113 protein-coding genes, 3 tRNA genes and 2 riboswitches (2 of these 118 only partly in view) are annotated in these 110,501 nt (G+C 64.4%); of the genes, 66 read left to right on the top strand and 50 right to left on the bottom strand.

What is annotated here, in order from left to right:
• The 5 genes from ABIB95_RS08380 to ABIB95_RS08400 form a co-directional block, all read left to right on the top strand.
• Positions 1-1,308 carry the 3' portion of a terminase large subunit domain-containing protein gene (locus ABIB95_RS08380; RefSeq protein WP_354238676.1) on the top strand. The gene continues 327 nt to the left of window position 1, outside the view, so only the last 1,308 of its 1,635 coding nucleotides appear in the window; its start codon lies off the left edge, out of view; its stop codon occupies positions 1,306-1,308.
• Positions 1,309-2,922, top strand: a complete 1,614-nt coding sequence (locus tag ABIB95_RS08385; protein WP_354238678.1) for a DUF935 domain-containing protein — start codon at positions 1,309-1,311, stop codon at positions 2,920-2,922.
• Entirely contained in the window at positions 2,915-3,685 is a 771-nt protein-coding gene (locus tag ABIB95_RS08390; RefSeq protein WP_354238680.1) for a phage head morphogenesis protein, read from the top strand. Before ABIB95_RS08385 ends, ABIB95_RS08390 begins: the two co-directional genes overlap by 8 nt.
• Complete coding sequence (locus ABIB95_RS08395; RefSeq protein WP_354238682.1) at positions 3,678-3,908, top strand: hypothetical protein; 231 nt, start codon at positions 3,678-3,680, stop codon at positions 3,906-3,908. The genes ABIB95_RS08390 and ABIB95_RS08395 overlap by 8 nt, the downstream gene beginning before the upstream one ends.
• A gap of 165 nt (positions 3,909-4,073) precedes the next feature.
• Positions 4,074-4,883: a DNA adenine methylase gene (locus ABIB95_RS08400; RefSeq protein ID WP_354238684.1), complete on the top strand. Its 810-nt coding sequence runs from the start codon at positions 4,074-4,076 to the stop codon at positions 4,881-4,883.
• Between the two features lie 622 nt (positions 4,884-5,505).
• On the opposite strand, the gene ABIB95_RS08405 is transcribed toward ABIB95_RS08400, so the two are convergent.
• Entirely contained in the window at positions 5,506-7,122 is a 1,617-nt protein-coding gene (locus tag ABIB95_RS08405; RefSeq protein WP_354238686.1) for a bifunctional AfsR/SARP family transcriptional regulator/alpha/beta hydrolase, read from the bottom strand.
• 152 nt (positions 7,123-7,274) lie between these two features.
• Here ABIB95_RS08405 and ABIB95_RS08410 point away from each other — a divergent pair, with 152 nt between their 5' ends.
• From ABIB95_RS08410 to ABIB95_RS08420, 3 genes are all read left to right on the top strand, one after another.
• Positions 7,275-7,538 (top strand): DUF1127 domain-containing protein, encoded by a 264-nt coding sequence (locus ABIB95_RS08410; protein ID WP_354238688.1) that lies wholly within the window; start codon positions 7,275-7,277, stop codon positions 7,536-7,538.
• Positions 7,539-7,648: 110 nt separating this feature from the next.
• A complete protein-coding gene (gene mddA / locus ABIB95_RS08415) occupies positions 7,649-8,371 on the top strand; it encodes a methanethiol S-methyltransferase (RefSeq protein WP_155795587.1) in 723 nt (240 codons plus the stop codon).
• A 21-nt stretch (positions 8,372-8,392) separates the two neighbouring features.
• Positions 8,393-8,794, top strand: a complete 402-nt coding sequence (locus ABIB95_RS08420) for a nuclear transport factor 2 family protein (protein ID WP_038944930.1) — start codon at positions 8,393-8,395, stop codon at positions 8,792-8,794.
• 69 nt (positions 8,795-8,863) lie between these two features.
• On the opposite strand, the gene ABIB95_RS08425 is transcribed toward ABIB95_RS08420, so the two are convergent.
• Positions 8,864-9,712, bottom strand: coding sequence for a LysR family transcriptional regulator (locus ABIB95_RS08425; protein WP_354239090.1), 849 nt, complete (start codon positions 9,710-9,712; stop codon positions 8,864-8,866).
• Between the two features lie 104 nt (positions 9,713-9,816).
• On the opposite strand from ABIB95_RS08425, the gene ABIB95_RS08430 reads away from it, so the two are divergent.
• Positions 9,817-10,809, top strand: a complete 993-nt coding sequence (locus tag ABIB95_RS08430) for a zinc-dependent alcohol dehydrogenase family protein (RefSeq protein WP_354238690.1) — start codon at positions 9,817-9,819, stop codon at positions 10,807-10,809.
• Between the two features lie 44 nt (positions 10,810-10,853).
• On the opposite strand, the gene ABIB95_RS08435 is transcribed toward ABIB95_RS08430, so the two are convergent.
• Both ABIB95_RS08435 and ABIB95_RS08440 read right to left on the bottom strand, forming a co-directional pair.
• On the bottom strand, positions 10,854-11,045 hold the full coding sequence (locus ABIB95_RS08435) for a hypothetical protein (RefSeq protein WP_028150253.1): 192 nt from the start codon (positions 11,043-11,045) through the stop codon (positions 10,854-10,856).
• Positions 11,046-11,372: 327 nt separating this feature from the next.
• The gene (locus ABIB95_RS08440) at positions 11,373-12,356 is read right to left on the bottom strand and encodes an aldo/keto reductase (protein WP_354238692.1); all 984 of its coding nucleotides are present in this window, start codon (positions 12,354-12,356) and stop codon (positions 11,373-11,375) included.
• A gap of 103 nt (positions 12,357-12,459) precedes the next feature.
• On the opposite strand from ABIB95_RS08440, the gene ABIB95_RS08445 reads away from it, so the two are divergent.
• Positions 12,460-13,353: a LysR family transcriptional regulator gene (locus ABIB95_RS08445; RefSeq protein WP_354238694.1), complete on the top strand. Its 894-nt coding sequence runs from the start codon at positions 12,460-12,462 to the stop codon at positions 13,351-13,353.
• Positions 13,354-13,628: 275 nt separating this feature from the next.
• On the opposite strand, the gene ABIB95_RS08450 is transcribed toward ABIB95_RS08445, so the two are convergent.
• The gene (locus ABIB95_RS08450) at positions 13,629-14,702 is read right to left on the bottom strand and encodes an RgsD C-terminal domain-containing protein (RefSeq protein ID WP_354238696.1); all 1,074 of its coding nucleotides are present in this window, start codon (positions 14,700-14,702) and stop codon (positions 13,629-13,631) included.
• A 244-nt stretch (positions 14,703-14,946) separates the two neighbouring features.
• Here ABIB95_RS08450 and ABIB95_RS08455 point away from each other — a divergent pair, with 244 nt between their 5' ends.
• Positions 14,947-15,990, top strand: coding sequence for a patatin-like phospholipase family protein (locus ABIB95_RS08455; RefSeq protein ID WP_063982500.1), 1,044 nt, complete (start codon positions 14,947-14,949; stop codon positions 15,988-15,990).
• A 19-nt stretch (positions 15,991-16,009) separates the two neighbouring features.
• Here the strand turns inward: ABIB95_RS08455 and ABIB95_RS08460 are convergent, their stop codons facing one another.
• Together ABIB95_RS08460 and ABIB95_RS08465 are read right to left on the bottom strand one after the other, a co-directional pair.
• Positions 16,010-16,438 (bottom strand): CBS domain-containing protein, encoded by a 429-nt coding sequence (locus ABIB95_RS08460; RefSeq protein WP_135216657.1) that lies wholly within the window; start codon positions 16,436-16,438, stop codon positions 16,010-16,012.
• Positions 16,439-16,628: 190 nt separating this feature from the next.
• Complete coding sequence (locus tag ABIB95_RS08465) at positions 16,629-17,435, bottom strand: rhomboid family intramembrane serine protease (protein WP_014494322.1); 807 nt, start codon at positions 17,433-17,435, stop codon at positions 16,629-16,631.
• A 466-nt stretch (positions 17,436-17,901) separates the two neighbouring features.
• Here ABIB95_RS08465 and ABIB95_RS08470 point away from each other — a divergent pair, with 466 nt between their 5' ends.
• The 3 genes from ABIB95_RS08470 to ABIB95_RS08480 all read left to right on the top strand — a co-directional run bounded on the left by ABIB95_RS08470 (position 17,902) and on the right by ABIB95_RS08480 (position 19,887).
• Positions 17,902-18,456: a PAS domain-containing protein gene (locus tag ABIB95_RS08470; RefSeq protein WP_041958462.1), complete on the top strand. Its 555-nt coding sequence runs from the start codon at positions 17,902-17,904 to the stop codon at positions 18,454-18,456.
• A gap of 64 nt (positions 18,457-18,520) precedes the next feature.
• Positions 18,521-18,949, top strand: coding sequence for a cupin domain-containing protein (locus ABIB95_RS08475; RefSeq protein ID WP_028150261.1), 429 nt, complete (start codon positions 18,521-18,523; stop codon positions 18,947-18,949).
• A 146-nt stretch (positions 18,950-19,095) separates the two neighbouring features.
• The gene (locus ABIB95_RS08480; RefSeq protein WP_354238699.1) at positions 19,096-19,887 is read left to right on the top strand and encodes a Crp/Fnr family transcriptional regulator; all 792 of its coding nucleotides are present in this window, start codon (positions 19,096-19,098) and stop codon (positions 19,885-19,887) included.
• 292 nt (positions 19,888-20,179) lie between these two features.
• On the opposite strand, the gene ABIB95_RS08485 is transcribed toward ABIB95_RS08480, so the two are convergent.
• Both ABIB95_RS08485 and ABIB95_RS08490 read right to left on the bottom strand, forming a co-directional pair.
• Positions 20,180-20,671, bottom strand: a complete 492-nt coding sequence (locus ABIB95_RS08485) for a phasin (protein WP_354238701.1) — start codon at positions 20,669-20,671, stop codon at positions 20,180-20,182.
• Between the two features lie 524 nt (positions 20,672-21,195).
• On the bottom strand, positions 21,196-21,582 hold the full coding sequence (locus tag ABIB95_RS08490) for a COG4315 family predicted lipoprotein (protein WP_038958908.1): 387 nt from the start codon (positions 21,580-21,582) through the stop codon (positions 21,196-21,198).
• A 147-nt stretch (positions 21,583-21,729) separates the two neighbouring features.
• On the opposite strand from ABIB95_RS08490, the gene ABIB95_RS08495 reads away from it, so the two are divergent.
• Together ABIB95_RS08495 and ABIB95_RS08500 are read left to right on the top strand one after the other, a co-directional pair.
• Positions 21,730-22,236: a GNAT family N-acetyltransferase gene (locus ABIB95_RS08495; protein ID WP_354239092.1), complete on the top strand. Its 507-nt coding sequence runs from the start codon at positions 21,730-21,732 to the stop codon at positions 22,234-22,236.
• 117 nt (positions 22,237-22,353) lie between these two features.
• The gene (locus ABIB95_RS08500; RefSeq protein ID WP_354238703.1) at positions 22,354-22,653 is read left to right on the top strand and encodes a hypothetical protein; all 300 of its coding nucleotides are present in this window, start codon (positions 22,354-22,356) and stop codon (positions 22,651-22,653) included.
• A 77-nt stretch (positions 22,654-22,730) separates the two neighbouring features.
• On the opposite strand, the gene ABIB95_RS08505 is transcribed toward ABIB95_RS08500, so the two are convergent.
• Entirely contained in the window at positions 22,731-24,704 is a 1,974-nt protein-coding gene (locus ABIB95_RS08505; protein WP_354238705.1) for a DEAD/DEAH box helicase, read from the bottom strand.
• A gap of 248 nt (positions 24,705-24,952) precedes the next feature.
• Between ABIB95_RS08505 and ABIB95_RS08510 the strand changes: the two genes are divergently transcribed.
• The 3 genes from ABIB95_RS08510 (at position 24,953) to ABIB95_RS08520 (ending at position 26,496) form a co-directional block, all read left to right on the top strand.
• Positions 24,953-25,282, top strand: coding sequence for a hypothetical protein (locus ABIB95_RS08510; protein ID WP_354238707.1), 330 nt, complete (start codon positions 24,953-24,955; stop codon positions 25,280-25,282).
• A gap of 54 nt (positions 25,283-25,336) precedes the next feature.
• The gene (locus ABIB95_RS08515; protein WP_063982494.1) at positions 25,337-26,077 is read left to right on the top strand and encodes a metallophosphoesterase family protein; all 741 of its coding nucleotides are present in this window, start codon (positions 25,337-25,339) and stop codon (positions 26,075-26,077) included.
• Between the two features lie 65 nt (positions 26,078-26,142).
• Positions 26,143-26,496, top strand: coding sequence for a cupin domain-containing protein (locus ABIB95_RS08520; RefSeq protein WP_354238709.1), 354 nt, complete (start codon positions 26,143-26,145; stop codon positions 26,494-26,496).
• A 21-nt stretch (positions 26,497-26,517) separates the two neighbouring features.
• On the opposite strand, the gene ABIB95_RS08525 is transcribed toward ABIB95_RS08520, so the two are convergent.
• From ABIB95_RS08525 to ABIB95_RS08545, 5 genes are all read right to left on the bottom strand, one after another.
• Positions 26,518-27,030, bottom strand: coding sequence for a hypothetical protein (locus ABIB95_RS08525; protein WP_085398442.1), 513 nt, complete (start codon positions 27,028-27,030; stop codon positions 26,518-26,520).
• A 95-nt stretch (positions 27,031-27,125) separates the two neighbouring features.
• Positions 27,126-27,536, bottom strand: a complete 411-nt coding sequence (locus ABIB95_RS08530; protein ID WP_354238711.1) for a VOC family protein — start codon at positions 27,534-27,536, stop codon at positions 27,126-27,128.
• A 105-nt stretch (positions 27,537-27,641) separates the two neighbouring features.
• On the bottom strand, positions 27,642-28,124 hold the full coding sequence (locus ABIB95_RS08535; protein ID WP_354238713.1) for a DUF5680 domain-containing protein: 483 nt from the start codon (positions 28,122-28,124) through the stop codon (positions 27,642-27,644).
• A 3-nt stretch (positions 28,125-28,127) separates the two neighbouring features.
• Positions 28,128-29,279 carry a zinc-binding dehydrogenase gene (locus ABIB95_RS08540; protein ID WP_354238715.1) on the bottom strand — a complete coding sequence of 384 codons (1,152 nt, stop codon included), beginning with the start codon at positions 29,277-29,279 and terminating at the stop codon, positions 28,128-28,130.
• Positions 29,280-29,409: 130 nt separating this feature from the next.
• Positions 29,410-30,048 carry a Clp protease N-terminal domain-containing protein gene (locus tag ABIB95_RS08545; protein ID WP_354120520.1) on the bottom strand — a complete coding sequence of 213 codons (639 nt, stop codon included), beginning with the start codon at positions 30,046-30,048 and terminating at the stop codon, positions 29,410-29,412.
• A gap of 322 nt (positions 30,049-30,370) precedes the next feature.
• Here ABIB95_RS08545 and ABIB95_RS08550 point away from each other — a divergent pair, with 322 nt between their 5' ends.
• From ABIB95_RS08550 to ABIB95_RS08575, 6 genes are all read left to right on the top strand, one after another.
• Complete coding sequence (locus ABIB95_RS08550; RefSeq protein ID WP_354120521.1) at positions 30,371-30,850, top strand: GNAT family N-acetyltransferase; 480 nt, start codon at positions 30,371-30,373, stop codon at positions 30,848-30,850.
• 37 nt (positions 30,851-30,887) lie between these two features.
• Positions 30,888-31,685, top strand: coding sequence for an alpha/beta fold hydrolase (locus tag ABIB95_RS08555; RefSeq protein WP_354120522.1), 798 nt, complete (start codon positions 30,888-30,890; stop codon positions 31,683-31,685).
• A 142-nt stretch (positions 31,686-31,827) separates the two neighbouring features.
• Positions 31,828-33,075 carry an MFS transporter gene (locus ABIB95_RS08560; RefSeq protein WP_354120523.1) on the top strand — a complete coding sequence of 416 codons (1,248 nt, stop codon included), beginning with the start codon at positions 31,828-31,830 and terminating at the stop codon, positions 33,073-33,075.
• A gap of 52 nt (positions 33,076-33,127) precedes the next feature.
• On the top strand, positions 33,128-34,294 hold the full coding sequence (locus ABIB95_RS08565; protein WP_071912618.1) for an MFS transporter: 1,167 nt from the start codon (positions 33,128-33,130) through the stop codon (positions 34,292-34,294).
• 68 nt (positions 34,295-34,362) lie between these two features.
• A complete protein-coding gene (locus tag ABIB95_RS08570) occupies positions 34,363-34,974 on the top strand; it encodes a PilZ domain-containing protein (RefSeq protein WP_063982484.1) in 612 nt (203 codons plus the stop codon).
• A 330-nt stretch (positions 34,975-35,304) separates the two neighbouring features.
• Entirely contained in the window at positions 35,305-35,928 is a 624-nt protein-coding gene (locus ABIB95_RS08575; protein ID WP_028154093.1) for a transglutaminase-like cysteine peptidase, read from the top strand.
• 118 nt (positions 35,929-36,046) lie between these two features.
• Here ABIB95_RS08575 and ABIB95_RS08580 read toward each other — a convergent pair whose 3' ends face one another.
• Together ABIB95_RS08580 and ABIB95_RS08585 are read right to left on the bottom strand one after the other, a co-directional pair.
• Complete coding sequence (locus ABIB95_RS08580; protein WP_354238719.1) at positions 36,047-37,810, bottom strand: CYTH and CHAD domain-containing protein; 1,764 nt, start codon at positions 37,808-37,810, stop codon at positions 36,047-36,049.
• Positions 37,811-38,261: 451 nt separating this feature from the next.
• Complete coding sequence (locus tag ABIB95_RS08585; RefSeq protein WP_071912614.1) at positions 38,262-39,617, bottom strand: metal-dependent hydrolase family protein; 1,356 nt, start codon at positions 39,615-39,617, stop codon at positions 38,262-38,264.
• A 356-nt stretch (positions 39,618-39,973) separates the two neighbouring features.
• On the opposite strand from ABIB95_RS08585, the gene ABIB95_RS08590 reads away from it, so the two are divergent.
• The gene (locus ABIB95_RS08590; RefSeq protein ID WP_063982481.1) at positions 39,974-40,180 is read left to right on the top strand and encodes a hypothetical protein; all 207 of its coding nucleotides are present in this window, start codon (positions 39,974-39,976) and stop codon (positions 40,178-40,180) included.
• 14 nt (positions 40,181-40,194) lie between these two features.
• Here the strand turns inward: ABIB95_RS08590 and ABIB95_RS08595 are convergent, their stop codons facing one another.
• Positions 40,195-40,902, bottom strand: coding sequence for a GntR family transcriptional regulator (locus ABIB95_RS08595; protein WP_135216641.1), 708 nt, complete (start codon positions 40,900-40,902; stop codon positions 40,195-40,197).
• Positions 40,903-41,170: 268 nt separating this feature from the next.
• Here ABIB95_RS08595 and ABIB95_RS08600 point away from each other — a divergent pair, with 268 nt between their 5' ends.
• From ABIB95_RS08600 to ABIB95_RS08625, 6 genes are all read left to right on the top strand, one after another.
• Positions 41,171-42,157: an ABC transporter ATP-binding protein gene (locus tag ABIB95_RS08600; protein ID WP_063982479.1), complete on the top strand. Its 987-nt coding sequence runs from the start codon at positions 41,171-41,173 to the stop codon at positions 42,155-42,157.
• Positions 42,158-42,199: 42 nt separating this feature from the next.
• Positions 42,200-43,489, top strand: coding sequence for an ABC transporter substrate-binding protein (locus tag ABIB95_RS08605; RefSeq protein WP_354238722.1), 1,290 nt, complete (start codon positions 42,200-42,202; stop codon positions 43,487-43,489).
• Between the two features lie 4 nt (positions 43,490-43,493).
• Positions 43,494-44,453 (top strand): ABC transporter permease, encoded by a 960-nt coding sequence (locus ABIB95_RS08610; protein WP_041958636.1) that lies wholly within the window; start codon positions 43,494-43,496, stop codon positions 44,451-44,453.
• Between the two features lie 3 nt (positions 44,454-44,456).
• On the top strand, positions 44,457-45,335 hold the full coding sequence (locus ABIB95_RS08615) for an ABC transporter permease (RefSeq protein ID WP_166342422.1): 879 nt from the start codon (positions 44,457-44,459) through the stop codon (positions 45,333-45,335).
• 20 nt (positions 45,336-45,355) lie between these two features.
• Positions 45,356-46,087, top strand: coding sequence for an aspartate/glutamate racemase family protein (locus ABIB95_RS08620; RefSeq protein WP_354239094.1), 732 nt, complete (start codon positions 45,356-45,358; stop codon positions 46,085-46,087).
• A gap of 177 nt (positions 46,088-46,264) precedes the next feature.
• Entirely contained in the window at positions 46,265-46,756 is a 492-nt protein-coding gene (locus ABIB95_RS08625; protein ID WP_354238724.1) for a hypothetical protein, read from the top strand.
• A 221-nt stretch (positions 46,757-46,977) separates the two neighbouring features.
• On the opposite strand, the gene ABIB95_RS08630 is transcribed toward ABIB95_RS08625, so the two are convergent.
• The 3 genes from ABIB95_RS08630 to ABIB95_RS08640 all read right to left on the bottom strand — a co-directional run bounded on the left by ABIB95_RS08630 (position 46,978) and on the right by ABIB95_RS08640 (position 48,575).
• Entirely contained in the window at positions 46,978-47,382 is a 405-nt protein-coding gene (locus ABIB95_RS08630) for a hypothetical protein (RefSeq protein WP_354238726.1), read from the bottom strand.
• A gap of 206 nt (positions 47,383-47,588) precedes the next feature.
• A complete protein-coding gene (locus ABIB95_RS08635; RefSeq protein WP_028150041.1) occupies positions 47,589-48,119 on the bottom strand; it encodes a gamma carbonic anhydrase family protein in 531 nt (176 codons plus the stop codon).
• A gap of 126 nt (positions 48,120-48,245) precedes the next feature.
• Positions 48,246-48,575: a DUF6949 family protein gene (locus ABIB95_RS08640; RefSeq protein WP_354120527.1), complete on the bottom strand. Its 330-nt coding sequence runs from the start codon at positions 48,573-48,575 to the stop codon at positions 48,246-48,248.
• 223 nt (positions 48,576-48,798) lie between these two features.
• Here ABIB95_RS08640 and ABIB95_RS08645 point away from each other — a divergent pair, with 223 nt between their 5' ends.
• A complete protein-coding gene (locus tag ABIB95_RS08645) occupies positions 48,799-49,506 on the top strand; it encodes a hypothetical protein (protein WP_283016929.1) in 708 nt (235 codons plus the stop codon).
• A gap of 72 nt (positions 49,507-49,578) precedes the next feature.
• Entirely contained in the window at positions 49,579-49,974 is a 396-nt protein-coding gene (locus ABIB95_RS08650) for a PaaI family thioesterase (protein WP_354238729.1), read from the top strand.
• Between the two features lie 116 nt (positions 49,975-50,090).
• Here ABIB95_RS08650 and ABIB95_RS08655 read toward each other — a convergent pair whose 3' ends face one another.
• Entirely contained in the window at positions 50,091-50,309 is a 219-nt protein-coding gene (locus tag ABIB95_RS08655) for a DUF3126 family protein (protein ID WP_007602550.1), read from the bottom strand.
• Positions 50,310-50,433: 124 nt separating this feature from the next.
• Positions 50,434-51,258 (bottom strand): serine O-acetyltransferase, encoded by an 825-nt coding sequence (gene cysE, locus ABIB95_RS08660; RefSeq protein ID WP_014494283.1) that lies wholly within the window; start codon positions 51,256-51,258, stop codon positions 50,434-50,436.
• Between the two features lie 277 nt (positions 51,259-51,535).
• On the opposite strand from cysE, the gene ABIB95_RS08665 reads away from it, so the two are divergent.
• Entirely contained in the window at positions 51,536-52,912 is a 1,377-nt protein-coding gene (locus ABIB95_RS08665; RefSeq protein WP_354238731.1) for a hypothetical protein, read from the top strand.
• On the opposite strand, the gene ABIB95_RS08670 is transcribed toward ABIB95_RS08665, so the two are convergent.
• Complete coding sequence (locus tag ABIB95_RS08670; RefSeq protein ID WP_085401623.1) at positions 52,898-53,653, bottom strand: alpha/beta fold hydrolase; 756 nt, start codon at positions 53,651-53,653, stop codon at positions 52,898-52,900. The genes ABIB95_RS08665 and ABIB95_RS08670 overlap by 15 nt on opposite strands.
• Positions 53,654-53,691: 38 nt before the next feature.
• Positions 53,692-54,828, bottom strand: a complete 1,137-nt coding sequence (locus tag ABIB95_RS08675; RefSeq protein ID WP_354238733.1) for a hypothetical protein — start codon at positions 54,826-54,828, stop codon at positions 53,692-53,694.
• A gap of 330 nt (positions 54,829-55,158) precedes the next feature.
• On the opposite strand from ABIB95_RS08675, the gene ABIB95_RS08680 reads away from it, so the two are divergent.
• Together ABIB95_RS08680 and ABIB95_RS08685 are read left to right on the top strand one after the other, a co-directional pair.
• Positions 55,159-55,404 (top strand): zinc-finger domain-containing protein, encoded by a 246-nt coding sequence (locus ABIB95_RS08680; RefSeq protein ID WP_008562814.1) that lies wholly within the window; start codon positions 55,159-55,161, stop codon positions 55,402-55,404.
• A gap of 19 nt (positions 55,405-55,423) precedes the next feature.
• Positions 55,424-56,626, top strand: coding sequence for an FAD-dependent monooxygenase (locus ABIB95_RS08685; protein ID WP_354238735.1), 1,203 nt, complete (start codon positions 55,424-55,426; stop codon positions 56,624-56,626).
• 21 nt (positions 56,627-56,647) lie between these two features.
• On the opposite strand, the gene ABIB95_RS08690 is transcribed toward ABIB95_RS08685, so the two are convergent.
• Positions 56,648-57,073: a twin-arginine translocation pathway signal gene (locus tag ABIB95_RS08690; RefSeq protein ID WP_354238737.1), complete on the bottom strand. Its 426-nt coding sequence runs from the start codon at positions 57,071-57,073 to the stop codon at positions 56,648-56,650.
• A gap of 175 nt (positions 57,074-57,248) precedes the next feature.
• Between ABIB95_RS08690 and ABIB95_RS08695 the strand changes: the two genes are divergently transcribed.
• Positions 57,249-57,337: transfer RNA gene (locus tag ABIB95_RS08695), tRNA-Leu, on the top strand.
• A gap of 103 nt (positions 57,338-57,440) precedes the next feature.
• Here the strand turns inward: ABIB95_RS08695 and ABIB95_RS08700 are convergent.
• Complete coding sequence (locus ABIB95_RS08700) at positions 57,441-58,724, bottom strand: hypothetical protein (protein WP_354238739.1); 1,284 nt, start codon at positions 58,722-58,724, stop codon at positions 57,441-57,443.
• A gap of 241 nt (positions 58,725-58,965) precedes the next feature.
• Positions 58,966-59,745 carry a crotonase/enoyl-CoA hydratase family protein gene (locus ABIB95_RS08705; protein ID WP_354238741.1) on the bottom strand — a complete coding sequence of 260 codons (780 nt, stop codon included), beginning with the start codon at positions 59,743-59,745 and terminating at the stop codon, positions 58,966-58,968.
• Positions 59,746-59,843: 98 nt separating this feature from the next.
• Between ABIB95_RS08705 and ABIB95_RS08710 the strand changes: the two genes are divergently transcribed.
• Complete coding sequence (locus ABIB95_RS08710; protein WP_354238743.1) at positions 59,844-60,425, top strand: TetR/AcrR family transcriptional regulator; 582 nt, start codon at positions 59,844-59,846, stop codon at positions 60,423-60,425.
• Positions 60,426-60,604: 179 nt separating this feature from the next.
• Positions 60,605-61,807 carry a multidrug effflux MFS transporter gene (locus tag ABIB95_RS08715; RefSeq protein ID WP_404979444.1) on the top strand — a complete coding sequence of 401 codons (1,203 nt, stop codon included), beginning with the start codon at positions 60,605-60,607 and terminating at the stop codon, positions 61,805-61,807.
• A gap of 203 nt (positions 61,808-62,010) precedes the next feature.
• Here ABIB95_RS08715 and ABIB95_RS08720 read toward each other — a convergent pair whose 3' ends face one another.
• Positions 62,011-63,606 (bottom strand): glycosyltransferase family 39 protein, encoded by a 1,596-nt coding sequence (locus tag ABIB95_RS08720; RefSeq protein WP_354238745.1) that lies wholly within the window; start codon positions 63,604-63,606, stop codon positions 62,011-62,013.
• Between the two features lie 213 nt (positions 63,607-63,819).
• Entirely contained in the window at positions 63,820-65,430 is a 1,611-nt protein-coding gene (locus tag ABIB95_RS08725; protein WP_085401616.1) for an ABC transporter substrate-binding protein, read from the bottom strand.
• A gap of 267 nt (positions 65,431-65,697) precedes the next feature.
• On the opposite strand from ABIB95_RS08725, the gene ABIB95_RS08730 reads away from it, so the two are divergent.
• The 9 genes from ABIB95_RS08730 (at position 65,698) to ABIB95_RS08770 (ending at position 77,557) form a co-directional block, all read left to right on the top strand.
• On the top strand, positions 65,698-66,828 hold the full coding sequence (locus ABIB95_RS08730) for a M20/M25/M40 family metallo-hydrolase (protein WP_354238747.1): 1,131 nt from the start codon (positions 65,698-65,700) through the stop codon (positions 66,826-66,828).
• 94 nt (positions 66,829-66,922) lie between these two features.
• Positions 66,923-67,026, top strand: a riboswitch (glycine riboswitch).
• A 3-nt stretch (positions 67,027-67,029) separates the two neighbouring features.
• Positions 67,030-67,144: riboswitch (glycine riboswitch) on the top strand.
• A gap of 67 nt (positions 67,145-67,211) precedes the next feature.
• Positions 67,212-68,513 (top strand): D-amino acid dehydrogenase, encoded by a 1,302-nt coding sequence (locus ABIB95_RS08735; RefSeq protein ID WP_247309500.1) that lies wholly within the window; start codon positions 67,212-67,214, stop codon positions 68,511-68,513.
• Positions 68,514-68,694: 181 nt separating this feature from the next.
• Positions 68,695-69,636 carry an ABC transporter permease gene (locus tag ABIB95_RS08740; RefSeq protein ID WP_014494267.1) on the top strand — a complete coding sequence of 314 codons (942 nt, stop codon included), beginning with the start codon at positions 68,695-68,697 and terminating at the stop codon, positions 69,634-69,636.
• 20 nt (positions 69,637-69,656) lie between these two features.
• Positions 69,657-70,544, top strand: coding sequence for an ABC transporter permease (locus tag ABIB95_RS08745; protein WP_354238750.1), 888 nt, complete (start codon positions 69,657-69,659; stop codon positions 70,542-70,544).
• A 14-nt stretch (positions 70,545-70,558) separates the two neighbouring features.
• Positions 70,559-72,208 (top strand): ABC transporter ATP-binding protein, encoded by a 1,650-nt coding sequence (locus ABIB95_RS08750; RefSeq protein ID WP_063986265.1) that lies wholly within the window; start codon positions 70,559-70,561, stop codon positions 72,206-72,208.
• Positions 72,209-72,421: 213 nt separating this feature from the next.
• The gene (locus ABIB95_RS08755; RefSeq protein WP_354238752.1) at positions 72,422-73,927 is read left to right on the top strand and encodes a M81 family metallopeptidase; all 1,506 of its coding nucleotides are present in this window, start codon (positions 72,422-72,424) and stop codon (positions 73,925-73,927) included.
• Between the two features lie 13 nt (positions 73,928-73,940).
• Positions 73,941-75,104, top strand: a complete 1,164-nt coding sequence (locus ABIB95_RS08760; protein ID WP_063982461.1) for a M20 aminoacylase family protein — start codon at positions 73,941-73,943, stop codon at positions 75,102-75,104.
• A gap of 2 nt (positions 75,105-75,106) precedes the next feature.
• Positions 75,107-76,528, top strand: coding sequence for an amidase (locus tag ABIB95_RS08765; protein ID WP_354238754.1), 1,422 nt, complete (start codon positions 75,107-75,109; stop codon positions 76,526-76,528).
• A gap of 138 nt (positions 76,529-76,666) precedes the next feature.
• Entirely contained in the window at positions 76,667-77,557 is an 891-nt protein-coding gene (locus ABIB95_RS08770) for a crotonase/enoyl-CoA hydratase family protein (RefSeq protein WP_063982459.1), read from the top strand.
• Positions 77,558-77,662: 105 nt separating this feature from the next.
• On the opposite strand, the gene ABIB95_RS08775 is transcribed toward ABIB95_RS08770, so the two are convergent.
• The 3 genes from ABIB95_RS08775 to ABIB95_RS08785 all read right to left on the bottom strand — a co-directional run bounded on the left by ABIB95_RS08775 (position 77,663) and on the right by ABIB95_RS08785 (position 80,121).
• Positions 77,663-78,640 carry an NADPH:quinone oxidoreductase family protein gene (locus ABIB95_RS08775; RefSeq protein ID WP_354238756.1) on the bottom strand — a complete coding sequence of 326 codons (978 nt, stop codon included), beginning with the start codon at positions 78,638-78,640 and terminating at the stop codon, positions 77,663-77,665.
• Positions 78,640-79,248, bottom strand: coding sequence for a 2-hydroxychromene-2-carboxylate isomerase (locus tag ABIB95_RS08780; protein WP_063982457.1), 609 nt, complete (start codon positions 79,246-79,248; stop codon positions 78,640-78,642). Before ABIB95_RS08780 ends, ABIB95_RS08775 begins: the two co-directional genes overlap by 1 nt.
• A gap of 171 nt (positions 79,249-79,419) precedes the next feature.
• The gene (locus ABIB95_RS08785; protein WP_063982456.1) at positions 79,420-80,121 is read right to left on the bottom strand and encodes a glutathione S-transferase N-terminal domain-containing protein; all 702 of its coding nucleotides are present in this window, start codon (positions 80,119-80,121) and stop codon (positions 79,420-79,422) included.
• A 110-nt stretch (positions 80,122-80,231) separates the two neighbouring features.
• Between ABIB95_RS08785 and ABIB95_RS08790 the strand changes: the two genes are divergently transcribed.
• Both ABIB95_RS08790 and ABIB95_RS08795 read left to right on the top strand, forming a co-directional pair.
• Complete coding sequence (locus tag ABIB95_RS08790; protein WP_063982455.1) at positions 80,232-81,254, top strand: methionine synthase; 1,023 nt, start codon at positions 80,232-80,234, stop codon at positions 81,252-81,254.
• Positions 81,254-81,484, top strand: coding sequence for a hypothetical protein (locus ABIB95_RS08795; protein ID WP_063982454.1), 231 nt, complete (start codon positions 81,254-81,256; stop codon positions 81,482-81,484). Before ABIB95_RS08790 ends, ABIB95_RS08795 begins: the two co-directional genes overlap by 1 nt.
• A gap of 35 nt (positions 81,485-81,519) precedes the next feature.
• Here ABIB95_RS08795 and ABIB95_RS08800 read toward each other — a convergent pair whose 3' ends face one another.
• The 3 genes from ABIB95_RS08800 to ABIB95_RS08810 all read right to left on the bottom strand — a co-directional run bounded on the left by ABIB95_RS08800 (position 81,520) and on the right by ABIB95_RS08810 (position 83,520).
• On the bottom strand, positions 81,520-82,140 hold the full coding sequence (locus ABIB95_RS08800) for a hypothetical protein (protein WP_354238759.1): 621 nt from the start codon (positions 82,138-82,140) through the stop codon (positions 81,520-81,522).
• Between the two features lie 86 nt (positions 82,141-82,226).
• Positions 82,227-82,754 (bottom strand): xanthine phosphoribosyltransferase, encoded by a 528-nt coding sequence (gene gpt, locus ABIB95_RS08805; protein WP_166091737.1) that lies wholly within the window; start codon positions 82,752-82,754, stop codon positions 82,227-82,229.
• A 28-nt stretch (positions 82,755-82,782) separates the two neighbouring features.
• Positions 82,783-83,520 (bottom strand): competence/damage-inducible protein A, encoded by a 738-nt coding sequence (locus tag ABIB95_RS08810; protein ID WP_354238761.1) that lies wholly within the window; start codon positions 83,518-83,520, stop codon positions 82,783-82,785.
• 277 nt (positions 83,521-83,797) lie between these two features.
• Between ABIB95_RS08810 and ABIB95_RS08815 the strand changes: the two genes are divergently transcribed.
• The 8 genes from ABIB95_RS08815 (at position 83,798) to ABIB95_RS08850 (ending at position 91,554) form a co-directional block, all read left to right on the top strand.
• Positions 83,798-85,216 carry a circularly permuted type 2 ATP-grasp protein gene (locus ABIB95_RS08815; RefSeq protein WP_354238763.1) on the top strand — a complete coding sequence of 473 codons (1,419 nt, stop codon included), beginning with the start codon at positions 83,798-83,800 and terminating at the stop codon, positions 85,214-85,216.
• 4 nt (positions 85,217-85,220) lie between these two features.
• Entirely contained in the window at positions 85,221-86,165 is a 945-nt protein-coding gene (locus ABIB95_RS08820; protein WP_028150006.1) for an alpha-E domain-containing protein, read from the top strand.
• 165 nt (positions 86,166-86,330) lie between these two features.
• On the top strand, positions 86,331-87,179 hold the full coding sequence (locus tag ABIB95_RS08825) for a transglutaminase family protein (RefSeq protein ID WP_063982452.1): 849 nt from the start codon (positions 86,331-86,333) through the stop codon (positions 87,177-87,179).
• 150 nt (positions 87,180-87,329) lie between these two features.
• The gene (locus tag ABIB95_RS08830) at positions 87,330-88,529 is read left to right on the top strand and encodes an acyl-CoA dehydrogenase family protein (RefSeq protein ID WP_354238765.1); all 1,200 of its coding nucleotides are present in this window, start codon (positions 87,330-87,332) and stop codon (positions 88,527-88,529) included.
• 54 nt (positions 88,530-88,583) lie between these two features.
• Positions 88,584-88,991 (top strand): carboxymuconolactone decarboxylase family protein, encoded by a 408-nt coding sequence (locus ABIB95_RS08835; RefSeq protein ID WP_028154692.1) that lies wholly within the window; start codon positions 88,584-88,586, stop codon positions 88,989-88,991.
• Positions 88,992-89,105: 114 nt separating this feature from the next.
• On the top strand, positions 89,106-89,864 hold the full coding sequence (locus ABIB95_RS08840; protein WP_028154691.1) for a proteasome-type protease: 759 nt from the start codon (positions 89,106-89,108) through the stop codon (positions 89,862-89,864).
• 33 nt (positions 89,865-89,897) lie between these two features.
• Positions 89,898-90,656 carry an SDR family oxidoreductase gene (locus ABIB95_RS08845; RefSeq protein WP_028150002.1) on the top strand — a complete coding sequence of 253 codons (759 nt, stop codon included), beginning with the start codon at positions 89,898-89,900 and terminating at the stop codon, positions 90,654-90,656.
• A gap of 286 nt (positions 90,657-90,942) precedes the next feature.
• Positions 90,943-91,554, top strand: coding sequence for a hypothetical protein (locus ABIB95_RS08850; RefSeq protein WP_354238767.1), 612 nt, complete (start codon positions 90,943-90,945; stop codon positions 91,552-91,554).
• Between the two features lie 72 nt (positions 91,555-91,626).
• Here the strand turns inward: ABIB95_RS08850 and ABIB95_RS08855 are convergent, their stop codons facing one another.
• Positions 91,627-92,865 carry an MFS transporter gene (locus tag ABIB95_RS08855; RefSeq protein WP_063982448.1) on the bottom strand — a complete coding sequence of 413 codons (1,239 nt, stop codon included), beginning with the start codon at positions 92,863-92,865 and terminating at the stop codon, positions 91,627-91,629.
• A gap of 159 nt (positions 92,866-93,024) precedes the next feature.
• Here ABIB95_RS08855 and ABIB95_RS08860 point away from each other — a divergent pair, with 159 nt between their 5' ends.
• Positions 93,025-94,275: a NupC/NupG family nucleoside CNT transporter gene (locus ABIB95_RS08860; protein ID WP_354238770.1), complete on the top strand. Its 1,251-nt coding sequence runs from the start codon at positions 93,025-93,027 to the stop codon at positions 94,273-94,275.
• A 116-nt stretch (positions 94,276-94,391) separates the two neighbouring features.
• Here ABIB95_RS08860 and ABIB95_RS08865 read toward each other — a convergent pair whose 3' ends face one another.
• Together ABIB95_RS08865 and ABIB95_RS08870 are read right to left on the bottom strand one after the other, a co-directional pair.
• A complete protein-coding gene (locus ABIB95_RS08865) occupies positions 94,392-94,931 on the bottom strand; it encodes a cupin domain-containing protein (protein WP_208087553.1) in 540 nt (179 codons plus the stop codon).
• Positions 94,932-95,091: 160 nt separating this feature from the next.
• On the bottom strand, positions 95,092-95,379 hold the full coding sequence (locus ABIB95_RS08870) for an usg protein (protein WP_014494242.1): 288 nt from the start codon (positions 95,377-95,379) through the stop codon (positions 95,092-95,094).
• 378 nt (positions 95,380-95,757) lie between these two features.
• Here ABIB95_RS08870 and ABIB95_RS08875 point away from each other — a divergent pair, with 378 nt between their 5' ends.
• The 3 genes from ABIB95_RS08875 to ABIB95_RS08885 all read left to right on the top strand — a co-directional run bounded on the left by ABIB95_RS08875 (position 95,758) and on the right by ABIB95_RS08885 (position 98,555).
• Complete coding sequence (locus ABIB95_RS08875; protein ID WP_008139213.1) at positions 95,758-96,072, top strand: co-chaperone GroES; 315 nt, start codon at positions 95,758-95,760, stop codon at positions 96,070-96,072.
• A gap of 44 nt (positions 96,073-96,116) precedes the next feature.
• The gene (gene groL, locus ABIB95_RS08880; RefSeq protein ID WP_071912538.1) at positions 96,117-97,757 is read left to right on the top strand and encodes a chaperonin GroEL; all 1,641 of its coding nucleotides are present in this window, start codon (positions 96,117-96,119) and stop codon (positions 97,755-97,757) included.
• Between the two features lie 180 nt (positions 97,758-97,937).
• Positions 97,938-98,555, top strand: a complete 618-nt coding sequence (locus ABIB95_RS08885; protein ID WP_354238772.1) for an SEL1-like repeat protein — start codon at positions 97,938-97,940, stop codon at positions 98,553-98,555.
• Between the two features lie 96 nt (positions 98,556-98,651).
• Here the strand turns inward: ABIB95_RS08885 and lepB are convergent, their stop codons facing one another.
• From lepB to ABIB95_RS08910, 5 genes are all read right to left on the bottom strand, one after another.
• The gene (gene lepB / locus ABIB95_RS08890; RefSeq protein WP_354238774.1) at positions 98,652-99,398 is read right to left on the bottom strand and encodes a signal peptidase I; all 747 of its coding nucleotides are present in this window, start codon (positions 99,396-99,398) and stop codon (positions 98,652-98,654) included.
• A 163-nt stretch (positions 99,399-99,561) separates the two neighbouring features.
• Complete coding sequence (locus ABIB95_RS08895) at positions 99,562-100,713, bottom strand: slipin family protein (protein WP_354238776.1); 1,152 nt, start codon at positions 100,711-100,713, stop codon at positions 99,562-99,564.
• 339 nt (positions 100,714-101,052) lie between these two features.
• Positions 101,053-101,118 (bottom strand) — tRNA-Asn (locus ABIB95_RS08900).
• A 4-nt stretch (positions 101,119-101,122) separates the two neighbouring features.
• Positions 101,123-101,192 (bottom strand) — tRNA-Phe (locus tag ABIB95_RS08905).
• Between the two features lie 193 nt (positions 101,193-101,385).
• Positions 101,386-102,219 carry a LysR family transcriptional regulator gene (locus ABIB95_RS08910; protein ID WP_354238778.1) on the bottom strand — a complete coding sequence of 278 codons (834 nt, stop codon included), beginning with the start codon at positions 102,217-102,219 and terminating at the stop codon, positions 101,386-101,388.
• Between the two features lie 127 nt (positions 102,220-102,346).
• Between ABIB95_RS08910 and ABIB95_RS08915 the strand changes: the two genes are divergently transcribed.
• The 3 genes from ABIB95_RS08915 to ABIB95_RS08925 all read left to right on the top strand — a co-directional run bounded on the left by ABIB95_RS08915 (position 102,347) and on the right by ABIB95_RS08925 (position 105,065).
• Positions 102,347-102,940, top strand: a complete 594-nt coding sequence (locus ABIB95_RS08915; protein ID WP_354238780.1) for a cysteine hydrolase family protein — start codon at positions 102,347-102,349, stop codon at positions 102,938-102,940.
• A 12-nt stretch (positions 102,941-102,952) separates the two neighbouring features.
• Complete coding sequence (locus ABIB95_RS08920; RefSeq protein ID WP_354238782.1) at positions 102,953-103,591, top strand: glutathione binding-like protein; 639 nt, start codon at positions 102,953-102,955, stop codon at positions 103,589-103,591.
• Between the two features lie 109 nt (positions 103,592-103,700).
• Complete coding sequence (locus ABIB95_RS08925; protein WP_354238784.1) at positions 103,701-105,065, top strand: caspase family protein; 1,365 nt, start codon at positions 103,701-103,703, stop codon at positions 105,063-105,065.
• A gap of 39 nt (positions 105,066-105,104) precedes the next feature.
• Here the strand turns inward: ABIB95_RS08925 and ABIB95_RS08930 are convergent, their stop codons facing one another.
• The 6 genes in view from ABIB95_RS08930 to ABIB95_RS08955 are tightly spaced (at most 12 nt apart) and all read right to left on the bottom strand, a layout consistent with a single transcriptional unit that may run on beyond the window.
• The gene (locus ABIB95_RS08930; protein WP_354238786.1) at positions 105,105-106,541 is read right to left on the bottom strand and encodes an NAD-dependent succinate-semialdehyde dehydrogenase; all 1,437 of its coding nucleotides are present in this window, start codon (positions 106,539-106,541) and stop codon (positions 105,105-105,107) included.
• A 12-nt stretch (positions 106,542-106,553) separates the two neighbouring features.
• The gene (locus tag ABIB95_RS08935; RefSeq protein ID WP_354238788.1) at positions 106,554-107,201 is read right to left on the bottom strand and encodes an ATP-binding cassette domain-containing protein; all 648 of its coding nucleotides are present in this window, start codon (positions 107,199-107,201) and stop codon (positions 106,554-106,556) included.
• Complete coding sequence (locus ABIB95_RS08940) at positions 107,202-107,903, bottom strand: ABC transporter ATP-binding protein (protein WP_354238790.1); 702 nt, start codon at positions 107,901-107,903, stop codon at positions 107,202-107,204. It abuts the gene before it with no gap.
• Positions 107,900-108,643, bottom strand: a complete 744-nt coding sequence (locus ABIB95_RS08945; protein WP_354238792.1) for an ABC transporter ATP-binding protein — start codon at positions 108,641-108,643, stop codon at positions 107,900-107,902. The genes ABIB95_RS08940 and ABIB95_RS08945 overlap by 4 nt, the downstream gene beginning before the upstream one ends.
• On the bottom strand, positions 108,640-109,683 hold the full coding sequence (locus ABIB95_RS08950) for a branched-chain amino acid ABC transporter permease (RefSeq protein ID WP_354238794.1): 1,044 nt from the start codon (positions 109,681-109,683) through the stop codon (positions 108,640-108,642). The genes ABIB95_RS08945 and ABIB95_RS08950 overlap by 4 nt, the downstream gene beginning before the upstream one ends.
• A gap of 3 nt (positions 109,684-109,686) precedes the next feature.
• On the bottom strand, positions 109,687-110,501 hold the 3' portion of the coding sequence (locus tag ABIB95_RS08955; protein WP_354238796.1) for a branched-chain amino acid ABC transporter permease. The gene runs 106 nt beyond the window's last position; the window shows 815 of its 921 coding nt (coding positions 107-921); its start codon lies off the right edge, out of view — the gene reads right to left on this strand; the stop codon is at positions 109,687-109,689.

A 110,501-nucleotide genomic window follows, 5' to 3' on the forward strand; every position in this document is an offset into this window, starting at 1 on the left:
AAGAGCTTCGAGGAAGCCGCCTCCGAGGTGCAGGAATTCGTCTTCGACGACGGCGATCCCGATAGCAACATCCAGGCGTTCCGCATCCGCTTTGCCTCCGGCTTCGAGATCATCGCGCTACCGTCCCGGCCACGCTCGCTGCGCGGCATGCAGGGCTTCGTCATCCTCGACGAGGCAGCGTTCCACGACGATCTCGACGCCATGATGAAGGCGGCGCTCGCGCTTCTGATGTGGGGCGGCCGTGTCCTAGTGATCTCTACACATCTCGGCGTGGCCAACCCGTTCAATCGGCTGATCGAGGACGCGCGTGCCAAGAGAAAACCCTACCACGTCGAACGCTACGATTTCGACGACGCGCTGAAGGATGGCCTCTACCAGCGCATCTGCCTTGTTACGGGCGAGGAGTGGACGCCGGAGGGCGAAGCCAAGTGGCGCGCCGAGATCATCGCGTCCTACGGCGACGCCGCCGACGAAGAGCTTTTCTGCATTCCCTCGCAGGGCGGCGGCGTCTATCTGCCGCGCGCGCTGATCGAGGCGCGCATGGTGATGGATGCGCCGGTGCTGCGCCTGTCGCGGCCCGCCGAGTTCACCTTCCTGCCGAAGGAGTATCGTGAGGCCGATATCGCGGCATGGTGCAAAGAGCATCTTGAACCGCTGTTGAAGAAGCTCGATCCGGAGCGCCAGCACGCTTTCGGCCAGGACTTCGCGCGCAACCTCGACCTTTCGGTGCTGATACCGATCGAAATCGGCAAGACGCTGCGGCGGACCGTGCCGTTCTGGATCGAGATGTCGAACATCCCGTTCGAGCAGCAGCGGCAAGTGCTGTTCTATCTCTGCGATGGGCTGCCGCGTTTCGTCGGTGGCAAGATGGACGCCTCAGGCAACGGCGCTTACCTCGCCGAGGTCGCCGCGCAGAAATACGGACCGCTCCGCATCGAGCAGGTCAAGATGTCGACCGAGTGGTACCTGGAGAACTTTCCGCCGCTCAAGGGCGCCTTCGAGGACGGCAGTATTTTGCTGCCGAAGGACGCGGACGGTATCGACGATCTCGCAATCGTGCAGACCATCAAGGGCATCCCGCGCGTTCCTGACATCCGCACCAAGGGCGCTGACGGCAAGAATCGCCATGGCGACGTCGCGATTGCCCTCGTGCTGGCCTATGCGCAGACGCGCAGCCAGCTGATCGAATTCGACTACCGGCCGGCGTCACGGGAGGCACTGGCAAGGGAACACGGCCTCTTCGGCGACGAAGGCCAAGACGATATGTGGCGCACGCCGCTCGGTGCACACCTGCGAGGAGGCATTTAAATGGCGGGTTCAACGTCATCGATCGTCGATCAAAACGGCCGGCCGATCCAGCGCGAGATCCTGACCAAAGAGATCGCTGCACCGTCGACGACTGGCGTCCGCTCGCCCTACAGCGGCTATCCCGGCGATGGTCTCAACCCCGTTCGCCTCGCCAACATCCTGCGCTCGGCCGATTATGGCGATCCGTTGCGCTACTTCGAACTGGCGGAGACGATCGAGGAGCGGGATCTGCACTATGTCGGCGTGCTCGGTAAGCGTAAGCGCCAGGTCGCGCAGCTCGACATCACGGTCGAGGCTGCGGACGAGTCGGCCGATGCGAAGAAGCACGCCGCGTTCATTGAAGGCATCTTGAAGCGCGAAACCATCCAGGCCGAGCTGTTCGACATCCTGGACGCAATCGGCAAGGGCTTGAGCTTCGTCGAGATCGTGTGGGATACGTCGGAGGGCGACTGGAACGTCGCGCAGCTCGCCTGGCGCGATCCCCGGTGGTTCCGCTTCGATCGCCGCGACGGTTGCACGCCGCTGATCATCGGCGGCTATGACGCCGACGGTGTCGGCCAGGTCACCGGCTCACTCGGTGAGGCGGCATTTCCGCCGTTCAAGTTCATCAATACGGTGATCCGCGCCAAGTCCGGATTGCCGGTGCGCTCCGGCATCGCCCGCATCGCGCTCTGGGCATGGATGTTCAAGGCGTTTACGCAGCGGGACTGGGCGATCTTTACCCAGACGTTCGGGCAGCCGGTGCGCGTCGGTAAATATCCGGCAGGATCGTCGCAAGGCGACAAAGACACGCTGTTCAACGCCGTCGCGAACATCGCGGGCGACTGCGCGGCGATCATCCCCGAGATGATGAACATCGATTTCATCGAGTCCAAGAACGTCGGCACCGGTAGCGACCTTTATATCAAGCGCTCCGACTGGCTCGATCAGCAGATTTCAAAGGCTGTGCTGGGGCAAACCGCGACGACCGACGCGATAGCCGGCGGGCACGCTGTTGGAAAGGAGCATCGCCAGGTCGAAGAGGACATTGAGCGAGCGGACGCCAAGGCGATCGATGCCATCCTCAACCGCGACCTCGTTCGCCCCGCGGTGCAGCTCCAGTTCGGGCCGCAGAAGAAGTACCCAAAGGTCAAGATCGGCCGGGCCGAAGACACCAATGTCGAGTTGATCGTCAACTCCGTCGACAAGCTCGTGCCGATGGGTTTGCAGGTGGAGAGAACGTTCTTCAATGCGCTGCTCGGCATTCCCGTTCCGCCTCCGAACGCGCAGCTTCTGACGGCGCCGGCGTCATCACCGAGCCTGACCGGCCCGTTCGGCAACCTGGTCGGAAATCCTGCCGAGCATCCGGCGTTGAACTCGGCGTTTCGCCTTCACGAGACGCACGATCCGATCGCCGCGCTCGCCGACCAGGCCGAACGGCTCTGCGGCCACGGCGCTGACGCCGTGATCAACGAGGTTCGGGCCATTGTTGAGCGCTCCGGCTCGTTGCAGCAGGTTCGTGATGAACTCGCGCGGGCGAAACCCGGCCTTGCCGAGTACAGGCTTGCTGGTTTGATCCGGTTGGCGCGTGTGCTCGCCAATTTGACCGGTCGCGCGAACATTCCCGATGCTTAGGAGCCACGGCACACCCGTCTTTCGCGCGTGCGGCTGCCCGTCGGCTTCGCTGCATGCCGAGGTGCTGCCGTTTTCGGTCAATCCGGCCGAGGCGATCAACTTCCTGCGGGAGAAGGCGAACGTTCCGACCGCCACCTGGACCGATCTGTGGCAGCAGGAGCATTCGTCGAGCTTCACCGTCGCCGGCGCCATGACGGACGCGCTCGTTGCCGACTTCCACGACGCGGTCAACAAGGCGATCGCGCAAGGCGAGACGCTGGAGACCTTCAGGAAGGACTTCGACAAGATCGTCGAGGAGCACGGCTGGAGCTACAACGGCTCGCGCGGCTGGCGCAGCCGCGTGATCTTCGACACCAACATGAGCACGGCCTATGCGGCCGGCCGCTGGGAGCAGATCCAGCGTGTCAAGAGCACGCGGCCGTATCTGAGATACCGCCATTTCGACGGCCAGCGGCATCCGCGCCCGCTACACGAGAGCTGGAACGGCATCATTCTGCCGGTCGATCATCCTTTTTGGCAGACGCATTATCCGCCGAACGGCTGGGGCTGCCATTGCTGGGTCGACAGCGTCTCGATCGACGATCTCAGGCGCTACGGTTGGAAGATTTCCGACAAGGCGCCGCCGTCGAAGATGGTGGAGAAGACGGTCCGCCTGTCAGACGGCAGCACGAGAACCGTGACAGTGCCCGAAGGCATCGATCCCGGTTTCGCGTACCGACCTGGTGAGATGCCGGCGAGCCTCGACGAGGCGCTGGATGAGTGATGGGCTCTGCACGTTGACGGTGTTGACGTGGGACGGGCCTCTGCCGTTGCCTGGCGAGCATGTGAAAGCGCCGCGTGGCCGCACTGCCTTCCTGATCGTCCGCGTCGATCGAGCGCAGTCGCCCGGCCTCAGGCACGTGGCGAAATTCCGGTGCGAGCGAAAGGCGGCGAGTTCGCTGACCGACCGCGATGTCGTGCACGCCTGGTACTGGAGCAAACGGTGATGAATACCCCTCGGCGCGGTAGTGGCGGGGGTCGACAGCGCGCTAACGCTGCAACCGCGGGCCGATCCTGGCAGACTGACCCGCACGACGAGGAAAACCGTTCCCGCCGACCCGCCGCTGCTGCGCAGCACGGCGACCGTAGGCGGGCCGGAGCGATTCGAAGAGATGAGTTCAAGGGTTGTCTACAAGCCGGTGAAGCCGGCCGCGGGCTATATCGGCGGCAAGAAGCAGCTTGCGAAAACGATCGTCGCGAGCATCGAGCGGATTCCGCACGAGACCTATGCCGAGCCCTTCGTGGGCATGGGTGGCGTTTTCCTGCGCCGGCGGCGGCCGGCGAAGGGCGAGATCATCAACGACCGCTCCGGCGACGTGGCGACCTTCTTTCGCATCCTGCAACGCCACTACAATCCGTTTATGGACATGCTGAAGTGGCAGATCACTGGGCGGGCCGAGTTCGAGCGGCTGAAGGCGTCCGACCCGGCAACGCTCACCGACCTGGAGCGAGCCGCGCGCTTCCTCTATCTCCAGCGCACGACCTTCGGCGGCAAGGTCGCGGGCCGGACCTTCGGCGTCGCTCCGCTAGGGGCGCGCTTCAACGCGGCGAAGCTCGCACCGATGCTGGACGAACTGCACGAGCGGCTTGCCGGCGTCACGATCGAGTGCTTGCCATGGGCCGAGTTCATCAGCCGATACGACCGGCCGGACACGCTGTTTTTTCTCGACCCGCCGTATTTCGGCGGCGAGAAGGACTACGGCGCCGGCCTGTTCGCGCGGTCCGAATACGCCCAGATGGCGGATGTTTTAAGGGGCCTGAAAGGCCGCTTCATCATGTCGATCAACGACGTCCCGGAGATCCGGAAGACGTTCGCCGGCTTCCGGCTGCGGCCGGTGCAACTGACCTATTCGATTGCCCGCAGCAACAAGGCGCACCAGGCGCGGGAGCTGATCATCACCGCCCGGAATCGGAGGCGCTGAAGCGCACCTCCGGATTTCTAGGTTCCGATTCCAAGTTCGGCCGCGGTCGCCGTCGCCGCGTTTGCCGGAAGCTGTTGAATTGCAATGGCTTCAGCGTATTCCGGCCGAACTTGGAATCGTCGGTCACGCAGGCCCGTTTTGATTCCGAGTTCGCCGGCAGACTCGGGGATTTTGTGCCGTTTTGCTCACCGCGCCGCCGTGGGGTGACATTCGAACTTGCGCGCGGTCTGTGCCGCCAACGAGCGCCAAGGGCCGCCCAAGCCCTTGCATTCCAATCACTTCCCGCCGTTTCCCGGTTAATCCCGGCTGATCCCGGGAGGTGTCATATGAAACTGCGCGTCACATTTGGCCGTACGTGGATCACACCGGTCGTGCGTGCGACGTGCTTCGCTCACGGCTGCCCGCCCTGCGATCACCTTCGCACCAGTGTGGCCCACGTCCACCGCCGCCCGGCCCGCGTTCGTGACGATCGCGATACGCCCCTCTTCCTTGGGCCGAAGTGAGGCAACACATACGCCGTTTCCGAATTCTTATAAAGCGAATTATTTTCGTTGAAGGCGATTGACAGCGTTCTGCCCTGAGTTCGGTGTTTTGCCCGTCGGGCAAAACTCGATAAGCACAATCACCGACAGCGATCGGGCGCGAGAAACCTTCTTACACTGTCCAGAAATACCGACCAGGCCGGCTCGGTCCCCAGCAAGATATGATTGGGACTCTCGAGCGGAACGAATGTTGCGCCTTTAATCCGAGCAGCGAGTTCCTGCCCCTCCGTGAACTTTACGCTCGCGTCGGCACGAGCGTGCAACACCAGGGTCGGCGTTCGTACATCCTGCAGCAGATGCCGCACATCGATTTCGCCGAAGATATTCGTAAGCTTGAAGGCGTTCTGCGGCGACGTCGTAATCCGCTGCAGATCGTTGAACCACTGCGCCTGCTCGGCATTTGCTTCAGGAATGAAGAGGGACGTGAATATCTGGCGAAACACCGGACTTTCTTGCCCCCACCCCTCGAGGACCAGAGTTGTCAATGCCTCCCGGCGGGCCACGTTTGACGGGTCCTGATGGCGCCAACCCTTTGCGTATCCGCCATAAAGAACGAGATGACTGACACGCTCCGGGTGCTTCACGGCGTAGGCTATCGAGATCGCGCAGCCCTGAGAAATGCCAAGCAGGGGAAAACGTTCGAGCCCCGCCGCATCGACGACCGTCTCGAGATCACGCACGAAAGCGTCGAAGGAGATGTCGAAGACATCCCAGTCCGACAAGCCCGTACCGCGTTCGTCGTAGCGCAGGAACGTGTTGTCGCGGCTCAACGCCTCGATCCAGTGCTGCCAGACCGGGCTCGCAAAGTCGAATTCCAGATGATTGAGCCAATTGGCGGCTTTCACCAGCGGCGGCCCGGCGCCGACCGACGCATAGGCGATGCGCACCCCGTCGCGCGCGGTGCAGGTTCGAACGTTCTGCTTGAGCTGCCTCGGCGAAGCCGCCGGCTCAGCGGCGGCCACATCCCCGGGCGGCACCCGATGCTGCGACCGATGTCGCAGGAGTTGCTGGTAAAGCGCCCTCGTCTCCTGATCCGGCTCGACGTTGAGCTCTTTGCGCAGGATCGCCTCGCAGCGCTTGTATTGCCGCAACGCCAACGCGGTCTGCCCCTGCTCGGAGTAGAGCCGCATCAAGGCGCAATCCACCTCTTCCTGCAACGGATCGATCGCCAACAAACGGAGCGCCAACGCGATCGCCTCCTCCCGTGCGCCGATAAGCTGTAATTCCCGCAGCAGCGTATGGAAGGCAGAGGTGGCGACGGCGCGCAATCGGGACCGCTCGCCCAATAACCACTCGTCGAAAAGATCGGACCGCGCGTTCAGTCCCTCGAGAAAGGGGCCGCGATACAACTCCGCTGCACGTTTCAAATTGGCGATGGACGGATCGGATACTGCATCCTTGAATTCGACGACGTCGGTCGTGACGGCGCCGATATCGAAGCCAAGCAGGTCGTGATCGGCGGACAGCGGCAGCTCGGCGCAATCATGTCGCAGCATGCTGATGCATTGGCGCAAGCTTTGTCGCGCCGCGTCCTCGTGACTGTCGGGCCAGAGCAACGCCGCAAGCCGCTCACGAACATGGACGACCCCAGGGTTCATGGCCAGAAATGCCACGAGGGCCTGCGCCTTCTTGTTGCGCAAGGTGACCGGCCCGCCCCGGTCCATGGAAAACGAACCCAGCAAGGTCAACCGCGGCATTCCCACCCTCTCGGCATCAAATGGCGCAATTCTAGCAGCCTCGACCGCGTTTTTGACGGTTTTTTCACGCCTGCCCTGACGAGCCGCTCACCGCCGTCCTCTAGAAAGGAGACAACGCGCTACCCGGCGCACATTTGAAAAGGCACAAACACGTGACCCTGATTTCCCTATCCACATCAAGCCTCGCGGCGCCCTTCGGGCGCCGAGGCATTCCGCTGCTTCTCGCGAGGTTCCGGCGCCTGCTGAACGGTTGGATCGCCGCCGCCATTGCCCATCACGAGCGCCGGGCGGCGCTCGCTGCCCTGCGCCCGCTGGACGACCGGGCGTTGAAGGATGTGGGTCTCTATCGCGGCCCGTTCGATGACCTCATCGAACGCGCTGCACAGTCTCGATGGAGCCGCTTCTGGCAGGCGTGAGACGACCACATCAGTTCAATTCGATCCTCGCCAAAGACCAGGAGAAGATGATGTCTATCACGATTCAAAACGGGCCAGGTACAGCACCCACTCGCCCCTTCGCGCTGGCGATGAAGTCCGCGGCCCTCGTCTACGGGACCAGTGCCTATTTGATCTTTCTGGGCACGTTCCTCTATGCCATCGGCTTCGTCACGCAATATATCGTGCCCAAGACCATCGACACCGGCGCGCCGACCTCGCTAACCAACGCGCTCGCCATCAATCTGCTGTTGCTATCGACCTTCGCGGTTCAGCATAGCGGCATGGCGCGGCAGGGGTTCAAGCGGCTGTTCGCGCGCTTCGCTTCGCCGGTCATCGAGCGCTCCAGCTACGTGCTGCTGGCAAGCCTGACGCTCTTGCTGCTGTTCTGGCAATGGCAACCGATTCCGACGGTCATCTGGAACATCGAGTCTCCCGCCTTGGCCGGGCTCGTGATTGCGGGCGAGTTCCTGGGCTGGCTGATTGTGCTCTACAGCACATTCCTCATCAGCCATTTCGAACTGTTCGGCTTGACACAGGTTATCAGCCATTTCGCCGGCCGGCTCACCGCGCCCGTCAAGTTCAAGACGCCGGGCCTGTATCGCCTCATCCGCCACCCGATCTATCTGGGGTTCATCATCGCCTTCTGGTCGACACCGGTGATGACGCTCGGACACCTGATGTTCGCATCAGTGACAACGGCCTATATCTTCGTCGGCATCTGGCTCGAGGAGCGCGATCTGGTGGCGCTCTTCGGCGACGAGTACCGAAAGTATCGGAAGCGCGTCGCGATGCTGTTGCCGGGCCTTTTCTGAACAGATTGGAAAGGCACCATCGTGACCGGACAGGATTTGATCGATCGTGCAAAAGCCTTCGTCGCGGCAGTCGCCGCGGCGAAGCCCCGCCAGACCGTCGAGGCCTTTTATGCCGATGATATCGTGCAGGAGGAATTTCCAAACCTTCTCCTGCCGCAGGGCGCAGTGCGCGATTTCATCAACTTGCGAGCGTCTTACGACAGATCCCGTTACATCCTTGCCTCGCAATCGTTCGAAATCGTCAACGCCCTTGCGTCAGGCAATTGCGTGGTGATGGAGACGATCTGGACTGCAACACTGGCGGTCGGCGTCGGCAAGCTTGCTCCCGGCGACACTATGCGCGCCCGTTTTGCGCAGTTCTTCGAATTCCGTGACGGGCTGATCTTCAGGATTCGCAACTACGATTGTTTCGAGCGAATCTAGTCCGTAGGGTGAGTTACGCCTGTCGACTGCGCTTCGCACGGCCGAAAGGCTAATCCACCCTGCAGGCCGTCATGCCAACCGTTCGATCACCAGATCGAGCAGCGCGCGCAGGCGCGCCAGGCGCCGGAGATCGCGGTGATAGCCGACATAGGTGTCGCGGCCGGGCGGCGTGGCGCCGATGTCGAGCGCGACGAGACGGCGGTCGCGGTCGCCGAGGGGGCGTGGCAGCACGGCAAACCCGCCGCCGCCGGCACACAGCTCCGCCTGCGCCTGGCGGTTGTTGCTGCGCGAGGCGATCTCCGCATTCGGCAGCGCGCGCTTCAACCAGATCGCATCTGGCATGTCGGCGAATTCGGCATTCATGGTGACGACACGGGCGCCGCTTCCGTCGCCGGCGCGCGGCGGCTTGCTGCCCTTCCTGCCATACAGCGCGTAGGGAATGTGGAGCAGCTTTCTCGAGATTACCTCGGGCTCGCTAAACGGCTTGATGCGGAAGACGAGATCGGCCTCGCGCCGCGGCAGGCTATAGAGGCGCGCATCGGTCAGGAGCTCGACGATCACCTTGGGATGGCGCTTGCCGAAGGCGGCGATCACCGGCGACAGCATCACCGTGCCGAACCAGTCCGACGACGACAGGCGCAGCATGCCGTCGAGCTGCGTCTCCGCACCCGAGGCGTGGCGCTGAAGCGCGAGCGCCTCCTCCTCGATCCGCTCGGTGTGGCGCAGCACGGCGGCGCCCTCGTCGGTCAGCACAAAACCATCGGCGGTGCGCTGGAACAGCGTTTGTCCCAGCGCGGTTTCGAGCGCGCGAAGCCGCCGCCCCATCGTCGGCTGGGTCTGGCCGATCTTGCGCGCGGCAGCCCCGAGCGTGCCTTCGCGCGCAATCGCCAGGAAGATGCGCAGATCGCTCCAGTCCATCGAAATGACCTCATACAGAAATGCACGATCATCGTACATCCTTGTTCATTTCCATGCAAAAATTCATGGGGCATATTGGAGGCCAACAACGGAGCAAGACGATCATGACGAGACAATCGACGATGCGGGCGGCGATCCTGGAGACCCACAACGCGCCGCTGCGCCTCTCAACAATCTCCACGCCCGAGGCCGGGCCGCGCGAGGTGCTGGTGCGGGTGCGCGCGAGCGGGGTCAATCCGCTCGACACAAAGATCCATGCCGGTGCGGCGGCGCATGCGCGTCATCCGCTGCCCGCCATTCTCGGAATCGATCTCGCCGGCGTGGTCGAGCAGACCGGGCGCGACGTGACGCGGTACAAGCCGGGCGACGAGGTCTATGCCATGACCGGCGGCGTCGGCGGCGTGCCGGGATCGCTCGCCGAGTTCGCCGCGGTCGATGCCGACCTGCTGGCGCCCAAGCCCGCCAATCTCAGCATGCGCGAAGCGGCCGCCCTGCCGCTGATCTTCATCACGGCCTGGGAAGGCCTGATCGATCGCGCGGCGCTGATGGCCGGCCAGAAGGTTTTGATTCATGGCGGTGCCGGCGGCGTCGGCCATGTCGCGATCCAGATCGCGCGCGCCATCGGAGCAGACGTGTTCGCGACCGGCTCGGCAGCGCAGCGCGCCACCATCGAAGGCTTTGGCGCTGTGTTCATCGACCGCGGCACTGCGATCGAAGCTTACGTTGCAGAGCATACCGGCGGCCGCGGCTTCGACATCGTCTACGACACCGTCGGCGGCAAGGTGCTCGATGCCTCCTTCGAAGCCGTGCGCCGTTTTGGCCATGTGGTGAGCGCGCTGGGCTGGGGTACGCACGCGCTTGCACCGCTGTCGTTCCGCGCCGCCAGCTATTCCGGTGTGTTCACGCTGCTGCCGCTGCTATCAGGCGAAGGCCGCGCGCATCACGGTGAGATCATGGCGGAGGCGACGCGCCTGGTTGAAGCCGGCAAGCTCGCGCCGCTGGTCGATGCAAGGCGCTTCACGCTGGAGAGTGTTGGCGATGCCTACGCTCTGATCCGGGATCACGCCGCCAAGGGCAAGCTGGTCGTCGACATCTGAGGTGAGGCTCGTAGCCCGGATGGAGCTGTCTGCTGCTCCCGCCGCTAGTCCTCGCTGGCCGCCGCGGAGCGATTGCGCAGGTAAGCCTGCGACAACAGGAAGAACAGTGCGCGCTCGCCATGATACTTGGCGGACGGCCGGGTGCGCTCGAAGCCATCGGCAAATATCTTGCCGGACTGGCACACCTGCCATCGCCAGCCAAACCGCTTACGCCTGGTGATGATCACTTCAAACATACCGACGGGCTTGGTCCCCTGCTTCTGCCGGTCTCGCAAGGCATGCGCCTGCTCCGGCCTCCCCCGTTAGACGGATGCCCGACATATAGCGCAGCAGGACGGAAAGAGAATAAAATTGATTATCGGAAATCCGTATCTTCCACCGGCTATGACGAAGTCGCGACGCTTGCGGAATAAGCTTGCGCTGGCGGTGTTAATCGATTCCTTCAACGCTGCTTGCAACGCTGCTTGCAACGCTGCTTGGTAGCGCTGGCAAAGGTATTCAAGTCGGAACACAAGACGCGTATGCCCGGTAAGCGAACGCTCACCGGGCATTCACGCCGCAGCTCAGCGGCCGACTCGCGCCTGGAGATGCGCAGGATAACGGTCGCCCTGCACGGCGACCTTGGACAGCACCCCTGCGATAGCAGTGAGATCCGCGTCCGACAGCGTCACCGCAGCCGCGCCGAGATTTTCCTCGAGCCGGTGCAGTTTGGTGGTGCCCGGGATCGGCACGATCCACGGCGTCTGCGCGAGCAGCCAGGCCAACGCGATCTGCGCCGGCGTCGCTTTCTTCATTGCGGCGATCTCGCCAAGCAGATCGACGAGGGTCTGATTGGATTTGCGTGCGCTGGATGAGAAGCGCGGCACGATGTTGCGGAAGTCGCTCGCATCGAACGTCGTGCTCTCGGTGATCGCGCCGGTCAGAAAGCCCTTGCCGAGCGGGCTGAACGGAACGAAGCCGATGCCGAGCTCTTCCAGCGTCGGCAGGATCTCCTGCTCCGGCTCGCGCCACCACAGCGAATACTCGCTTTGCAATGCGGTCACGGGCTGCACCGCATGGGCGCGGCGAATGGTCTGCGCGCCCGCCTCCGACAGGCCGAAATGCAGCACCTTGCCGGCCTGGATCAGGTCCTTGACCGCGCCCGCGGTCTCCTCGACCGGCACGTCGGGATCGACGCGGTGCTGGTAGAACAGATCGATGCGATCGGTCTTGAGCCGCTTCAGCGCAGCCTCCGCCACCGCCTTGACGTTGGCGGGCCGGCTGTCGAGCCCGGCCTCGACCTTGCCGCCCTTGAAACCGAACTTGGTGGCGATCACGACCTTGTCGCGGAATGGCTGAAGCGCCTCGCCGAGCAGCTCCTCGTTGGCAAAGGGCCCATAGGCCTCAGCGGTGTCGAAGAAGGTCACACCGCGCGCGACGGCGGTCCTGATCAGCGCGATCGCCTGCGACGTCTCGGTCGCCGGGCCATAGCCGTAGCTCAGGCCCATGCAGCCGAGGCCGAGGGCCGAGACCTCGAGGCCGCTCTTGCCCAGTTTTCGCATCTGCATCGTCAGCTCTCCCTAGAGTTCATGTTCGGCAGCGAATTTAGGCCACGCGCCGGCCCGCGATTAGATGATAAAAGCGGTATGTACTGATGAGATGGATTCATGAATGAGCCGCACCAACGTCAATGACCTCTTGGCCTTCCTTGCGGTCGCGCGCGAGCGCAGCTTTACCCGTGCGGCAGCCCAGCTCGGTGTGTCGCAGTCGGCGCTCAGCCACACTGTGCGCGGCCTGGAGGAACGGCTCGGCCTGCGGCTGCTCACCCGCACCACCCGCAGCGTCGCGCCAACGGAAGCGGGCGAACGTTTGCTCCGCAATGTCGGGCCGCGCTTTGCGGAGATCGACGCAGAGCTGTCGGCGCTGACCGCGCTCCGCGAGACACCGGCGGGCACCGTCCGCATCACCACCGGCGAGCACGCCGCGCAGACGCTGCTGTGGCCGGCGGTCGCAAAGCTGCTGCCGCGCTACCCCGATATCAAGGTCGAGCTCGTCGTCGACTATGGCCTGACCGATATCGTCGCCGAGCGCTACGACGCCGGCGTACGCCTCGGCGAGCAGGTCGCCAAGGACATGATCGCGGTGCGGATCGGACCGGAGATGCGCATGGCCGTGGTCGGCGCGCCCGCCTATTTCGCCGCGCGGGGCAAGCCGAAGCTGCCGCAGGATCTCACCGAGCATAATTGCATCAACCTCCGCCTGCCGACCTATGGCGGGATCTATGCCTGGGAGTTCGAGAAGCGCGGACGCGCGATGAAGGTGCGGGTCGACGGCCAGCTCGTGTTCAACACCGGCCTGCTCAGGATGAATGCCGTGCTGGCGGGGCTTGGTCTTGCCTATATCCCCGACGATCTCGTTAAGCGCGAGATCGCCGACGGCCGGCTGATCCGCGTGCTCGCCGACTGGTGCGCACCGTTTGCGGGCTATCACCTCTATTATCCGAGCCGTCGGCAGCCGACGCCGGCGTTCGCCGTGCTGGTGGAGGCGCTGCGCTATCGGAAGTGAGGGGGCGCGGCCCTCCTCCTCGTCATTGCGAGCGCAGCGAAGCAATCCAGAATCTTTCCGCGGAGGTACTCTGGATTGCTTCGCTGCGCTCGCAATGACGATGTGGAAACAGCTACGCGTCGAAACTGCGCTCTCGTGCACCGGACGCAGCGCAGCGCTTCTTCAGCGGTGCGCCGCTGAGCCGGGGCCCATCTATCGAGATATGTGCTTGTGGCTTCCTGGGTCACGGCTCTGCGGAGCGGCATTGCATGCCGCACCGCGCCCGGGACACGAGACTAGCGCGCGACGACTTCCACTTCGCCGTCGACGCCGTTGACGACGTTGAAGCCGCGCTCGTAGACCTTGCCCTCGTTCTTGGCGATGGCGCGGTATTCGCCTTCGGAGAGCACGACGCGCGGGAAGGCGCCGATCGATTCCTTGATGACGTCGCCGCCGGGGGTCAGCACCGACCAGGCGGTGTTGGCGAGCGCCTCGCCGCCCCTGTCGCTGACGAGCTTGAGCGTGATCACGGCGGCGCGGTGGGTGATCGTGACGTCGGTGAGCTTGCCGGCCTGGACGCGGATATCCGAGCGCACCACCGAATTGGCGTCGCCATAATTGGAGATGATGTAGTAGGTGCCCTCCGGGATCAGCACGACGTCGCCGGCGGCGACGTTCGGCACCAGCGAGGCGCGCTCGCCGGACTCGAACTGGCTGCCCTTGTAGATCGCGAACGAGATCTGGTTCTGCGGAATGCGGCTGGTGCCGACGCGTCCCTCGATGCGCAGGCCGCCGGCCGGCAGCACGAAGGATTCGCGGTCGGTCTCGGCCTTCAGGCTGACGGTGCGCACCGCGCTGACGAGGCCGAAGGCGACATGCACGACGTAATTGCCCGGCGGCAGCACGATGTTCGGCGTGGCGTTCCGATCCTCGCGGATCAGCTTGAAGGTGCCGTTCTCGTCAGGACGGTCGGCAAACACGCGCCAGACCAGGCCGCTGGTGATTGCGGGTGTGTCCTTGCCGTATTTCGCGGTCAGCGACAGAACGCCCTGGCCGGGCACGGCCGCGTTGAGCGGCGGGGCCGCGGGCACGGTGCTGACCGCAGGCGGGGGCATGCTGGGCGTGTTCGGCTGGAGCAGGGTCGGCGGCAGGCTCGGCGGGCCAGCGCCCGGGCCGGTGGGGGGCGCGAGGCTGACGGCGCCGCCGGGGTCGGGTACCGAGGCGGGCGGCACCGGGGGCGGACGATCGGAGAAAAGCTGCGCCTGGGCAGCATTTTGGCCAAGGATATAGAGGCAGGCAGCAAGGATCAGTGTCGGCAGCAGCGATGTGCTGCGCCGCCATCCGATGATGCCGTCACCCCCGAGAGTCATGCCACCTGCTTTTCACCGAAAACGCGGCAAATTCAAGCCTCAGAATCCCCGGGGAATACGGCCGGATACAGTTCTTTGGAACCCGGTTGACGCCTGCGTGATTAAACGGGAGGCAGCCGCTCCTCGCCACACTCCTGCCCCCTGCTTCCCGAACGGTATAAACCATGCTTTGCCCTCGTTCTGGCGGAGCGGAAGTACGGCGCCTACTCTGCTATGAGGGCTGGCCCGGGGTAGGAGGGTTTCGGTGCTTGATATCTTGAAGGGTCGGGGCGCGAACGGCTCCAATGGAGAGAAGGTCGGTCTTGGCAGCGTGCGACGGCCGGTCATTGGCCTGGCGCTCGGCGGTGGCGCGGCGCGCGGCTTTGCCCATATCGGCATCCTCAGAACCCTCGCCGCCAATGGCATCGTGCCTGACGTCGTGGTCGGCACCTCGATCGGCGCCGTGGTCGGCGGCCTCTATGCGGCCGGCCGGCTCGATACGCTGCAGGAGTGGGGACGCAGCCTGCAAGGGATGCGCAACATCCTCGGCTATCTCGACATCCGACTGAGCGGCTCCGGCCTGATCGGTGGTGAGAAGCTGGCAACCCGGCTCGAGGACGCGGTCGGCCAGACCCTGATCGAGGATCTTCCGATCAAGTTCGCCGCCGTCGCAACCGAGGTCCGTACCGGCCACGAGATCTGGCTGACGCGCGGCCGCGTGGTCGACGCCATGCGCGCCTCCTACGCCCTGCCCGGCATCTTCTCGCCCGTCCTGATCGGTGACCGCTGGCTGGTCGACGGTGCGCTGGTGAATCCGGTGCCGGTCTCGGCCGCCCGCGCGCTCGGCGCCGAAATCGTCATTGCCGCAAATCTTTCCAGCGACATCTTCACCCATTCCACGACGATCTATTCGCATGGTGCGGTGCCCGAGACGGTCCCGCCCGCGGCCGAGGCGACGACGGCGAAGCGGCGCTTCCCGCGATTGTTCTCGCCCGAGAAAACCATGAAGCGCGAGTTCTTCGGCGGCGCCGGACGGCCCGGCATCTCCTCGGTGATGGTCGACGCCTTCAACATCATGCAGGACCGCATTACCCGCGCGCGCCTCGCCGGCGATCCGCCCGATCTCCTGATCACGCCGCGGGTCGGTCATTTCGGCTGGTTCGACTTCCACCGCGGCGAGGATCTGATCGCGCACGGCACGCGCGCCGCCGAGCGCGCGCTGGAGTCGATCCAGGAGGCGATCGAGGTGCTCGCGCCGGCGCCCGCGGGCAGCGCGCCCAAGGCGGGCGAGCCCAAGGCAGACGAGTGAGGCCGACGAGTAAGGCCGCTCAGGCCGTCTTGATATAGTCGCGCAGGGCTTCCTGCTCGGTCTCGTATTCCTGGACGCGGCGCTTGACGATGTCGCCGATCGAGATCAGGCCGACCACCTTGCCACCGTCGACGACCGGCAGATGGCGGAACTTGCCGGTGGTCATCGTCTCCATGAGCTCGGCGACTGTGTCGGTCTCCTTGCAGGTCACGACCTTGCGGGTCATGACCTGAGAGACCGGCTCCTCCAGCGCGCCGGCGCCGCGCTCGCCGATCACGCGCACGATGTCGCGCTCGGACAGGATGCCTTCGAGCCGGCTCTGGTTCATCACCAGCACCGCGCCGATCTTCTTCTCGCCGAGCAGTTTGACCGCGGCAGCCAGCTTGGCGTCGGGCTCGACGCTCATGATCTGGTGGCCCTTGGTGTTGAGAATGGAACGTACCGTCATTGTCGGCCTCCCTGAATCGGATCCGTCCGCATTTCGCGGACCGGACTTGTTCGTCGAGTCTTCAACTAACAGTTTAGGCGCCGGTTGCACGCTGAGGCGCTTCGCGAAGCATCGCCGCTAGCGGCTTGTCGCTTCGGAACATTCTTCTCGGGAATGATGGATGAATTCGGGCGGCGCCGCAAGCGCCGCTTCAAATGCGGTTTGAAATGTCCTGTGATGACGCATCCGCAGCATCGTTTCGCACGCGCGGCACGGGATCGAACAGCGCGAACAGCAGAAGGCCCGCGAAGAAGCCGCCGATATGCGCCTGCCAGGCGACGCTCGTGGTTTCGGAATCGACGCCGATCGCGCCGACGCCGAAGATGATGTTGACGCCGAACCAAACGGCGAGGAAGCCGACCACCCGCCCGTCACGCAGCGCGCGCGACAGCGGCAGTGCCGGAACCCTCGCGGCGGTATCGGCGTCCGATCGGCTGAACGACAGGAAGCTGCCGCGGACAAAGGCAAAGCGGATCGCCGCCGCCATCGCGCCGGACACCGAGGCCGAGGCGCCGATCATCGGCGCCACCGCGTGCTCATGGGTGACGAGATGGGCGAGCGCGCCGGCCGCTGCCGTCACCGCGAGAAACAGGAAGAACCTGATCGCGCCGAAGCGCCGCGCCAGCGCGCTGCCGAACGGCAGCAGCCACAGCACGTTGAAGCCGAGATGGGTCAGATTGGCGTGCAGCAGCGAATAGGTGACGAAGGTCCAGACCTTGGCGCCGGCCCCGCCGGGGATCTGCAGGTTGAGCAGCGAGGAATCGTAACGTTTCGGGATGAAGCCGAAGACGTCGATGGTCCAGTTCTCGAGCTCCGGCGGCAGCAGCACCCGCAGATGGATCACCGCCAAAAGGAGGATATAGGCGGTCAGCGCGACCGGCAGCGTCAGGATCGGCTCGCGCGGAGCTTCCTCGACAACGGCCGGTATCTCCGGCGGAGAATCTTGCGGGGAATCCAAGGCAGCTTCGCTTTCAGGCGCGATCGGAGCGACAGGCTTAACGACAGCCTTGGAGATAGTCGCCTTTGCCGGCCTTGCGCAAGTGCACAAAAGGAAAAGGCAGGGCCCTGGGAAAGCCCTGCCTGTCCGTGTCGGTCTTCCGGTACCCAGAGGAATAAGGTGTATCCCCACCCCTCCCCGCGGCCCGCGACCAAACTGTTTGACGCCCGTGTACAGGCCCCGCCGAGAACCTGGATGAAAGCGGCGAGGCTTGCGACCGCGATCACCATAGCAGCGGCGCGCCGGACGGAAAGCGGATAGTTAATTTAACGTTAACGACGCAAAGACAGCCTCCGGGGGCCCGAAAACGCCTCCACGGCATGGACGCTGCAAATCCCCTCCTGCACAACAACGAAAGGGATCGCGGGTGCACTGAAGCGGGACAGGTTTGTCCCGCGAGCTAGCGCCCCGGGGTAAGCGTTCAGTCATGAAACATCCGTCGAGCCGCGCGTTCTTCGCGTATTGGGACAAGAAGCGCGGCACTGCGCGGGCCCCTGATCGGGCCGATATCGATCCGGCCGCGGTCCGCGGCCTGCTCGGCGATATCTTCGTGCTGTCCTGCGAGCAAAACCTCGGCTTCCCGTTCCGCGTCGCCGGCACGCGCGTCTGCGCGCTCGCGGGGCTCGACCTCAAGGACCAGAGCTTTGCGGCGCTGTTCACCGAGGCCAGCCGCAGCGAGATCGAGGAGATCACCACGATCGTCGCCGACGAGACGTTAGGTGCGATCGCCGGCGTCACCGCCGCGCGCGAGGATGGCAGCAAGGCGCATCTCGAGCTGCTGCTGCTGCCCTTCAACGCCCGCCCCCATACGCCGGTGAGTGTCACCGGCGTGCTCGCACCGTTCAACGACGAATGCGGCGCGTTGTCCGCATTCGCCCTCACCTCCTGGCGCTATCTGCATCAGCCGGAGAAGCTGCTGCCGCGCGCAATCCGCAAATTGCAGATCGCACGCGGGCTGATGGTGTATGAGGGGCTGAGGTAGTTTTCGTTTCGACGAGGGCGAACGCCGCGACCTCGATGCAGCCTCTCACCGGGATGACACAGCCATGTCCGACATCATCAGTTTCGGTACGCTTCAGCTCCGCTTCCTGCACAGCAAGGACGACACCGGCGGCAGCGTCGACATCTTCGAAATGACGCTCCAGCCGAATGCGCGGATGCCGATTCCGCATTATCACGACCGCTGGGACGAAACCATCTACGGGCTGTCCGGCGTATCGACCTGGACGATCGACGGCAAGCAGAACGATCTCGGCCCCGGAGAATCGGTCTTCATCAAGCGCGGCATCGTGCACGGTTTCACCAACCGTTCGACGGGACCGGCAACATGCCTGTGCATCCTGAGCCCCGGGGTGCTGGGCCCGCAATATTTCACGGAGATGGCCGCACTCCTGTCGGCCGGCGCGCCACCCGATCCCGCGAAGATGAAAGAGACGATGCTGCGCTACGGACTAGTGCCCGCGCCGGCAGCGTGAGCCAGGCTCGCGATCCATCATTGGAACCTTACCTGCTGCAGGACGTTTAGCTGTTTGCCGGGCATAGGCCTGCACGGCAACGCGGCTCGGCCGGAGACGATGCGTTTGCTCGCCGCCGGGCCTCCGTCGAGGGACGATTCCCCGTGATGGAGCACGCGACCAGAGTTGGTAATCGCCTGTTAGCTGCATTACCGCCGGCCGACTTCGCGTTGCTTGCACCGTATCTCCGGAAAGTACCGCTCCAGCACGATGCAGTCCTGGTTCGATCGGGCGACCGGGTCGAACACCTTTGTTTCCCGTGCAGCGGCGCGATCGCCCTCATCATGGAGTTGCCGAACGGACAGGCAGCCGCAACCGCCGTGATCGGCAACGACGGCGTCGTCGGCCTCATGACGGCGCTCGGCCCCGTCCGCTCCCCCCTGACGGCGGTTGTCCGCGTGGCCGGGACCGCACTGCAGATCTCGCCCGCGCGATTTCAAGCGACGCTCGAACGCAGTCCCGCCCTCGCAAGCGCGGTTCAGATCGTCACCAGGGCGATGATGACGCAATTCCTGCACGTCGCGGCCTGCAATGCACTGCACTCCGTCGAGGCCCGCCTCGCCCGCTGGCTGCTTCACATTCACGATCGGACGGAGGGCAGTGGTGACGTCCTGCACCTGACGCAAGAGACGTTGTCGGAATTGCTCGGCGTCCGGCGGACCACCGTCACGCACGTCGTGAGCGCACTTCGAACCTCAAGGGCCCTGAAATCCAGTCGGCGCGGCCAACTCGAGATCGACAGGCCGCGACTCGAGGTCGTCGCCTGCGAGTGCTACAAGGTGATGAGCCGCAGGATCGATCGGATCGTTTCGCAGGATGCCGTCAGGCGGCTTCACACCGCGCCCGCGCGGAACGGCTGCCCGCCCCCGGACTTCCCGTTCGCCAAGACCGATTCATAGACCCAGGCCTCTCTGGCGAACCACTCGTGCGTCGCCGCGCACATCCCGCAATATGTGCGCGAAAAGAACACCGTACTGCACCGAAATCTTTCGCGATCCATCTCGATGCCCGTCGGAATGGCGTGGCCCGTTTCCGGGCACTTGATCATCACCATACCCATCCTGACTTCCTCCAGCTTGGCATCACCTCACGGCAAGGCTTCTCACGGCAAGGCTTCACCGCCTCGGCTGGACCGCGCCCCTTCTGGCGAAGACGCTCGTCCAGCCGATCCACGCGGCCAGTAGCCTCGATTCAAGCAGCCCTATGCAGAACCAGGTTGAAACTCTTCTTGATCGGCTCGGCCGTCTCGGTTGCGACCTTCTGGGCGAGGTCCCAAAGCTCCCGGTTTTGGCGAGAAGCCGCTTCAAAGGTCTTGCGGCTGTGGGTGGTGGAGAGGTTCACGACATCCGCAAACGACCTCGCATCCGCAAGCTGGGACATGAACTCCAGCGCGGAGCTGGTATTGATGTTTGATATTTCGATGACCTTGGTGCCGTAATCGGCGGCACGCGTGGCATTGGTCGAACAGGCTTCGCGGAGCGCTTCGGTGATCTCCTCGGAAGCCGCCCTCATCCGCTCCAAATTTGCCTTGGCCCGCGCGGCGCCTTGCTCGGCGAGATCGCCGAAGATCGCCTGGAAGTTGAAAAATGGCATGTCGAACCTGGGCATTGCACCGCCATTCGCCGTCCCATTCGGCGCAGTGGCGTTCGTCTCGGCTTTCAGATTGGCATCATTCATGGTCATTCATCCCCTCACGCGAAACCAGATAATGGATTGAAGACTCCCAGAAGCTCCCAGGTGCGGACCGCACCGGGAAACCAGTGCCCCTACTCTCAAATGGAGGGATGCTGCTGCCGATATGCCGCTTTCGCCCCCTGCCGGAACCAACTATGACCAACCAAAATCGGGCCTTCGGTTCGCTTTCGGACTCTCGACATGAATAAATTCAATTCAAGCGACGACGCGCCACGGGCGGCGTTTTTACTTCTTCGAAGTTGTCGCCATTACTTCCGCCAATTTGAGATCAGTCCGGCAAGCGGTTCGGAGGCGCCGGCGCCGGTGGCCTTCCGCTGGGGGCGCGGCGAGGATTCGGCCGCTTCCAGATGGCGCCCTGTCACTAATTGAGTTGATGGAGCCGCTCCGCAGCGCACCGCATTGAACGATACGTCGCATCGCCAACACGGCGCTGCGCTGCGTCCGAGGCACGAGACCGGTGGCATCTCGTCAATGTCAGATACCACCTCGCATTGCCGCGGCGGATTGTCAGCTCACGGCATCGCCAGGTGCCAAGCGCCGTTCAGAAAGCCGTCGCCGGTGATGTCGCCGGGCTTCTGGTCCTTGGCGAAGGTGTAGAGCGGCTTGCCCTTGTAAGCCCACTGCCTGGATCCGTCGTCGCGCGTGATGACGGTGTAGCCGTCGGCCGCAGCATCGCTCGCCTCGGCCTTCAGCACCGGCCAGTTTGTCGCACACGGTCCATTGCAGGCCGACTTGCCGTCCGCATCCTTGTCGAAGGTGTAGAGCGTCATGCCCTTGGCGTCGGTGAGCACGTTACCCTTGTCGGTCTTGCCGGTCTTGGTCGGCGGCGCGGCGAAGGCAGCGGGGATGATGGCGAGCGATACGGCGAGCGTGAGCGCGAGGCGGATCGAGGACGTCATGGGTTCTCCTGTCATGCAATTGGCTTGCATGGGGTAGGACGCCGCGCAACGCTTCGTATTCCTGAGACGGCGGCAAAGATATTTTTCGCTGCGCGCATCGTCGCGACGGAATAAACTGGAATGGGTGAGACCGACCAACGGACCGACATGAGCAAGCCGCACTGGCGTCCCGGGCGCGCCTCCGACCTGGTCGCGATCAGCGCGATCGCAGCGCGGATCCATCCTGATCTCCCCGAGAGTCCCGACGTGTTCGCGGAGAAGATGCGGCTCTATCCCGATGGCTGCCGTCTGCTCATCGCCAACGAAGAGATCGCCGGCTACGGACTCGCGCATCCGTGGAAGCAACACCGCATTCCGCCGCTCAACGGCTTCCTGCAACAATTGCCTGATGATGCGGATTGTCTCTACGTGCACGACGTCGCCGTGCTGCCCGATTTCCGCGGTGGCATCGCGCGCGATTATATTGCCGATATCGGGAAGCTGGCGCGCGCATCACACATCACAACGCTCGCGCTGGTCTCGGTCTACGCCACGCGGCCGTTATGGGAGCGTCTCGGCTTCCGGCCCGTCGCGGCGGATACGGAGGCGCGCGCAAAGCTCGCCTCCTATGGCGAAGGCGCGACCTACATGCTTCGCGACCTCGCTGCGACATAACGTCCCCGCCCGGCTCACGCGGGCGTGAAGCCGTCCCTCGAACCGCCTTCGATCAGCCCCCGTCGAAGGTGTGCGCGGGCCGTTCCGGTCTCGCCGAACCGAGACTGGAGACTTTCCATGAAACTTACATTGTCAAAAGTTGCTTTGATTGCATTCGCCGCGGCGGCCGCGTTCAGCGCGACCAGTGCCAACGCGGCACAGGTCCGGACCTATGGCTGCGATTCCGCCTTCTTCGAGGGCTGCGGTATCCTTGTCGAGACGCCGACCCCTGGCGGCAGAAGCCGCGTCAACCTCACTCACGACACCTCGCCCATCTACATGAAGCAGACGGACCCCCGCTACAGCTCGTCGATGCGTGATGCCGGTGGTGGCGGCGGCGGAGGTGGTGGTGGTGGCGGCGGTGGCGGTGGCCGCTGAGTTCGCAGCTGACTTCTCAGATGATGTCGCCGGCGCAATCCGGCGGCATCATTGCTGTCTGCACGGTCAGGCGCAGTTCAGCCCCGATGCTTTTTCTTCGCCTTCTTTTTTCCAGGCGCGCCCTTCAACGGCCACGGCGTCACCGCCGGCTCGGCATGGCCAGGCTTGTTCTTGTGCTTCTTTTTCTTTCCGAACGAAGGAGCATCATCGAATTTCGGCCTGCGCTCGCCGTGAGCCTTGTCGCGGGGCTTGAATCCAGCTGCATCGCGCGGGCGATCGTCGCGACGTTCGCGATGATCGCTGTCGCCGCTCTCGCGCCGGGGCGGCCTTGACCGCTCTTCCGAAGGCGCCTGCCGCTGCGGCGCATCCGTCATCGGTTCGAGGCGGATATTGTCTTCCTTGTCCGGACGCTTGATCTTGGCGGCGAAGGTTTCCGCGACCCGCTCGGAAATTTCGAACTCGGTCGTCGTGTCCATGATCTTGATGGCGCCGATGTCGCCCTTGTCGATGCCGCCGCGGCGGCAGATCATCGGCAAGAGCCAGCGTGCTTCCGCATTCTTTCTTCGTCCGATGTTGGCCCGGAACCAGACGCTGCCGTCCGCCATGCCGTGTTTCGCCGACGATTTTCCTGATTTGGGTCGGGCTCTTTCGGGGCGATCATCGCCGCGCGAAGTGCGGGCATCGTCGCGCGGTGCGCGGACATTGTCGCGCCCGCGATCGTCGCGCGGCCGGCCGGCTCGCTCGCCGGGATCGATGATGTCTTCGGGCGACGGCAGCCGTGCGCGATAGAGCCGCGCGAGTGCGGCTGCGATATCCTCGGCCGACCGCTCGGCCAGCAGCGCCTGCGCCAGCACCAGATCGTCCGCGGTCGTCTCCTCGGTGAACAACACGTCCTTCATGCGGTCGTGATCGAGCTTGCGGATTTCCTCCGCCTGCGGTGCCGTTCCCCAGACCGCGTCGATCCCCGAGACGTTCAGCAGCATTTCCGCACGTCGCCGCCGTACAGGCGGCACCAGCAGGACACTCGTCCCCTTGCGGCCCGCCCGCCCGGTGCGGCCGGAGCGATGCTGCATCACCTCGGCGTCGTTGGGCAGATCGGCATGGATGACGAGATCGAGGCTCGGCAGGTCGATGCCGCGGGCGGCGACGTCGGTCGCCACACAGACGCGAGCGCGTCCGTCCCGGAGCGACTGCAGCGCCGTGGTCCGCTCGTTCTGCGTCAATTCGCCTGACAGCGCGACCACGGAGAAGCCGCGCTCCAGCAGCGCCGCCTGCAAATGCCTGACGTGATCGCGCGTGCTGCAAAACACCAGCGCGCTCGGCGCCTCGAAGAAGCGCAGCACGTTGACGACGGCATGTTCGACATCACCGGGGGCGACCCGGATGGCGCGGTACTCGATGTCAGCGTGACCGCCTTCATCGCCGGCGACCTCGATCCGAAACGCCTGCTGCTGATATTGCTTGGCCAGCGCCACGATACCGCGCGGAAACGTCGCCGAGAACAGCAACGTGCGGCGTGTCTCCGGCGTGGTCTTGAGGATGAATTCTATGTCCTCGCGAAAGCCGAGATTGAGCATCTCGTCGGCCTCATCGAGGACGACCACTTTCAATTCCGTGATGTCGAGACGGCCGCGCCGCAAATGATCGCATAGCCGGCCGGGCGTGCCGACGACGATGTGAGCGCCCGCCGCAAGCTCGCGCTGCTCGCGCCGCGGATCCATGCCGCCGACGCAGGAGACGACCCGCCCGCCGGCATGCCCATACAGCCATGCCAGTTCGCGCTGAACCTGCAAGGCGAGCTCGCGGGTCGGCGCCACGATCAGGGCGAGCGGCGCCCCCGCCTGCTCGAACCGCTCGGCATCGCCAAACAGATCCTTGGCCATGGCGAGGCCATACGCGAGGGTCTTGCCGGAGCCGGTCTGGGCCGAAACCAGGAGGTCGCGGTCGGCGGCTTCGTCTGCGAGCACGGCGAGCTGGACGGGGGTGGGTGAATCATAGTTCCGCTCGGCCAAAGCGTGGGCGAGCGGCGGGGTCAGGGCCGGAAAAGACACGGGATGGAGAACCTTGGTTAATGTCAGGCGCGGAACGGTGAACCGGCGGACCTGAGTTGCGTGCGCGGCAAACGGCCCGGCCGCACGCTGGATGTGATGTGATCAGGGCGCTCTTTACGCCAAGTGCTCTGGAATCACCATGCCTATGATGCATGGCTTGACGGAAAGAACCGCGCCTGAAGGTTGCAGCGGACCTTTGCGGCCACCTCCATTAACCTGAAGCCAACCGGTTTAGAGGGAACGACCGCGTGACGCCTTCCGCCAAACGCGCCTGCGGCGATTGCACGCTTTGCTGCAAGGTCATGGCCATCGAGGCGTTGGCCATACCGGCTGGAGGCTGGTGCCGGCACTGCAAACCCGGTCAGGGCTGCGCGATCTATGCCGAACGCCCGGCCATCATGGGCCGGCGCATGATCCTCATCACGCCGGACCGCGAGTTCGATCTCGGCATCGTCGGGCCGGAAGAGCGGATCGTGCGGGAGCTGGAGGGGACCAAGGTCGTCGGCGCGACGGTGGTGAAGGAACATCAGATCAGCCATGGCTGGTTGGTGAACGTCCCATCAGCCGATGCTAGATAGGTCCGGTGACCTGGCAGAGTTAAGTTCAGGCAAAGCAGCACGGGGAGCACGACGATGCGATTGGCAGTCATTTCCGATATCCACGGCAATCTCGCTGCGTTGGAAGCGGTGCTGGCCGACATCAAGGCGCGCGGCGTCGATCGTACGGTCAACCTCGGCGATTGCGTCACCAGCCCGCTGTGGCCAAAGGAAACTTTCGAGGCTCTCCAGTCGCTGTCGTTGCCGACGGTGCGCGGAAATCATGATCGCTGGATCGAGGAGTTTCCAGACGACAAGCTCTCGCCGGCAGGTCTGTTTGCGCGTAGCGCATTGACCGCGGAGCAGCGCCGCGCACTTCACAGCCTGCCCTCCCAAATACGGCTGGACGACGGGATCCTGGCCTGCCACGGCACACCCGACGACGATACGACGTGCCTGCTCGAAGAAGCGCTCGAGGACGGCCGCTTCGTGCCGGCGCGTCGCGACGTGCTGACCGCGCGCCTTTCGAGCGCGCCAACGGCGCGTGTCGTGCTGTGTGGTCACAGCCACCGCCAGGCGGCTGTTCAGGGCCCGGGCGACCGCCTGGTCCTCAATCCCGGCAGCGTTGGTTGCCCGGTGTTCGCGGACATTCCGTTTGCCGCAAACCTGGAGCATCGCTCGCCTCACGCCCGCTACGCGATCCTCACGAAACGAACAAGAGGCTGGCAAGTCGAACTGCTGGCCCTGGAATACGACTGGGAAGCCGCGTCCGCGCAGGCGCTCGCCAACGGCCGCCCGGAATGGGCGGAGGCCATGTTATCAGGACATGTCAAATAGCTGGCCTTGCCACGTCGGTCATTCGATCCCAAATCGTGCCTCACGAGAGAGCAACGGGGTGAAACATGGCCGACAAGATATCGCTTGCCGACAAACTCGCGACCTTTGGGGATTTCTGGTCGCCGCGCACGGTTACGACCTTCAACGATTGCGACGTGATGGTGGTGAAGGTTAAGGGCGAGTTCACCTGGCACAAGCATGAGGACACCGACGATTTCTTTCTCGTCCTGAAAGGCAGTCTGGACATCGAATTGCGGGATCGCACGGTGACGCTCGGTCCGGGCGAACTCTATGTCGTGCCCAAAGGGGTCGAGCATCGCCCGGTGGCACGCGAGGAGGTTCACCTCCTGCTCATCGAGCCGACCGGCACGCCGAACACGGGCGACAAGGCCACCGCCGCAGCACGCAAGCTCGCATAGAGGACAACGCTTGGCGCGCGTCTAATCCCTGGAGGTCGCCAGCTTGCTGAAGCGGCCGACCAGCCTCGCCCTGACCCGTGCAACTGTGTCCCTCGCCGCGCGGCTCAGGGCGCGGATGGCGCGCCAGGCGTCGGTTGCCTGCAGCCACGCCTTCACCTCGGAGAACTTGCCGTACGCCCAGGCGAACGCCGGAATCCGCATCAGCTTGTCGCGCGTAAGATGGAACAGGCGCTCGACCAGCACGAGCTTGAGCAATTCGCCGACGATGAAAGTCACGGCGGCGCTCACGATCTGACCTGTTGCAGCGAGGTAGGCCGCCACCGGCTTGATCGGCTCCAGAATGATCACGGGCACGGAAAACAGGGCGAGCGAGGGATAAGGGGACAGCGACCTGATCCAGGTGCGCAACCACTTGAATTCGAAATGCCGCCCAATCCAGCGCGCCATTGGCCGCGCGACGGCCATGAAGACGGCATCCACCAGGAAGTAGATGGCCGCCAGGATGTAAGTAACGGGTTTCAGGATTCGCTTCACGATACCTCTCCCGTGAAGTGAAAGTCGGAACCTGGGCCTAAGTTTCACCTTAACATGGATAGATCGGGGATTCCCGATGGAACTTTTTGGGCGCCTCAGATCTCGGCATAGACCTCCAGCAAATTGCCGTCGGGATCGCGAAAAAACAGCGTCCGGTGTCCGAACGACTGGTTCGTGGGCGGTGACAGCAGCGCCACGCCCTGCCGCACCAGTTCATCGGCACATTGATCGACCTCGGTCGCGGACACCTTGAAGGCCAGCTGCAGCGAGGCGCTGCCCGCCGGTGTCGGCGCGTCGGCCGCGGTCCGGCTCGGTCTCGCCAGCGCCAGCGTGTTGCCGCCCAGGCCGTACTCGATCCAGTTCGGCGAGAGCTCGCGCAGCAGCGGAAAGGCGAGAACGTCCTCGTAGAACCGGCGCATCGCCGCCATGTCGCGCACGAAGATGACGGTGTAGTCGATCGCGCGAATGGCAGCGAACGGCGAGCGCGGCTTAGGTTCGTCTGTCATTGTAGCCCTCATTCCAAACTCAGGCTCGTAGCCCGCATGGAGCGGAATGCGGGACCGGCGGCCCCGGATTGCGCTGTGCTCCATCCGGGCTACAAGGTTCAAGAATTATCGCAACAAACCACCGCTATAGCGCAGCTCGTACAGCGGCGCGCCATCATGCCGCGAGATCGTCTCGACGCCATGGAAACGATCGAGCGAACCCTCGACCTCGTTGCGGTAGACCATGCCCGCCTGCTCGAACAGGCGCGGTCCCCGATAAGGCTCCTCGACGCTTACGCCCAACAGCGCCTGGCGCAGGAATTTGTAGATCTCGAGCAGCGTGGACCGATCCGTGATGTCCGCGCGGGCGCCGCCGCTGTAGCTCATCGACCAGATGACACGATCATCCCGCGACACGGTCTCTTGGCCAACGAAAAATCCCATCCCGAAATAGATATCGCGATAGGCATAAGGTGGCGCGCGATGCTCGAGCTGCTTGGAGCCGGCGAGCAGCGGCGCGGCCACGGTCGCGTCGTCGTCCAGCCCCGCATAGGTGCGCCGCTTGGCTTCGACCAGGAACGCAGCGAGATCGGGTGGAATGGACGGCATTGTCTAGTCCACCAGTTCCGGCCACGGCACGATGGTCGACTTCACCGTCTTCATCGCCATCGCATCCCTCACTGCCTGCGCGACGCCCGCTTCCGTGAACGGATAGATCGTCTGCATCTTCAGCCAGGGATATTTGTCACGCGTGCGGTAGAGCATGTCGACGCCGAGCGGGAGATCATTACCGGTAAAGCCCCAGGAGCCGAGGACGTTGAGGTCCTTGGTGCAGATGCGGTGCCAGGAGGTCTCGATCGAGCCGGCATCGGTGAACTGACCCATCTCGACATAGGTGCCGCCGTCGCGCAGCATCTCGATGCCTTCGGGGCCGGCGGTCGGATGTCCCGAGCAATCCATCACGAGATCGGCGCCGAAATGGCCTACGATCTCGCGGACGCACGCGATGCGCTCCTGCGGCGATTTGATCTCCTCGATGTTGACCGTCGCCTCCGCGCCGAACTCGCGCGCGAACTTGAGCCGCGGCTCTTCCGGCGCGCCGACGCAGATCACGCGCCCCGCTCCCATCTCCCTGGCGGCCGCGACCGCGAGAATGCCGATCGGACCCGAGCCCTGGATCACCACCGTGTCGCCCCAGGAAAAACCACCGGCGCGACTGGCGCGGTTGAAGGCGCGGATGCATGAGGTCAGCGGCTCCGAGAGCGCGCCCAGCCGCAGCGACATGTCGTCGGGCAGCTTGTAGATCTTGGTGCCCGGCAGCATCTCGAGATCGACATAGACATATTCGGCCCAGCCGCCCCACATGTGAGGTGGTTTATCGAAGCCGAGATAGCGGCCGTAATAGACCGGCGTCAGGCACTTGTTGGCGGTCTGCGGATAATGGATGCAGTAATAGCAATGGCCGCAGGGCATCAGCGGCGGGATCATCACTTTCGAGCCGACCTTGAGCGGCTTGCTCATGAAGTCCTCGGTGAATTCGTCGCCGCATTCGACGATGATTCCGCCGAGCTCGTGGCCGAGCGTGAACGGCCAGGGCAGCGGCTTCGGCCAATGCCCTTTGAGAATGTGCAGATCGGTGCCGCAGACGCCGCAGGCGCCGACCTTGATCAGCGCAGCCTTTTTGCCGACCTTCGGCCATGGCACGGTCTTGATGACGGGCTCCGAGCCCGGTCCTGCGTGAGTGCAGACGCGGATCTGGTCCATGGGTGTGTCCTCGCTGCCCGTCTGTTATGATTGATGGTGCGGCCGACGATCAGCCTATGACAGCCGTGGGGCGTTGCAAATACCAAGGTGCGTACCTCAAATGCACCGGGGCAGAAGGTTCACTGTTCTCTCAACTTGCGCGAGGAAGCGCTCTCTCAAGACCTTCGCCGGTCATGCCCTGCTCGCTCAGGAGCCAAACCGCAGGACTTGCAGTTTCGCTGAACATGGTCGCCAACACGTCCAGACCGCTCGTTTCACGTTTCAGGCTGCGCACGGTCGCACGATGCACCACACGTCGAAATGCAACCGTCGGCGTCGTGTCGCGCTCGTCGCGGATCATCACCCAAGTGCTCAGCTTATCGTCGATATAGGAGACTGTGGTTCGCCTCAGGGCTTCGAGGTCAACCTCGCTGGCCTTCATCACTTCCGAGGCATCCGGATCGTCCAGCAGCGCAAGCAAGAGATGCTCCAGCGTCGCAAACTCGTGCTTTCGCGCTTTGGCGTAAGTGAGAGCCCTGTTCAGAGTCAGATCGAGCTCCCGGGTAAATCCCGAAGGCCACTTGATGCTCGCACGCGGTGGCTGAGCCGAGGTCGTGTCAGACGCCGGCGGTCCGCGTCGGATCGCGGCAGCAAGCGTATTCCAGTCAGCCAAGCCAAACAGCTCGGCGGTCAGCTCAAGGCTTTCGGCGACCGAAATCTTGAGACCTTTGGAGGCGAGAGAGGCGCGCAGCGTGCGCGCCATGGCTTTAGCATCGCGAAAGTCGCGCATGGCTTACTCCTTTGCTTGAACACTTCGGGAAGCCAGTGCTTGCGTTGCTGACCCGTTGTTCGGCAAAGGGGCCAAGACGATGCATGCGATACGTTCACCATCCCGTAAAGGGTGCAAGCGGCAGGTCGTATCCACCTGAAAGAAAGGTGGCTCGGCGGCCGCCAAGTGTCAATACTGACGACTCGCGCGCGCCCGTAAATGGCTTGCATCCGGACGCCGGTCTAGGATGAGATGGCTCGCAGCCCGCATGGCGCAGCGTGGAATGCGAGACCGGCGTCCCCGGATTACGCTTCGCTCCACCCGGGCGACAAGGACAACGTCGATGCTACGTGACTATCAGCCGACTGATGCGGAAGCGATCGTGCGCGTCGCTCTCGCGGCTTTCGCGCAATTCGAGCAGGATTATTCCGACTGGCCGTTGTTTACGACCCATGTCGCGAAGATGCCGGAGCTTGCCAAAACCGGCGAGATCATCGTCGCCGAGGATGGCGGCCAGATCGTCGGCGCCGTCGCCTATGTCGGTCCGCAAGCCCCGAAGCCGGCCTTCTTCGATCCGGCCTGGCCGGTCATCCGCATGCTGGTGGTCGATCCGGCCGCGCGCAGCAAGGGCATCGGCCGGCAATTGACCGAGGAATGCCTGCGCCGCGCCGAGCGCGACCGGTCGCCGGTCATCGCCCTGCACACGACGCCGATCATGACGGTCGCATTGCCGATGTATCAGCGGATGGGATTTACCAGGGTTCGCGAGGCGCCCGATATTCTGGGCGTGCCCTATGCGGTTTACGTCAAGGCGCTGGGGTAGGATGGCGTCGGCGTTGATTCTTTGACAGTCGTTGCGAATGACAAACTGGACGAGCCGAACCTGCGCGGCAAATGGCATCGACATCCATTATTTACGGACCGGGGACGACAAGCCTGCGCTGATTGCCCTGCATGGTCTGACCGGAAGCGGCGCCTGCTGGACACCGTTGGCGCGCGCTCTCGAGGACGGCTACGACGTCATCATGCCCTCTGCGAGAGGACATGGCGCGTCGAGCGCACCGTCCGGCGGGTATCTGTACCGCGATCTCGCAGACGATGTCATCGGCCTCATTGACGCGCTCGGGCTGACTGCCCCGATCCTGCTCGGCCATTCCATGGGCGGCATGACCGCCGCCGTGGTTGCGAGCGAGATGGGTACGGCCATTCGCAGCGTTATCCTCGCCGATCCGACTTTCTTGGCACCGGAGCGCCAGCGCGAGATTTACCGGAGCGACGTCGCCGAGCAGCATCGCCGGCTTCTCGCCCGGGACAAGGACGAGGCGCTGGCCGAAGCCCGGCGGCGGCATCCGCACCGCTCATCCGAGCTGCTTGACCTGATCATTGATGCGCGGCTGCGGACCGAGATCAGCGCCTTCGAGGTTCTCACGCCGCCGAACCCGGATTATCGCGAGCTTGTCGAAGCCATTGCCGTCCCGTGCCTGCTTGTCATCGGAGACAATGGCGTTGTCTCCGTCGAAACGGCGCGGGAGCTGCAGGGGCTCAATCCACACCTCAGCCATGAGGTGATCGCGAATGCGGGCCATGGGTTGCCATATGACAAGCCGGATGAGTTTGCTGCGGTGGTCAGGTCGTTTCTGGCGACGGAGATCGCGTGACGCGCTGCTTCGTAGCCCGCATGGAGCTTTGCGGAATGCGGGGTCGGCGGTCCCGGATTGCGGGCTACGGACAAACACCCAAGTGTCTTGAGCGGCCGGCGGTGAACGTGTAAGGCCCGAACAGTCCCACCCAGGTGATCGCTTGAACCCCCTTCCCCAAAATCCTGTTGTCGCGTCCGGATCGTTCGCGGCGATGAAGTCGGTGCCGTACCGGCTCCAGTTCATCGCCTACGTGCTGGCGATGATGGCGGACAATATCGAGCATGTGATCAGCTATTGGGTGGTGTTCCAGAAATTCCATTCGCCGACGCTGGGGGGCTTTGCCGTGCTGTCGCACTGGCTGCCGTTCCTGCTGTTCTCGGTCGCGGTCGGCGGGCTCGCCGACCGGTTCGATCCGCGACGCATCATCCAATGCGGCATGCTGCTGTTCATCGTGGCCTCGGCAGGATGGGGCTTCTTCTTCATCACCGACACCATCCAGATGTGGCACGCGATGCTGCTGCTGGTGATCCATGGCTGCGCCGGCGTGCTGTGGCAGACGCCGAACCAGCTTCTGCTCTACGATCTCGTCGGTCCCGCGGATCTTCCGAGCGCAGTGCGCCTGAATGCGATGGCGCGCTATCTCGGCATCCTGGTCGGCCCCGCCGTCGGCGGCGTCATCATGCTCACGCTGGGCACCTCGCACGGCATCATCTTCAACACGCTGTTCTACCTGCCGATGCTGCTCTGGCTGTTCTGGGCCCCGGTGCGCGACAAGAGCGTCGCGGTGCGGCGCTTCGCCATGCGCGGCCTTGCCGACATCGTGCTGACGATGCGCGCCATCGGCACGCAGCCGGTGCTGACCGCAATGACGTGGCTCGCCGGCCTCACCTCCTTCATGATCGGCAACGCCTATCACGCCCAGATGCCGGGCTTTGCCGGCGATCTCGGCCACGGCGATCCCGGCGTCTCCTACAGCGTTCTGCTCGCGGCCGATGCGGCAGGTGCACTGCTCGCCGGCATCGCGCTGGAATCCTGGGGACGGTTGAAGGGCACGCCGCGCACCGCGATCACGCTCGCGATGCTGTGGAGCGTGGCGCTGCTCGGCTTCGCCGCGGTGCGGATCTATCCGGTCGCGATCGTGCTGCTGTTCTTTGCGGGTTTCTTCGAGCTGTCGTTCAATACCATGGCGCAGGCGCTGGTGCAGTTGAACGCGCCGCACGACATCCGCGGCCGCGTCGTCGGGCTCTACAACATGGCTGGGCTGGGGATGCGGGCCTTCAGCGGCATCACCGTCGGCCTGTTCGGCGCGGCGATCGGCATTCACTGGTCGCTCGGGCTCTCGGCCGCGGTGCTGCTGGCGCTGCTGTGTCTTCTCTATGGGCGCGCGACGAGGAAGACAGCCGGTTGACTCTCGTCCCTCTCCACCGCACCTTCGAGAGAGGGCTTGGGGAGATGAGACGTTGCGCAATCGCTGGGGCATTCTTGCGATCCTGTTCGTCGTGCGCCTCACCATCGCGTTCCAGTTCCAGAGCGTGGCCGCAGTCGCGCCGTTGCTGCAACAGACCTTTGGCGTCGGGCTCGCCGATATCGGCATCCTGATCGGACTCTATTTCACCCCCGGCATCGTGCTGGCGCTGCCGGGCGGCGCGATCGGCCGGACCCTTGGCGACAAGCCGACGACGATCGCGGCGCTGCTGCTGATGACTGCGGGCAGCCTCGTCATGGCCACCACCGACATCTGGGGCTGGCAGATGGCGGGCCGGCTGGTCTCCGGCGCCGGCGGCGTGCTGTTGACGGTGCAGCTCACCAAGATGGGCACCGACTGGTTCGCCGGGAAGGAGATCGCCACCGCGATGGCGATCTTCGTCAACTCCTGGCCGGCCGGCGTCGCGATCTCGCTGCTGGTGCTGCCGGCGATCGGCACGGCCTATGGCGCGAGCGCGGTGTTCCTGGCGGCGGGCGCACTCACGGCCATCGGTATTGTGCTGATCACGCTCTATCAGTCGCCGCCGGGAGCCACAGTCAGCGCGGCCGGCCCAGGCCGGCTCGATCCCCTCGCGCTGCTGGCGGTGATCGTCGCAGGTCTGATCTGGGGACTCTTTAATGTCGGCTTCGCCATGATCTTCTCGTTCGGCCCCTCCCTGCTCGCCGAGCGCGGCTGGAGCATTGCGGCGGCAGGCTCCGCGATCAGCCTCGTGATGTGGCTGTCGGTGATCTCGGTGCCAGCAGGCGGCTATCTCGCCGACCGTTTCAAGCGTCCGCTCACGCTCGCGACCGCAGCCAGCCTCATCGTGGCCGGGCTGCTGGCCTGGTTGCCGCGATCGGATGCGGTGATCACGGTCCTCGTCCTGATCGGCCTGATCGGCGGCCATCCGGCCGGCCCGATCATGAGCCTGGCCGCCCGCGTGCTCGCGCCGGAGACAAGGGCGATCGGCATGGGTGTGTTCTACACTCTCTTCTATGCCGCGATGATGCTGGGGCCGGCGGTGGCCGGCCGGCTGGCCAAATCGGCCGGGACGGCCGCGGTGGCGCTCGACCTCGGCGCGCTGACGGTGCTGGCCTGCCCGCCGCTGATGTGGCTTTTCGAGCGCATTGTGTCTGTCCGTAATCGACGCGCCCAATCCTAACGCGGCGTTAACCCTGTGCACCTTAGGGTCGTCCCGGACTCCGCCAGGCGGGGGGTCGGGTTGTGAAAATGGCGTTGGCGAACAAAAAATTTCTTCCGGCCGCCGAGGAACGACGGCGTTTCCAGCGGGTGAAGGTTCATCTGCTCGGCCGCTACATGCTGCCGGACCGCCGGGAATTCCCCTGCCAGGTGATCAACATGTCGCCGGGCGGACTGGCGCTTCTGGCCCCCGGCATCGGCAATGTCGGCGACCGCGTGGTCGCCTATCTCGACCATATTGGGCGGGTCGAGGGCAAGATCACCCGCATCATCGACAACGGTTTCGCCATGACGGTCGGGGCGACGCCCCGCAAGCGCGACAAGCTGGCGGCCCAGCTCACCTGGCTTGCCAACCGCGACATCCTCAATCTGCCGGAGGATCGCCGCCACGACCGTATCGTGCCGCGCAACCCGATCGCGGTGCTGACGCTCGAGGACGGCACCAAGATGACCTGCCGCATCATCGACCTCTCGCTGTCCGGTGCCGCCATTGCCGCGGAGAACCGCCCGCCGGTGAAATCGATCGTGCTGCTCGGCCGGGTCCAGGGCCGCGTGGTCCGAAACCTCGAGGACGGCTTCGCGCTGGAGTTCATGCACGAGCAGCCGATAGAGACTCTCGAAGAGAGCGTTACCGCGCGGTAAAGCGCAAGGACGCTAAAACGCCTGTATTTCCAGCCCTGAAGGCGGCCTCCGCGATGCGGACGCCGCCTTTTTCGTGTCCGGCGACCGCCTCGCGCGGGTTAACGCGAGGGCTGCGAGCGCGTGCAAACAACAGTTCCGCCAGCGTTTCCGCGTTAATAGATAAAATTTGAATCAATTGAAGTCATTTCAAATCTTAGTCGAATTCGATTCAAGTATAGATCGAATTCATCGCGCCTTTTACTTGTATTCGTCTCGACTTGACTTGGCCGACTTAGCGGCAACTCAAAAGCTCCATGCGAAATGTGGTCCCAACAAGAAACGGGGGCCGCAATGTTGGACTTCAGGGGACAGGGGAAAGGGCTGGCACTTGCTGCCATGCTCTTCGGGATCAGCGCGGCAGCGCAGGCCGGCGAAGGCCGTCTGCTCTACGCGAGCCTCGGCGACACCACGCGTGCGCCGATCGGCTGGGTCGAGTTCTGTGCGGATAATGCCGCCCAGTGCCAGGGCGCGCCGACGCAACCGCGCGACATCGTGATGTCGCAGGCCGCATGGCGCGACCTCGTCAAGGTCAATCGCTGGGTCAACGAGACCGTCAAGCCTTTGACCGACCAGGAACACTGGGGCGTGATCGAGAAGTGGTCGCTGCCGACCGACGGTTACGGCGATTGTGAAGACTACGTGCTGCTGAAGCGCAAGATGCTGATCGATGCCGGATGGCCGCGCGAGGCCCTGCTCATCACCGTCGTGCGGGACAAGAAGGGCGAAGGACACGCGGTGCTGACGGTGAAGACCGACAAGGGCGAGTTCGTTCTCGACAATCAGAACGAGAACGTCGTTGCCTGGACGGAGACCGGCTACCGCTTCGTCAAGCGCCAGTCACAGAGCGACCCCAATGTCTGGGTCTCGCTCGGCGACACCAAGCCGGCGGTCTCCACCGCCAGCGCCAAGAACTAGCAGTCAGGAAAACGAGTTACGCGGCCCGGTCACATCCCCACCCCTCCCCGTCCCAGACCGGTTCGCGCGCGGCCAGCCATCCCCCAATGGCTGGCCGCAACTTTTTTGGGGAGAACAATCAGCCCTGCGACGACCAGGGCACACGCGCGGCGGTGAAATCGCGCCACGTGCGTTGCAAAGCGGGCTGCACGCCGATCGATGCACGTGCCTGCCAGCCGGCGATCGCCGCGGCCGCGATGGCGCTGTCGGGTTCAGTACCGAGCCCATCGAGCAGCGATGCCGTGACCGCCATGTCGTTGAAGGCGCCGAGCTCCTCCTGCAAACCGGCGAGGCTGCGCGAGAAACGTCGCGCCGACTTGCGATCCTCGTACAGCGGCAGCAGGAATTCGCTGAGATAGCGCAGCCGCTTGGTCGCGAGCCGCACCCGGTGCAGCTCTTCTGCAGGAAGCGACTTGAAGCGGCGGCCGCGCTTGAGCACCTTGGCGTATTGCTCCGACAAGATGCGCCGCGCGAAGTCGACGGCAGGTTCGGCGAGCTGGCCAAGATCTTCGGCGGCAACGTCGTTGCGCCAGCCCCGGGTCTCGATCCAGTTTCCGAGGCCGATCAGGAACACGGCGCAGCGGCGATCATCGAGCGCATCATGCGCCTTGCGATAGGCGTCCGACTGGCGCTCGGCCGCAGCCCGGCCCAGCGCATCGAAGCCGTCGACCGACGGACAGGCCTGTGCGATCGTCGGCAAGGTCTCGAGCTGGAACACGTCCCAATCACGGGCGGCGGACAGGTCTTGCGCCAGCCATTTGACCTCCGACCGCAGCGCATCGAGATTGCTGAGCGCACCGACCGATCGCATCAGGTCGAGCGCCGATCGCAGCCGGCGAAGCGAGACGCGGAGTTGATGCACGCCTTCCGGGTTGCGCCCGTCCTCGGCCGCCGGCAGCGACTGAAGCAGATGGAGGAAGCAGGAGCGCAGGATCGTCGCGAAGGCCTCGTCGAGCGTGACCGACGCATCGAGGCGAAGTTTTCGCGGGCGACGTGCCGGGGGTGGCTCATCGGCGGCAAGATCAAAGCCGCGCGCCGACTTGGTACGGATGGACGGCTTCACCGCACCCTGCTCCGCGAGCCGCAGCGCGACCTCGTAGATCGTGCTGGCGCTGCCGCTCTTCAGCTCAAGCTCGATCTCGCTCACCTGTAGCGTGCGATCGCCAGCCGTCAGCTCGCCTTGATCGAAGGCGATTTCGACCGTGCCGGACGGCAAGTCGATCATCCTCGCATGACGACGGATGTCGGCGGTGAAGACGGCTTCGAGCGGCTGCGTCACGAGGTGGCTACGAAGCTTCTCCGGAATGAAGGGCATCGCCAGAGCGAGATCGGGCGCAAGCGACGACACGCTCGCCTCCCACTCGCCACGGCGCAACGGATCGTCCGCGACGTCCGTCTTCACGGTCTGCACGAAGCGCGCGCCGCTCTGGCGGACGCGCAGGCTCAGGCCATTGCGCCGAAGCAGGCGCTCGGCCGTGTCGTAATAGACCGACTTGAGATGCTTGCGCGTGCCCTTGTTGCGCGCATTGGCCGTGATGACCGGCGCGGCGTTGAAATGCGCCATGCGATCGGCGTCGACGAGCAGCTTGAGCTCGATCTCACCGGCGGGACGCGCAGCAGTGCCGGACTGGGCTGGCTCCGGTGCAGGCGTCGTGTCTTGCGATGGCGTCTGATCAATCACAGCGCCCTCGACGATCGCATGTTCCGGGTCGGGCTCGGCTGCGTCACGTTGCCTGAGGAAGCCGGCGACGACTTGCGTTCTCTTGTTCCGGTCCTTGAGGACAGGATTCCCATCCGGCGCGCTCATGGTTTTGCGAGCCAGCGTAGCGTCTGATTTCAACATTTCCGGTGACATGACAGTTTGATGACAGAGCGCAGCATATAGCTCGTCAGGCCCGCAAGGAATAGCAACGTTACGTCGCAACGCATCATCGTCCACATGCGACATGCTCGACGCTAAAGATCGGGCAGGACTGTCATAATTCGTCTGGCGTGACGAATTAAATTGCCGCCGCGTACAGTAAGTGATCGAATTGATAGCGAATCTCGTTGTTCTCGAAACCGAGATGAACGCGTCAGCGAGCTTGACTCATGCTAGCAGAAAAATTCTTTCTGGTTTTGGAGACGCTCAGAAGTCACGCCTCCGATGGTGACAGGCCGGAGATTGTGACAAGCCCCGCGCGGCCTCCTGCGCTCCCGGAGATCGCAAAAGGCTCTCGACCAGGAAAGCCGGTTCCCGACGAGCGAGGCTAGAAGCGATCGAATCTCGCGGGCTCACATCTGCCCAGCGCGCATCAATGCGCGAGCCTGTTCTTGTAGATCCTGCCGTCCTTCATGATCACCACAAAATTCTTCGCGGGATCTTCGACCAGCTTGATGTCGTCGAGCGGATTGCCGTCGACCAGCAGGAGATCGGCGAGCGCGCCCTCCTCGACCACGCCGAGCTTGCCGGGATAGGGATTGCGCAGGCCCGACAGGCTCAAGAGTTCAGCGTTGGTCGACGTCGCCATCGTCAGCGCTTCGGCCGGCGTGTACCAGCGCGTCAGTGCGGCCAGCATCGAGCCCTGCTTGTCCGCCAATGCCTTCGAGAACAGGACGTCAGTGCCGAACGCGGTCTTGATCTTGTACTTCTTCGCCAGCGCATAGACGCGGTCAGTGCCGGCAACGACCTGCCGCATCTTGTCCTGCTCCGACGGTCCCAGCGCCGCGGCGCCGGAGATATCAAGGAATGGTTGCGTGCTCAGCCAGACGCCCTTCTCCGCGATCAGCTTCGCGCTCGCCTCATCCATGAGATGTCCGTGCTCGATGCATCTCACGCCGGCCGCGATCGAGCGCTGGATCGCGACCGACGTATAGGCGTGCGTGGCGACATAGGTGCCCCAATTGTCCGCGGCCTCGACAGCGGCGCGCAGCTCGGGCTCGGTGAAGGTGGAGACATCGAGCGGACTGAAGGGCGATGCGACGCCGCCGCCCGCCGTGAGCTTGACCTGCGACGCGCCTTGCATCAGTTGCTCGCGCGCGCGCACGCGCACCTCGTCGGGGCTGTCGGCAACCATGCTGCCGCCGATCAGCTCCATGCGGCTGAGCATTCCGCCGATCGTGCGCGGCAGATCGGAGAGCTGCCGGAAGTCGCCATGACCGCTGGTGACGGTGATGATGGCACCGGACGGATAGATGCGGGGTCCGGCGACGAGATCCTCGTCGATGGCCTGCTTGAGGCCGAAGCTCGGTCCGCCCATGTCGCGTATGGTGGTAAAGCCGCGCATCAGCGTCGCCGTCGCCTCACTGGCGGCGAGCAAATTGTTGTAGCCGATATCGCCTGCGAGGGCTGCCATCGGCGTCGGACGCACCAACATCGCGTGCCAGTGTGCGTCGATCAGTCCCGGCATCAGCACGCGGCCGCCGCCGTCGATCACCTGACCGGTGGCCGCGATATCGGCGGTCGAAATCTTCTCGATCTTCCTGTTCCTGATCAGGACGTTGGACGCGGCCGAGAGCGTGGCATTCTTTCCGTCGAAGATCCGAACGTTGCGGAACAGGACGGCGGAGTCCTGCTGGGCTCGTAAGGGCAACGGGCTGCCGAGGCTTCCAATCGACACAAGCAATGCGGCGGCTCTGAAGAGTCCGGCCGGCGTGGTCCAACCCCACATGTCCAATCTCCACGCAGATCCGGGCGAACGTCAGCCAGCTGACGCCGCGCGATGCAGCTATGGATTGATGCCTGCAAACCGCATCGAGTCAATTTGCAACCACAGGGAGGTTTTGCAAATCAGCCATACGGACGCGAAGAGAAGCGTCCCCATGAAGTTGGATAGGCGAATGGGTAAGTGCACCTGTCGCACTCGCGTCGAACTCAAATTAAAACGCACTATCGATTTCGACCCGCCAGCAACGGTAGATTGCAACTTTCTCGCTCGGGAGTACGATCCTGCGCGGTCTACGCGACTTGAGCCGCTGGGCAGGAGGGCTTGCGGTCGTCTGTAGAATTCAAATGACGAGGCGTAACATGGTGGCGCAAACGAGTGACGGACGCATCCTGCTGGCCAAGAAGCTCGGCGGGCTTATCGCAATCATCTTGGGATGCCTGCTGACGGCCGTCGGCGTGACGTTCGAATACAGCGGCATGACTTTCGTCGGCGTGTTGTTGCTCGTCCTCGGAGCCGTCCTGCTGGTGCTCAAGATCATGAGGCGAAATCAGGAACGTCCGTTCTGACAGACGGCAGGCGGTCACACGCCCAGCACGTCGGCGAGCCGCAGCTCGTCGGCGGCGGGATCCTTCAAGAACAGCTCGGCCTCGATCTCGTCCAGATGCGACAGCATCTGCACGCGCGCAGCCTGCTTGTCGCGCTTGCGGATCGCGGCGACGATGCCGGCGTGATGATCGGTGCCGCAGGCCGGCGTGTCGTGGCGGCGGTAGAGTAGGATGATGAGCGAGGAGCGCGCGATCAGCTCCTTCAGGAAGCCGAGATAGATGCTGTGGCCGCTCATCTCGGCGACGAGACGATGAAACTCGCCGGAGAGCCGGACCGAAGCGCGCGCGTCGCCGCGCAGCTCCGCCTCGCGCTCCTCGGTGAGGTGCTGCTGGAGGCGGTCGATCCAGGCCGGTGACACTGCATCGATCGCGTGATCGACGATGGTGGGCTCGATCAGGCGACGCGCCTCGAACACTTCACGGGCATCACCTGGCGTCGGCCGCGCGACGAAGGCGCCGCGGTTCTTCTCGATGTTGACGATGCCTTCATGTGCAAGCTGCTGGAGCGCCGTGCGCACCAGCGTGCGGCTCGCGCCGTAGATCTCGCCGATCTCGTCCTCGCCGAGCTTCGTACCGGGCAGCAGGCGATGCTCGAGGATCGCGGCGGTCACCCCCTCACTGATACGGCTGACGCGATCGCTCGCATCTGGCGCGTCGGATTTCGGGCGAGTCTTGGCGGCCATCAGTTCGAAGGGTTGGGTGTGAGGGCTCGATCGGCGACGTTCGGCCTTGAATGTTAGTCGACGACCTGTATCCAATCACAGGCGAAAGTTTATACAATCCGCGCCCGTTTTGTGTGCAGCGAGGCAGACGGGCGCTGGGACGGCCGAAGTCGGCGGATTCGATCTAACGACCTGACTCTGCTGCACAGTTCTGGAATTCAGCCGGCCAAGGGCGGTTGGCACGGACCTTGCGGAGAGACGGGAGCATCGCCCCTCCCTTGGACACGCCATGGCCACTCCCGCCGCTCTCGAACTGGTCGCCGTCACCAAGCGCTACGACACGACGCTGGCGGTCGACACCGTCAATTTGAAGATCCCGGCCGGGACCTATTGCTGCCTGCTCGGCCCCTCCGGCTGCGGCAAGACCTCGACCTTGCGGATGATCGCGGGCCATGAGGCGGTCAGCAAAGGCGACATCATTCTCGGTGCGCAGAACGTGACCGACCTCGAGCCCGCCAAGCGCGGCACGGCGATGATGTTCCAGTCCTACGCGCTGTTTCCGCATCTGACCGTGCTCGACAATGTGGCGTTTGCGCTCAAAATGCGAGGCGTCGACCGCGCGACCAGGCACAGGCGCGCCGGCGAATTGCTCGAGCTGGTGGCGATGACACCCTATGCGGGCCGGCTCCCGGCCCAACTCTCCGGCGGCCAGCAGCAGCGCGTGGCGCTGGCTCGCGCACTGATCACCGAGCCGCAGATCCTGCTGCTCGACGAGCCGCTCTCCGCGCTCGATCCGTTCCTGCGGGTGAGGATGCGTGGCGAGTTGAAGCGCCTTCAGCGCGAGCTCGGCATCAGCTTCATCCAGGTCACCCACGGCCAGGAAGAAGCGATGGCGCTCGCCGACCACATCGTGGTGATGAACCAGGGCCGGATCGAACAGCAGGGCACCGCGCGCGAGATCTTCCACCGTCCCCGCACCGAATTCGTGGCCCGCTTCATCGGCGGCCACAACGTCCTCAGCGACGCCGGAAACCTCATCGCCGTGCGCGCCGATCAGCTCGGCATCGCGCCGTTCGCCGAGGGCGCGTTCGGCGCGCCGGCGCTGCTGACCCAGACCGAGTACCAGGGCTCCTACATCGCCGTCTCGCTCACGCTCGACGACGGCACCGCCCTGTTCTCCCACCTCCCCGAGGCCGCCTTCGACGTCCACCCGTTCCGTCCGGGCGATCGCGTGCTGGCCACCTGGGATCCCGCCAAGGCGCAACGCCTGCAATAGCGCCGATCGATCACTGGAATGCGCAACAGAGGAGTGACTGATATGACCGAGACCACCAGGACGAAGGGCGTCAGCCGCCGCACGCTGCTCAAGGGCACCGCAGGTCTCGCGGGCCTCGCCGCCGGCTCCGGCGCCATCACCGGCTTTCCCTATGTGAAGTCGGCCGATGCGAAGGTGCTGCGCTATCTCGGCACCGCCGTGAACGAGGGCGACGACATCTCCAAGCAGTGCCTCAAGGACACCGGCATCAAGATCGAATACATCACCGCGACCACCGACGACGTCACCAAGCGCGTGATGACCCAGCCCAACTCCTTCGACGTGCTGGACACCGAATATTTCTCGCTGAAGAAGATCGTGCCGTCGGGCAACATCCTTGCCCTCGATGCCAAGAAGATCAAGGAATTCGACAACATCACGCCGGTCTTCACCAAGGGCGAGACGCCCGGCGGCAAGAAGATCGGCGGCCAGGGCACGGCACCCTGGAAGGTGCTCTATCTCGAAGGCAAGGACTCCAAGAAGTTCGCGACGTCGGCGACCGAGTTCGTCACGCTGATCCCGACCGTCTACAACGCCGACACGCTCGGCATCCGTCCCGACCTGATCAAGCGCCCGATCAGCTCGTGGTCGGAGCTGCTCAATCCCGAATTCAAGGGCAAGGCCTCGATCCTCAACATCCCCTCGATCGGCATCATGGATGCCGCGATGGTCGTGGAAGCCACCGGCAAGTACAAATATGCCGACAAGGGCAACATGACCAAGGAAGAGATCGATCTCACCATGAAGGTGATGACCGAAGCCAAGAAGGCGGGACAATTCCGCGCCTTCTGGAAGGACTTCAACGAGAGCGTCAACCTGATGGCGTCAGGCGAGACGGTGATCCAGTCGATGTGGTCGCCGGCGGTGACGAAGGTGCGCTCGATGGGCATCCCCTGCACCTTCCAGCCGCTCAAGGAAGGCTACCGCTCCTGGGCTTCGGGCTTCTGCGTCTCCAAGGGAGTGTCCGGTCCGAAGCTCGAATGGGCCTATGAGTTCGTGAACTGGTTCCTGTCCGGTTATGCCGGCGCCTATCTCAACCGCCAGGGCTACTACTCCGCCGTGCTCTCGACCGCGAAGGCGCACATGGAGCCCTACGAATGGGCGTACTGGATGGAAGGCAAGCCGGCCGAGAAGGACATCAAGGCGCCCGACGGCTCACTGCTCGAGAAGGCCGGCGCGGTACGCGACGGCGGCTCCTACGAGGACCGCATGGGCGGCGTCGCCTGCTGGAACGCCGTGATGGACGAGAACGATTACATGGTCCGCAAGTGGAACGAGTTCATCGCGGCCTAACGTGATGGACACGTCAGAGGACATCCTGCAACAGGCGTCCCCGGGATTGATCCCGGGGTCGGGCACGGCGCGCGCCGCGAAAGCGACGCGCCTGTCGCCGTCCTTCATCTCCTGGCTCCAGGCCGGGCCGATGATGCTGGTGTTTCTCGCCTTCTTCCTGATCCCGCTGGTCTTCGTCGTCATCGTCTCGTTCTGGGACTACAACGAATACCAGCTGCTGCCGGCCTTCTCCGGCCGCGGCTACACCGACACGTTCGAGGGCTGCATCGCGCAGCTCCCCGATCTCTGCACCATCGCCAAGACCTATCTGAAGACGCTGAAGCTGTGCTTCCTGGTCTGGGTCATCACGCTCTTCATCGGCTTCTGGGTCGCCTACTTCCTCGCCTTCCACGTCAAGTCCAAGACCTGGCAGATGGGATTGTCGCTGCTCTGCACGATCCCGTTCTGGACCTCCAACGTGATCCGCATGATCGCCTGGATCCCGCTGCTCGGGCGCAATGGCCTGGTGAACTCCGGACTGGTCAAGAGCGGATTGATCAACCACCCGCTGGAATGGCTGCTGTTCTCTGAATTCTCCGTGGTGCTGGCGCTGGTCCACCTCTTCACCTTCTTCATGGTGGTGCCGATCTTCAATTCGATGATCCGCATTGACAAGTCGCTGATCGAGGCCGCCTATGACGCCGGCGCCACCGGTTTCCAGACGCTGGTCAACGTCATCATTCCGCTCTCCAAGCCCGGCATCGTGATCGGCTCGATCTTCGTCATCACCATCGTGATGGGCGATTTCATCACCATCGGCGTGATGGGCGGCCAGCAGATCGCCGCCGCCGGCAAGATCATCGAGACGCGGGTGAACGCGTTGCAATTCCCGGCTGCCGCCGCGAACGCCGTGATCCTGCTCATCATCACCTTCCTGATCATCACCATGATGTCGCGCATCGTCGACATCAAGAAGGAGCTCTAGAGCATGAAGGAAGGACGCCCGCGCTCGTTCTACGTGCTCGCGATCTTCTTCGCGGCCTATGTGGTGTTTCTCTACGGTCCGATGATCGCGATCTACGTCCTCTCGTTCCAGGGGCCGCAGGGCGGCCTCACTTTCCCGATGAACGGCGTGTCGACCTTCTGGATCGCAAAACTGTTCCAGGGCACCGGCATCGTCGATCTCGGCGCGGCCTTCCGCCGCTCGCTGCTGCTTGGCCTGATCGTGATGGTTGTGACCGTCGTGCTGTCGGTCGCCGCCGGCATGGCCTTCCGCCGCAAGTTCAAGGCGCAGGGCATTCTATTTTACTCGGCGATCGCAAGCCTGATCGTGCCCTCGATCATCACCTCGCTCGGCATCTCGCTTGAATTCCGCATCATCGACGACCTGATCAAGGCGCATTGGAACGAGAACTTCGAGACCTCGATGGGCCTGCTGACCTCGGGCTTAGGTGCGCACCTGACCTGGACGCTGCCGTTCGGCCTGCTCATCATGTTCGCGATCTTCAACCGCTTCGATCCCAGGCTCGAGGAAGCCGCGCGCGATCTCGGCGCGACGCCGTGGCAGGCCTTCCGTCATGTCGTGCTGCCGATCATCCTGCCCTCCGTGATCGGCATCGGCCTGTTCGGCTTCACGCTGTCCTGGGACGAGCTCGCCCGCTCCAGCCAGGCGATCGGGGCGGTGAACACGCTGCCGCTCGATCTCCAGGGCCTCACCACCACCGTGACGAACCCCGATATCTATGCGCTCGGCACCGTGATCTCGGCGGTGTCGTTCACCGTGATCGCCCTTGCACTCGGCACCATCCACATGCTCAACAAACGGCAGGCGGCCAAGGGCTCGGATGCCGGCCAAGGGCTTGTCTGACAAGGGGCTTGTCTGAACTGATGCGGCTGCACGTCGTCAATCCCAACACCACCGCGTCGATGACGGCGAAGATCGCCGCTGCAGCACGCAGCGTCGCCCTGCCCGACACATTGATCGACGCGCGCCAGCCCGCGATGGGCCCGGTCTCGATCGAGGGCTTTTACGACGAAGCCTTCGCCGTGCCCGGCATGCTCGGCTGCATCCGCGACGCCGACCGCGACGGCGCCGACGCCCACATCATCGCCTGCTTCGACGACACCGGCCTCGACGCCGCGCGTGCCGCCGCGAAAGCGCCGGTGATCGGCATCGGGGAAGCCGGCTTCCACATGGCGAGCCTGATCGCGGCGCGCTTTGTCGTGGTGACGACGCTCGGTGTCTCGATCGTGCCGATCGAGCATAATTTGCGGAAATACGGTCTCGCCGAGCGCTGCGCTCGCGTCCGCGCCGCCGAGGTCCCGGTGCTCGCGCTCGAGGAGCGCAATACTGATGCTCTCGGCAAGATCTCCGCGGAGATCACCGCCGCGGTCCGCGACGATCGGGCGGAAGCCATCGTGCTCGGCTGCGCCGGCATGGCTGACCTCGCCGCCGAGCTCGCCGCCACACATGGCCTGCCCGTGGTCGACGGCGTCGCCGCGGCGGTCACGCTGGCAGAATCACTGGTGCGGCTGGGACTGAAAACCTCCCGGCTCGGGCCCTATGCGGCGCCGCGCTCGAAGACCTATTCCGGACCGTTTTCGCCGTTCCAGCCTTGATCCCGGCTCTTTTCGAGGACCTTCAGGGGTCCCAAGACCAGCTGATTGCTGGATTTTTGTCGTTAGCCTCTTTTTGGTCCCATTTGTTGCCGAATGGTAACACTTTCGGGACGTCCCGGCGACCTCTGGTTGCCGCACTTCGCCACTCACCAAGTTTCAATTTGGGTTTTGTCAGCGATGATCGATCTCGCCCAGGACAGGCCGTCCAACCGCCTCCTTCGCCTTGGCGCCCAGCCGATTGCGCTGACCGCCGCAGCCCTCCTGCTCCTCATCGCCGGCGTGACCTCGATCGCGATCTGGCGCGCTTCTACCGGTGCAACTCCTGAGACCGACCGCGTGGTGGCGTCGCGGCAGCTCCAGGCCCGCACGGCCCAGGCATCCGAGCAACTTGTCGAGAAGACCAAGGGTCTGGAGGCGACCCAGCAGGAATCGATCGACCAGCTCCAGGTCGTGCAAGACCAGCTCCAGACCATGAAGCGCCTGATGGCGGCGCAGCAGGCCGACACCAAGCGCCTGTCCGAGCAGGTCACGACGCTGAACGAGTCCATCGACGGCCTTCGGCAGTCCTTTGCCAGCGTCCGGGCCACGGAAGCGGAGACACCCTCGGTTACCCGCAGGAAACCGTCGCGCCGTGTCCACGCCAGCGCCCGCAAGCGTTCGCGCGGCTAGCCGGGTCAGGGCCTGCGACTTAAATTTTTCCACATGTGAACTGGATCACATTCCCCCGTATGATTCCGCGCCATGCTCCCGGTTACCGGATGGCGTGAGCCGATTTCAATGTCCGGGGCTGGCAAGGTCGTTGACGGTATACTGCGTCAACGGCCTTGTTCTTTAGTGGGTCCGGTCTTTTGGTAGATCTGGCTTTGTAGTCTGCCTGGGCCTCGTGGCCGCTATTCGCAGACGTCCACGCGGCGGACACGCCAGCCCGACGGCGTCATGATGCGCTTCCGCACGACATAGCAGCCACCATAACCACCATCGTCGTAGCCGGTACCAGAGTAATAGGGATCGCCGTAATAGGGGTAGCCGTAGCCGTAATAGCCGCCATAGTAGCCGGCGCCGGCGATACCTGCCCCGATCGCCAATCCGGGCCAGAAGCCGCCGCCACGCCAGTGGCCGCCATGGCCCCAGCCGCCACCATGGCCCCAGCCGCCGCCGCCGTGGCCCCAGCCGCCGCCGCCGTGGCCCCAGCCGCCGCCACCATGACCGAAACCGCCCCGCGCCTCAGCCGCCTGCGGCGCCGACAAGCCGACTGCCGCGACGGCCAGCGCCGCCATCATCATCTTGCGTAACATCACTCGATCCTCCGCGTGGAGACGTTCCACGCTCAAAGCAGGACCAAGCTAACGTCACCCGCGCCTTCCTGACAGCCTCACTGTCTCACTTCCGCGCGAGCATCAGCAGCCGCGATCGAAGCATGTGAATCCGAAGGAAGCTGACGCGCGGCGCGCGCGGACCGCTATGCGGCGGCCGCCATCTTCGCGGCGGCCCACATCTATTCTCAGCCGATCCGCTTCAGGCCTTTCTTGAAGCGCGGGCCGTTGGCCACGTAGAACCTCGCGGCACTCCCCATCTTCTGCACCTGGGCATCGTCGAGCGTGCGGATCACGCGCGCGGGCGAGCCGATGATCAGGGAGCGTTCGGGAAATTCCTTGCCCTCGGTGATGACCGAGCCCGCGCCGACGATGCTGTTGCGGCCGATCTTCGCGCCGTTCATCACGATCGAGCCCATTCCGACGAGCGCGCCCTCCTCGATCGTGCAGCCGTGCAGGATGACGTTGTGGCCGACGGTGCAGTTCTTGCCGATGACCAAGGGAAAGCCGAGGTCGGTGTGGCAGGTCGAGCCATCCTGCACATTGGCGCCCTCGCCGATCTCGATCCATTCATTGTCGCCGCGCAGCACGGCGCCGAACCAGACGCTCGCACCCGGCTTCAGGCGCACGCGGCCGATCACGGTCGCGGTCTCGGCGATGAAGTAATTCCCGTCGGCGGGAAGATCGGGTGCCTGTCCGTCGAGCTCGTAGATCGCCATGGGGTTCTCCTGTCGCGTCAAGCCCAGCCATAGCGAAACGGCGACGCTGAGGCAAAGGGCCGCCGCGCCACGCAGGGGACGCCGAGCGTCCCTGGGGAACGCAGAGCGTCCCGGGCAACGGAAGCGTCAGACCAGAACGCCGGCGGCGCGCAGCGTCATCAGGAAGAAGGTGCCGCTCATCATGCTCCAGAAGCCGGCGATGACGGTCGCCATCATCACGAATTCGACGCGGCGGCTTTCCACCCGCATGCCGCGCAACGTGTTGCGCATGATGATGAAGGGCGCCGCAAACACCAGGAACGGAACCGCGGCAAACGTCTTTGGCGCCACGCCGTCCTGCAACAGGCCGAAGCCGGCAGGCCGCTGCGCGACCGCCTGGTAACCGTTCACGAGCGCGCCCGCGAGCGCGAAACCGATGCAGATCGAGAACAGAGAATTGAAGGCTTCAGGTGTCATCGGAACGGTCCGCCCTTACGCAACGCCGGAGCCTTCCTGTGACAAAGAGTGCCGGTTAACGCTACATTATCCTTAAGGGAAGGTTAACGTCGGTGGCCGATCCGCGCAGGGCCCTCCCCCGTCCCGGCGGCCGGGAACGCTCCGCGAATTCGCCGCCGCATGGCATATTCGCCGCTGATTCGTCGGCCACGGGCCGACTTCCCGGTTCGACTTGCGCAAGCTCATGACGATGTTTTCGGCAGCTCCCCTTCGGTCCTCCAGGACGCACCCTCGGGCGCATGTCGTCCCGATCGTGCTCGGCGGCACTGCGGCGCTGGGCGCGGTGGCGCTCGTCGCCTACTTGCTATGGCCGACCTGGGGCTCGGGCGGCGCGAATGCTCCGGACCGGCTGCCGGTGAGTGTCGGCGGCACACTGTTCAACGTTCCCACGACCGCGATCCGGATGAAGATCCAGCGGCACTCCGGGCCGCAGGAGCGCATCGATCTCGACTTCCTCTATCCTTCGCTTGAGCCGCCGGGCGCGCCGAAACATGTCACCGCCGACACCGTGGAAGAGGCGATGCAACCGATCGACCGTGTCTTCCTGTCGATATCGGCGCATCACGATGCGCTGGCGCCGGAGCAGCGAACAGCCACGATCTATCCGCGCTATCTCGACCAGGCCGCGACCAGTGCGGCGGACGGCCTGACGATGCGGATGTTCCGCGCCGACACGCCCTATGGCAGCGAGGACTTCTATTCCGCGACAAGCCCCGCGCTGACCGCGCGCTGCACGCGCGATGCCGCCACGCCCGGCATGTGCCTCTCCGAACGCCGTGTCGGCGGCGCCGATCTCACCTTCCGCTTTCCGCGGAGCTGGCTGTCGCAATGGCGCGATGTCGCGGAAGCGCTGGACCGGCTGTCAGCGCAATTGCGCGGACCGAAGGGCTGACCCCCGATCGCTTTGCGCCGCATTGACCGGCTGATAGGCTCGTCGCCAACAACATCAAGCGCGGTGATCGACGTGACCGATGCAGCAGCAAACCTGCCTCCGGGCGCCCAATTGTTGGGGCGCGAATGGCTCGGCTTTGACGAGGGCGGGCGTGCCCTTATCCGCTTCCAGGCTCAGCCCGCGTTCACCAACAGGCATGGCACGATCCAGGGCGGCTTCCTGGCGGCGATGCTGGACTCCGCCACCGGGATTTGCGCGCTGGCCGCGCTTTCTCCTGACCTGACCGCGGTCACAAGAAGTCTGGATACGCGCTTCCTGAAGCCTGCAGCGGTCGGAGCCATCACGGCACGCGCGCGCGTTGTCGAACGGACGGATCGCGATATGGTCGTGCAGGCCGATCTCGTCGATGCGAACGGCATCACTGTCGCTGATGCCACGGCGCGGCTGCGCATTCTCGCGAAGAAATAGAACTACGGAACCGCGGAGCTAACGTTCGTCATTGCGAGCAGAGCGAAGCAATCCAGAATCCCTCCGCGGAAAGATCCTGGATTGCTTCGCTTCGCTCGCAATGACGGAGAGAGAAACTATTCCTGATCGACGAGATCGTCCTCGAGGATCGCCATCTGGAATTGGAACGAGCGATCATCATCCTCGTCATCGACGAAGAGCACGCCGATGAACTCCTCGCCGATATAAACCTCGGCGGAATCATCCTTCTTCGGCCGCGGCACGACGCGGATCTTGGGATTGCCGAATACGCGCTTCAGATACGCGTCGAGCTTCCTTACTTCCTTGACGTCCACGGCAAGTCTCCAATCGAAATCTGGGTTGGCGGGGTTTTAGGACGAGACGCGACGAACCGCCAGCATGAATTGCCAAAGAATTTGGGGACGAGCAGGGCCGGAGAATCCGGCCCTTTTCACTCACTCAAAGTCCCATCGCGTTGATCATCTGATCCATGGTGCGCGACGGCTCGGCGCATCCGGCCTCACCGACGATCTTGGCGGGCACACCGGCAACCGTGACGTTGTGCGGCACCGGCTTGACCACGACCGAGCCGGCGGCGATGCGCGCGCAATGACCGATCTCGATGTTGCCGAGGATCTTTGCGCCGGCGCCGATCAGGACGCCGTGACGGATCTTCGGATGGCGGTCCTCGTTCTCCTTGCCGGTGCCGCCGAGCGTGACGCCGTGCAGGATCGAGACGTCATCCTCGATCACCGCGGTCTCACCGCAGACGAAGCCGGTGGCGTGGTCGAGGAAGATGCCGCGGCCGATGCGCGCGGCGGGATTGATGTCGGTCTGGAACACCGCAGACGCGCGGCTCTGGAGATAATACGCAAAGTCCTTGCGGCCCTTCAGATAGAGCCAGTGCGCGAGGCGATGGGTCTGAATGGCGTGAAAGCCCTTGAAGTAGAGCAAGGGGTCGATGAAGCGCGACGTCGCGGGATCGCGATCGTAGACGGCGACGAGATCGGCGCGGAAGGCGTTGCCGAGATCGGGAGCCTCGCGCAGCGCCTCGTCATAGGTCTGGCGAACGAGATCACCCGACAGCGCGGAATGATCGAGCCGGTCGGCGAGACGATGGATCACCGAATCTTCCAGGCGACTGTGATGCAGCACCGTCGAGTAGATGAAGGTCGCAAGCTCCGGCTCGCGATGGACGATGTCCTCCGCCTCGCCGCGGATCCGATCCCAGATCGGATCGAGCGTTGCGAGCTTTCCTCCCGGACTGACCTGATGCACTGCCATAGGATCTGCTCTTTCGAATTGGCTCATTTTGCTGGCTCTATACCACAGTCTAGCCGACGAAGTCCCGACGGGCTTGCCTGAGAGTGAACAGTGAGTTGCTCCGCGAAAGCACGCCAACGCCTTGAAACACAACAGTTTCTTCTGACGCCCCCAGGCGGCGAGGTCGGCTGAAAATGGTCAGGATTTTGCCAAATTCAAGCCGGGCAGCGTCAAACTATTGGTGAATTCCGCCTCGACGGCTATCGCGGGCATGGTCGGGGAACACGACGGAGCGGATTTGAGCATCACCACCGATCAATTGCGCGCGGGCGCCGCGGGCTCGCTTTGGCTGCGGCTGGCGGCGGTGGGACTGCCCCTCCTCTTGATCGCGCCGGCGTTCTGGAACGGCTATCCGCTGTTGCAATGGGATACCGGCGGCTATCTGGCGCGCTGGTACGAAGGCTATCTGGTCCCGAGCCGCTCCACCGTGTTCGGCCTCTATCTGCACTACGGCGAGAATTTCGGCTTCTGGATCAATCTCGCGATCCAGTCGCTGGCGACGCTGTGGCTGTTGCAACTGACGCTGCGCGTACTCGGGTTGATGCAGACGTCTCGCTTCGTCGCGATCAGCCTCTGCCTGATCCTGTCGACCGCGCTGCCCTGGCTCGCGAGCATGCTGCTCACGGACATCTTTGCAGGGCTGTCGATCCTGTCCCTGTTCTTGCTGGTCGTCGGCGCGAGCCGGACGTCGGGCCTCGAAAAGATCTCGCTGTTCGTCTTCACCGCCTTTGCCGCCGCAACCCACAGCGCCACACTCGGCGTGCTGCTCGGGCTCTGCGCCGCCGGCTGGATGGTGCGGCCGTTCCTCGGCGCGCGCCTGCCGCTCGCCGGATTGGCGCAGGCGAGCCTCACCATCGTCGCGGGCGGCCTGATGCTGGTGTCGGCAAACCACGCGCTGTCGGGCAAATGGGCCTGGACGCCCGGCGGCTATGGCGTCGCTTTCGGACGCATGATGCAGGACGGTATCGTCGCGCGCTTCCTGAGCGATCATTGCCCGCGCGAGCGGTACAAGCTCTGTCCCTATCGCGACCAATTGCCGGCGACCGCCGACGAGTTCCTGTGGGGCAAGAGCATGTTCAACACGCTCGGCCGCTTCGAAGGCATGAACGACGAGATGGGCTATATCGTCGTGCATTCGCTCGCCGACTATCCGGCGTGGCAGGCCGGCGCGGCGTTGCGGGCGATGGGCCAGCAATTGCTGCATGTGGCCACCGGCGAAGGCACCAGTGTCTGGATCGGGCACACCTACGGCATCATCGAGCGCTACATCCCGGCGCAAGTCGCGCCGATGCGCGCGGCGCGGCAGCAGAATCACGGCCTCGATTTCGATCACGTCAACTGGCTGCACGTTCCCGTCGCGCTGGCCTCGATGCTGGCGCTGGTCGGGTTGCTCGCGCATGCGCTGGCAAGCCGCCGGCTCGACGATCTGACGCTGCTGGCGGCAACCGTCACGCTGGCGCTGCTCGGCAACGCCTTCATCTGCGGCGTGATCTCGGGTCCGCACGACCGCTACGGCGCACGGATGGTGTGGGTCGCGACCTTCGTGGTCCTGATGGCGCTGGCGCGTCGTTTCGGTGACGACCAACCTGACGACGAGACCTCAGCCGCGGCGTGACAGGAAATCGAGCACGCCGGTCTTGTAGACCTTGTCGCCGACCGCGCGCATGTGGTCGCGATTGGGGATGTCGAGCACTTCCGATCCCGGGATGATGGCGCCGAGCGCGCTGGCGGATCCTGCGACGTCGTCGGCGCTGCCGACCGCGATCAGCACGGGCACGTCGATGCGCGCGGCCTCTTCCTTCGTCATGAGGTCGCGGGTGCCGCGCAGGCAGGCGGCGAGCGCACGACGGTCGGAACGGGTCTGATCGGCGAAGGCGCGAAACGTGCGGCCGACCGGATCGGTGACGTCGTCGAGCGAGGGCGCCTCCAGCGCCTTTGCGACATTCTCGCCGGGCCCGGTGCCCTCGATCAGGCCGCCAATTCCGATGCCGCCCAGGATCGCCGAGCGCAGGCGCTGCGACTCGTTGAGGGAGAGCCACGCCGTCATCCGTCCGCCCATCGAATAGCCCATCATGTCGGCCTGCGGAATCGCGAGGTGATCCATCAGCGCGAGCACGTCGCCGGCCATGGTCGGGATCGAGTACTGCGTGGGCTCGTAGAGCTTTGCGCTTTCGCCATGACCGCGATTGTCGAGCGCGATGACACGGCGGCCGTTCTTGCGCAGTTCCGAGACCCAGGTCGGATAGACCCAGTTCACGTTCTTGCTCGAGGCAAAGCCGTGCACCAGGATGATCGGATCGCCCTCGCCTTCGTCGAGATAGGCAATTTCAACGGCGCCGTTGTGAAAGCTCGGCATCAGCAGTTCCGGAAGTCGTTGTGGGGGAGAGATCGATCTTAGGCGGTAAGCGCCGCGTCCGCCAGAGCGGATTGGGCCGCCATCTGCGCGCGGCGGAGCCGGCGCGCCCGTCTGCGATCACACCAGGCCTGGGTCAGGCGCTCCGTCGCCGCCTTGATCGAGGACAGCAGGCCGAACAGCGTCAGTGCCGCGCCGAACAGCCAGAGCGCCAGATCGAACATGCCGCCGACGAGCAGCAGCGCGCCGCGGCCGAGCAGCTTCATGATCGCGCGGGTCTTGCCGCCCTGCGCTTCCGCAAGCCGGGCCGCGCGCGCGACGTCCTTCGGGCCTTCGGCGATGCGCAGCGTGTCCATGGCGCCGCGCGTGCCGGTCCTTTCGGCAACGCGGGTGACGTCCTTGCCGAGCCGGACCAGCGCACCGGCCTTCTCGGCGCGGAACGCGGCCTTGATCGCGCTCGCGGTCTCGCCGGGGCGGAACACCGAACCCTTGGCGACGGCGTTCTGGAGCATTGGCGTATCGACCACCTCACGCGCCGACCGGCCGGCCCATGCGGCAAGTCCCTCGCCGAGCCGTCCGACCTTGCGGGCATCCTTCACCAGCGTCAGTCCAGCGCGCACGGGCGCGGCGCCGCCGACCGACACGTAGGTCACCGCCGTCACCGCAAGGCCGGCGGTCGCAAGGCCGAGCACCAGGCGATCGGTGTCCTCGCCCATGGCGAGGTGCTTGCCCTCGCGCACGACGTCCCTGATGTCGCCGATCACGAAGAGATCGCCGGCGACGGTTCCGGACAGGCTCGCGACATCGTCGGCGTTGCCGGTGACGAGGCCGGTGGCGAACCGTTTGGCGAAATGCCGCGTGGAATTTTCTTCCTTGACCGCATCGCTCACGCGGTTGAGGAGGTCGTCGGGCAGCGCGACGTTGCGTTCACGCGCCAGCGCGACAAAACTGTCGGCGAGATCAGCGTCGCCGGCGGCGAGCGCGGTCTCGATATTGTCCTGAACCAGGCGGTCGTTCTGCCGCAGCAGCGCATCGAGCTTGAGCTCGGAGAGCGCCGCCGGATCGTCCTGGGCAGAGAGGAGCGCGCCGGCCTCGCGGGCATGCGGCGCTACCTGCGCGAGCATGAAGCTGCATGCCGCAATACCGGTCAACGCCGTGCTGATTCGCAGCCACTTCATGCCAAGAGTCATACCAAGAGTTGTGCCAAGAGCCTGGACGATCCCGAGATCATTGCGCCTGACGGTTCGTCTTTCGTCGCAATTCCGCTTGTCCAAAGACATAGTATGCCAAAATTGCGACACAACGTCCCCGACGAAAGAAGGGCTTCTCTCAGGCCGCAAGATTGTGTCGAATTTGCATGAGCAAATGAGCATGGGGCAATTGCGAACCTTTCGGTTCCGCTGGACTAGCAATCATCTGCACCCAACAGTATGGTCCGCGGCGCCTCAAAGATGCCGCGTCAGTGTTTGATTGTGTCTGCCGCCATTGCCACTCCAGGATGAACTACGATGTCCGACCATGTCGTCCCGCACTTCCATAACGATGCCGGTGTCCCCGTCATCGAGATCGGCTCGCAAGAGTTCATGTGCGTCGGCGCCAATCCTCCGTTCGATCATCCGCACGTCTTCCTGGACCTCGGCAACGACAACGAGATCATCTGCCCCTATTGCTCGACGCTGTACCGTTTCGCCGCCGACCTGAAGCCGGGCGAAGCCCGTCCGCCGGAATGCGTGCTGAAGGACAAGGTGGCCTGACCGCCTCTCACGGTCAGGGGTGGCGCTCTCCCGAACGATTGTCATCGCCGGTGCCGGCATAGGTGGACTGACGGCCGCGCTTGCGCTCGCAGCCCGTGGCTTCCGCATCGTCGTGCTGGAAAAGGCCGAGCGGCTCGAGGAAGTCGGCGCCGGCCTGCAACTCTCCCCCAACGCCAGCCGCGTGCTGGTCGAGCTCGGCCTCACCGAGCGGCTCAAGCGAAGCGCCGTCACGCCTGAGGCGCTCTGCGTCATGAGCGCGCGGGCCGGCGGCGAACTGCTGCGCATGCCGCTCGGCGAAGCCGCTTCCGCGCGGGCCGGCGCACCCTATTGGGTGGTGCATCGCGCCGACCTGCAATCCGCGCTGGCCGGTGCGGTCTCCGACCATCCCGATATCGATCTGAAGTTAGGTGCGACCTTCGAGGATGTGGCGCCCCACGCCAAGGGGCTGACGGTCGTCCATCGCAGCGGCACGATACGCCGCAGCGATCTGGCCAGCGCACTGATCGGCGCCGACGGTATCTGGTCGACGGTACGCCAGCATCTGTTTCCCGAGGTGCAGCCGCGCTTCTCCGGCCTGATCGCCTGGCGCGGCACGCTCGATGCCACGCAACTGCCGAAGGATTTTACCGCGCGGCGGGTCCAGCTCTGGATGGGTCCGAACGCCCATCTCGTCGCTTATCCGATCGCCGGCGGGCGCCAGATCAACGTGGTCGCGGTGCTGCCGGGGACCTGGAACAGGCCCGGCTGGAGCACGCCGGGCGACCCGTTCGAGGTGATGGACGCCTTCGCGGCACCGCGCTGGCCATCGCAGGCCAGGATGATGCTCACGGCCGTCGACAATTGGCGCAAATGGGCGCTGTTCGGCGTGCCCGACGGCTGCCCCTGGAGCCAAGGACCGGTCGGCCTGCTCGGTGACGCCGTGCATGCGATGCTGCCATTCGCCGCCCAGGGCGCCGGCATGGCGATCGAGGATGCCGCCGTGCTCGCCCGGCATCTGAGCCTCGAGGCTGCCGAGAGCGCGGCCGGCATCACGGCGGCGCTGAAGGAATATGGCCGCGCGCGGCAGGCGCGGGTGCGGCGGGTGCAGCGGACGGCGCGGCAGCAGGGCCGCATCTATCATCTCGGTGGGCCGCTCGCGATCGCGCGCGATGTTGCGATCCGCGCGCTCGGCCCGGAGCGCATGCTGGCGCGGCAGGACTGGATCTACGGCTGGCGGCCGTGAGGCGGGCGCAATCGTGTCAACTCAGCGAACGGCGCTACCGGATTTCGGGGCGGGCTTGATGTCCGGCCGCTGCGGAGCAGAGGCCGCCGGCGTCGCACCGGGCGGCGTTTCCCGGCACTTGTTGCGGCGCCATGCGTCCTCGGCAAGTTGCGACTGCCCGCGCACTGCGATGTAGTCGTTGCGATAGGCGAGCTCGGACACGACCGCACCTCCCGCCCCGGTCTCAGCCTTCTCCATCAGCTTCTGCAACTGCTCGGTGCGGCTGGCGATCCCCTTGCGCTCGGCCTCGAGCTGCTTGCAGTCGTACAATTCGTACTTGCCCGGATCGGCAAAGGCCGGTGCGATTGTCTCAGTCATGCCGGCGCAACCGGACAGCACCGCGCCCGCCGCGAGCAGCGCCAGAAATGCGCCCGAGTCGCGCAGGCGAGAGGAAAACGAAGCAGCCATGCCGGATGAATAGTCCCCGTGGATTGAGAATGCCTAAAGCAACAACAGATGTCCGGATTGAGGCTTTGCCTTGCGCAGCCGGCTCGCTTAAGGAAGAACCGCCCATCCGGCCCGCGAAACGCACCAATTCCAGACGGCCGGAGGTGGACTTAACTAGTTGATCTCGTTGGATCAAGCGGGCATGGCGGAATTGGTAGACGCAAGGGACTTAAAATCCCTCGGCGCGCAAGCGCTGTGCCGGTTCGACCCCGGCTGCCCGCACCATCGGAGCTGACGGGGCGAGCCTTCGCCCAAAGGCGGACGGCAGACCGATGCAGTCACGAACCCGCGGGGGCAAGGCGCCGTCCGTTTGCGGCGGACACATGCGTTAGGACTGCGCACCTTCCGTCTCCAGCCGCTTCGGCCCGGCGCGAAAGTCGAGCAGCAGGATCCAGAAACTTGTCAGCGCGATGATGAGGAGGATGAAGCTGCCCTCGAATGCCGTCCCCAGAATCGAGATCAGTGCCGGAAACGCGAGACCGGCGGCGAGGAACGCGGCAAGTGACAGGGCCGGAAGATCGACGACGAGGATCGCGGCATAAAGCGCGAGCTCGAAGAAGGCATATTCCTTGAGGCGCGGCGAACTGAGATAGAGCGCAAACATCGCGAACACCGTGATGCGCATGGCGACGCGGGGATGATCCATCAGCCAGCGATCCAGTCGCGCAAGAAGTGATCCGCCTGCCTGCGCCGGCTGGCTCGCGACCACGCGCAGGATGGACAAGGCGAACGGCACCAGCACGAGCGCGAGTGCTGCGAATGCATAGGTCGCGAACGTCGCCGCCTTGCTGCCACCGAGGCCGGCAAAGTCCATGAGGTCGCGTGCCGCCAGCAGCAGCGACGGATTGATCTCGAAGAGATCGACGAGATGCTGGTCGGGGATCTTTCCGCCCATCGCCAGTTGCCAGCTTGCGAACAGCTCGGGGTACATCAGCCGCGATATCAGGATCGGCAATGCGAAGCTGAACGCCGCAACCGCGATCAGCGCGAGCTTGCGGCCGCGCGGCAGCGGTAGGAAATAGAGCGCGGCCAGCACGGGAAAGAACACCAGCTTGAACGACGTCACGAGGCCGAGCAGCACGGCGCCGGCGAGCCGCAACGGAAAGCTGCGGCCCTCAGGCGCGTCGGACGCCGACCGAGAAAGCAGAAACCTCAGCGCAATCGCGGTCAGCACGCCGCTCAGGATCGCGAAATTGCCGGACGCCTGCACCCATTCGAAACCGACGAACGCGCCGAGCGCGCAGAGCACCCTCAGCGCAACATCGCGCACGCCCGGGCGCGTTCGGCCAAGACCGGGCAAGAGGAGCCCGCAAAGCACGGCGAGGACAGGAAAGATGCCTTTGTAGTGATCGACCAGAAGTCCACCCGCGCACAAGGGACGGAAGATATCCAGCGTCACCGGCAGATAGGGATAAGAGAGCTTGGTGCCCTTCAGGTTCTTGACGAAATAGGGATCGAGCCCGCTGGCATAGGCATCGACCGCCGCGCAATTGACGCGAGTGTCCCAGCCATATTTCATATCGAGCACGGCGTCGTTGGCGAGATTGCCGAGCACCAGCAGTGCGGTCAGTGCGATCAGGCAGGCAAGCCAGAAGTTCCGCCGCGAAGCCATGTCGGCCGAGGGTTCCAACCATCGTGCTGCACCGGTGACGTCGGACACAATCGGATACCTTGTTTGGCCAGGTTTCTCCCGGCGCCCACGCGGCGCCACCATGGACAGGATGGGTTGCGGATTCATCTCCCCTGTGCGTTGCGCTCGCGCTTATGGTGAATCCCTGGTTGCCAGTGCTCCGCCTGGACGACAGGGGAACCGGTTCCCTGTCGCCGCGACCGCCAAATCCGCCGCGCCACCCCTACCGCGACAAGCGGGCGGCAAGCCAGGCATCGAGTGCTTCGCGCGTGTCCCGTGTCGCCGCCATGCGTGCGAACTGCTCGCTCTCGATGGCGAGGCCTTCCGAGATCGAGACGTTGAGGCCCCGCGTGGCGGCGGCGATGACGCGGGCGACCGCCAGGTGCGAATGCCGCGTGATGCGGTCTGCCAGCGCGAAGGCTGCGTCCAGGAGCTGCCCGTGCGGCACGACGTGGTTGACCAAACCGATCTCATGAGCCCGCTGTGGTGAAAAGGAATCTCCTGTTAGGAGATATTCGAGCGCCCGCTTCCGGCCTGCGAGCCGTGGCAGGCGCTGCGTGCCGCCGAAGGTCGGCGTGATTCCGATCGCAATCTCGGGCTTGGCGAAGCTCGCGTGCTCGCTCGCGACGGCGAGATGCACGGCTTCCGTGATCTCGCAGCCGCCGCCGAAGGCGATGCCGTTCACGGCGGCGATGATCGGCTTCGGAAACGCCTCCATGCGCGCCGTCATAGCCTGCCCGCGCCGCACGAAGGCCTTTACCGCCGCGTCCGGCCCGCATTTCACGCTCTCCGAGAACTCGACGATGTCGGCGCCGGCCGAGAAGGCGCGGTCGCCCGCCCCGGTCAGGATCACGGCGCGGATATCGGCATCGTCCTCGATACGATCGAGGATCGCCATCAGGCGGTCGACGAGGCCGTAGCTCAGCGCATTGAGCTTGTTCGGGCGATTGAACGTCAGCAGCGCGACAGCGCCTCGCGTTTCGGAGAGTACGAGATCGGACAAGTGCAGGCTCCTTCCAGGTCGAATTCCAGGTCGAACAGGCGCGGAAGTCAGCCACAGCGGTCTTGTCGTGTATACTCACTAGGCAGTATACATTCGCGATGTCAGGCAAAGGCGACACCACACGCGAGCAGATCGTCATCGCGGCGACGCGCCTGTTCTATGGCGAAGGCATCAGGGCGGTGAGCATGGACGCGGTCGCCGAGAAGGCCGGCGTCACCAAGAAGACGCTCTATTATCACTTCACCAGCAAGGACGAGCTCGTCGCCGAGACCATCGCGGCCAGGGACCAGCCGACGCTGGAGCTCTATATGCGCTGGTTCGCCGAGACCGAGGGCACAGTGGCCGACAAGGTCCGCGGTCTCTTCACGAGGCTCGGACGCTCCATGGATACGCCGCGATGGCGCGGCTGCGGATTCCTGCGCAGCATTGCCGAGCTCGCAAACACGCCGGCACATCCCGCGGTCAAGGCCGGCGCGGCGCACAAGAAGCGTTTTGAAGCGTGGCTCGAAACCGAATTGCGCGGGCATGGCGTTGCCGGTGCAGCGGCGCTCGCGCGCCAGCTCGTGATCCTGCTCGACGGCGCCACGACCGTGATGCTGATCCATCGCGATCTCGACTATGTCGACACCGCGGGACGCTTGGCGCTCGATCTCGTCGAGCAGGCCCGTAGCGCACGATGATGGACGAGGCGGCCCTTCCCGAGCCGGCGACATCACCAATTCTTGTGCACCCGCCTGTCAGCCATCCCGAAACATGGGTTGTGCGACGCAGCATAACCGATCAAAAAGCCTCTGATTTTCAGAGGTGAGCTTTGTCCGACGTCAATGCCGACGATTGGGTGTCCTCGGGACACCGGCCCATGGGTTTTCCAGAATTCGTCATCGTGATCGCGTCCATCATGGCGCTGAATCCGCTTGCGATGGACATGATGCTGCCGGCGCTGCCCAACATCGGGGCAGCCTTCGCCATTCCCAACGCCAACCATCTTCAGCTGGTGCTCTCCACCTTCCTGATCGGCTTCGGTGCGGGGCAGTTCGTCATGGGTCCGTTGTCGGACCGCTTCGGCCGCCGCCCGGTGCTGCTCGGCGGCATGGCCGTCTATGCGGTGGCGAGCGTGCTGGCGGTCGCCGCGCCCTCGTTCGAGACGCTGCTGCTGGCGCGCGCGCTGCAGGGGCTCGGCACGTCGGCAACGCGCGTGATCGCGACCTCGATCGTGCGCGACTGTTATGTCGGCCGCCGGATGGCGAGCGTGATGTCGCTCGCCATGATGGTATTCATCGCGGTGCCGGTGATCGCGCCCTCGTTCGGGCAGGCGGTGCTGCTGGTCACGCAATGGCGCGGCATCTTCGTCGTCCTGATGCTCTACGGACTGCTCGCGCTCGCATGGAGCGTGCTGCGGCTGCCTGAAACCCTTCCCGAGTCCGAACGCAGGTCGCTGGCGCCCGCCGACGTGCTCTCGGCGTTCCGGCAGACCGTGACCAACCGCCAGACCATCGGCTATGCGACGGCCGCCGGCAGCGTGATAGGCGCGCTCTTTGCCTATGTCTTCTCGGCGCAGCAGGTCTTCACCGGCGTCTATCATCTCGGCCACTATTTCCCGATTGCCTTCGCCGCGATCGCGGCCGGCACCGCCATCGCCGGCTTCCTCAATGCGAAGCTGGTCGGGCGGCTCGGCATGCGCGTGATCTCGCACGGCGCGCTGACGCTCTACACCGCGGTTGCGGGCGTGATGCTGCTGACGGAAAGCCTCGGCATGCTGCCGCTCTCGTTGTTCATGGTGCTGTCCGCCCTGATGATGTTCTCGTTCGGCATGATGGTCGCGAACTTCACCGCACTGGCCATGGAGCCGCAGGGCCATATCGCCGGCACCGCCTCCTCGCTCTACGGCTCGATCACGACGCTGATCGGCATCGTCGTCGGCATGGCGATCGGGCAGAGTTTCGACGGCACGCTGCTGCCGTTCTCGGTCGGCTTCTTCCTGTCGACGCTGGCGGCGCTTGCGATCGTGCTGGTGGTGGAAAAGGGACGGCTGTTCAAGCCGCATCATCGTCCCATCGCATGAGGAACTTCCCGGCCGCGTCGATGTTGTACTGCAGCAATTCGAAAGGCCGCCTCATGGAACCGGAACATCGCGAAGACAACACCACCCCGGATCGGGCGGAAACGGAACGCCCGACGTCGGGCGCCGACCGAACTGCGTTCACTCCCCCCTTCGCGAGCGAAGGCCTCGAGCGAATCCGCGACAGCCACTGCTGAGCGCAAAGCCTAGTCCGTCGGGCGCCTGCTGGCGCTGAAGTCCTGCGCGGCGCTCTCGGGCGTCGCGCTGCTCGTTCGCGGTGGCACGATCAGCACGACCACGTCCCGTGTCAGGCCGGGCTTGCCCCATAGCGTCGCCTGCACGGTGAACTGGCGCCTGACGAAATGCTCGGCGCGCGCGGACACGGACTCCATCCACCTGCCGCAATAGTCTTGGCCGCTGAAACAGAGTGCGGCCCAACCGCGATCCAATGTCGTCTTTCGCGGCATGCCCCATGTGTACTGAAATTCGAACGGCCGCGCGTAATACGGATGGTCCGGACTGTAGAACGCGGTCGCAAAGGCCAGCGAATCGTCGCCACTGACGGCGCTGAGCGGCTCCCCGGTCAGCTCGTGCCATTCGCGAGTAATCTCGTTGGCTACCTGCGCGTAGAAATTCCGGCCCTCTTCGTAGCCGTGATCGTTGCGATAGACGGCGTGAATCGGAGCGGCGACGAAGACAGCGGCGAGCCCAACGATTGCGGTGATGACCGTGACATTGACGGTGTAGAATCTTTCGATCGGGTAGCGCGTGCCGCAGACGATCAGCACGACGAACAGGAACAGCCCTTGCAACGCCCATAGCGACGGCAGATCGGTCCCCATCGCCAGCGACGTCAGGACCGGCAGTACGATCGTGCCGATCGCAACGTAAAAAAGAAGCCGCAGGCCGGAATTCATCGCGGCGAAGTCGGCCGCAAATTGCTTCAGCCGTGTGCCTGCGATGATCACCCAGAAGACGGCCGATACGCTGATGGCCGCCACGAGTCCGAGCAGGAAGTTCTGCACCTCGCCGAGTGAGCTCACGAAGTTGCCGTTGGCGTGCGCCATCGCGTAGGTGAAGGCCGACGCCCCCGTCGTCGCGAGCCAGTAGATGTGCGGCGACAACACCGCGAGCCCGACCACGACCGATATCCACGGCGAAGCGGACGTGAAATAGGCGCGGCGCGCGGGATGAGCCAGCGCGGCAAATGCAAAGCTCGCCACGAGGAAGACCGAATAATATTTGCCGACCATCGCCAGCGCCGTGGTGCATCCTACCGCGACCGCCCAGGCCGCGCTGCGGGTCTCGAACGCGCGCAGAAAACACCAGGTCGCGAGCGGCCAAAGCGCAAGCAGCACCGTATTGGCATTGAAGCGCTGGGCGTGGAATTGATAGGCCGGCGTCAGCATCAGGAGCAGCAGCACCAGGATGCGTTTGTGCCCGGTCACGAACTGCCGTGCGATCCGGTCGACGAAAAACAGGGCGAGCCCGGCATTGGCCATCGCCATCAATTGCAGCGACCAGTCGCTGAGCGGGAAGACGGAGGTCCACACCGCCGTAATCCAGCCCATCAGCGGCGGATGCTTGTGGTAGCCCCACGCGAAACGGCGCCCGAGCGTCCAGGCCTCGAGGGTATCAGGGTGCAGGCCGCTGCCGGCATAGGCGACGACCAGATAGATCGTCCAGAGCGCGACAAAGCACACAATGAGAAGCGGAACGGCCCAACCCGCCTCGACGCCGTCGAGCCAGCGCAGGAAAGGCCGCCGCCATCGCGCCGGCGCGCGATCGGACCGCTCGGCCATCGCCCGAAATGAAAAATCAATCGACACGGGACTCAAATGCAGGAAGGAAGTGATGTGCGAACCGCGCACATCTATTTCAAGTCAGAAACAAATAGCAATGATTGGACACTGGAAGAGTTAAAAGCTGACGCGAGGCTGACAAACGAAAACGGCGCCGCTGATGACAGCGACGCCGCGTAACGCTCGGGGAAGGCGCGCTGGCGCGCCCTCGCCTTACTCGGTCTTGTCGATGTTCCAGAACACCGGCGTCGCCGGGCCGTCGAGCACGCCGGTGAGCGACTTCCGCCACGCGCTCGGCGCCAGATACTGGCCGAGCGGCACGTAGATCACCTGGTCATAGGCTTCCTTCTGGATCTCGGTCGCGATCTTCTTCTGATCGTCGAGCGAGGCGGCGCGGACGAAGTCGTCCTTGAGCTTCTCGATCTTGGCGTTTTCCGCCCAGCCGAACCAGCCCTTCTTGCCCTGGCCGCCGATCGACAGATTGGCGATCGGGTTGGACACGTCGGCGCTGACCCAGTTGGTGAAGAACATGTTCCAGCCGCCCTCCTTCGGAGGCTTCTGGCTGGCGCGCCGGCTGACCACCGTCTGCCAGTCGGTCGCCTGCGCGTCGACCTTGAAGCCGGCCTCGCGGAGCAACTGCACCGCGACCGTCGGCTGCGCCTTCAGCGTCACGACGTCGCCGGGCACCATGACCACGACGGGCGTGCCGTCATAGCCGGACTCGGCGAGCGCCTTCTTGGCTTCCGCCATGCCGTTGCCCTTGACCAGCGATTCCGAGCCGACGTCGGTCGCGAACGGCGTATCGCAGATGAAGAACGCACCGCAGATCTTGTAGTATTTGGGATTGCCGACGAGCGCGTCGAGCACGTCCTTCTGGTTCATCGCCAGAAGTGCGGCACGGCGGATCTTCGGATTGTCGAAGGGCGGATAGAGGAAGTTCATGCGCCCAAGGGTCTGATAGCCGAACTTGTTCAGCGTCTCGGTCTTGAGGTCGGCATTGCCTTCAAGCACGGGCAGCAGATCCCACGGCGGCACTTCCATGAAGTCGATGTCGCCCGATTGCAGCGCGTTCACTGCGGTCTGCGCATCCGGCATGGTGATCCATTCGACGCGATCAACCTTGACCAACTTGCCTCCGGCAGTCCAGCTCGACGCCTCCTTGCGCGGCACGTAGTCGGTGTTCTTGACGTACACCGCCTTCACGCCGGGCTGGAATTCACCCTGCACGAACTTGAACGGACCCGAGCCGATCTGCTCGGGGATCTGCTTGTCCGGCGGCGTTTCGGCGAGACGCTTCGGCATCATGAAGGCGACGCGCGAGGACGGCTTGCCGATCGATTCGAGCACGAGGCCGTAGGGCTCCTTCAGCTTCAGCGTGATGGTCTTGGGGTCGGTCGCCTCGATGCTCGCAGTAAACTGCATCATCTGCTGGCCCATGCCGTCGACCGCGGCCCAGCGCTTCAGCGAAGCGGCGCAGTCTTCCGCCGTCACCGGCGTACCGTCGTGCCACTTCAGGCCGTCGCGCAGCGTGAAGGTGTAGGTGAGCTTGTCGTCGGAGATCTTCCAGTCCGCCATCTGCGGCTGGATCTTGAAGTTCGAGTCCGTCGCGATCAGCGTGTCGTAGACCATGTAGCCATGGTCACGCGTGATGTAGGCGGTGGTGAAAATCGGATCGATGATGCGCAGATCCGAATGCATCACCGCGGTGATGGTCTTGCTGGCGGCGGCAAGTACCGGCGAGGCCATCGCCGTCGAAAGCGCAACGACCGATAGCGCAAGTGTGGAGGCGAACGCGCGACGCCCCCGGCGCATCAAGCTCAACATAAAAGTTTCTCCTGACGTGAAACTGTTCAAAGGCAGGTTATTGGTTGAGCATTCGGTTCGTTCTTTAGGCGAACTAACCTCATGCGATGCCTTTGTCTTTCGAGACTTGCAGACAGTGTTGAGCGCGTCAATCCGGTTTCGCTGCAGCCCCAAGCGGCGCGCCCACGGGCTCCACAAAGATCGGTTTGGCTCTACAACGCTTTCCGCCAGTCCCGTCCGCGCCAATGCAATGCGCGTTCCATCTTTCGAAGCTTGAGAGACATTAAGATGAATCCAGCCAATCTTCCCTTCGATTCCGAGGCGATGCTCCAGGGCCTGCGCACCTGGGTGGAATGCGAGAGCCCGACCTGGGACGCGGGTGCCGTCAACCGCATGCTCGATATCGCAGCGCGGGATATGGCGATCATGGGTGCGACGATCGAACGCATCGGCGGCCGACAGGGCTTTGGCGGCGTGATCCGCGCGCGCTTCCCGCATCCGAAACAGGGCGAGCCGGGCATCCTGATCGCCGGCCACATGGATACCGTCCACCCGGTCGGCACCATCGAGAAGCTGAAATGGCGGCGCGACGGCAACAAGTGCTACGGCCCCGGCATCTACGACATGAAGGGTGGCAACTATCTCTCGCTGGAAGCGATCCGGCAGCTGGCACGTGCGTCCTTCACCACGCCGCTGCCGATCACCGTGCTGTTTACGCCCGACGAGGAAGTCGGCACGCCCTCGACGCGCGACATCATCGAGGCGGAAGCCGCGCGCAACAAATATGTGCTGGTGCCCGAACCGGGCCGCGCCGACAACGGTGTCACCACCGGACGTTACGCCATCGCGCGGTTCAATCTGGAAGCGACGGGCCGGCCGAGCCATGCCGGCGCGACATTGTCGGCCGGACGCTCGGCGATCCGCGAGATGGCGCGGCAGATCCTCGCCATCGACGCGATGACGACGGAGGATTGCACCTTCTCGGTCGGCGTCGTGCACGGCGGACAATGGGTCAATTGCGTTGCCACGACCGCCACCGGCGAGGCGCTGTCCATGGCCAAGCGCCAGGCCGATCTCGACCGCGGCGTCGAGCGGATGCTGGCGCTGTCGGGCACGACCAATGATGTCACGTTCAAGGTGACGCGCGGCGTCACGCGCCCCGTATGGGAGCCCGATGCCGGCACCATGGCGCTGTATGAAAAGGCGCGCGGCATCGCCAAGTCGCTCGGCACTGAGCTGCCGCATGCGAGCTCTGGCGGCGGCTCCGACGGCAACTTTACCGGCGCGATGGGCATCCCGACGCTCGACGGCCTCGGCGTGCGCGGCGGCAACGGCCACACGCTCGAGGAGTTCATCGAGGTCGAGAGCCTAGTTGAACGCGGGCGCCTGATGGCCGGCTTGCTGGCGACGCTCGACTGACGACGCAGCCTTCGCACTGCACAATGCGTTGGCAGTCGCGGTTTAAATTTAGCCTTGTCTAAAAATGAGGCGCATCGTACTGCTCGATTGTCCACGCGACGATGCGGGAGAGATCGCAACGAGAGTTCAGGCTTTCGTTGCGGCGCCGACGGAGCAACCGCCCCGGAAACTCTCAGGCAAAAGGACCGTATCGTCAGGACGATCTGGAGAGAGGCGGCACGGCCAATGTGGTCGTGACGTCCACCGAAGGGGATAGTCCGGAGCTGACCTCGCCGAGGTCCGCGCCGGATCAAGCTCTCAGGTAACCGTGACAGATGGGGCGCCGCCAACGGCCTTTGGCCGGCGGTTAGCCGACTCTAACTCACGGGAGCCCCGAACCTGCCATGACCCATATCGCCATCATCGGCGCCGGCATCACCGGCGTAACGACCGCCTATGCCCTGCTTGAACGCGGATACAAGGTGACGGTGCTCGACAAGCACCGCTACGCCGCGATGGAGACCTCCTTCGCCAATGGCGGACAGCTCTCCGCCAGCAATGCCGAAGTCTGGAACAGCACCGCCACGATCCTGAAAGGCCTGCGCTGGATGTTCCGGCGCGATGCGCCGCTGCTGATGAACCCGCGGCCGAACTGGCACAAATATTCGTGGATGAGCGAGTTCGTCGCCAACATCGGCAACTACCGCGCCAACACGGTTCAGACCACGCGGCTCGCGATCGAAGCCCGCAAGCATCTGTTCGAGATCGCGGAGCGCGAAGGCATCGACTTCGATCTCGAACGCCGCGGCATCCTGCACATCTATCACGACAAGAAGGGTTTTGAATCCGGCCTGCAGGTCAATGCGCTGCTGAAGGAAGGCGGGCTCGATCGCCGCCCGGTGACGCCGGAGGAGATCCGCGCCATCGAGCCGACGCTGCGCAAGGACTATTTTGGCGGCTTCTACACGCCGTCGGATGCCACCGGCGATATCCACAAGTTCACGCGCGGGCTTGCGGAAGCCTGCAAGCGGCGCGGCGCGACCTTTATCCACGAAGCCAACATCGATTCCATTGCCCAGGCAGGTGGCGGCTTTGTCATCGGCTGGGCTGATCTTTCGGCCAGTGATGCTGTCGCATCCGCGCGCGGCATGCTGAAGGCTGATGGCGTCGTGGTCTGCGCCGGTGTGGCCAGCCGCCACTTCGCCGCCCTGCTCGACGAGCGCGTCAACGTCTATCCGGTAAAGGGCTACTCGATCACCGTGCAGCTCGACACTGCCGCAAGCCGCAATGCGACGCCGACCGTGAGCTTGCTCGACGAAGCCGCCAAGATCGTCACCAGCCGGCTCGGCGCCGATCGTTTCCGCGTCGCAGGTACCGCCGAATTCAACGACTTCAACCGCGACATCCGCGCCGACCGCGTGCAGCCGCTGGTCGACTGGGTGCGCAGCAACTTCCCCGGCGTCGAAACGTCCAAGGTCGTGCCCTGGGCCGGGCTGCGGCCGATGATGCCTAACATGATGCCCGTGGTGCGCGCAGGACGGATGCCGGGCGTGTTCTTCAACACCGGCCACGGCCATCTCGGCTGGACCTTGTCGGCGGCGACCGCACAGATGATTGCCGGGACCATCGACGGCTGGCGCGGGCTCAACGCACCGCCGACCGCACCCTCACTCAGGGTTGAGCGCGAGTTCCGCCATGCATCCTGAGTGGCCGATATCGGAGGCTCGGCGGCCTCTTGCGACCGCCCTGCCCTTGGCACACAATTTGCCCCGAAAGGTCGGCTTCTCCGGCCGGCTTTCCAGCCCGAGTGACAGGCGTGCATGATAGACAGAACCGATTCCACGGGGGCCTCTCGGCCCCACAAGTTCCGCAGCCGGAGATAGGTGCATGCTAGGTTATCTCATTCGCCGCGTTCTGGCCGCGGTGCCCGTGATGGGCGTCGTCGCGCTGTTCGTCTTCCTGCTGCTGCGGCTGACGCCGGGCGATCCCGCCGCCATTCTCGCCGGCGATAACGCGACGCCGGAACGGCTGGAACGCATCCGCGACTCGCTCGGCCTCAACGAGCCGCTGATCGTGCAATTCATCACCTGGGTGAACAAGCTGCTGCACGGCGATCTCGGGACGTCGCTGATCTCCAACCTGCCAGTCATGAAGATGATCAGCCAGCGCGTCGAGCCGTCGATCTCGATCGCGCTGTCGACAATCATTCTCGCCGTCATCGTCGCCGTGCCCCTGGGCGTCATCGCGGCATGGAAGCACGGCACCTGGATCGACCGTTTCGTGATGGGCCTCTCCGTGCTCGGCTTCTCCGTGCCGGTGTTCGTGGTCGGCTATCTCCTGATCGAGGTCTTCGCGATCGACCTGCGCTGGGTGCCGGTGCAGGGCTTCCGCAGCATCTTCAACGGCTTTGGACCGTTCTTCGAACGCATCATCCTGCCGACCTGCGCGCTCTCCTTCATCTACATCGCGCTGATCGCGCGCATGACGCGTGCGGCGATGCTCGACGTGCTCGGTGAGGACTACGTCCGCACCGCCCGCGCCAAGGGCATCAACGAGGTCGCCGTGATGATGCGCCATGCGCTGCGCAATGCCGCGGTGCCCGTCATCACCGTGATCGGCACCGGCTTTGCGCTGCTGATCTCCGGCGTCGTCGTCACCGAGAGCGTGTTCAACATCCCCGGCATCGGCCGCCTCACGGTGGACGCGGTGCTGGCGCGCGACTACCCAGTCATCCAGGCGATGATCCTGCTGACGTCGCTGATCTATGTCGTCGTCAATCTCCTGATCGACGTCGCCTACACGCTGCTCGATCCCCGGATCCGGTACTAGGGCTAAGGATAACAACAAAAATGTCCGTCGATAGCCTTCCCCAGTCGTCCATTCCGATCACGTCGCCGCTGCGGCCACGTTTCGGATTCCTCACCTCGACGCCGATCATCGCGGCGGCCACGATCCTGCTCGCGTTGATCGTGCTGATCTCGATCCTGGCGCCGCTGATCGCGCCGCACGATCCGGTCCAGCTTGCGCCCTCGCAGCGGCTGAAGCCGGCCTCCGCGCAGTTCCTGCTCGGCACCGACGCCTATGGCCGTGACCTCTTGTCGCGCGTCATCTATGGCGGCCGCATCTCGCTCCTGATCGGCATCGGCTCGGCGATCCTGTCGATCGTCATCGGTCTTGCGATCGGCCTCGTCTCCGGCTTCTTCAAGCTGGTCGATGCCGTCCTGATGCGCGTCATGGACGGCCTCATGGCGATGCCGAGCATCCTGCTCGCGATCGCCGTGGTGTCGCTGTCCGGCGCCAGCATCTGGACCGTGCTGGTCGCGATCACCATCCCCGAAATACCGCGCGTGGCACGCCTGGTGCGCTCGGTCGTTCTGTCCGCGCGCGAGGAGCCTTACGTCGAGGCTGCGATCTCGGTCGGCTCCAGCCTGCCGAAGATCATGTGGCGCCATCTGATGCCGAACACGATCGCACCGCTAATCGTCCAGGGCACCTATGTCTGCGCCTCCGCGATCCTGACCGAGGCCATCCTCTCCTTCCTCGGCGCCGGCATCTCGCCGGAGACGCCGACCTGGGGCAACATCATGGCCGAGGGCCGTCAGTATTTTCAGCTCAAGCCGACGCTGATCTTCTGGCCGGGCCTGCTGCTTTCGATCGCCATCCTCAGCATCAATCTGATCGGCGACGCCGCCCGCGACGCCCTCGATCCCCGCATGAAGCAGCGGGAGGGCAAGTGATGACGGATCAAGTGATGACCAACCCAGTTCTCGACATCAACAACCTCGTCGTCTCCATCGGCAAGAAGCCGAAGGGCGCAAACATCATCGACGGGATCTCGATCCAGGTGCATAAGGGCGAGACACTGTGTCTCGTCGGCGAAAGCGGCTCGGGCAAGTCGGTGACCTCGCTCACCACGATGGGCCTGCTGCCGAAGGGCACGCTGGTTCCGACCGGCGGCAGCGTCAAGCTGGTCGGCGAAGAGATTCTCACCGCGACCGATCGCCGCCTGCGCCAGCTCCGCGCGACGCAGATGGCGATGATCTTCCAGGAGCCGATGACCGCGCTCAATCCGGTGGTGCCGGTCGGCCGTCAGATCGACGAGGTCCTGCGCGCCCACACCGATCTCGACGCCAAGGCGCGGAAGAAGCGCATTCTCGACATGATGGAGCAGGTCCGCCTGCCCCAGGTCGAGCGTATCTTCGCCTCCTATCCGCATCGCCTGTCCGGCGGCCAGCGCCAGCGCATCATGATCGCGATGGCGCTGGTGCTGGAGCCGAAGCTGCTGATCGCCGACGAGCCGACCACCGCGCTCGACGTCACCACGCAGAAGCAGATCCTGACGCTGATCCGCGACCTCCAGCGCGATCACGGCACCGCCGTCCTGTTCATCACCCACGACATGGGCGTGGTCGCCGAGATCGCCGACCGCGTCGCCGTGATGCGACAGGGCCGGCTGGTCGAGACCGGTCCGCTCGAGACCGTGCTGCGCAACCCGACCATGGAGTACACACGCAACCTGCTCTCAGCGGTGCCGAGCCTGGTGCCGCGCGCGGCGCGGCCCGAGACCAAGGAGCCGGTGGTGCTGGAGGCCAACGAGCTCGGCAAGGTCTATAAGGAGCGCGCCTTCTTCGGCAAAGGCCGCGAGGTCGTCGCCGCCGACAAGGTCACGCTGACGCTGCGCAAGGGCCGCACGCTCGGCATCGTCGGCGAGAGCGGCTCGGGCAAGTCGACGGTCGCGCGGTGCATCGTGCGCCTGATCGATCCGACCTCCGGCGGCGTGCGCCTTGCCGGCCGCGAGATCGCCGACATCTCGCGCCGCCTGCTCCAGCCGCACCGGCAGAAGATCCAGATCGTGTTCCAGGATCCCTATCGTTCGCTCAACCCGCGCATTACCGTCGGCGAGAGCATCGCGGAAGGCCCGATCAATTACGGCACCTCGCATGCCGATGCGATGAAGCGGGCGCGCGAACTGCTCGAGCTCGTCGGCCTGCCCGCGGACGCAGTGACGCGCTATCCGCACCAGTTCTCCGGCGGCCAGCGCCAGCGCATCGCCATTGCGCGTGCGCTCGCGCTCGACCCCGACGTGCTGGTCGCGGACGAAGCGGTCTCGGCGCTCGACGTCTCGGTGCAGGCGCAGGTGCTGGAACTGCTCGACGAGATCCAGAACCGGCTCGGCATCGCCATCCTGTTCATTACCCACGATCTGCGCGTCGCAGCCCAGATCTGCGACGAGGTCGTGGTGATGCAGCACGGCCGTGTCGTCGAACAGGGCCTGGCCGCCGAGGTGCTGACGCATCCGAAGGAAGCCTACACCAGGGCGCTGCTGGAGGCCGCACCGGGCCGCGGCTGGGATTTTGCGAACTTCCGACCGGTGTCGGAAGGCGTCGCGGCGACGGCTTAGGTTTGTCCACTCGTCATTGCGAGCGGAGCGAAACAATCCAGAGTCCCTCTGCGGAGACGGTCTGGATTGCTTCGCTTCGCTCGCAACGACGGGTAGCGACCATCATCATTCGAAAATGACTTAAAGCCATGCGCGGCGGCATGGGCTCCTCGCTTGCCCCCGCCTCGAAGCCAAGGCTAACGTCGCGCACTTTCAAACGCTGGACCAGAATTAATGACACGTATCGCCGTAGGCGGCTTCCTGCACGAGACCAACACGTTCGCCCCGACGAAGGCGACTTTCGCGGACTTCCAGCATGGCGGCGGCTGGCCGGCCATGACGGAAGGCGCCGACGTATTGAAGGTGATGCGCCGCATCAATGTCGGCCTCGCCGGCTTCGTCGACAGCGCCGAAGCGAATGGCTGGAACCTCATTCCGACGATCGCCTGCGGCGCAAGTCCGTCGGCGCATGTCACCAGGGACGCCTTCGAGCGTATCGTGAAGGTGATGGTCGACGGTATCGCCGCCGCCGGTCCGCTCGATGCGGTCTATCTCGATCTGCATGGCGCGATGGTGACCGAGCATCTCGACGACGGCGAAGGCGAGATTTTGGCGCGCGTGCGCCGCGTCATCGGCAAGGACGTTCCGCTCGTTGCCAGCCTCGACCTGCACGCCAACGTCACGCCCGCGATGATGGAACACGCGGACGCGCTGATCGCCTACCGCACCTATCCGCATGTCGACATGGCCGAGACCGGCCGCGCCTCCGCAAGGCACCTCGCCCTGCTGCTGCAGACCAGGCAGCGCTTTGCAAAGTCATTTCGCCAATTGCCGTTCTTGATCGCGATCAGCTGGCAATGCACCAATGACTTTCCCACCAAGGGCATCTACGAAAAACTTGCCGCGCTGGAGAGCGACGCCGTTCCGACGCTGTCCTTCGCGCCCGGCTTCCCCGCAGCCGACTTCCGCGACTGCGGCCCGAGCGTGTTCGCCTATGGCAAGACGCAAGCCGATGCCGACCGTGCGGCCGATGCGATCGTCAAACTGATCGAAAGCCACGAGGACGATTTCGACGGCAAGATCTGGTCGCCCGACGACGGCGTGCGCCATGCGATGGAACTCGCCAAGGGCGCGAGCAAGCCGATCATCATCGCCGATACCCAGGATAATCCGGGCGCCGGCGGTGATTCCGACACCACCGGCATGCTGCGCGCACTGGTGCGCAACAAGGCGAGCGCCGCGACCGGCGCGATCTACGACCCGATCTCGGCCAAGGCCGCGCATGAGGCCGGCGTCGGCGCCACCGTGACGCTGTCGCTCGGCGGCAAATCCGGCATTCCCGGTGACGAGCCCTATCGCGAGACCTTCACCGTCGAAAAGCTCTCCGACGGACGCTTCGTCGCGCCCGGCCCCTATTACGGTGGCCGCGAGATGGAGATGGGTCCCTCCGCGTGCCTGCGCATCGGTGACGTCCGCGTCGTCGTCTCCTCGCACAAGGCACAGCTCGCCGATCAGGCGATGTACCGCTATGTCGGCATCGAGCCGACCGCGCAGAAGATTCTGGTCAACAAGAGCTCGGTGCACTTCCGCGCCGATTTCGAGCCGATCGCGGAAAAGCTGATGATCTGCGCCGCGCCCGGCGCGATGCCGGCCGACACAGCCACCCTGCCCTGGACGCGCCTGCGGCCGGGCATCCGCATCAAGCCGAACGGCCCCGTTTTCACTCCCCCATCACGCTAACCGGACAGGACACATGCCCACGATCGAGCGCATCGACGGCTTTGCCGACGAACTCACTGCTATCAGGCGCGACCTCCACGCCCATCCCGAGATCGGCTTCGAGGAAGTGCGCACCTCCGGCATCGTCGCCGACAAGCTGAAGAGCTGGGGCATCGAGGTGCACCGCGGTCTCGGCGGCACCGGCGTGATCGGCGTGATCAAGGGCAAGGGTTCGGGCAGCAAGCGCATCGGCCTGCGCGCCGACATGGACGCACTGCCGATGGAAGAGAACACCAATCTGAAATGGAGTTCGAAAATCCCCGGCCGCTTCCACGGCTGCGGCCATGACGGCCACACCACCATGTTGCTCGGCACCGCGCGCTACCTCGCCGAGACCAAAAATTTCGACGGCACCGTGCACCTGATCTTCCAGCCGGCCGAGGAAGGCCTTGGTGGCGCTCGCGCGATGATCAAGGACGGCCTGTTCGAGAAATTTCCCTGCGACGAGCTCTACGGCCTGCACAACGCGCCCGACCTCAACCTCGGCGAGATCGCGATCCTGCCCGGCCCCGCGATGGCCAGCGCCGACTTCTTCGACCTGCGCATCACCGGCTACGGCGCGCATGGCGCGATGCCAGAGCGCTCCAAGGACGCGGTGATCATCGCGACCACGCTGGCGCAGGCGATCCAGACCATCGTCAGCCGCAACGTCGAGCCGCTGCAGGCCGCCGTCATCTCGATCACGCAGATTCACGCCGGTTCCGCCTACAACGTCATCCCCGGCGAGGCCCATCTCTGTGGCACCATCCGCACCTTCTCGGATGAAGTCCGCGCCCTGATCGCCGAACGCATCCGTACGATCTGCGCCGGCATCGCGAGCGCCTATCAGTGCGTGATCGAAGCCGACATCCGCGACACCTTCGGCGTGCTGGTCAACCAGGTCGAGCAGTCCAAGGTGGTCGAGGAGGTCGCGCGCACCGTCGTCAACCCCGCCAACGTGATCACCCGCGCCCAGCCGAAGATGGGCAGCGAGGATTTCGCCGACATGCTGCAAACCATCCCCGGCGCCTATTTCTGGATCGGCCACGACGGCTCGGTGCCCGTGCACAATCCAGGCTTCGTGCTCGACGACAAGATCCTGCCGATCGGCGCCAGCATGTTCGCTCGGATCATCGAAACGCGCATGCCGGTAGGTTAGCAATGCACAAGAAGAGCGTCGAAGAGGCGGTCACCTCGCTGCACGATCTCTCCGCGGTCGATCTGATCGCGGGCTATCGGGCCAAGCAATTCTCGCCGAGCGAGGTGCTGGAGGACGTGCTTGCGCACGTCGCTGCGTGGGAACCGCATCTCAAGGCGCTCTACGCGTTCGATCCCGACAGCGCGCGCGAGGCCGCGAAGGCCTCGACCGCGCGCTGGAGCGGGGGCGAACCTTCCGGCGCGCTCGACGGCGTGCCTGTGACGGTGAAGGACAACATCGCGACCAAGGGCGTGCCCGTCCCGCTCGGCGCTGCGAGCGTGAAGCTCGTGCCGGCCGAGAAGGACGCCCCGCCCGCTGCGCGACTGCGCGAGGCCGGTGCGATCATCTTCGCGAAGACCACCATGCCCGATTACGGCATGCTGTCCTCGGGACTCTCCAGCTTCCATGCGCTGGCGCGCAATCCCTGGGACCTCTCCAAGAATCCCGGCGGCTCCAGCGCGGGCGCAGGCGCCGCGGCTGCGGCCGGCTATGGCCCCTTGCATCTCGGCACCGATATCGGCGGCTCGGTCCGCCTGCCTGCGGGCTGGTGCGGTCTCGTCGGCCTGAAACCGAGTTTTGGCCGCGTGCCGATCGACCCGACCTATGTCGGCCGTGTCGCCGGTCCCATGACCCGCACGGTCGACGATTGCGCGCTGATGATGAGCGTGATTGCAAAGCCCGACCGGCGCGACGGCATGAGCCTCCCCGCCGAGCCTCTCAACTGGAAGGGACTGGAGAAATCCCCGCGCAAACTGCGCATCGGCCTGATGCTCGATGCCGGCGTCGGCCTGCCGGCAGAACGGCCGGTCCGCGATGTTGCAGTGAAAGCCGCAAAGGCGTTCGAATCCGCAGGGAGCGTCGTCACCGAGGTCGACGGCATTTTGACCCGCGAGATGCTCGACGGCCTCGACAATTTCTGGCGCGCGCGGATGTGGGACGATCTGGCCAAACTGACGCCGGCCGAACAGGCAAAGGTGCTGCCCTACATCTTCAAATGGGGCGCATCCGGCGCAAGGCTCTCGGGTGTGGATGTCATCCGCGGCTTCAATCAGACCATGGCGATCCGCGCTGCCGCGTCAAAGCTGTTCTGCGAGCTCGACTACGTGATCTCGCCGACCGCGCCGAACGTGAACTATGCGGCGGAATGGGCCTCGCCCACCAACGATCCGATGCGGCCGTTCGAGCACATCTGCTATACCGTGCCGTGGAATATGTCGGAGAACCCTGCGGTCTCCATCAACGGCGGCTTCGACGCCAACGGCTTTCCCATCGGCGTGCAGATCGTCGGCCGCCGTTTTGACGATATCGGCGTGCTCGGCATGGCCAAGGCGTTCGAGGGCTTGCGCAGCGCACAGAAGCCCTGGCCGAGCCCGCCGGCAAAGTAAGCATTCCGTTATGGCCGAGCTTGTCCCGGCCATCCACGTTCTTGTACTGCTCGCATGCCCAGTCCGCGCAAGACGGACAACGGCGACCATGCGTCTCGTCTCATTGAGATCGCACTTAAGATGAGGAAGGAAACCACCATGGCGTATGAGACCATCAAGTACGAGGTCGCCGAGCAGATCCTCACCATCACGCTGAACAGGCCCGACAAGCTCAACGCTTTCAATGCGCAGATGCAGGCCGAGTTGATCGACGCGTTCGACGCCGCCGACAAGGACGACGACGTCCGCGCCATCATCGTCACCGGCGCCGGCCGCGGTTTTTGCGCGGGCGCTGATCTTTCCTCGGGCGCTGATACCTTCGATCGCGATGCGCGGCGCGGCCCGGTGAAGCGCTTCGCGGACGGCAAGGTCGATTACAGCGATCCGCAGGTGCGCGACGGCGGCGGTCAGGTGACGCTGCGCATCTTCAAGTGTCTGAAGCCCGTCATCGCCGCCGTGAACGGCCCTGCCGTCGGCATCGGCGTCACCATGCAACTCGCGATGGACATCCGCATTGCCTCGGATGCCGCGCGCTTCGGCTTCGTGTTCTCCCAGCGTGGCATCGTGCCGGAGGCCGCCTCGAGCTGGTTCCTGCCGCGCATCGTCGGCATCTCGCAGGCGCTGGAATGGTGCTATTCCGGCCGCGTCTTCCCGGCCCAGGAAGCTCTCGCCGGCCGCCTCGTCAGCAAGGTCGTAGCTCCCGATGATCTCTTGCCGACCGCCCGCGCGCTGGCCAAGGAATTCGCCGCCAAGACCGCGCCGGTGTCGGTCGCGCTGATCCGCCAGATGATGTGGCGCATGATGGGTGCCGACGATCCCATGGAAGCCCACAAGGTCGACAGCCGTGGCATCTATACGCGCGGCCGCTCGGACGACGTCAAGGAAGGCGTGGTGTCGTTCCTGGAGAAGCGTCCGGCGCAGTTCAAGAACAAGGTGTCGAGCGATATGCCGGATTATTTTCCGTGGTGGACGGAGCGGGAGTATAAGTAGGAGATCGTAGGGTGGGCAAAGGCGCTCTTGCGCCGTGCCCACCATCTATCAGCAATCGAAACCAGAATGGTGGGCACGCTTCGCTTTGCCCACCCTACGGCACCGTCACTCCATCACCAGCGCCACGCGCCCGATCGCCTTGCGGTCGATCAACAGCCGCATCGCCTTTGCATAGTCCTCCAGCGGCAGGCGGTGCGAGATGTTCGGGCGCAGCTTGCCTTCTTCCGCCCATTGCAGCAGCGCCTTCAGGCGCACCTCGCCGAGCGCGGGATTTTTCCGTACCGCCTCACCCGCACGCACGCCGAGCACGCTGGCGCCCTTGATCAGCAGCAGGTTGGTCTTCGCCGAGCCGATACCACCGGTAAAGCCGATCACCAGCAGCCGCGCGCCCCAGGCGATGCAGCGCATCGAGTTCTCGAACACCTCGCCGCCGACGGGATCGAACACGACGTCGGCGCCACGGCCGTCGGTGATGCGCTTGACGGCATCGCGAAACGGCTCCCGATCGTAGCGCACGAGATGATCGGCGCCGCGCGATTTCGCAATCGCGAGCTTCTCGTCGCTGGAGGCGGTCGCGATCACGGTCGCGCCCAGCATCTTGCCGATCTCGACCGCGGCAAGGCCCACGCCGCCGCCGGCGCCATGCACCAGCAACACCTCGCCCGGCATGACACGGCCGCGATCGATCAGCGCGTGATAGGCGGTGCCGTGGCCGGCCAGATAGGTCGCGGCTTCCGCATAGTCGAACGTCGACGGCATCGGCGTTAGCTGCGTCGGCGTCACCACCGCTTCGTCGGTGAAGGCGCCATGGCGCATCTTGACGATGACCTTGTCGCCGACGGACACGCCGCTTGCCTCTGCGCCCACCTCGGTGACGTCGCCGGCGGCCTCCATGCCGGGCGTGAACGGCAGCTCCGGCTTGAGCTGATATTCGCCGGCCGCCATCAGCACGTCCGGAAAGTTCAATCCGGCGGCGCGGATCGCAACGCGCACCTCACCCGGTTTGACGGCGCGCGACGGAAACTCTTCCAGCCGCAACGTCTCGGGCGCGCCGAGTTCGCGGCAGACGACAGCCCGCACCATCAGGCCGCACTCGCCTTGCTGCGTTCAAGCGCCTCGCGGATCAGCGGCAGGCGGTCGTTGCCAAAGTACATGTCGGTCTTGCCCACGAAGATCGTCGGTGAGCCGAAGCCACCGCGTGCCACGACCTCTTCCGTGTTGGCCTTGAGCTGGTCCTTGATTGCCTGCTCGGAGATGCCGGCAAAGAACTTCTGCTCGTCGACACCGACCTTCCTGCAGATCTCGGCGAGCACAGCGTCCTGCGAGATGTCCTTGTCGCCGCCCCAATAGGTCTCGAACACGGCAGTGGCGAACGGCACCATGTCTTTCCCCAGCCAGATGCAGCCGCGCATGACCTTCACGCTGTTCACCGGAAACACCGTCGGCGGCATCTTGATCGCGAGGCCGGCCGAGCGCGACCAGTCTGCGAGGTCTTTTTTCATATAGCGCGCCTTCAGCGGCACCGGCGTCTCGCGCTGCGCGTAGACGCTCGGATTGACCGTGTTGAAGATGCCGCCGACCAGGATCGGCCGCCAGATGATCTCGGCCCCCAGCTCCTTTGCCAGCGGCTGGATGTTGTGGAAGGCGAGGTAGGTCCAGGGGCTGGAACAGTCGAAGAAGAATTCAATCATGGCGTTTCCTTTGCGTCTTGTTTGTCGTGCTCTATCCCCGTCATTGCGAGCGACTTGTCCGCCATAGCTCGAGGAGCGACGGCGGAAGCGAAGCAATCCAGAATCTTTCCGCGGAACCAGTCTGGATTGCTTCGTCGCTTCGCTCCTCGCAATGACGATGGGGCGAGCAGCCTAGTTCTTTCCCAGCACTTCCTTGGCACGCTGGCCGAACATGATCTTGCGTGATTCCTCGTCGAACGGCTCCTTCACGAACTTGCCGATCGCAAGCCCCGCCTGCACCTGCGGCCGTGCGCGCACCTCGGCGTACCAGTTTTTCACGTTCGGATAGTCGTCGAGCGTAAAGCCCTGCGCCTTGTGGGTCATGGTCCAGGGGAAGCAGGCGATGTCCGCGATGGAATAGTCGCCGGCGACGTAGGCGCCGGTCTTGGCCAACTGCCGGTCGAGCACGCCATAGAGCCGCGCGGCCTCGTCGCGGTAGCGCTCAATCGCATAAGGGATTTTTTCAGCAGCATAGAGCGCGAAATGGCCGTGCTGGCCGAGCATCGGCCCGAGGCCCGCCATCTGCCACATCACCCACTGGATGGTCGTCGAGCGGCCGCGCAGATCGCTGGCCAGAAAGCGGCCGGTCTTTTCCGCGAGGTAAATCAGGATCGCACCGGTCTCGAACGCCGAGAACGGCGCACCGCCGTCGGCGGGTGCGTGGTCGACGATCGCGGGAATGCGATTGTTGGGGGAGACCGCCAGAAATTCGGGGCTGAACTGCTCCCCGGCGCGGATATTGACCGGCTTCACGTCATAGGGGAGCCCGAGTTCCTCCAGCATGATCGAGATTTTCCAGCCGTTCGGCGTCGGCGCATAATAGAGGTCGATCATCGCCCTTCCCTGTCGTCGCCAATGGAATAGTGAGCGACTTTTGTTGTTCTGTACCTTGACGTTAAGACATGGCAGGAAGGGGCGCAACACAACCTGCCGGGAGAGCCGCCATGCTGTTTCCAACCACGATCGCCGGCTCCTTGCCGAAACCCGAATGGCTTGCCGAGCCCAACATGCTGTGGGCACCCTGGAAGTCGCAAGGCGACGAGCTTCTCCGCGCCAAGCGCGACGCGACGATGCTTGCCGTCAAGGTCCAGGAGGATGCCGGCATCGACATCGTCACCGAGGGCGAGCAGGCCCGCCAGCATTTCGTGCACGGCTTCCTCGAGAAGATCGACGGCATCGATTTCGCCCACAAGGTCGAGATGGGCATCCGCAAGGACCGCTACAAGGCGATGGTGCCCCAGGTGGTCGCGCCGCTTCAGCTCAAGGGGCGTGTTCATGCCGACGAGGCGCGCGTGGCGCGCACGCACACGAAGAAGAAGCTGAAGTTCACCCTGCCCGGCCCGATGACCATCATCGACACGATTGCGGACCGCTACTACGGTGATCGCGTCAAGATGGCCTTTGCTTTCGCCGATCTCCTCAACGAGGAAGCCAAGGCGTTGCAGGCCGACGGCGTCGATCTCGTGCAGTTCGACGAGCCCGCCTTCAACGTCTACATGGACGAGGTCAACGACTGGGGCATCAAGGCGCTGGAGCGTGCCGCGCAGGGGCTGACCTGCGCCACCGCCGTGCACATCTGCTACGGCTACGGCATCAAGGCCAACACCGACTGGAAGGAGACGCTCGGCGCGCAGTGGCGGCAGTACGAGCAGATCTTTCCGGCGATCGACGCGAGTCCGATCCAGCAGGTCGCAATCGAGTGCCGCAATTCGAAGGTGCCGCTCGATTTGCTGGCGCTGCTGAAAAACAAGATCGTGCAGGCCGGCGTGATCGACGTCGCCAGCGACACGGTGGAGACGGCCGAGGACGTCGTGCAGGTGATCGACGCGGTGTCGAAGTTCGTGCCCAAGAGCAACATCATCGCCACCACCAATTGCGGCATGGCGCCAATGCGGCGGGAGATCGCCGAGGCCAAGCTGATGGCGCTCGGCGCCGGTGCCGCGCTGGCGCGCGAGAAGCTGGGGTGATGGTGCTCCGAACGGCACTCGTCGTCACGGCTCTTGCGGGGATCACATTCGCTGCGCGCGCGGAGGATCGCTCCGTGCTGCTGAATTGCAAGGCCATGGTCGAGCGTGCGTCAAAGGATACGGGTACGGCAACCGAGGCCGAGCTCACCCGCTGCCGCCAGATCATGCGCGAATGGGCGCTGCGCGATGCGCGGACGACTGTGGATGAGCAAGGGCGGCCGCTGAAATAGCCACACGCTCGCTGCGTTCCCCCTTGCGGGGACGGTCAGGCGCGGTGCGCGCTGGGGTGCAATGTGACCTCATAGCCGGCGCTCATCGCGCGCAGCGTCGATGGCGGGGTCAGCAACTGCGCATCGTCAAGCTCTCGCGCGCCTTCAACATAACCCGCCGTCGACCACAGCAGCACCCCGCCCTGCATCAGCAGAAAGCTTTCCTCGCCCTGCTGCAGCATCGCGCCGTCTGGAAGCTGGTCGAGCGGCACCAGCAGCGCATGAAGCCGCTTCTTGCCGTGATCGAGCCGCTCGTGGTGCAGCACCGTGTCGATATCGTGCATGCGGACATCACGTACGCGGTTGCCCTTCTCCCACGCAGCCCGGAAGCGATTGGCATCGTCACGGCGGCAGTAGAAGCAGGGGCGATGGCCGGCGGCGAGCGCGGTGGCCTCGTCGAGGAAGAACAGCTCGGTCCAGCTATGCGTCGTCATCACCTCGCGACGGCGGCCGCGGAATTCGCAAACACAGGTGAGCCAGGCCGGCGACGACCACCGCCTCTTGAGCAGCGTCCTGGTCGCGGGATCATGGATGATGCCGCGATTGCCGGTGAACAGGCCACGGTGCGGCGTGGCGATGATGTCGCCGGTCGGCGTGACACGGTTTTGCAGGGGCATGGCCACCTCCACCTGTCATTGCGAGCGAAGCGAGGCAATCCAGAAATGCGTCTGCGGAAATCGCCTGGCTTGCTTCGTCGCTTCCCTCACGCCGCGCCGTCGCGCAGCGGCGGGTGGTAGGACAGTGCGGTGTCCCAGGGGAAGAAGATCCAGGTGTCCTGCGAGACTTCCGTGATGAAGGTGTCGACCAGCGGGCGCCCCTTCGGCTTGGCGTAGACGGTGGCGAAATGCGCATCGGGCAGCATGTCGCGCACCAGCCTGCCGGTCTTGCCGGTGTCGACGAGGTCGTCGACGATCAGAAGTCCCTTGCCGGTACCGCCGCCGAGCTTCATCGCCGCCTCGGAAATCCCCTTGAGGACCTGGAGCTCGCCCTGCTTGTCGTGGTCGTAGCTGGCGATGCAGACCGTATCGATGATGCGGACGCCGAGCTCGCGCGCCACGATCGCGGCCGGCACCAGCCCGCCGCGGGTGATTGCGATCACCGCATGGAAGGGGCCGACCTCGTTGAGCCGCCAGGTCAGCGCCCGGCAATCCCGGTGGAATTGGTCCCACGAAACCGGGAAGGCCTTGCCGGCCCGCTCCTGCACACTCAGTTCCGGTGCTTCACCAGCCATCGTCGTCTCCTGCTTCGTCTGCCGGCAGCTACCGGGTGATGTTCAATCCCGCCAGCATGTCCTTCACCGCCGCCATCGCGGATGCGAGCTTGTCGGCATCGCGCGAGCGCACCACCAGATTGGTGTTCGGCTTCTGATCTTCGTCCATGAACGGATAGCTGCCGATGATGGTGTCGGGATGGGCGGCAGCGATCGCGCGCAGCGGGCTGCCGATGTCGCCCTCCCGCGCATTGGCGCGGACCGATTCGGACAGCATACGCACGCCCGACTTCAGCTTGGGCGAGACGATGTCCATCATCGCCTGCATGATCGAGGGCACGCCGGCCATCACGATGACGTTGCCGATCTTGAAGCCGGGGGCGAGGATGGTCGCGCTCTGGATCAGCTCGGCGCCGTCGGGGATCCGGGCCATGCGCAGGCGGGCCTCGTTGAGGTCCTGCTCGCTCCAGCGCTCGCGGAAGCGGGCGACGACCTCCGGATGGTGGTCGATGCCGACGCCGAACGCCTTGGCGACGCTGTCGGCGGTGATGTCGTCATGGGTTGGCCCGATGCCGCCGGTGGTGAAGACATAGGTGTAGCGATGCCGCAGTGCATCCAACGCCGCGATGATGTCGTCCTCGTCGTCTGAGACGACCCGGACTTCCTTCAGGTCGATGCCGATATTGGTCAGGTATTCGGCGATGAAGCCGATATTCTTGTCCTTGGTGCGGCCGGACAGGATTTCATCCCCGATGACCAGAATGCCCGCCGTGACGATGTCGCTCATACCTTAAGTCCCTCACCTCTCGGCCCGACTTTGCCGAGGTAACGCGTTGAAGTCACGCGGTTTTGCTGCCGAAATAAGCAGTCCTCAGCCATTTTTTGAGGCACCCTCCCGGCTGTCCCCGGCAAATGCCACAACTCCATGCTTATCGCGCTGGCCCAGCCCTTGCTACCTCCTCAGAGTCATGCACTCTTGCCGCATGGCCAGGACGTTGCGGTCTTCACCAAGGCCTGACGACCTGTCGAATGGCGCAACGCCTTGCGGAGACAAGTCGGGATCTATGGCAGTCGCGTTTGATGAAATGAACATTCCCGGCGGGGACCTTCGCCCCGCCTATCAGGAGCTGGCGCGCTGGCTCAAGGAGACGCCTCCCGAGGCGCTCGAATATCGCCGCCAGGAGGCCGAGCTCCTGTTCCGCCGCATCGGCATCACCTTTGCCGTCTATGGCGATTCCGAATCCACCGAGCGCCTGATCCCCTTCGACGTGATCCCGCGAATCATGTCCGGCAAGGAATGGGCGCTGCTGGAGAAGGGCCTGAAGCAGCGCGTGCGCGCACTCAACATGTTCCTGCGCGACATCTATCACGGCCGCGACATCCTGCGCGCCGAGGTCGTGCCCGACGACCTGATCTTCCAGAACCCGGTGTTCCGCCCCGAGATGAACGGCCAGCAGGTGCCGCACGACGTCTACGTGCACATCGCCGGCATCGACATCGTCCGGGTCGATGCCGAGCACTTCATCGTGCTGGAGGACAATGCCCGTACGCCGTCGGGTGTGTCCTACATGCTGGAAAACCGCGAGATCATGATGCGGTTGTTTCCGGACCTGTTCGCCCGCCACAGGGTGGCGCCGGTCGAACGCTATCCGGACGAGCTGCTCTCCGCGCTGCGATCGGTGGCGCCGCAAGGCGCCTCCGGTGAGCCGACCGTCGCCCTGCTCACGCCCGGCGTCTACAACTCTGCCTACTACGAGCACTCCTTCCTTGCCGACAAGCTCGGCATCGAACTGGTCGAAGGCCGCGACCTCATCGTCAAGAACAACGAAGTGTTCATGCGGACGACCGAGGGGGTGAAGCGGATCGACGTGATCTACCGCCGCGTCGACGACGATTTCATCGACCCCCTCACCTTCCGCCCCGACTCCGTGCTCGGCGTGCCCGGGCTGATGTCGGCCTATGCGGCCGGCAACATCACGCTCGCCAACGCGGTCGGCACCGGCATCGCCGACGACAAGGCGATCTACTCCTACATGCCGGACATCGTGAAATTCTATCTCGGCGAGGAGCCGATCCTGAAGAACGTGCCGACCTGGCGCTGCCGCGAGCCGAAGGACCTCGCCTATGTGCTCGACAATCTCGGCGAGCTCGTCGTGAAGGAGGTCCACGGCTCCGGCGGCTACGGCATGCTGATCGGCCCCGCCGCGACGAAAGCGACGATCGAGGCCTTCCGCGAAAAGCTCAAGCGCGAGCCGGAAGGTTTTATCGCGCAGCCGACGCTGGCGCTCTCGACCTGCCCGACCTGTACGGCAAGCGGCCTCGCGCCACGCCACGTTGACCTGCGCCCCTTCGTGCTCACCGGCAGCAAGAGCACCACGATCGTGCCCGGCGGGCTGACACGGGTCGCGCTCAAGGAAGGCTCCCTGGTGGTGAATTCGAGCCAGGGCGGCGGCACCAAAGACACCTGGATCCTGGACGAGTAGTCAGATGCTGTCGCGTACCGCCGAAAACCTCTACTGGCTCGCCCGCTATGTCGAACGGGCCGAATATCTCGCGCGCACCATCGATGCGACGCTGCGCGTCACTGCGCTTCCCGCCGCCTATATCGGCAAGACCAATGAATGGGACTCGGCACTTCTCACCGCCGGCGTCGCCGCGAGCTTCTATCAGCAATACGAAGTCGCCAACGAGCACAACGTCGTCGACTACCTCTCGTTCTCGGCAAGCAATCCATCATCGATCAGGAACTGCATCGAGGCGGCGCGGCTGAACTCGCGCTCGGTGCGCACCGCGCTCACCAGCGAGATGTGGGACACCATCAACTCGGCCTGGATCGAACTCCAGGAGGTCTGGAGCAAGGGCACCTCCACGCGCGAGGATCTCGCCAAATTCCTGCGCTTCGTGCAGGAGACTTCGCTGCGCTTCGACGGCTCGGCCTACCGGACCATGCTGCGCAACGACGCCTACTGGTTCTCGCGGATGGGCGTGCATCTGGAGCGCGCCGACAACACCGCGCGCATCCTCGACGTGAAGTACCACGTACTGCTGCCCGAGGAGGAGCATGTCGGCGGCCCGCTCGACTTCTATCAGTGGAGCTCGATCCTGCGCTCGGTCTCGGCACTGACGGCCTATCACTGGGTCTATCGCGAGACGCTGAAGCCGTGGCTGATTGCGGACCTGCTCATCCTCAACGATACGCTGCCGCGCTCGCTGGCAAGCTGTTACGGCAATCTCGTGCGCAACCTGGACCAGATCGGCGTCGCCTATGGCCGCCAGGGCCCCGCCCAGCGCCATGCCCGCGGCATCCGCAACCGGCTGGAACACAGCAATATGAACGACATTTTCCAGCACGGCGTGCATGAATTCATTCAGGAATTCATCACGGACAATTCCAGGCTGGGCGAAATCATCACGAAGCAGTATTTGATCTGATGTCCCCCGGCTGACGAAAACAGGATATCGTCATGGCCGGGCTTGTCCCGGCCATCCACGTTCTTGCTTTTGCGAGGGAAGATCGTGGATGCCCAGGACAAGCCCGGGCATGACGAGCTTCTTCGCAATAGGCAGCGGGTCTAACCACTAACTTCACGGTCCACCATGCGCCTGCGAATCCTGCACACCACGACCTATCGCTACGAGCCGCCGGCCACCAGCGTGATCCAGATCCTGCGCATGACGCCCGGCAGCCATGACGGGCAATACGTGGCGGAGTGGCAGATCGACGTCTCGACCGACACCAAGCTCGACACCCATGAGGATGCCTTCGGCAACGTCACCCATGTGCTGTCCTGCGGACCCGTCGGCGACATCAAGATCACCGCCGAGGGCCTGATCGAGACCCACGACACCGGCGGCGTGCTGCGCGGCGCCGACGAGCGCTTTCCGGCCGGCATGTTCTTGCGGGCCACCGACCTCACCACCGTCAATCCGGCGATGACGGCGGTCGCGCGGCAGTTGCGCAGCGAGGCCGAGAGCGACACGCTCGGCTTCCTGCACACGCTGATGACGCAAATCAGCGATCACATGACCTTCGACGAGGATCCGACCAACAGCGGCACCTCGGCGGCCGAAGCGTTCACGCTCAAGCGCGGCGTCTGCCAGGACTACGCGCATATCTTCATCGCCTGCGCCCGCAGCGGTGGCGTGCCGGCGCGCTTCGTCTCCGGCCATTTCCTGCGCTCGGACGGCACGGTGCACCAGGATGCCGGCCATGCTTGGGCAGAAGCTTACGTCGACGGTCTCGGCTGGGTCGGCTTCGATCCCGCCAACTGCATCTGCACCACCGACGCGCATGTCCGCGTTGCGATCGGGCTCGACTATCTCGGCGCAGCCCCCGTGCGCGGCACCCGCTATGGCGGCGGTGCGGAGACGCTGACGGTCGCGGTGAAGGTCGAGCAGGCCGGCCGCGGCGGGCAATCGCAGTCGCAGTCACAGCGGCAGAGCTAGGCGCTGCGGTATCTCGTCACGAGGCATCTGCGGCGCAATCACGTCGCAGCGTTACAGCTGTAATCGACGACGGCCCGCGCTGAAACCGTCCCGTAGCGCCATCTCTTCAACCTCCGTTGTGATCCGTTTCCGCAACAGAGGTTGAGACAGATGCGGCTTCACGACAAGAACAAGAAGCATTCCGTGCCCCTGCGCGATCCCCACCAAGACATGCTTGCGGGGATCCGGGAGTTGGCTCCCGAGATCAAGGCCCGCGCCGCCGAGATCGAAGCCGCACGCCGCGTCCCGTCCGACCTCGTGGAACGGCTGCGGTCGATCGGGCTCTTCCGGATGTTCGTTCCGCGCAGCCAAGGCGGGCTGGAGCTGGATTTTCCGGCCGGACTGGAGGTTATCAAGGCACTGACCCAGCTCGACGGCTCGATCGGCTGGATCTCGATTGTCGGCGGAGTCGGCAGCCTTTTCGCCGCCGCAGCACACCCTGAACTGTACCAGCAAATCTATAAGGACGGTCCGGACGTGGCGATCTGCGGCTCATCCCAACCGGGTGGAACGGCAGAGCGCGTGGCCGACGGCTATCGCGTCAAGGGCCGCTGGCCGTTCGCCAGCAGTTGCACCCACGCCGACTGGATCGGCGGGTTCTGCATCGTCACCGAAAATGGCAAGCCGGTCCCCGGCCAGCAAGGCAAGCCGCAGGTTCGCGTCGCTGTGCTGCCGGCGCGTGACTGGGAGATCGAGGACACCTGGCACGCGGCAGGGCTGAAGGGCACCGGCAGCCATCATATCACGCTACGGGAGACGCTGGTTCCCGAGACCCATGTCTTCGATGTCGAAGCTCCCCCTCGCATGTCGGGTCCGCTCTATCAGGCGTTGCGGCAATGGTTGCCATTGGTGCACGGCGCATTCTCGGTGGGTCTCGCCGAAGGCACTGTCGACGACTTGCTTGCGCTGGCCCATACCGGGAGGCAGCAATTGTATGCGGCCGTCCCGATGCGGGAGTCCGAGACCTTCCAGTACGAGCTCGGCCGGATTTCCGCCAACCTGCGGGCTGCGCAGGCCTTGCTCGAGGTGCAGATCGCCAGCCACTGGCGCCGCGCGATGGCCGGCACGCTGAGAGACGAAGACCTCATGATCGAGGGCGCCCGATCCGCGGTCTGGCTCGCCACGACCTGCGTCGGCATCGCGGATGCCTGTTTTGCGCTGGCCGGAAGCAGCGCGGTCTACGACAGCTCGCCGCTGCAGCGGCGCCTGCGCGACGTTCACGTCGGGGCGCAGCACGCCCATGCGCAGCAGCGGCAATATGTCGACGTCGGCAAGCTGGCCTTGCGCCGCTCGGCCGGGCATGCCGGCTGAGCGCTTGAGCCGTGCTACACTCGCGGGATCAGACCTGACCCCGCGAGGTATCCCATGGCGACCGTAAAGCTGCTTTCGGACGATGAACTCTCCGCCGAGGCGCGCGCCGTTTTCGACGATATCCGCAAGGTGCGGAAGTCGGACTTCGTCAACAATTTCTGGCGCGCGCTGGCGCATGATCCGAAGACGCTGCGGCGGACCTGGGAGAGCATCAAGGAGGTGATGGCACCCGGCGCGCTCGATCCCAAGATCAAGGAAATGCTGTATGTCGCAGTCTCGATCGCGCATGGCTGCAGCTACTGCATCCATTCGCACACCGCGGGCGCACGGGCCAAGGGCATGACCGAGGCCGAATATGGCGAGATGCTCGCCATCGTCGGCATGGCCGCGGAGACCAACCGGCTGGTCACGGCGCTCGGCGTCCCCGTCGACGAGGCGTTTCTCGTCGATGCCGCTGACTGAGCGGCAGAGATAGCTGTTTCGCCGGAGAATGACGACCTCCCCCGGGGAATCGGGGGTTTCATGCCTCCCCGAAATTGGCTAGTAATTCCGCGCAAACGCGTTCGGGGACGGGAAATGACCTATTGTTGCGGAATCCTGGTTCGGGACGGTCTGGTGATGATCGCCGACACCCGAACCAATGCCGGGCTCGACAATGTCTCGACCTTCCGCAAGCTCCACATCTTCTCCAAACCCGGCGACCGCATCATGGCGATCGCCAGCGCCGGCAACCTCGCCATCAGCCAGTCGGTGCTGTCGACGCTGACCGAAGGCCTGGAGGACCCCACCACGGGTGAGGTCGAGACGCTGATGAACGCACCGACCATGTTCCAGGCCGCCCAGCGCATCGGCCGGGCGATCCGGGCGGTGCACGCGACCGAAGGACCGGCGCTGAGATCCGAAGACGTCTCCTTCGACGTCTCCTTCCTGTTCGGAGGCCAGATCAAGGGCGCGCGCATGCGCCTGTTCATGGTCTACACCGCCGGCAATTTCATCGAGTGCACCACGGACACGCCCTACCTGCAGATCGGCGAGCACAAATACGGCAAGCCGGTGCTCGACCGCGCCATGCATTACGACGTCGAGCTCTACGAGGCGCTGAAGACCGGCCTGATCTCGATGGACTCGACCATGCGCTCCAATCTCGGCGTCGGCCTGCCGATCGACGTGCTGGTGGTGCGTAGCGATGCCTGCGATGCCGATCTCAACCACCGCATCGAGGCGGGCGAGCCCTATTTCCACGACCTCCGTTCGCGCTGGTCGGCGGCGTTGCGCGCGGCGCATCAGAACATTCCGCGGCCGCCCTACAAGAACGAAAAAGAACCAAAAACCTGACAGCCAACTTGAAGAGAGAAAAGGCAGGAAACGATGAGTGAAGCAAACAAGATCGCAGTGGTGACGGGCGCGGGCACCGGTGTCGGGCGCGCGGCGTCGCTGGCGTTGATGAACATCGGCTTCACCGTGGTGCTGGTCGGGCGCCGGCTCGACATGCTCGAGGAGACCGCGAAGCTCGGCCCCGCAGGCAAGAGCCTGTGCGTCACCGCCGACATGACCAAGCCGGACTCCATTGCCGCGCTGTTCGACAAGGTGAAGGCGACCTACGGCCGGCTCGACGTGCTGTTCAACAATGCCGGCATGGGCGCGCCGGCGGTGAACTTCGAGGATCTCAGCCTCGAGCAGTGGCAGGCGGTGGTGAACACCAACCTCACCGGCCCGTTCCTGTGCACCCAGCACGCCTTCCGCATCATGAAGGACCAGAGCCCGCGCGGCGGCCGCATCATCAACAACGGCTCGATCTCGGCGCACGCGCCGCGGCCGTTCTCGGCGGCCTACACTTCGACCAAGCACGCCATCACGGGCCTCACCAAGGCCTCCAACCTCGACGGCCGCATGTACGACATCGCGGTCGGCCAGGTCGACATCGGCAATGCCGCCACGCCCATGACCGATCGCATGGTCAACGGCCCCGGCGTGCTGCAGCCCGACGGCACCACCAAGCATGAGCCGCGCATGGACGCCAAGGCGGTCGGCGACGCCGTCGCCTACATGGCCGGCCTGCCGCTCGATGCCAACGTGCTGACCATGACAGTCATGGCCACCAAGATGCCGTTCGTCGGACGGGGCTGAAGACCTCTCTTCCCTCTCCTCGCTTGCGGGGAGAGGGCCTGACTCAAAAAACTGAAAAACAACCCCATGCACAGTAGGCGTCAAGGCGCCGCGAAGTCTCCCCGCAAGCGGGGTGAGACGGAGTAAGTCCTGGCCCCGCCTCGACAATCGTCCTTACACGCGCGCAGAGGCGGGAAAGGGCGAGAAAGCATGTCACAATCCCGAACTAAGGTATGAGCCCACCTAGGGTAGAGCCATAATCCCGGCCATTGCCCGGCGGCTTCACAAATCGTTCGGAACGGTACAAATGGGTTTGGACATATATCATCTTCACATCGACGATGACGTCACTGATTTTCCTGTCATCATCGACGTCGAGCAGGCTCAACTTCAGAAGATCGTTCAATTCAGCCGCAAGAAAACAAATCAGTATATCGACTTTGAGCGGCTTCTTTCCGATCACGGATTCTCCGCGCGAGACTACTATCAAGCCCTTCATCAACGGGAGCTGTCAGGGATCGGAAAATTCTCCGACAGCTTTTATTTCTGCCCCACAGGCGAATCGGATCCGATGAACCCGAGCCAGACGGGTCTATACTTTACCGACAAGAGAAGCTTTTTCGCGCCGAAGCCGCAACTGCCGCCAAATGTCTTGAAGCGATTGAAGACGTTCAAGATCAAGCAGTATCCGATGGTCGATCGATTGGAGGATGTCGTCTACACCAAACAGATCGGGTATCAAAGAAACGCCGTGGCTGACGCCTTTTTCAATGAATTCCTCCCGGACGGGATGTTCGTTGAAAAATCGTACGCGCAGAGAATATTCGAACTAACGATCGCTGAGGCACAGCAGGATTTCCGAACCAGCTTTCTCGACAACTGGGACGACCAACGCAGTCTCGTCGTGGTCTCCTGGTGAGAGACCACGCCTCCACGGCAGCAGTCTGGATTGCTTCGCTGCGCTCGCAATGACGGATGATAGAGCGGAGCCCTACTCCAAACTCTCCACCTGCCGCAGCGCCGGAAACAGCTTCATCCACAGCAGCGCGACCGCGACGGTGCAGACGCCGCCGAGCACGGCCGCAGGCATGGCGCCGAGCAGCGCGGCTGCGACACCGCTCTCGAACTGGCCGAGCTGGTTGGAGGCGTTGATGAAAAGGAAGTTCACCGCGCCGACGCGGCCGCGCATTTCGTCGGGGGTTGAGAGTTGCACCAGCGAGAAGCGGATCACGACGCTGATCGTGTCGGCGGCGCCCAGAATGGCGAGCGACAACACCGACAGCCACATCCACGACGACAGCGCGAACACGACCGTGGCGACGCCGAACACGATCACAGCCTGGAACATGCGCAGGCCCACATGCCGCGAGATGGCATGACGCGCCAGCACCATGGTCATCAGCAGCGCACCGACCGCGGGCGCGGCGCGCAAGATCCCGAGCCCCATCGGGCCGGTCTGAAGGATGTCGCGGGCATAGATCGGCAACAGCGCGGTGACGCCGCCGAACAGCACGGCAAACAGATCGAGCGAGATGGTGCCGAGGATCGCCGGGTTGCTGCGGATGAAACGAACGCCGGCGAAGATGTTGTCGGCGTCCGTCCCCTCCTTGGAGACCGCCTGCGGGCGCGGCCGGATGAAGCCGGTCAAAATCATCCCGAGAATCCAGAACAGCAGCATCACGGCATAGGCAAGATGCGGCGCGACCGCGTAGGCAAAGCCGCCGAGCGCCGGACCGGTGATGGTCGCGACCTGCCCCGCGCCGCTCGCGACTGCGGTTGCGCGCTGGAGCGATCCCTGCGGCGCGATCAGCGGCAAGAGAGCCGCGGTGGTCGGGCTCTCGAAGGCGCCGGCAATGCCGAGCACGAAGGTCGCGATGAAGATCTGCACCTCGCTGACCAGGCCGAGATAGGTGATGATCGCGAGATAGAGCGCGGTCGCGGCTTCCACGAGCTGGCAGAGCTGGACCACGCGCTTGCGCTCGAAACGGTCGGCGGCGTGGCCGGCGACGAACACCAGAAGCGCGGTGGGCAGGAACTGCACGAGGCCGACCATGCCGAGATCGAAGGCCGAGCCGGTGAGATCATAGATCTGCCAGCCGATCGCGACCGCCGCGATCTGGCTGGAAAAGCGCGACAGGCTGCGCGAGAGCAGGAAGAACAGGAAAGCGCGGTGGGCGAGGAGCGCGCGGGCACTGACCGGCGGGCTGGCTGATATTGGCTGCTCTGGCATCGCCTCTTGGGTCACCCTGGACCGTCCGCCCCCTGATATCGACGTGCCCCCGCGTGACTGAGGCGCACCTGCTTGTCAACAGCGGGAGGCTCAGGTCATCTCCCGGCATTGCGTTTGCAACGCGGGCGCGGCCATAATCATTGGGGGTTTGGGGACACCATGCTGCGCTTGCAATCGGCACTCGGCATTTTCGCATTGCTGTTGATCGCTTTCGCGTTGGCAGAGAATCGCCGCGCCGTATCGCTGCGGCAGGCTGCGATTGGCCTCGTCGCGACCTTCGTCACCGCGGCTGTCCTCCTGAAAGTGCCCGTCGTCGCGCGCGCCTTCGGCGCCATCAACGACGCGGTCGGCGCGATCTCCGCGGCCTCGCGCGCCGGCTCCTCCTTCGTGTTCGGCTATGTCGGGGGCGGTCCCCTGCCCTTCGATCTGAAGGTGCCGGGCGCCGATTTCATCCTGGCGTTCCAGGCGCTGCCGATCGTGCTGGTCATGAGCGTGCTGACGACGCTCTTGTTCTACTGGCGCGTGCTGCCGCCGGTCGTGCGCGGCATGGCCTGGCTGCTGGAGCGGACGCTGGGCGTCGGCGGCGCGGTCGGGCTCTCGACCGCGGCCAACATCTTCCTCGGCATGGTCGAGGCACCGCTGTTCGTGCGGCCCTATCTGGCGCAGATGACGCGCAGCGAATTGTTCCTGGTGATGACCGGCGGCATGGCCGGCATCGCCGGCACGGTGCTGGTGCTCTATGCGACGCTGCTGGCGCCGCTCATTCCCGATGCCGCCGCCCATTTCGTCATCGCCTCGGTGCTGGGCGCGCCGGCCGCGATCCTCGTCAGCCTGATCATGGTGCCGGAGACTTCAGACAAGCGCACCGGCGGCGCGCTGGAGGATCCTGAGATGGACGTCTCCGGCCCGATGGATGCAATCGTGAAGGGGACGAGCGCGGGGATCGAACTGCTGATCAACATCGTCGCCATGCTGCTGGTGCTGGTGGCGCTGGTCTATCTCGTCAATGCCGTCCTCGGCCTGCTGCCCAATATCGGCGGCGCCGCGCTCTCGCTGCAGCGGCTGCTCGGCCTCGTGATGGCGCCGGTGTGCTGGCTGATGGGATTGCCCTGGGACCAGGCGGTGACCGCCGGTAGCCTGATGGGCACCAAGACCGTGCTCAACGAGCTGATCGCCTATGTCGACTTCTCAAAACTGCCGCCCGATACGCTCGATCCGCGCTCGCGCCTGATCATGCTCTACGCAATGTGCGGCTTCGCCAATTTCGCCAGCCTCGGCATCATGATTGGCGGCTTAGGCGTGATGGCGCCGGAGCGGCGCGAGGAGATCAACGCGCTGGGATTGAAGTCGATCGTGTCCGGAACGCTGACGACGTGCCTGATGGGCGCGGTCGTGGGGGTGTTGAGTTAGGCTCTCTCCACCGTCATTCCGGGGCGCCGCGAAGCGGCGAGCCCGGAATCCATCGGGCGTCAGCACATGCCGAGAAATGGATTCCGGGCTCGCGCTGCGCGCGCCCCGGAATGACATCAGGCCTTCAACTCCACCGTCCTGAACTCCGCCGGCAAGATCACCTCCAGCAGCTCCACGTCATCCGAATAGTCCAGGATCATGTGCTTGATCTTCGGCGGCTGGGTCCAGGCGCTGCCTTCCTTCATCAAGGTCTCGCCCTGGCCGTCCATGTAGGTCTTCACCCAGCCCTTGAGCACGTAGACCATCTGGAATTCGACGTCGTGGAAGTGCAGCTTCGACACCTCGTTCGGATCGCAGGGGCCTTGCAGGCGGATCACGTGGGCTTGCGCGAGGCCGTGGCTGGCTTCGGCGATGCCGAGGTCGCGATACTTTGCGTAGGCGCGCAGGCCGTCGGCCTTGAAGTCTTCCTCGCGGTGATGACTGATGGCGATGCGCTGCTTGGGACGGGCGGCCTTTTTCGGAGCGGCCTTTGCCGGTGTCGTGCGCGCCTTCGCCTTCACCGCCTTGCGCGCTGAGGATCGTGCCACGGCCTTGGCTCCGCTCCGCTTCTTCACCGCGGCCTGGGCTGCACTGCGCGATTTTGTTTTCTTGGCCATGGGCCGCCTCCCTGTTGTTATAGGCGGAGGCTAGCACAGAACGAGATATCGTAGGGTGGGCAAAGCGAAAGCGTGCCCACCATTGCCAGATGCAATCGTGGAGAGATGGTCGGCACGGCGCGAGCGCGCCTTTGCCCACTCTACGATGCCGGCGCGCTGTTCAATGCAGCCGGAACACGCCATCCACGGCGCGCAGCTCGGCCGGCTTGATCAGCTTGGAATGCGCGACGGTCACCGAATGGAGCGGACCGTCGAGCTTCTCCTGCCAGAACGCCAGGAAATCCTTCAGCGCCGGAAATTTCGGAAACATGTCGTAGTTCTGCCAGACGTAGGTCTGGAGAAGCGAGGGATGATCGGGCATCCGATAGAGAATTTGCGCCGTCGTCAGCCCGTAACCCAAAAGCTGTTTCCGGAAATCTTCGGAAACGCCCCCACTCCGCAAGCCCATGCCAACCTCCTTTGCAGGAGCGCATTCAAGGGGCGGCTTGGTCGGTGTGCGCCTTACGAGCCACCCGATACTGATGCGCTCACATGAGAGAAATGTGACGCAAACTGACAATCCATCTCAAGCCTAAAAGTTTAACAAGCTGTTGAAATTCAATGCTTTAGCAGCAGAGGCGGCTCCGTGCTAATACGGTCACCGGGCGGGTTAACGATGGTAAAGAGATTCTGGCACCCGGGCCTTCAGAGTGCCGATTTTTCTGCTAGAAGCCCTTGCCCCCGCAAAATTCCTGTCCTATTTCAGCCTCGCCTGTGCTAGCACTCGTGGGCACAGACTGCTAACGCCAAAAAATTCCCATACCGTGCAACTACTTAGGAGGACTGCATGAAATTCCGTCCGCTTCACGACCGCGTCGTGGTCAAGCGTATCGACGCAGAAGAGAAGACCGCCGGCGGCATCATCATTCCCGACACTGCCAAGGAAAAGCCCTCGCAGGGCGAAGTCGTCGCCGTCGGCCCCGGTGGCCGCGACGAAGCTGGCAAGCTGATCCCGATCGACCTGAAGGTCGGCGACCGCGTGCTGTTCGGCAAGTGGTCCGGCACTGAAGTCAAGATCGACAACGTCGACCTGCTGATCATGAAGGAAAGCGACATCATGGGCGTCCTCGACGTCCCCGCTTCCAAGAAGAAGGCGGCCTAAGAGCCCCCTCTCCCCACCAGCTAAACACCTAAGGAAAAATCCAGATGTCAGCTAAAGAAGTCAAATTCGGCGTCGATGCACGCGACAAGATGCTGCGTGGCGTCGACATCCTCGCCAACGCCGTCAAGGTGACGCTCGGCCCCAAGGGCCGCAACGTCGTCCTCGACAAGTCGTTCGGCGCTCCCCGCATCACCAAGGACGGCGTCACCGTCGCCAAGGAGATCGAGCTCGACGACAAGTTCGAGAACATGGGCGCGCAGATGGTGCGCGAAGTCGCCTCCAAGTCGGCTGACGCGGCCGGCGACGGCACCACCACCGCAACCGTGCTCGCGGCTGCGATCGTTCGTGAAGGCGCAAAGTCGGTTGCCGCCGGCATGAACCCGATGGACCTGAAGCGTGGTATCGACCTGGCCGTAGAAGCCGTGGTCGCCGACCTCGTCAAGAACTCCAAGAAGGTCACCTCGAACGACGAGATCGCCCAGGTCGGCACCATCTCCGCCAACGGCGATGCCGAAATCGGCAAGTTCCTCTCCGACGCCATGAAGAAGGTCGGCAACGAGGGTGTCATCACCGTCGAGGAAGCCAAGTCGCTCGAGACCGAGCTCGACGTCGTCGAGGGCATGCAGTTCGACCGCGGCTACATCTCGCCCTACTTCGTCACCAACGCCGACAAGATGCGCGTTGAGATGGACGACGCCTACATCCTCATCAACGAGAAGAAGCTCTCCTCGCTGAACGAGCTGCTGCCGCTGCTCGAGGCCGTGGTGCAGACCGGCAAGCCGCTGGTCATCGTCGCCGAGGACGTCGAAGGCGAAGCGCTTGCGACCCTCGTCGTGAACCGTCTGCGCGGTGGTCTGAAGGTCGCGGCCGTCAAGGCTCCGGGCTTCGGCGATCGCCGCAAGGCCATGCTGCAGGACATCGCGATCCTGACCGGCGGCCAGGCGATCTCGGAAGATCTCGGCATCAAGCTCGAGAACGTCACGCTCAACATGCTCGGTCGCGCCAAGAAGGTGATGATCGACAAGGAGAACACCACGATCGTCAACGGCGCCGGCAAGAAGGCCGACATCGAGGCGCGCGTGGCCCAGATCAAGGCGCAGATCGAGGAGACCACCTCGGACTACGACCGTGAGAAACTCCAGGAGCGTCTCGCCAAGCTCGCAGGCGGCGTCGCGGTGATCCGCGTCGGCGGCGCGACCGAGGTCGAGGTGAAGGAGCGCAAGGATCGCGTTGATGACGCGATGCATGCGACCCGCGCGGCGGTCGAGGAAGGCATCGTCCCGGGCGGCGGCGTCGCCCTGCTCCGTGCCTCCGAGCAGCTCAAGGGCCTGCGCACCAAGAACGACGACCAGAAGACCGGCGTCGAGATCGTGCGCAAGGCGCTGTCGGCTCCCGCTCGCCAGATCGCGATCAACGCCGGTGAAGACGGTTCGGTGATCGTCGGCAAGATCCTGGAGAACAAGACCTACGCTTACGGCTTCGACTCCCAGACCGGCGAGTACGTCAACCTGGTCACCAAGGGCATCATCGACCCGACCAAGGTGGTCCGTACCGCGATCCAGAACGCAGCCTCGGTTGCCGCGCTCCTGATCACCACGGAAGCCATGGTCGCCGAGCTGCCCAAGAAGGGCGGCGCCGGTCCGGCGATGCCCCCGGGCGGCGGCATGGGCGGCATGGACTTCTGATCCAGCCGTTCAGATACGATACGGAATGCGAAACCCCGGCAGCGATGCCGGGGTTTTTGTTTTGGGGCGGCGCCCCGATGCAACGCCTTGTGGCGACCTGCGAGCGCACCTACAATTCAAAGGTGTATCCTTCGGATCACTAATGCTGCAGGATCCCGTGGAGCCCTGACGAGAATTGCAATGCCGCACCGCAAGATACGTCCGCTGCTGGCAGCCCTTGTCATCATCTCCGCTGCGGGCCTTTCCGCGCCGACGCCCGTAGACGCGGCGGACAACAATGACGCGATTGGGAAGATGGAAGGGACATGGCCGGATTGGCTTCCGCGAGCCGAGCAATGCCCCGCTGACTCCATGCCGGCGAACGCGGGCGCACCTGCTTTTTCGATCGAAGGATGCTCGGCTGCGGCGGAGCAGTGCCTTGATCGCTGTCGGGCGGGCAACGCGAGCGACTGCTACGCAGCCGCACTCGTCGTCCAGCGGATGATCAAGACCGGGCCGCTCTCCGATGCGCTGTTTCTGAGGGCCTGCAAGCTCGGCGTTGCTTCAGGCTGTACGAACGTTGCCGCCAGCATGGAAGACAGCGGCGACTATGCCTGTCCCAATCGGACGTATGAACTGGCATGCGGCCGAGACGATCCCTGGGCATGCACGATGATGGGATTTCACTTGATCAAAGGTATCGGCGTCGAAAAGAACAACGACCGGGCGCGGCGTTTCTTGGCGAAATCCTGCCGCTTTGGCGACACGGACGAAGCCTGCGCAAAAGCGAAGGCCTTTCTGAAAGAGATTGGCGACTGAAGGGCTCAGCCCGACGACCTTCGGGAAACGAACCTTGCGGACGAATGAATTCCGGGCTCGGCGCTACGCGCCGCCCCGGAATGACGGCGGCGCCCCTCACCACACCTTCCCCAGCCGCTCCATGTGCGGCTCGCCGTCTTCGTCGAGCGACCAGATGATCCGCGTCACCTTGCCGATGAGATTGTCCATCGGGATGAAACCCATCACTGACATCAGCCGGCTGTCGGACGAGTTGTCGCGGTTGTCGCCGAGCGCGAAGAAATGGCCGGGGGGCACCGTGAAGACGTCCGTGTTGTCGAGATAACCGTTGTCGACGCAGTCGTAGGTTATGTAGGACGCGCCGCTCGGCAGCGTCTCGCGCCAGCGCTTGACCTTCGCGCCATCATCGGTGCCGCAGGCAGAGCCCGCGGGCACCTCCTTCAGAGGGACGCGCGTCACGGGGCGATCGTTCAGGATGAGTTGCCCCTTCCGCATCTGGATGCGGTCGCCTGGCAACCCGACCACGCGCTTGACATAGTCGGCCGAAGTCCCCTTCGACGAGCGGAATACGACGACGTCGCCGTGTTCCGGATCGGCGGCCCGGAAGCGGCCCGAGATCCATGACGGCGCGAACGGAAAGGAATAGCGGCCGTAGCCATAGGCATATTTTGCGGCGAAGACGTAGTCGCCGACGACCAGCGTCGGGGTCATCGAGCCGGAAGGGATGTTGAACGGCTGATACAGGAAGAAGCGAAACAGGAACGGCGGCGACCACAGCACCGGGATCAACAGGATCAGGACGACGATCGCTTTCCATTCCCGCGGCCGGGCCGTAGAGCGGATCGTTTGCTGAAGAGTGGTCATTCGCTTGCTATGATCGAGATTGTGGTCGTCACCGTGAGATTACGCAACCTTCGCGCGCGTGCAATACCCACTCATAGTTTTGGTCGCACGGGCGCGCGCACGCGTTCATCGCAAGCGTCGACAATGGAGATGTGAAGGGCCGCCCGTGGGCGGCCCTTCTGCTTCATGCGCTCTCGGGCGCCTTCAGGCGCACGAGCCGGGTCAGGAGGGCATCGAGGCCCTCGCCGTTGCCGGCATGGAGGTCGATGCGGCCGACCTTCTCGACCAGCCGCTCCAGCGACTCCAGCTCCTTGAGCCGCAGCAGCAGGGGGTTCTCCTCCATCAGGCGGGCGGTGTTCAGGAGCGAACGCGTCGCCGCGGTCTCCTCCTGCCGGCGGATCAGGTTCGCCTTCGCGACCCGCTCCGCCTCCACCACCTTGTTCACCAGCTCCCGGATCTCGCCGGGCAGGATCACATCCTTGACGCCGAGCTCGGTCACCTCCACGCCGGACTCCGCGACGCGTGCACGCACATAGTCGCGCAGCTCCGCATCCAGCGCCGCCTTCGCAGACAGCACCTCGTCCAGCGTCCGGCCCGCCACCGCCTCGCGGATCGCGAACTGCACCAGCCGGTACAGCCACGCATCCACGTCGGGCACGGTCGCAACCGTGCGCTCGGGATCGACGATCCTGCGGAACGCCGTCAGCGTCACCCGCAGCGCGATGCGATCCTTGGTCAGCATCTCCTGCGCGGTGATCTCGACCGCCTGGGGCCGCAGGTCGAGGCGCTTCACCTCGATCTTGCGGCCGACGGTCCAGAAGGCGTGCCGGCCGGGCGCAAGCCGCTCCACGAGCCGGCCCTCGACATAGAGCAGGCCCGCCTCGTGGTTCTCGACCACCGCTTCCATCACGACGGTCGAGCGGTTGCGCTCGATCATGGTCAGGTGCCGCGCGCCAACCCGAGGATCGGCGGACACATCGATGCGCTCGACATCGATGCGGGTCGCGACCTTCCAGTAGACGCGCGCCTGCCAGGGCGTCATCAGATGCACGGGCCGGCCGTCGAGGCTGACGATGGCGATCTCGTCCGCCTTGGTCTCGATCGCCTCGAACAGCTCAGCGGCCAGATCAGGCCGCGCGGCCTTCAGCACCGCGTAGCGATCCGCAGGGAATTCGCTGCGCACCACGTCGAGCACCTCGGCCTTCAGCTCGTGCAGGGGATCGAACAGCCGGTGCTTGCCGGGCGCGAGCAGGCGCACGAGCTGTCCGTTGCGCGTGAGCAACGCACGCTCGCCATCCTTCACCGTCACGTTCAACATCAGCAAGTGCCAAGTCATGGCACGCCTCCATCATGTTGCCTCCGGCCGAACGCGGCCGGATAGCGGGTTTCGTTTGCAAAGGACGTGAGGACGCGGACGACGCTTCCCGGGAAAGCGGCGGGCCGGGGCTTGAGCTTGCATGACGACGGGCGTACGCGCGCGATCGCTCGACGCGTGCCGAGCGGTCATGCGGAGCCACCCGGCATCAGCGCAAGCGGTATCGACCCGCGGCGCAAAGCCGGTCTCACAGTGTCTAGGTTCGGACGGAAAGCCTTTCGGCAAAACGGCCGGACTGCGACTGAAGCGCGCGTCCGGTCCTCGTCAGAGGTATCAGCTTTTCAGGCTGAAACGGAGCGCTGGAGCGGGATTCGAACCCGCGACAGGATGAGTAACAGTCATCTGCTCTACCAAACTGAGCTATCCTTTGTGCAAGAGACCGGAATCGAACCGATGCCTTCGGGTGTTCAGCCCGACGCTCTCCATGAGCTACGTCCTGCGTTTGCCCTTCATTCGGCGGAACACGAAACCGCAGAGCGGCCCGCGCCAGTCGGGATCTCAGAGAGCCCGAACCCATGGCCTAGCGAAGGAGGGCGCTAATAGACGAAGCACGTTCGGGTTGCAAGGGGGAAAGCCAAGATTTTTCGTCACGCACTCCGCACTGTGACGCGATGATCACAATGCGATGTGACGTCAACCGCGCGACGTTTCCTGAAAACACGCCCTCACCCAGTCGATCGTGACACGCGTCGCGGGATCGCGCTTGAGGTGGTTTTGCACCAGCAGCCAGGCGTCGCGCCGCTTCGGCAGCAGCGTGGCGCGCAGGCGGCGATCGCCGAGCAAGTCCGCGCAAACATACTCCGGCAACACGCCAGCTGCCCGATGCGCGCGGATCAGGTTACGGATGACGCGAACGTTGTCGGTGACGCAGCGCGCGCGGGCTTGCTTCATGCGCAGGAATTGCATCTCGGGAATGGCACCGAGTTCGTCCGGATAGGCGCACAGCACCGGCTCGTCCTCGGTCGCAACAGGCTCGAAATAATAAATGCGGATCTCGCCGAGCCTGGAGATCGCGAAGTCACCCTTGTCGGGTTTGCGCAGCCGGATGGCGAGATCGGCCTCCCAGCGCGAGAACTTGACGTTCTCGCTCGAGGTGAGGAATTGCAGCGTCAGGCCGGGATTGGCGCGCAGGAAGTCGCTCGCGCGCGGCGACAGCACCTCCTCGGCGAACGTGTTGGTGGAGGCGATGCGCAGGCGTCCCACCGGACCTGCCAGGCTCGCGCCAACGCGACCGATCTCGGCGGCATGTGCGGCCATCGCCTCGACATGCGCCAGCACCGCCTCGCAACTCCGCGTCGGCCTGCGGACGCCGTCGGCGGCCTCGAACAGACGCAAACCGAGCGCACGCTCGATGCGTGATAACCTGCGCCCGACCGTCGTCTCGTCGATGCGCAGCCGCGCGCTGGCGCCCGCGTAGGTGCCCTCGTCCCTGACGGCAGCGATGATGCGCAGATCGTCCCAGTTCATTGCGTCAGGTTATACCGGCCGGGAGCAGCCTGCAATATCGCAGCCACCCGCTGCAATATCCCTGCATATCGGCAGGCATTCCCGGGGCTATGTTTGTCGAGCCTTTTGCCCCGGAGATTTCCAAACCATGACGACCGCAAAGACCCTGCTGCAGCTCGCCGGTGCCGATCTCAACCCGCCGCGTCTTGGCGACGCCGCGCTGGTGCTGATCGATATCCAGAACGAATATCTCGCAGGTCCCCTCGCTTTGCCCGACGCCCGGCCTGCGATCGCGCGGGCGGCTGCGCTCCTGGCACGAGCACGCGAGAGCGGAGCCGCGATCATCCATATCGCCCATCGCGGCAAGGCCGGCAGCCTGTTCGATCGCGGCGCCGACCGCGGCGCCATCGTCGCCGAGCTGAGCCCCCGTGCCGGCGAGCTGGTGATCGAGAAGGAGTTGCCCAATGCATTTGCCGGCACTGATTTGCAGGCGCGCCTTGCCGCAACCGACAGGAAGAACATCGTACTGGCCGGCTTCATGACGCATATGTGCGTCAGCTCCACCGCCCGTGCCGCGCTCGACCTCGGCTTTCGCACGACTGTTGACGCCGATGCCTGCGCCACGCGCGACCTGCCCGACGGCCGCGGCGGCACGCTGGACGCCCGGACCATCCACGAGGTTGCGCTCGCCGAGCTATCCGACCGCTTCGCGATCATCGCGCGCGGCGATGTGCTGAAATAGCGGAGCAACGCGATGCTGCAGCTCTATTTCTCGCCGATGGCCTGCTCGCTTGCGAGCCGCATCGCGCTGATGGAAGCCGGCCTCGATGCGCGCTATCATCTGGTGCATCTCAGGACCAAGACGATCGCAGACGACGACAGCGATTTCCGCGGCGTGTCGCCGAAGGCCGCGGTGCCGGTCCTGGTGCTGGAGAACGGCGACCGGCTGACCGAAAGCGCGGCGGTGCTGCAATACATCGCCGATGCGAAGCCGGAGGCGGGCCTCGCGCCGCGGTTCGGCGATCCCGATCGCTACCGCCTGCAGGAATGGCTGAGCTTCATCGGCGCCGAGATCCACAAGGCATTCCTGTTTCCGACCTTCTGGTACAAGGACGACGGCTCGCTCGCCAAGCCGCGTGCAAGGATCACGCAGACATTGGCGGTACCATCCGCACATCTCGCGGACCGCGAATTCCTCGTCGGTGACCGTTTCACCGTCGCGGATGCCCATCTCGCCTGGGCCCTACTGCTGCTCCGTCCCGCGGGCGTCGACATCGCGCAATGGCCAAGCCTGTCGGCCTATCTCGCGCGCATGCAGGGGCGGCCCAGCGTGCGGGATGCGATTGCGACCGAGATGGAGCTGCGCAAGACGGTGGTGGCAAACCCGGCGTGACAGGATGTCACGGTCGCCAAATCTGACGGGTCCACAGCGAGGGCATTGATACCGACGCGGCATGCGCTAATCTGGGGGATATTTTTCGATATTTCCCTGGAAGGCATTCATGCGTGCTCCTTCTGGAATTTTGCGTCAGTTTTTCCTGACCCTCCTCGCCCTCTGGCTGAGCCTTGGACTGAGCCTTGCCCCCGCATCGGCGGACACGCGGGTCGCGCTGGTGATCGGCAACGGCGCTTATGTCTCTACGGCGCAGCTACCCAACCCGTCGCACGATGCCGAAGACGTCGCAGCCTCGCTCAAGCGCAGCGGTTTCGAGGTGTTCCAGGGTATCGACCTGCGCCAGGCCGACATGCAGGACCTGACCATCCGCTTCGCGCGCGCCGCGAGCCGCGCCGATGTCGCGATGTTCTATTACAGCGGCCATGCGATGCAGTACAACGGCGTGAACTATCTGATGCCTGTCGATGCTGTGCTGACGGATGAGGCGGACCTGAAACGCTTCGTACGTGTCGACGACATCGTGAACGATTTGCAGCAGGCCAAGAATTTGCGCATCCTCGTGCTTGATTCCTGCCGCGACAATCCGCTGGCCGAAACCTTGAAGCGCTCTGCCGGCTCGACCCGCGCCGCCTCGATCGGACGAGGCCTGTCGAAAGTCGAGGCGCCGCGCGGCACGATCGTGTCGTTCTCGACGCAATCAGGCCAGGTCGCCGCCGACGGCGCCGGCCGCAACAGCCCCTACACGACCGCGTTCCTCAAGCACATCGAGGAGCCGCAGGAAATCGGCGACGTCTTTCGCGACATCAGCAGCGACGTCTATGACTCCAGCGGCAAGACCCAGCTGCCGGAGCTCTCGCTGTCGATCATCGGCAAGTTCTACCTGAACGGGCCTGTAACGGTCACGGTCGCGCCGGCGGCCCCCCAAGCTGCACCGAAGGCCGATCCCTGCGCGGCCGCCGAGGCGCATTGGAAGGCTGCTGAGGGCATCGGCACGCTGGGTGCCTTTGAGGATCATCTCGCGAGATTCCCAAACTGCATCTTCGCCACCCTCGCCAAGGCACGCATTGAAGGCCTGAAGCAAAAAGTGGCGGTGGCGCCTTCCGGCAACGCCAGAACCACGGGAAGCAAGGATTTCGACGGCAGCTGGGACGTGACGTTGAACTGCCCGGCTTCCGGCAAGGCGCAGGGCTTCACCAGGCCCCTGGTCGCCACCGTGACCAATGGCGTGTTTCACGCCGAGGTGCAGGGTCCGGGTGGTGTCAATCGGCTGGAGATCGACGGCCAGATCCCGCAGGACGGCAAGACGACCTTGAGCGCACGTGGCACGACGGGGGCGAGCACCTACACACTCAACAACCTCGCGCCCGGCTCTCCTTACGCCTTTACGGTCGATGCGCAGTTCGATCGCACCCGCGGCAGCGGCAAGCGCAACGAGGCGCGTGCCTGCAATTTGGTTTTCGTCAAGCGCTAAGCCGCGCGATGATCGCGCGGCCTCGCGTGCAACGCCCTCTCACACGCCCGTCTGGCTGATGAACTTGGTGTTGAAGTAGCCTTCCATCGCCTCGGTGCCGCCTTCCGAACCATAGCCGGAATCCTTGATGCCGCCGAACGGTACTTCGGGCAGTGCCAATCCAAAGCTGTTGATCGACATCATGCCGGCCTCGACCGCCGAGCCGATCGCGGCCGCCGTCTTGGCCGAGCTGGTGAAGGCGTAGGAGGCAAGGCCAAAGGGCAGCCGGTTCGCCTCCTCGACCACGTCGTCGAATGACGAGAAGCGGGAGATCAGGGCGAGCGGGCCGAACGGCTCCTCGTTCATCGCGCGCGCATCCTTCGGCACATCGCTCACCACGGTCGGCTCGAAGAAATGGCCCTTGTTGCCGACGCGCTTGCCCCCGGTCTCGAGCCTGGCGCCCTTGCCGACGGCATCCTGCACCATGCCTTCGATGGCGGTGACGCGGCGCGGATTGGCGAGCGAGCCCATTTTGGACTCGGGATCGAGGCCATTTCCGACTTTGAACGCCTTGGCGCTGTCGACGAATGTGTCGACGAATTCGCGGAACACGTCGTCCTGCACCAGCATCCGCGTCGGCGAGATGCAGACCTGGCCGGCGTTACGATATTTCGCCGCCGCCAGAATCTTCGCGGCCGACGCGACGTCGGCATCCCCAAAGACGATCGCCGGAGCATGGCCGCCGAGCTCCATGGTGGCACGCTTCATGTGCAGGCCCGCAAGCGCATTGAGCTGCTTGCCGACATGGGTCGAGCCGGTGAAGGAGATTTTTCGGATCACCGGATGCGGGATCAGATATTCGGAGATCTCCGACGGCACGCCGTAGACGAGGTTGATGACGCCATCGGGCACGCCCGCATCGGCAAACGCGCGGATGAGCTGCGCGGGCGAAGCTGGTGTCTCCTCCGGCGCCTTGACGATGATCGAGCAGCCGGCGGCGAGCGCCGCTGAGAGCTTGCGCACGACCTGGTTGATCGGGAAATTCCACGGCGTGAACGCGGCGACCGGGCCGACCGGCTCCTTCATCGCGATCTGGTAGATGCCGGGGCCGCGCGCGGGGATCAGACGGCCATAGGCGCGCTTGGCCTCCTCCGCGAACCACTCGATCACGTCAGCGGCGGCCATTGCCTCCATCCTGGCCTCGCCCAGCGTCTTGCCCTGCTCCATCGTCAGCAGCGGCGCGATCTCGTCATTGCGGTCGCGCATGATCGCGGCGGCCTTGCGCATGATCCGGCAGCGCTCGAAGGGGACAACGTTACGCCAGACCTTGAAGCCGGCGGAAGCGGCGGCCAGCGCCTCGTCGAGATCGGACTGGCCGGCATGCGCGACGGTGCCGATCACCTCCTCGGTCGCGGGATTGCGCACCTCGATCACTTTGCCCGAATGGGCCGGTCGCCATTTGCCGGCAATGAAAAGCTGCGTGTTCGAATAGGCCAACGGAGTCTCCTTTTAGGTCGAGCTGTGACAGATGGCGTCCGCGGCGCGCGTCATCTCCGGTCCGAGATAGAGGCGGAAGCGCGGTTCGGCGGCGAGCGTGCGGAAGTCCGCCATCCGCGTCACACCGCCACCGGCGACGAACAGGAATTGCCCAGCGATCTCGGCGAGGATGTCGAGGTGCCAGCTAGCCGTCGGATGCATGCAGAGAATGACCAGCCTGCCCTCGTCGCGCAGCTTGCGGAAGAAATCGAGCATGAAGCCGATATAGCCGTCCTGCAGGTTGAACTGCGGTTCGTCGAACAAGTGAACCAGCGGCGTTTTTGTCGGCGACGGCGCCAGCAAGGCGGACGGAATGCGCTTGCGGAACCGCCTGACCTGATAGGACTGGTGATAGTGGATCGCGAGCCGGTCGCGCTCGCGATATTTGACGCCATGGATATCGGTGCCCGCGACCAGCACGCGCCCCGAAGTCGGCGCGTTGGAACCGGTCATCATCTCGAACAAGGTCGTCTTGCCGGCGCCGTTCGGCCCGACCACGCCGACGATACCCGGCTCCTCCAGCGACAGGTTTGCCTGAAGCGTGAACGTCGGACGGCGGATGACGCGGCCCCGTGTATAGACCTTGCGGATATCATCGAGAACGAGCAGCGGTGCGGCCACTTATTGTACTCCCAGCAAGCGCTGACGAAGCGCGCGATCATCGCGCAAGGCGGCGGCCTCGCCGGTCCAGACGATCCTGCCACGGTCGATCACCGCGGCATGGTCCGCGACCGACAGCGCGATCTCGGCATTCTGCTCGACAACCAGCGAGGCGATGCCCTCGTCCTTCATGCGCAATATCGTCGCGAGCACATCGCCGACGATCTTTGGCGCAAGACCCTGGCTCGGCTCGTCGAACAGGACCAGTCCCGGCGAGCCGACCAGCGCGCGCGCAATCGCGACCATCTGCATCTCGCCGCCCGACAGGTTCTCGCAGTCGCGCTCCATGAGATATTCGAGCGGGGAGAAGATCGCGGCAGCCTCCTTGACGCTCCAGTTGCGAAAGCGCGTGCGCTTCTGCGCGATGGTGAGGTTGCGCGCCACCGACAAGGTCGGGCACAGCCGCCGGTCGTCGGGCACCCAGCCGATGCCGGCGCGCGCGATCTCGTGGGTCGGATCGCGCGTCACGTCATGCCCGTCGAAACGAACGGCGCCGCGGCGCGGACGGGTCAGCCCGAGAATTGAACGGAGCATGGTGGTCTTGCCGGCGCCGTTGGGCCCGAGCAGTGCAAACACCTTGGCGCGCTCGATGGCGAGCGAGGCGCCGAACAGCGCCTGGGTTTCGCCGTAGAAGGTATCGACCCCATCCACTTCGAGGATCATGCGAACTTCCCGAGATTGGAACGACGCACCCATTCGTTCTGCTGCAGCTCGTGCGGCGTGCCGCGCGCCACCACCTGGCCCCAATGGATGACCGAGATGCGATCGGCGAGCGAGAACAGGAACTCCATGTCGTGCTCGATGGCGACGATGGTCAGCCGGCCTTTCAGGCGCGCCACCAGAGCGGCCAGCCGCTGCACGCCGTCGGAGCCGAGGCCGGAGGTCGGCTCGTCCAGGCACAGCACGCGCGGGGCCTGCGCCAGCGCGACCGCGATCTCGACTGCGCGGCGGTCGCCATAGGACAGATCCTTGGCGCGGATGTCCCCCTTGTCCGCAAGCCCGACCGCGGCGAGCGCTTCGGATGCCTGCTCGGCAAACCTGCGGTCACCGGCTGCGGCACGGGCGATATCGAGGCCACGAGCGCGAAACGCGGGCAAGCCCATCATGACGTTGTCGCGGGCTGAGAACTCGTCGAACAGGGTCATGATCTGAAACGAGCGGGCGATGCCCTTGGCGGCGATGCGGTGCGGGCTCAATCCCGTGACATCCTCGCCGCCGAGCAGGACTCGGCCGCGACTCGGTTTCACCCTGCCGGTGAGGACGTTGAAGAAGGTGGTCTTGCCCGCGCCGTTCGGGCCCATCACGCCGTGAAACTCGCCCTCGGCAACCGCGAGATCGACGCTTTCCAGCACTACGCGATCGCCGAAGCGAACGTGCACGCCTGCGGCCTCGATCATGCTCATCGCCCGCCCCCGACCAGCAGACGCATCGCGGACGTGCCACGCCGCCTTAGCGCGTTCAACGAATGTTGCTGCACGGCGGCCGAGAGCGCGCCGGCAATGCCTTCCGGGCGGAACAGCACGATCGCAATGAACAGCAGTCCGAAATAGAGCATCCAGGCATTGGTCAGCGCGCCGATCACGTCGCGCGCGGTGAGGAAGAGAAACACGCCGATCACCGGCCCCCAAAAGCTGACGAGCCCGCCACCGACCAGCGTCATCATCACAACGTAGCCGGATTGATGCAGGCTCATGACGTCAGGGAATGCGGCGAGCTGCGCCATCGCGAACAGTCCGCCGGCAAAACCGGACACGGCCGCCGACAGCGCAAACACCGACGCCTTGTAGAGCCACACGTTATAGCCGAGATGGGCGGCGCGAACCTCGCTCTGCCTGATCGCAGCGACAACGCGGCCATAGGGCGAGTGCACCAGCCGCCACAAGACGGCGGTACCGACCGCGAAGACCGCGAGCACGAAATAGTAGAACGCGACATTGTCGGTGAGATCGAACGACACCAGCCCGAAATCGGCCGGCAGCCGTTTAATCTTGAGAAGCCCATCCTCACCGCCGGTGATCCGGTGCGACTTGATCGCCAGCGTCCAGAAGATCTGGCCGAAGGCGATGGTCATGAAGGCATAATAGATGCCGCGCCGATGCGAGATGAACAGCGCCACCAGCACGCCGGCAAGCCCCGCGACCACGGCCGCGGCAGCGAGACAGATCCAGAGATTGGCGACAATGTCGAGCTGGCACAGCCCGAACGCATAGGCGCCGATGCCGAAATAGGCGCCATGTCCGAACGACGGCAGTCCGGCCGTGCCCAGCACCAGATTGAACGCGAGCGCATAGAGCGACCAGATCAGGATCTCGATCCCGAGATAAGGATAGAGCCCGATCCGCGTGATCCAGAGCGGCACCGTTGCAAGTACGAGCCAGAGCACCAGCATCGTCGGCGTGACGAGGCGCGCGGCGTCGGATGAAGAACTTGATCCCACAATCATTCCCTAGGCCTCGAGCACGCTTTTCTTGCCCCACAGGCCGCGTGCACGGAACGTCACGACGGCGACGAGCAGGATGTACATCGACAACAGCGACCATTCGGACGCGTAGGCGCCGGCAAGACCGACACATAATCCAACCAGCAGCCCCGCCACGACGGCGCCCCAAAAGCTGCCGACGCCGCCGAGCACGATCACCAGGAACGCGGGGATGACGGCATCGACGCCCATATGCGGACGAATGCCCCAAATCGGCGCAACGATAATGCCCGCGATCGCGGCCAGCATCGTGCCGAACACGAAGACCAGCAGCCGCAAGCGCGACAGGTTGATGCCGAGCGCGCGGACGATCTCGCTGTCATGCGCACCGGCCTTGACGGTCGCGCCGAACGACGTCTTTTCGATCAACAGCCAGACCAGGCCGATGATCCCGGCCGCGATGCCCGCCGCGTAGAAGCGATAGGTCGACCAGATCAGATCGCCGAACAGGAAGCCGCCATTGATGGCGGACGGCACCTGCAGCACATAGTCGCGCGTGCCCCACGCCAGGCGGATCAGCTCCTCGATCACCATCGCCGCGCCGAAGGTCAGGAGCAGTCCGTACAGCGGATCCTTGCCATAGGTACGCCGCATGCAGAGCTCGATCAGCATGCCGACGAGGCTCACGATCACGGGCGCGATCACCAGCGTCGCGGCATAGCGCCAGCCTAGCGGCAGCGCGAGCCACACTTTCGCAAGATCGGCCGGCAATGGCGGGCGCGGTCCGGTGAGCTGCATGGCGACATAGGCGCCGAGCGCGAACAGGGACCCATGCGCAAGGT

This window comes from Bradyrhizobium sp. LA2.1 (assembly GCF_040547725.1).
Lineage (GTDB): Bacteria > Pseudomonadota > Alphaproteobacteria > Rhizobiales > Xanthobacteraceae > Bradyrhizobium > Bradyrhizobium barranii.

What these genes read in the sequence shown, in the direction of transcription:
- ABIB95_RS08480 (WP_354238699.1), top strand. Translation starts at nt 19,096, where the DNA reads ATGGAGCACGCGACCAGAGTTGGTAATCGCCTGTTAGCTGCATTACCG.
- ABIB95_RS08780 (WP_063982457.1), bottom strand. Translation starts at nt 79,248, where the DNA reads ATGATTGAATTCTTCTTCGACTGTTCCAGCCCCTGGACCTACCTCGCC.
- cysE (WP_014494283.1), bottom strand. Translation starts at nt 51,258, where the DNA reads ATGGCAGTGCATCAGGTCAGTCCGGGAGGAAAGCTCGCAACGCTCGAT.
- ABIB95_RS08850 (WP_354238767.1), top strand. Translation starts at nt 90,943, where the DNA reads ATGGGTTTGGACATATATCATCTTCACATCGACGATGACGTCACTGAT.
- ABIB95_RS08680 (WP_008562814.1), top strand. Translation starts at nt 55,159, where the DNA reads ATGTCCGACCATGTCGTCCCGCACTTCCATAACGATGCCGGTGTCCCC.
- ABIB95_RS08770 (WP_063982459.1), top strand. Translation starts at nt 76,667, where the DNA reads ATGGCGTATGAGACCATCAAGTACGAGGTCGCCGAGCAGATCCTCACC.
- ABIB95_RS08445 (WP_354238694.1), top strand. Translation starts at nt 12,460, where the DNA reads ATGAGCCGCACCAACGTCAATGACCTCTTGGCCTTCCTTGCGGTCGCG.
- ABIB95_RS08915 (WP_354238780.1), top strand. Translation starts at nt 102,347, where the DNA reads ATGACGACCGCAAAGACCCTGCTGCAGCTCGCCGGTGCCGATCTCAAC.
- ABIB95_RS08910 (WP_354238778.1), bottom strand. Translation starts at nt 102,219, where the DNA reads ATGAACTGGGACGATCTGCGCATCATCGCTGCCGTCAGGGACGAGGGC.
- ABIB95_RS08640 (WP_354120527.1), bottom strand. Translation starts at nt 48,575, where the DNA reads ATGACACCTGAAGCCTTCAATTCTCTGTTCTCGATCTGCATCGGTTTC.
- ABIB95_RS08530 (WP_354238711.1), bottom strand. Translation starts at nt 27,536, where the DNA reads ATGACAGACGAACCTAAGCCGCGCTCGCCGTTCGCTGCCATTCGCGCG.
- ABIB95_RS08865 (WP_208087553.1), bottom strand. Translation starts at nt 94,931, where the DNA reads ATGGCCAAGAAAACAAAATCGCGCAGTGCAGCCCAGGCCGCGGTGAAG.
- ABIB95_RS08725 (WP_085401616.1), bottom strand. Translation starts at nt 65,430, where the DNA reads ATGTTGAGCTTGATGCGCCGGGGGCGTCGCGCGTTCGCCTCCACACTT.
- ABIB95_RS08485 (WP_354238701.1), bottom strand. Translation starts at nt 20,671, where the DNA reads ATGACCATGAATGATGCCAATCTGAAAGCCGAGACGAACGCCACTGCG.
- ABIB95_RS08820 (WP_028150006.1), top strand. Translation starts at nt 85,221, where the DNA reads ATGCTGTCGCGTACCGCCGAAAACCTCTACTGGCTCGCCCGCTATGTC.
- ABIB95_RS08875 (WP_008139213.1), top strand. Translation starts at nt 95,758, where the DNA reads ATGAAATTCCGTCCGCTTCACGACCGCGTCGTGGTCAAGCGTATCGAC.
- groL (WP_071912538.1), top strand. Translation starts at nt 96,117, where the DNA reads ATGTCAGCTAAAGAAGTCAAATTCGGCGTCGATGCACGCGACAAGATG.
- ABIB95_RS08945 (WP_354238792.1), bottom strand. Translation starts at nt 108,643, where the DNA reads ATGAGCATGATCGAGGCCGCAGGCGTGCACGTTCGCTTCGGCGATCGC.
- ABIB95_RS08390 (WP_354238680.1), top strand. Translation starts at nt 2,915, where the DNA reads ATGCTTAGGAGCCACGGCACACCCGTCTTTCGCGCGTGCGGCTGCCCG.
- ABIB95_RS08720 (WP_354238745.1), bottom strand. Translation starts at nt 63,606, where the DNA reads ATGGCCGAGCGGTCCGATCGCGCGCCGGCGCGATGGCGGCGGCCTTTC.
- ABIB95_RS08630 (WP_354238726.1), bottom strand. Translation starts at nt 47,382, where the DNA reads ATGTTACGCAAGATGATGATGGCGGCGCTGGCCGTCGCGGCAGTCGGC.
- ABIB95_RS08765 (WP_354238754.1), top strand. Translation starts at nt 75,107, where the DNA reads ATGCACAAGAAGAGCGTCGAAGAGGCGGTCACCTCGCTGCACGATCTC.
- ABIB95_RS08540 (WP_354238715.1), bottom strand. Translation starts at nt 29,279, where the DNA reads ATGGACCAGATCCGCGTCTGCACTCACGCAGGACCGGGCTCGGAGCCC.
- ABIB95_RS08615 (WP_166342422.1), top strand. Translation starts at nt 44,457, where the DNA reads ATGAAGGAAGGACGCCCGCGCTCGTTCTACGTGCTCGCGATCTTCTTC.
- ABIB95_RS08870 (WP_014494242.1), bottom strand. Translation starts at nt 95,379, where the DNA reads ATGGGCTTGCGGAGTGGGGGCGTTTCCGAAGATTTCCGGAAACAGCTT.
- ABIB95_RS08755 (WP_354238752.1), top strand. Translation starts at nt 72,422, where the DNA reads ATGACACGTATCGCCGTAGGCGGCTTCCTGCACGAGACCAACACGTTC.
- ABIB95_RS08430 (WP_354238690.1), top strand. Translation starts at nt 9,817, where the DNA reads ATGACGAGACAATCGACGATGCGGGCGGCGATCCTGGAGACCCACAAC.
- ABIB95_RS08585 (WP_071912614.1), bottom strand. Translation starts at nt 39,617, where the DNA reads ATGTGGGGTTGGACCACGCCGGCCGGACTCTTCAGAGCCGCCGCATTG.
- ABIB95_RS08845 (WP_028150002.1), top strand. Translation starts at nt 89,898, where the DNA reads ATGAGTGAAGCAAACAAGATCGCAGTGGTGACGGGCGCGGGCACCGGT.
- ABIB95_RS08690 (WP_354238737.1), bottom strand. Translation starts at nt 57,073, where the DNA reads ATGGCTGCTTCGTTTTCCTCTCGCCTGCGCGACTCGGGCGCATTTCTG.
- ABIB95_RS08570 (WP_063982484.1), top strand. Translation starts at nt 34,363, where the DNA reads ATGGCGTTGGCGAACAAAAAATTTCTTCCGGCCGCCGAGGAACGACGG.
- ABIB95_RS08785 (WP_063982456.1), bottom strand. Translation starts at nt 80,121, where the DNA reads ATGATCGACCTCTATTATGCGCCGACGCCGAACGGCTGGAAAATCTCG.
- ABIB95_RS08425 (WP_354239090.1), bottom strand. Translation starts at nt 9,712, where the DNA reads ATGGACTGGAGCGATCTGCGCATCTTCCTGGCGATTGCGCGCGAAGGC.
- ABIB95_RS08450 (WP_354238696.1), bottom strand. Translation starts at nt 14,702, where the DNA reads ATGACTCTCGGGGGTGACGGCATCATCGGATGGCGGCGCAGCACATCG.
- ABIB95_RS08840 (WP_028154691.1), top strand. Translation starts at nt 89,106, where the DNA reads ATGACCTATTGTTGCGGAATCCTGGTTCGGGACGGTCTGGTGATGATC.
- ABIB95_RS08860 (WP_354238770.1), top strand. Translation starts at nt 93,025, where the DNA reads ATGCTGCGCTTGCAATCGGCACTCGGCATTTTCGCATTGCTGTTGATC.
- ABIB95_RS08675 (WP_354238733.1), bottom strand. Translation starts at nt 54,828, where the DNA reads ATGAAGTGGCTGCGAATCAGCACGGCGTTGACCGGTATTGCGGCATGC.
- lepB (WP_354238774.1), bottom strand. Translation starts at nt 99,398, where the DNA reads ATGACCACTCTTCAGCAAACGATCCGCTCTACGGCCCGGCCGCGGGAA.
- ABIB95_RS08710 (WP_354238743.1), top strand. Translation starts at nt 59,844, where the DNA reads ATGTCAGGCAAAGGCGACACCACACGCGAGCAGATCGTCATCGCGGCG.
- ABIB95_RS08535 (WP_354238713.1), bottom strand. Translation starts at nt 28,124, where the DNA reads ATGCCGTCCATTCCACCCGATCTCGCTGCGTTCCTGGTCGAAGCCAAG.
- ABIB95_RS08745 (WP_354238750.1), top strand. Translation starts at nt 69,657, where the DNA reads ATGTCCGTCGATAGCCTTCCCCAGTCGTCCATTCCGATCACGTCGCCG.
- ABIB95_RS08600 (WP_063982479.1), top strand. Translation starts at nt 41,171, where the DNA reads ATGGCCACTCCCGCCGCTCTCGAACTGGTCGCCGTCACCAAGCGCTAC.
- ABIB95_RS08605 (WP_354238722.1), top strand. Translation starts at nt 42,200, where the DNA reads ATGACCGAGACCACCAGGACGAAGGGCGTCAGCCGCCGCACGCTGCTC.
- ABIB95_RS08470 (WP_041958462.1), top strand. Translation starts at nt 17,902, where the DNA reads ATGAAACATCCGTCGAGCCGCGCGTTCTTCGCGTATTGGGACAAGAAG.
- ABIB95_RS08830 (WP_354238765.1), top strand. Translation starts at nt 87,330, where the DNA reads ATGCGGCTTCACGACAAGAACAAGAAGCATTCCGTGCCCCTGCGCGAT.
- ABIB95_RS08590 (WP_063982481.1), top strand. Translation starts at nt 39,974, where the DNA reads ATGGTGGCGCAAACGAGTGACGGACGCATCCTGCTGGCCAAGAAGCTC.
- ABIB95_RS08940 (WP_354238790.1), bottom strand. Translation starts at nt 107,903, where the DNA reads ATGATCCTCGAAGTGGATGGGGTCGATACCTTCTACGGCGAAACCCAG.
- ABIB95_RS08750 (WP_063986265.1), top strand. Translation starts at nt 70,559, where the DNA reads ATGACCAACCCAGTTCTCGACATCAACAACCTCGTCGTCTCCATCGGC.
- ABIB95_RS08490 (WP_038958908.1), bottom strand. Translation starts at nt 21,582, where the DNA reads ATGACGTCCTCGATCCGCCTCGCGCTCACGCTCGCCGTATCGCTCGCC.
- gpt (WP_166091737.1), bottom strand. Translation starts at nt 82,754, where the DNA reads ATGGCTGGTGAAGCACCGGAACTGAGTGTGCAGGAGCGGGCCGGCAAG.
- mddA (WP_155795587.1), top strand. Translation starts at nt 7,649, where the DNA reads ATGAAGTCCGCGGCCCTCGTCTACGGGACCAGTGCCTATTTGATCTTT.
- ABIB95_RS08625 (WP_354238724.1), top strand. Translation starts at nt 46,265, where the DNA reads ATGATCGATCTCGCCCAGGACAGGCCGTCCAACCGCCTCCTTCGCCTT.
- ABIB95_RS08790 (WP_063982455.1), top strand. Translation starts at nt 80,232, where the DNA reads ATGCTGTTTCCAACCACGATCGCCGGCTCCTTGCCGAAACCCGAATGG.
- ABIB95_RS08595 (WP_135216641.1), bottom strand. Translation starts at nt 40,902, where the DNA reads ATGGCCGCCAAGACTCGCCCGAAATCCGACGCGCCAGATGCGAGCGAT.
- ABIB95_RS08715 (WP_404979444.1), top strand. Translation starts at nt 60,605, where the DNA reads ATGGGTTTTCCAGAATTCGTCATCGTGATCGCGTCCATCATGGCGCTG.
- ABIB95_RS08495 (WP_354239092.1), top strand. Translation starts at nt 21,730, where the DNA reads ATGAGCAAGCCGCACTGGCGTCCCGGGCGCGCCTCCGACCTGGTCGCG.
- ABIB95_RS08740 (WP_014494267.1), top strand. Translation starts at nt 68,695, where the DNA reads ATGCTAGGTTATCTCATTCGCCGCGTTCTGGCCGCGGTGCCCGTGATG.
- ABIB95_RS08825 (WP_063982452.1), top strand. Translation starts at nt 86,331, where the DNA reads ATGCGCCTGCGAATCCTGCACACCACGACCTATCGCTACGAGCCGCCG.
- ABIB95_RS08545 (WP_354120520.1), bottom strand. Translation starts at nt 30,048, where the DNA reads ATGCGCGACTTTCGCGATGCTAAAGCCATGGCGCGCACGCTGCGCGCC.
- ABIB95_RS08580 (WP_354238719.1), bottom strand. Translation starts at nt 37,810, where the DNA reads ATGTTGAAATCAGACGCTACGCTGGCTCGCAAAACCATGAGCGCGCCG.
- ABIB95_RS08610 (WP_041958636.1), top strand. Translation starts at nt 43,494, where the DNA reads ATGGACACGTCAGAGGACATCCTGCAACAGGCGTCCCCGGGATTGATC.
- ABIB95_RS08810 (WP_354238761.1), bottom strand. Translation starts at nt 83,520, where the DNA reads ATGAGCGACATCGTCACGGCGGGCATTCTGGTCATCGGGGATGAAATC.
- ABIB95_RS08395 (WP_354238682.1), top strand. Translation starts at nt 3,678, where the DNA reads ATGAGTGATGGGCTCTGCACGTTGACGGTGTTGACGTGGGACGGGCCT.
- ABIB95_RS08575 (WP_028154093.1), top strand. Translation starts at nt 35,305, where the DNA reads ATGTTGGACTTCAGGGGACAGGGGAAAGGGCTGGCACTTGCTGCCATG.
- ABIB95_RS08440 (WP_354238692.1), bottom strand. Translation starts at nt 12,356, where the DNA reads ATGCAGATGCGAAAACTGGGCAAGAGCGGCCTCGAGGTCTCGGCCCTC.
- ABIB95_RS08520 (WP_354238709.1), top strand. Translation starts at nt 26,143, where the DNA reads ATGGCCGACAAGATATCGCTTGCCGACAAACTCGCGACCTTTGGGGAT.
- ABIB95_RS08920 (WP_354238782.1), top strand. Translation starts at nt 102,953, where the DNA reads ATGCTGCAGCTCTATTTCTCGCCGATGGCCTGCTCGCTTGCGAGCCGC.
- ABIB95_RS08835 (WP_028154692.1), top strand. Translation starts at nt 88,584, where the DNA reads ATGGCGACCGTAAAGCTGCTTTCGGACGATGAACTCTCCGCCGAGGCG.
- ABIB95_RS08635 (WP_028150041.1), bottom strand. Translation starts at nt 48,119, where the DNA reads ATGGCGATCTACGAGCTCGACGGACAGGCACCCGATCTTCCCGCCGAC.
- ABIB95_RS08895 (WP_354238776.1), bottom strand. Translation starts at nt 100,713, where the DNA reads ATGACTTGGCACTTGCTGATGTTGAACGTGACGGTGAAGGATGGCGAG.
- ABIB95_RS08925 (WP_354238784.1), top strand. Translation starts at nt 103,701, where the DNA reads ATGCGTGCTCCTTCTGGAATTTTGCGTCAGTTTTTCCTGACCCTCCTC.
- ABIB95_RS08400 (WP_354238684.1), top strand. Translation starts at nt 4,074, where the DNA reads ATGAGTTCAAGGGTTGTCTACAAGCCGGTGAAGCCGGCCGCGGGCTAT.
- ABIB95_RS08885 (WP_354238772.1), top strand. Translation starts at nt 97,938, where the DNA reads ATGCCGCACCGCAAGATACGTCCGCTGCTGGCAGCCCTTGTCATCATC.
- ABIB95_RS08550 (WP_354120521.1), top strand. Translation starts at nt 30,371, where the DNA reads ATGCTACGTGACTATCAGCCGACTGATGCGGAAGCGATCGTGCGCGTC.
- ABIB95_RS08735 (WP_247309500.1), top strand. Translation starts at nt 67,212, where the DNA reads ATGACCCATATCGCCATCATCGGCGCCGGCATCACCGGCGTAACGACC.
- ABIB95_RS08620 (WP_354239094.1), top strand. Translation starts at nt 45,356, where the DNA reads ATGCGGCTGCACGTCGTCAATCCCAACACCACCGCGTCGATGACGGCG.
- ABIB95_RS08800 (WP_354238759.1), bottom strand. Translation starts at nt 82,140, where the DNA reads ATGCCCCTGCAAAACCGTGTCACGCCGACCGGCGACATCATCGCCACG.
- ABIB95_RS08435 (WP_028150253.1), bottom strand. Translation starts at nt 11,045, where the DNA reads ATGTTTGAAGTGATCATCACCAGGCGTAAGCGGTTTGGCTGGCGATGG.
- ABIB95_RS08460 (WP_135216657.1), bottom strand. Translation starts at nt 16,438, where the DNA reads ATGACGGTACGTTCCATTCTCAACACCAAGGGCCACCAGATCATGAGC.
- ABIB95_RS08815 (WP_354238763.1), top strand. Translation starts at nt 83,798, where the DNA reads ATGGCAGTCGCGTTTGATGAAATGAACATTCCCGGCGGGGACCTTCGC.
- ABIB95_RS08700 (WP_354238739.1), bottom strand. Translation starts at nt 58,724, where the DNA reads ATGGCTTCGCGGCGGAACTTCTGGCTTGCCTGCCTGATCGCACTGACC.
- ABIB95_RS08775 (WP_354238756.1), bottom strand. Translation starts at nt 78,640, where the DNA reads ATGGTGCGGGCTGTCGTCTGCCGCGAACTCGGCGCGCCCGAGACGTTG.
- ABIB95_RS08385 (WP_354238678.1), top strand. Translation starts at nt 1,309, where the DNA reads ATGGCGGGTTCAACGTCATCGATCGTCGATCAAAACGGCCGGCCGATC.
- ABIB95_RS08670 (WP_085401623.1), bottom strand. Translation starts at nt 53,653, where the DNA reads ATGCCGAGCTTTCACAACGGCGCCGTTGAAATTGCCTATCTCGACGAA.
- ABIB95_RS08405 (WP_354238686.1), bottom strand. Translation starts at nt 7,122, where the DNA reads ATGCCGCGGTTGACCTTGCTGGGTTCGTTTTCCATGGACCGGGGCGGG.
- ABIB95_RS08760 (WP_063982461.1), top strand. Translation starts at nt 73,941, where the DNA reads ATGCCCACGATCGAGCGCATCGACGGCTTTGCCGACGAACTCACTGCT.
- ABIB95_RS08730 (WP_354238747.1), top strand. Translation starts at nt 65,698, where the DNA reads ATGAATCCAGCCAATCTTCCCTTCGATTCCGAGGCGATGCTCCAGGGC.
- ABIB95_RS08950 (WP_354238794.1), bottom strand. Translation starts at nt 109,683, where the DNA reads ATGATTGTGGGATCAAGTTCTTCATCCGACGCCGCGCGCCTCGTCACG.
- ABIB95_RS08500 (WP_354238703.1), top strand. Translation starts at nt 22,354, where the DNA reads ATGAAACTTACATTGTCAAAAGTTGCTTTGATTGCATTCGCCGCGGCG.
- ABIB95_RS08855 (WP_063982448.1), bottom strand. Translation starts at nt 92,865, where the DNA reads ATGCCAGAGCAGCCAATATCAGCCAGCCCGCCGGTCAGTGCCCGCGCG.
- ABIB95_RS08555 (WP_354120522.1), top strand. Translation starts at nt 30,888, where the DNA reads ATGACAAACTGGACGAGCCGAACCTGCGCGGCAAATGGCATCGACATC.
- ABIB95_RS08515 (WP_063982494.1), top strand. Translation starts at nt 25,337, where the DNA reads ATGCGATTGGCAGTCATTTCCGATATCCACGGCAATCTCGCTGCGTTG.
- ABIB95_RS08795 (WP_063982454.1), top strand. Translation starts at nt 81,254, where the DNA reads ATGGTGCTCCGAACGGCACTCGTCGTCACGGCTCTTGCGGGGATCACA.
- ABIB95_RS08645 (WP_283016929.1), top strand. Translation starts at nt 48,799, where the DNA reads ATGACGATGTTTTCGGCAGCTCCCCTTCGGTCCTCCAGGACGCACCCT.
- ABIB95_RS08475 (WP_028150261.1), top strand. Translation starts at nt 18,521, where the DNA reads ATGTCCGACATCATCAGTTTCGGTACGCTTCAGCTCCGCTTCCTGCAC.